Source organism: Bacillus sp. NTK034, from assembly GCF_017303275.1.
Taxonomy (GTDB): Bacteria; Bacillota; Bacilli; order Bacillales; family Cytobacillaceae; genus Cytobacillus.
Genome location: NZ_JAFKOJ010000007.1, coordinates 57,672 through 173,014, shown reverse-complemented (window position 1 = coordinate 173,014; position 115,343 = coordinate 57,672). Strand labels below are relative to the sequence as shown.

The 115,343-nt window shown below is 36.0% G+C and carries 114 protein-coding genes, 3 pseudogenes and 1 other annotated feature (1 of these 118 only partly in view); of the genes and pseudogenes, 21 read left to right on the top strand and 96 right to left on the bottom strand.

Annotated features, from left to right (window positions below):
• Positions 1 to 85: 85 nt before the first annotated feature.
• Positions 86 to 1,057 (top strand): arsenic resistance protein, encoded by a 972-nt coding sequence (locus JI665_RS19530; RefSeq protein ID WP_019381031.1) that lies wholly within the window; start codon positions 86 to 88, stop codon positions 1,055 to 1,057.
• 216 nt (positions 1,058 to 1,273) lie between these two features.
• On the opposite strand, the gene JI665_RS19525 is transcribed toward JI665_RS19530, so the two are convergent.
• From JI665_RS19525 to JI665_RS19455, 15 genes are all read right to left on the bottom strand, one after another.
• The gene (locus tag JI665_RS19525; RefSeq protein WP_019381032.1) at positions 1,274 to 1,474 is read right to left on the bottom strand and encodes a hypothetical protein; all 201 of its coding nucleotides are present in this window, start codon (positions 1,472 to 1,474) and stop codon (positions 1,274 to 1,276) included.
• Positions 1,475 to 1,812: 338 nt separating this feature from the next.
• Positions 1,813 to 2,310 (bottom strand): arsinothricin resistance N-acetyltransferase ArsN1 family A, encoded by a 498-nt coding sequence (locus JI665_RS19520; RefSeq protein WP_019381033.1) that lies wholly within the window; start codon positions 2,308 to 2,310, stop codon positions 1,813 to 1,815.
• A gap of 59 nt (positions 2,311 to 2,369) precedes the next feature.
• Positions 2,370 to 3,629 (bottom strand): MFS transporter, encoded by a 1,260-nt coding sequence (locus JI665_RS19515; protein ID WP_019381034.1) that lies wholly within the window; start codon positions 3,627 to 3,629, stop codon positions 2,370 to 2,372.
• A 32-nt stretch (positions 3,630 to 3,661) separates the two neighbouring features.
• Positions 3,662 to 3,871 (bottom strand): hypothetical protein, encoded by a 210-nt coding sequence (locus JI665_RS19510; protein WP_019381035.1) that lies wholly within the window; start codon positions 3,869 to 3,871, stop codon positions 3,662 to 3,664.
• Between the two features lie 62 nt (positions 3,872 to 3,933).
• On the bottom strand, positions 3,934 to 5,325 hold the full coding sequence (locus tag JI665_RS19505) for an NAD(P)-binding domain-containing protein (RefSeq protein ID WP_019381036.1): 1,392 nt from the start codon (positions 5,323 to 5,325) through the stop codon (positions 3,934 to 3,936).
• A gap of 105 nt (positions 5,326 to 5,430) precedes the next feature.
• Entirely contained in the window at positions 5,431 to 6,498 is a 1,068-nt protein-coding gene (locus tag JI665_RS19500) for an NAD(P)-binding domain-containing protein (RefSeq protein WP_019381037.1), read from the bottom strand.
• Positions 6,499 to 6,550: 52 nt separating this feature from the next.
• Positions 6,551 to 7,000, bottom strand: a complete 450-nt coding sequence (locus JI665_RS19495; protein WP_019381038.1) for a MarR family winged helix-turn-helix transcriptional regulator — start codon at positions 6,998 to 7,000, stop codon at positions 6,551 to 6,553.
• A 332-nt stretch (positions 7,001 to 7,332) separates the two neighbouring features.
• Positions 7,333 to 7,713: a DUF6262 family protein gene (locus JI665_RS19490; protein WP_019381039.1), complete on the bottom strand. Its 381-nt coding sequence runs from the start codon at positions 7,711 to 7,713 to the stop codon at positions 7,333 to 7,335.
• A complete protein-coding gene (locus JI665_RS19485) occupies positions 7,706 to 9,829 on the bottom strand; it encodes a tyrosine-type recombinase/integrase (protein ID WP_236888103.1) in 2,124 nt (707 codons plus the stop codon). The genes JI665_RS19490 and JI665_RS19485 overlap by 8 nt, the downstream gene beginning before the upstream one ends.
• The gene (locus tag JI665_RS19480; protein ID WP_206843019.1) at positions 9,826 to 10,932 is read right to left on the bottom strand and encodes a tyrosine-type recombinase/integrase; all 1,107 of its coding nucleotides are present in this window, start codon (positions 10,930 to 10,932) and stop codon (positions 9,826 to 9,828) included. Before JI665_RS19480 ends, JI665_RS19485 begins: the two co-directional genes overlap by 4 nt.
• A 501-nt stretch (positions 10,933 to 11,433) precedes the next feature.
• Positions 11,434 to 13,689: a hypothetical protein gene (locus tag JI665_RS19475; RefSeq protein ID WP_206843007.1), complete on the bottom strand. Its 2,256-nt coding sequence runs from the start codon at positions 13,687 to 13,689 to the stop codon at positions 11,434 to 11,436.
• Positions 13,690 to 13,987: 298 nt separating this feature from the next.
• Entirely contained in the window at positions 13,988 to 14,827 is an 840-nt protein-coding gene (locus JI665_RS28680) for a hypothetical protein (protein WP_244671260.1), read from the bottom strand.
• Between the two features lie 150 nt (positions 14,828 to 14,977).
• Entirely contained in the window at positions 14,978 to 15,757 is a 780-nt protein-coding gene (locus JI665_RS19465) for a hypothetical protein (protein WP_206843005.1), read from the bottom strand.
• 254 nt (positions 15,758 to 16,011) lie between these two features.
• Positions 16,012 to 16,440, bottom strand: a complete 429-nt coding sequence (locus JI665_RS19460; protein WP_206843003.1) for a competence protein CoiA — start codon at positions 16,438 to 16,440, stop codon at positions 16,012 to 16,014.
• A gap of 14 nt (positions 16,441 to 16,454) precedes the next feature.
• A complete protein-coding gene (locus JI665_RS19455; protein WP_206843001.1) occupies positions 16,455 to 16,820 on the bottom strand; it encodes a hypothetical protein in 366 nt (121 codons plus the stop codon).
• Between the two features lie 144 nt (positions 16,821 to 16,964).
• Here JI665_RS19455 and JI665_RS19450 point away from each other — a divergent pair, with 144 nt between their 5' ends.
• Positions 16,965 to 17,294: a YolD-like family protein gene (locus tag JI665_RS19450; RefSeq protein WP_244671259.1), complete on the top strand. Its 330-nt coding sequence runs from the start codon at positions 16,965 to 16,967 to the stop codon at positions 17,292 to 17,294.
• Between the two features lie 103 nt (positions 17,295 to 17,397).
• Here the strand turns inward: JI665_RS19450 and JI665_RS19445 are convergent, their stop codons facing one another.
• From JI665_RS19445 to JI665_RS19340, 22 genes are all read right to left on the bottom strand, one after another.
• Entirely contained in the window at positions 17,398 to 18,291 is an 894-nt protein-coding gene (locus JI665_RS19445) for a phospholipase D-like domain-containing protein (protein WP_206843000.1), read from the bottom strand.
• A gap of 103 nt (positions 18,292 to 18,394) precedes the next feature.
• Positions 18,395 to 18,793: a hypothetical protein gene (locus JI665_RS19440; protein ID WP_206842998.1), complete on the bottom strand. Its 399-nt coding sequence runs from the start codon at positions 18,791 to 18,793 to the stop codon at positions 18,395 to 18,397.
• A gap of 17 nt (positions 18,794 to 18,810) precedes the next feature.
• Positions 18,811 to 19,002 carry a hypothetical protein gene (locus JI665_RS19435; protein WP_206842995.1) on the bottom strand — a complete coding sequence of 64 codons (192 nt, stop codon included), beginning with the start codon at positions 19,000 to 19,002 and terminating at the stop codon, positions 18,811 to 18,813.
• Positions 19,003 to 19,159: 157 nt separating this feature from the next.
• Positions 19,160 to 19,720: a hypothetical protein gene (locus tag JI665_RS19430; protein WP_206842993.1), complete on the bottom strand. Its 561-nt coding sequence runs from the start codon at positions 19,718 to 19,720 to the stop codon at positions 19,160 to 19,162.
• 50 nt (positions 19,721 to 19,770) lie between these two features.
• Positions 19,771 to 20,070 (bottom strand): hypothetical protein, encoded by a 300-nt coding sequence (locus JI665_RS19425; RefSeq protein ID WP_206842991.1) that lies wholly within the window; start codon positions 20,068 to 20,070, stop codon positions 19,771 to 19,773.
• Between the two features lies 1 nt (position 20,071).
• Positions 20,072 to 20,641 (bottom strand): hypothetical protein, encoded by a 570-nt coding sequence (locus JI665_RS19420; RefSeq protein ID WP_071158764.1) that lies wholly within the window; start codon positions 20,639 to 20,641, stop codon positions 20,072 to 20,074.
• 2 nt (positions 20,642 to 20,643) lie between these two features.
• Complete coding sequence (locus JI665_RS19415) at positions 20,644 to 21,249, bottom strand: hypothetical protein (RefSeq protein WP_206842988.1); 606 nt, start codon at positions 21,247 to 21,249, stop codon at positions 20,644 to 20,646.
• 178 nt (positions 21,250 to 21,427) lie between these two features.
• Complete coding sequence (locus JI665_RS19410) at positions 21,428 to 21,922, bottom strand: hypothetical protein (RefSeq protein ID WP_206842986.1); 495 nt, start codon at positions 21,920 to 21,922, stop codon at positions 21,428 to 21,430.
• The gene (locus JI665_RS19405; protein WP_206842985.1) at positions 21,923 to 22,543 is read right to left on the bottom strand and encodes a hypothetical protein; all 621 of its coding nucleotides are present in this window, start codon (positions 22,541 to 22,543) and stop codon (positions 21,923 to 21,925) included. It abuts the gene before it with no gap.
• A gap of 98 nt (positions 22,544 to 22,641) precedes the next feature.
• Positions 22,642 to 23,166: a hypothetical protein gene (locus tag JI665_RS19400; protein WP_206842984.1), complete on the bottom strand. Its 525-nt coding sequence runs from the start codon at positions 23,164 to 23,166 to the stop codon at positions 22,642 to 22,644.
• A gap of 41 nt (positions 23,167 to 23,207) precedes the next feature.
• Positions 23,208 to 25,418, bottom strand: a complete 2,211-nt coding sequence (locus JI665_RS28675; protein WP_244671258.1) for a peptidoglycan DD-metalloendopeptidase family protein — start codon at positions 25,416 to 25,418, stop codon at positions 23,208 to 23,210.
• A gap of 15 nt (positions 25,419 to 25,433) precedes the next feature.
• Positions 25,434 to 27,422: a hypothetical protein gene (locus tag JI665_RS19390; RefSeq protein ID WP_206842983.1), complete on the bottom strand. Its 1,989-nt coding sequence runs from the start codon at positions 27,420 to 27,422 to the stop codon at positions 25,434 to 25,436.
• Between the two features lie 42 nt (positions 27,423 to 27,464).
• Positions 27,465 to 29,987, bottom strand: coding sequence for a hypothetical protein (locus JI665_RS19385; RefSeq protein ID WP_206842982.1), 2,523 nt, complete (start codon positions 29,985 to 29,987; stop codon positions 27,465 to 27,467).
• A gap of 12 nt (positions 29,988 to 29,999) precedes the next feature.
• The gene (locus JI665_RS19380) at positions 30,000 to 31,952 is read right to left on the bottom strand and encodes a VirB4 family type IV secretion system protein (protein ID WP_139266874.1); all 1,953 of its coding nucleotides are present in this window, start codon (positions 31,950 to 31,952) and stop codon (positions 30,000 to 30,002) included.
• Complete coding sequence (locus JI665_RS19375; RefSeq protein WP_071158785.1) at positions 31,906 to 32,832, bottom strand: hypothetical protein; 927 nt, start codon at positions 32,830 to 32,832, stop codon at positions 31,906 to 31,908. The genes JI665_RS19380 and JI665_RS19375 overlap by 47 nt, the downstream gene beginning before the upstream one ends.
• Before the next feature lie 14 nt (positions 32,833 to 32,846).
• The gene (locus JI665_RS19370; protein ID WP_071158787.1) at positions 32,847 to 33,152 is read right to left on the bottom strand and encodes a PrgI family mobile element protein; all 306 of its coding nucleotides are present in this window, start codon (positions 33,150 to 33,152) and stop codon (positions 32,847 to 32,849) included.
• Positions 33,153 to 33,201: 49 nt separating this feature from the next.
• Positions 33,202 to 33,510, bottom strand: coding sequence for a hypothetical protein (locus JI665_RS19365; RefSeq protein WP_071158789.1), 309 nt, complete (start codon positions 33,508 to 33,510; stop codon positions 33,202 to 33,204).
• Positions 33,511 to 33,654: 144 nt separating this feature from the next.
• Entirely contained in the window at positions 33,655 to 34,074 is a 420-nt protein-coding gene (locus tag JI665_RS19360; protein ID WP_071158791.1) for a hypothetical protein, read from the bottom strand.
• A gap of 722 nt (positions 34,075 to 34,796) precedes the next feature.
• Positions 34,797 to 35,615 (bottom strand): hypothetical protein, encoded by an 819-nt coding sequence (locus tag JI665_RS19355; RefSeq protein WP_206842981.1) that lies wholly within the window; start codon positions 35,613 to 35,615, stop codon positions 34,797 to 34,799.
• Between the two features lie 276 nt (positions 35,616 to 35,891).
• Positions 35,892 to 36,947, bottom strand: a complete 1,056-nt coding sequence (locus tag JI665_RS19350) for a hypothetical protein (RefSeq protein ID WP_206842980.1) — start codon at positions 36,945 to 36,947, stop codon at positions 35,892 to 35,894.
• A gap of 26 nt (positions 36,948 to 36,973) precedes the next feature.
• A complete protein-coding gene (locus JI665_RS19345; RefSeq protein ID WP_244671257.1) occupies positions 36,974 to 39,196 on the bottom strand; it encodes a DEAD/DEAH box helicase in 2,223 nt (740 codons plus the stop codon).
• Positions 39,197 to 39,247: 51 nt separating this feature from the next.
• The gene (locus JI665_RS19340) at positions 39,248 to 40,348 is read right to left on the bottom strand and encodes a hypothetical protein (RefSeq protein WP_206842978.1); all 1,101 of its coding nucleotides are present in this window, start codon (positions 40,346 to 40,348) and stop codon (positions 39,248 to 39,250) included.
• Positions 40,349 to 40,779: 431 nt separating this feature from the next.
• Between JI665_RS19340 and JI665_RS19335 the strand changes: the two genes are divergently transcribed.
• Positions 40,780 to 41,379 carry a restriction endonuclease gene (locus tag JI665_RS19335; protein WP_035332915.1) on the top strand — a complete coding sequence of 200 codons (600 nt, stop codon included), beginning with the start codon at positions 40,780 to 40,782 and terminating at the stop codon, positions 41,377 to 41,379.
• Between the two features lie 538 nt (positions 41,380 to 41,917).
• Here the strand turns inward: JI665_RS19335 and holB are convergent.
• The 10 genes and pseudogenes from holB to JI665_RS19285 all read right to left on the bottom strand — a co-directional run bounded on the left by holB (position 41,918) and on the right by JI665_RS19285 (position 53,035).
• A complete protein-coding gene (gene holB / locus JI665_RS19330; protein WP_206842976.1) occupies positions 41,918 to 42,892 on the bottom strand; it encodes a DNA polymerase III subunit delta' in 975 nt (324 codons plus the stop codon).
• A complete protein-coding gene (locus JI665_RS19325) occupies positions 42,892 to 43,134 on the bottom strand; it encodes a hypothetical protein (RefSeq protein WP_035332918.1) in 243 nt (80 codons plus the stop codon). Before JI665_RS19325 ends, holB begins: the two co-directional genes overlap by 1 nt.
• Positions 43,135 to 43,386: 252 nt before the next feature.
• Positions 43,387 to 43,746, bottom strand: coding sequence for a hypothetical protein (locus JI665_RS28670; protein ID WP_235192320.1), 360 nt, complete (start codon positions 43,744 to 43,746; stop codon positions 43,387 to 43,389).
• A 41-nt stretch (positions 43,747 to 43,787) separates the two neighbouring features.
• The gene (locus JI665_RS19315) at positions 43,788 to 45,554 is read right to left on the bottom strand and encodes a hypothetical protein (RefSeq protein ID WP_206842974.1); all 1,767 of its coding nucleotides are present in this window, start codon (positions 45,552 to 45,554) and stop codon (positions 43,788 to 43,790) included.
• Positions 45,555 to 45,593: 39 nt separating this feature from the next.
• The gene (ltrA, locus tag JI665_RS19310) at positions 45,594 to 47,381 is read right to left on the bottom strand and encodes a group II intron reverse transcriptase/maturase (RefSeq protein ID WP_206842972.1); all 1,788 of its coding nucleotides are present in this window, start codon (positions 47,379 to 47,381) and stop codon (positions 45,594 to 45,596) included.
• 698 nt (positions 47,382 to 48,079) lie between these two features.
• Positions 48,080 to 48,466, bottom strand: a pseudogene (locus tag JI665_RS19305) (AAA family ATPase); the annotation flags it as partial.
• A gap of 23 nt (positions 48,467 to 48,489) precedes the next feature.
• Positions 48,490 to 49,380 carry a ThiF family adenylyltransferase gene (locus JI665_RS19300; RefSeq protein WP_206842955.1) on the bottom strand — a complete coding sequence of 297 codons (891 nt, stop codon included), beginning with the start codon at positions 49,378 to 49,380 and terminating at the stop codon, positions 48,490 to 48,492.
• 50 nt (positions 49,381 to 49,430) lie between these two features.
• A complete protein-coding gene (locus JI665_RS19295; RefSeq protein WP_206842945.1) occupies positions 49,431 to 50,054 on the bottom strand; it encodes a hypothetical protein in 624 nt (207 codons plus the stop codon).
• A gap of 181 nt (positions 50,055 to 50,235) precedes the next feature.
• On the bottom strand, positions 50,236 to 52,020 hold the full coding sequence (gene ltrA / locus JI665_RS19290) for a group II intron reverse transcriptase/maturase (RefSeq protein WP_035332922.1): 1,785 nt from the start codon (positions 52,018 to 52,020) through the stop codon (positions 50,236 to 50,238).
• Between the two features lie 688 nt (positions 52,021 to 52,708).
• Positions 52,709 to 53,035 carry a hypothetical protein gene (locus JI665_RS19285; RefSeq protein WP_206842942.1) on the bottom strand — a complete coding sequence of 109 codons (327 nt, stop codon included), beginning with the start codon at positions 53,033 to 53,035 and terminating at the stop codon, positions 52,709 to 52,711.
• 298 nt (positions 53,036 to 53,333) lie between these two features.
• Between JI665_RS19285 and JI665_RS19280 the strand changes: the two genes are divergently transcribed.
• From JI665_RS19280 to JI665_RS19260, 5 genes are all read left to right on the top strand, one after another.
• Positions 53,334 to 53,633: a hypothetical protein gene (locus JI665_RS19280; protein WP_206842940.1), complete on the top strand. Its 300-nt coding sequence runs from the start codon at positions 53,334 to 53,336 to the stop codon at positions 53,631 to 53,633.
• A gap of 399 nt (positions 53,634 to 54,032) precedes the next feature.
• Positions 54,033 to 54,443: a hypothetical protein gene (locus JI665_RS19275; RefSeq protein ID WP_211202638.1), complete on the top strand. Its 411-nt coding sequence runs from the start codon at positions 54,033 to 54,035 to the stop codon at positions 54,441 to 54,443.
• 203 nt (positions 54,444 to 54,646) lie between these two features.
• The gene (locus tag JI665_RS19270; protein ID WP_139266909.1) at positions 54,647 to 55,867 is read left to right on the top strand and encodes a translocation protein TolB; all 1,221 of its coding nucleotides are present in this window, start codon (positions 54,647 to 54,649) and stop codon (positions 55,865 to 55,867) included.
• A gap of 372 nt (positions 55,868 to 56,239) precedes the next feature.
• Complete coding sequence (locus JI665_RS19265) at positions 56,240 to 56,953, top strand: endonuclease/exonuclease/phosphatase family protein (protein WP_206842932.1); 714 nt, start codon at positions 56,240 to 56,242, stop codon at positions 56,951 to 56,953.
• A 107-nt stretch (positions 56,954 to 57,060) separates the two neighbouring features.
• Positions 57,061 to 57,345 (top strand): hypothetical protein, encoded by a 285-nt coding sequence (locus JI665_RS19260; protein ID WP_206842930.1) that lies wholly within the window; start codon positions 57,061 to 57,063, stop codon positions 57,343 to 57,345.
• Between the two features lie 233 nt (positions 57,346 to 57,578).
• On the opposite strand, the gene JI665_RS19255 is transcribed toward JI665_RS19260, so the two are convergent.
• The 13 genes from JI665_RS19255 to JI665_RS19200 form a co-directional block, all read right to left on the bottom strand.
• The gene (locus JI665_RS19255; RefSeq protein ID WP_206842929.1) at positions 57,579 to 58,724 is read right to left on the bottom strand and encodes a hypothetical protein; all 1,146 of its coding nucleotides are present in this window, start codon (positions 58,722 to 58,724) and stop codon (positions 57,579 to 57,581) included.
• Between the two features lie 58 nt (positions 58,725 to 58,782).
• Positions 58,783 to 59,019, bottom strand: coding sequence for a hypothetical protein (locus JI665_RS19250; RefSeq protein ID WP_206842927.1), 237 nt, complete (start codon positions 59,017 to 59,019; stop codon positions 58,783 to 58,785).
• 208 nt (positions 59,020 to 59,227) lie between these two features.
• Positions 59,228 to 59,353 (bottom strand): hypothetical protein, encoded by a 126-nt coding sequence (locus tag JI665_RS29005; RefSeq protein WP_280516111.1) that lies wholly within the window; start codon positions 59,351 to 59,353, stop codon positions 59,228 to 59,230.
• Between the two features lie 91 nt (positions 59,354 to 59,444).
• Positions 59,445 to 59,645, bottom strand: coding sequence for a hypothetical protein (locus JI665_RS19245; RefSeq protein ID WP_071160098.1), 201 nt, complete (start codon positions 59,643 to 59,645; stop codon positions 59,445 to 59,447).
• 55 nt (positions 59,646 to 59,700) lie between these two features.
• Positions 59,701 to 60,480 (bottom strand): type II toxin-antitoxin system SpoIISA family toxin, encoded by a 780-nt coding sequence (locus tag JI665_RS19240; protein WP_206842926.1) that lies wholly within the window; start codon positions 60,478 to 60,480, stop codon positions 59,701 to 59,703.
• A gap of 119 nt (positions 60,481 to 60,599) precedes the next feature.
• The gene (locus tag JI665_RS19235) at positions 60,600 to 61,703 is read right to left on the bottom strand and encodes a hypothetical protein (RefSeq protein ID WP_206842924.1); all 1,104 of its coding nucleotides are present in this window, start codon (positions 61,701 to 61,703) and stop codon (positions 60,600 to 60,602) included.
• A complete protein-coding gene (locus JI665_RS19230) occupies positions 61,703 to 62,224 on the bottom strand; it encodes a hypothetical protein (protein ID WP_206842922.1) in 522 nt (173 codons plus the stop codon). Before JI665_RS19230 ends, JI665_RS19235 begins: the two co-directional genes overlap by 1 nt.
• A 12-nt stretch (positions 62,225 to 62,236) precedes the next feature.
• The gene (locus JI665_RS19225; protein WP_206842920.1) at positions 62,237 to 62,575 is read right to left on the bottom strand and encodes a hypothetical protein; all 339 of its coding nucleotides are present in this window, start codon (positions 62,573 to 62,575) and stop codon (positions 62,237 to 62,239) included.
• An 81-nt stretch (positions 62,576 to 62,656) separates the two neighbouring features.
• Positions 62,657 to 62,863 (bottom strand): hypothetical protein, encoded by a 207-nt coding sequence (locus tag JI665_RS19220; protein WP_035333029.1) that lies wholly within the window; start codon positions 62,861 to 62,863, stop codon positions 62,657 to 62,659.
• A gap of 137 nt (positions 62,864 to 63,000) precedes the next feature.
• Positions 63,001 to 63,513 carry a 5'-3' exonuclease gene (locus JI665_RS19215; protein ID WP_206842919.1) on the bottom strand — a complete coding sequence of 171 codons (513 nt, stop codon included), beginning with the start codon at positions 63,511 to 63,513 and terminating at the stop codon, positions 63,001 to 63,003.
• 197 nt (positions 63,514 to 63,710) lie between these two features.
• Positions 63,711 to 65,513 carry a group II intron reverse transcriptase/maturase gene (gene ltrA / locus JI665_RS19210; protein WP_206842917.1) on the bottom strand — a complete coding sequence of 601 codons (1,803 nt, stop codon included), beginning with the start codon at positions 65,511 to 65,513 and terminating at the stop codon, positions 63,711 to 63,713.
• Between the two features lie 723 nt (positions 65,514 to 66,236).
• Positions 66,237 to 66,653, bottom strand: coding sequence for a hypothetical protein (locus JI665_RS19205; protein ID WP_206842914.1), 417 nt, complete (start codon positions 66,651 to 66,653; stop codon positions 66,237 to 66,239).
• A 25-nt stretch (positions 66,654 to 66,678) separates the two neighbouring features.
• Complete coding sequence (locus JI665_RS19200) at positions 66,679 to 67,059, bottom strand: hypothetical protein (protein WP_206842912.1); 381 nt, start codon at positions 67,057 to 67,059, stop codon at positions 66,679 to 66,681.
• A 278-nt stretch (positions 67,060 to 67,337) separates the two neighbouring features.
• Here JI665_RS19200 and JI665_RS19195 point away from each other — a divergent pair, with 278 nt between their 5' ends.
• On the top strand, positions 67,338 to 68,351 hold the full coding sequence (locus JI665_RS19195; protein ID WP_206842911.1) for a hypothetical protein: 1,014 nt from the start codon (positions 67,338 to 67,340) through the stop codon (positions 68,349 to 68,351).
• A gap of 433 nt (positions 68,352 to 68,784) precedes the next feature.
• Here the strand turns inward: JI665_RS19195 and metG are convergent, their stop codons facing one another.
• The 4 genes and pseudogenes from metG to JI665_RS19175 all read right to left on the bottom strand — a co-directional run bounded on the left by metG (position 68,785) and on the right by JI665_RS19175 (position 74,053).
• The gene (gene metG / locus JI665_RS19190; protein WP_206842910.1) at positions 68,785 to 70,431 is read right to left on the bottom strand and encodes a methionine--tRNA ligase; all 1,647 of its coding nucleotides are present in this window, start codon (positions 70,429 to 70,431) and stop codon (positions 68,785 to 68,787) included.
• Between the two features lie 58 nt (positions 70,432 to 70,489).
• Positions 70,490 to 70,762 (bottom strand) — a binding site (T-box leader).
• Positions 70,763 to 71,272: 510 nt separating this feature from the next.
• A pseudogene (locus tag JI665_RS19185) lies at positions 71,273 to 72,569 on the bottom strand (IS110 family transposase).
• 263 nt (positions 72,570 to 72,832) lie between these two features.
• A complete protein-coding gene (locus JI665_RS19180) occupies positions 72,833 to 73,774 on the bottom strand; it encodes a hypothetical protein (RefSeq protein ID WP_206842900.1) in 942 nt (313 codons plus the stop codon).
• Positions 73,775 to 73,813: 39 nt separating this feature from the next.
• A complete protein-coding gene (locus tag JI665_RS19175; RefSeq protein WP_206842898.1) occupies positions 73,814 to 74,053 on the bottom strand; it encodes a hypothetical protein in 240 nt (79 codons plus the stop codon).
• Between the two features lie 255 nt (positions 74,054 to 74,308).
• Between JI665_RS19175 and JI665_RS19170 the strand changes: the two genes are divergently transcribed.
• Complete coding sequence (locus JI665_RS19170; RefSeq protein WP_244671256.1) at positions 74,309 to 74,668, top strand: helix-turn-helix domain-containing protein; 360 nt, start codon at positions 74,309 to 74,311, stop codon at positions 74,666 to 74,668.
• A 212-nt stretch (positions 74,669 to 74,880) separates the two neighbouring features.
• Here the strand turns inward: JI665_RS19170 and JI665_RS19165 are convergent, their stop codons facing one another.
• Complete coding sequence (locus JI665_RS19165) at positions 74,881 to 76,533, bottom strand: helix-turn-helix domain-containing protein (protein WP_244671255.1); 1,653 nt, start codon at positions 76,531 to 76,533, stop codon at positions 74,881 to 74,883.
• Positions 76,534 to 77,443: 910 nt separating this feature from the next.
• Here JI665_RS19165 and JI665_RS19160 point away from each other — a divergent pair.
• Positions 77,444 to 78,316, top strand: a complete 873-nt coding sequence (locus JI665_RS19160) for a helix-turn-helix domain-containing protein (protein ID WP_206842896.1) — start codon at positions 77,444 to 77,446, stop codon at positions 78,314 to 78,316.
• A gap of 270 nt (positions 78,317 to 78,586) precedes the next feature.
• On the opposite strand, the gene JI665_RS19155 is transcribed toward JI665_RS19160, so the two are convergent.
• The 5 genes from JI665_RS19155 to JI665_RS19135 all read right to left on the bottom strand — a co-directional run bounded on the left by JI665_RS19155 (position 78,587) and on the right by JI665_RS19135 (position 83,217).
• Positions 78,587 to 79,987 (bottom strand): DNA cytosine methyltransferase, encoded by a 1,401-nt coding sequence (locus JI665_RS19155; RefSeq protein ID WP_206842894.1) that lies wholly within the window; start codon positions 79,985 to 79,987, stop codon positions 78,587 to 78,589.
• Between the two features lie 56 nt (positions 79,988 to 80,043).
• Positions 80,044 to 80,919, bottom strand: a complete 876-nt coding sequence (locus tag JI665_RS19150) for a DNA cytosine methyltransferase (RefSeq protein ID WP_206842892.1) — start codon at positions 80,917 to 80,919, stop codon at positions 80,044 to 80,046.
• Positions 80,920 to 81,201: 282 nt separating this feature from the next.
• Positions 81,202 to 81,705 carry a hypothetical protein gene (locus JI665_RS19145; protein ID WP_206842889.1) on the bottom strand — a complete coding sequence of 168 codons (504 nt, stop codon included), beginning with the start codon at positions 81,703 to 81,705 and terminating at the stop codon, positions 81,202 to 81,204.
• 64 nt (positions 81,706 to 81,769) lie between these two features.
• Positions 81,770 to 82,900, bottom strand: a complete 1,131-nt coding sequence (locus JI665_RS19140; RefSeq protein WP_206842887.1) for a PD-(D/E)XK nuclease family protein — start codon at positions 82,898 to 82,900, stop codon at positions 81,770 to 81,772.
• A complete protein-coding gene (locus JI665_RS19135) occupies positions 82,897 to 83,217 on the bottom strand; it encodes a hypothetical protein (protein ID WP_206842885.1) in 321 nt (106 codons plus the stop codon). Before JI665_RS19135 ends, JI665_RS19140 begins: the two co-directional genes overlap by 4 nt.
• Before the next feature lie 317 nt (positions 83,218 to 83,534).
• Here JI665_RS19135 and JI665_RS19130 point away from each other — a divergent pair, with 317 nt between their 5' ends.
• Positions 83,535 to 83,810: an HU family DNA-binding protein gene (locus JI665_RS19130; RefSeq protein WP_206842883.1), complete on the top strand. Its 276-nt coding sequence runs from the start codon at positions 83,535 to 83,537 to the stop codon at positions 83,808 to 83,810.
• 90 nt (positions 83,811 to 83,900) lie between these two features.
• Here the strand turns inward: JI665_RS19130 and JI665_RS19125 are convergent, their stop codons facing one another.
• The 6 genes from JI665_RS19125 to JI665_RS19100 all read right to left on the bottom strand — a co-directional run bounded on the left by JI665_RS19125 (position 83,901) and on the right by JI665_RS19100 (position 88,478).
• Entirely contained in the window at positions 83,901 to 84,263 is a 363-nt protein-coding gene (locus tag JI665_RS19125) for a hypothetical protein (protein ID WP_206842881.1), read from the bottom strand.
• A 169-nt stretch (positions 84,264 to 84,432) separates the two neighbouring features.
• On the bottom strand, positions 84,433 to 85,764 hold the full coding sequence (locus JI665_RS19120; RefSeq protein WP_206842879.1) for a DUF3238 domain-containing protein: 1,332 nt from the start codon (positions 85,762 to 85,764) through the stop codon (positions 84,433 to 84,435).
• Between the two features lie 483 nt (positions 85,765 to 86,247).
• Positions 86,248 to 86,418, bottom strand: coding sequence for a hypothetical protein (locus tag JI665_RS19115; RefSeq protein WP_206842876.1), 171 nt, complete (start codon positions 86,416 to 86,418; stop codon positions 86,248 to 86,250).
• A 144-nt stretch (positions 86,419 to 86,562) separates the two neighbouring features.
• A complete protein-coding gene (locus JI665_RS19110; protein WP_206842874.1) occupies positions 86,563 to 87,798 on the bottom strand; it encodes a hypothetical protein in 1,236 nt (411 codons plus the stop codon).
• Between the two features lie 82 nt (positions 87,799 to 87,880).
• Positions 87,881 to 88,195: a hypothetical protein gene (locus JI665_RS19105; protein ID WP_206842865.1), complete on the bottom strand. Its 315-nt coding sequence runs from the start codon at positions 88,193 to 88,195 to the stop codon at positions 87,881 to 87,883.
• 127 nt (positions 88,196 to 88,322) lie between these two features.
• Entirely contained in the window at positions 88,323 to 88,478 is a 156-nt protein-coding gene (locus JI665_RS19100) for a hypothetical protein (protein ID WP_206842856.1), read from the bottom strand.
• 273 nt (positions 88,479 to 88,751) lie between these two features.
• On the opposite strand from JI665_RS19100, the gene JI665_RS19095 reads away from it, so the two are divergent.
• Positions 88,752 to 90,191 carry a protein NO VEIN domain-containing protein gene (locus tag JI665_RS19095; protein ID WP_206842854.1) on the top strand — a complete coding sequence of 480 codons (1,440 nt, stop codon included), beginning with the start codon at positions 88,752 to 88,754 and terminating at the stop codon, positions 90,189 to 90,191.
• Positions 90,192 to 90,307: 116 nt separating this feature from the next.
• Here the strand turns inward: JI665_RS19095 and dnaN are convergent, their stop codons facing one another.
• The 9 genes from dnaN to JI665_RS19050 all read right to left on the bottom strand — a co-directional run bounded on the left by dnaN (position 90,308) and on the right by JI665_RS19050 (position 97,447).
• The gene (gene dnaN, locus JI665_RS19090; protein WP_206842846.1) at positions 90,308 to 91,420 is read right to left on the bottom strand and encodes a DNA polymerase III subunit beta; all 1,113 of its coding nucleotides are present in this window, start codon (positions 91,418 to 91,420) and stop codon (positions 90,308 to 90,310) included.
• A gap of 106 nt (positions 91,421 to 91,526) precedes the next feature.
• Entirely contained in the window at positions 91,527 to 92,018 is a 492-nt protein-coding gene (gene ssb / locus JI665_RS19085; protein WP_206842844.1) for a single-stranded DNA-binding protein, read from the bottom strand.
• A 22-nt stretch (positions 92,019 to 92,040) separates the two neighbouring features.
• Positions 92,041 to 92,346, bottom strand: a complete 306-nt coding sequence (locus JI665_RS19080) for a single-stranded DNA-binding protein (protein ID WP_071159962.1) — start codon at positions 92,344 to 92,346, stop codon at positions 92,041 to 92,043.
• A 14-nt stretch (positions 92,347 to 92,360) separates the two neighbouring features.
• Positions 92,361 to 93,746 carry a DNA primase gene (locus tag JI665_RS28665; RefSeq protein WP_244671254.1) on the bottom strand — a complete coding sequence of 462 codons (1,386 nt, stop codon included), beginning with the start codon at positions 93,744 to 93,746 and terminating at the stop codon, positions 92,361 to 92,363.
• 253 nt (positions 93,747 to 93,999) lie between these two features.
• On the bottom strand, positions 94,000 to 94,305 hold the full coding sequence (locus tag JI665_RS19070) for a hypothetical protein (protein WP_071159956.1): 306 nt from the start codon (positions 94,303 to 94,305) through the stop codon (positions 94,000 to 94,002).
• Positions 94,306 to 94,538: 233 nt separating this feature from the next.
• Positions 94,539 to 95,153, bottom strand: coding sequence for a hypothetical protein (locus JI665_RS19065; protein ID WP_071159954.1), 615 nt, complete (start codon positions 95,151 to 95,153; stop codon positions 94,539 to 94,541).
• A 389-nt stretch (positions 95,154 to 95,542) separates the two neighbouring features.
• A complete protein-coding gene (locus JI665_RS19060; protein ID WP_175502235.1) occupies positions 95,543 to 95,716 on the bottom strand; it encodes a hypothetical protein in 174 nt (57 codons plus the stop codon).
• A gap of 220 nt (positions 95,717 to 95,936) precedes the next feature.
• Positions 95,937 to 96,953 (bottom strand): anti sigma factor C-terminal domain-containing protein, encoded by a 1,017-nt coding sequence (locus tag JI665_RS19055; RefSeq protein ID WP_083390583.1) that lies wholly within the window; start codon positions 96,951 to 96,953, stop codon positions 95,937 to 95,939.
• Positions 96,950 to 97,447: an RNA polymerase sigma factor gene (locus JI665_RS19050; RefSeq protein WP_071159952.1), complete on the bottom strand. Its 498-nt coding sequence runs from the start codon at positions 97,445 to 97,447 to the stop codon at positions 96,950 to 96,952. Before JI665_RS19050 ends, JI665_RS19055 begins: the two co-directional genes overlap by 4 nt.
• A gap of 384 nt (positions 97,448 to 97,831) precedes the next feature.
• Between JI665_RS19050 and JI665_RS19045 the strand changes: the two are divergent.
• The 4 genes and pseudogenes from JI665_RS19045 to JI665_RS19030 form a co-directional block, all read left to right on the top strand.
• Positions 97,832 to 97,984 (top strand): annotated as a pseudogene (locus JI665_RS19045) (ATP-dependent DNA ligase); the annotation flags it as partial.
• 134 nt (positions 97,985 to 98,118) lie between these two features.
• The gene (locus tag JI665_RS19040) at positions 98,119 to 99,261 is read left to right on the top strand and encodes a tyrosine-type recombinase/integrase (protein WP_071159950.1); all 1,143 of its coding nucleotides are present in this window, start codon (positions 98,119 to 98,121) and stop codon (positions 99,259 to 99,261) included.
• A complete protein-coding gene (locus JI665_RS19035; RefSeq protein ID WP_071159948.1) occupies positions 99,258 to 101,342 on the top strand; it encodes a tyrosine-type recombinase/integrase in 2,085 nt (694 codons plus the stop codon). Before JI665_RS19040 ends, JI665_RS19035 begins: the two co-directional genes overlap by 4 nt.
• On the top strand, positions 101,335 to 101,718 hold the full coding sequence (locus tag JI665_RS19030; protein ID WP_071159946.1) for a DUF6262 family protein: 384 nt from the start codon (positions 101,335 to 101,337) through the stop codon (positions 101,716 to 101,718). The genes JI665_RS19035 and JI665_RS19030 overlap by 8 nt, the downstream gene beginning before the upstream one ends.
• A 94-nt stretch (positions 101,719 to 101,812) precedes the next feature.
• Here the strand turns inward: JI665_RS19030 and JI665_RS19025 are convergent, their stop codons facing one another.
• From JI665_RS19025 to JI665_RS19015, 3 genes are all read right to left on the bottom strand, one after another.
• Positions 101,813 to 102,280, bottom strand: coding sequence for a YjdJ family protein (locus tag JI665_RS19025; RefSeq protein WP_276328298.1), 468 nt, complete (start codon positions 102,278 to 102,280; stop codon positions 101,813 to 101,815).
• A gap of 103 nt (positions 102,281 to 102,383) precedes the next feature.
• Positions 102,384 to 103,508 carry a hypothetical protein gene (locus tag JI665_RS19020; protein ID WP_071159943.1) on the bottom strand — a complete coding sequence of 375 codons (1,125 nt, stop codon included), beginning with the start codon at positions 103,506 to 103,508 and terminating at the stop codon, positions 102,384 to 102,386.
• Entirely contained in the window at positions 103,498 to 104,037 is a 540-nt protein-coding gene (locus JI665_RS19015) for a sigma-70 family RNA polymerase sigma factor (RefSeq protein ID WP_071159941.1), read from the bottom strand. Before JI665_RS19015 ends, JI665_RS19020 begins: the two co-directional genes overlap by 11 nt.
• Before the next feature lie 305 nt (positions 104,038 to 104,342).
• On the opposite strand from JI665_RS19015, the gene JI665_RS19010 reads away from it, so the two are divergent.
• Both JI665_RS19010 and JI665_RS19005 read left to right on the top strand, forming a co-directional pair.
• Positions 104,343 to 106,556: a penicillin-binding protein gene (locus tag JI665_RS19010; RefSeq protein WP_206842842.1), complete on the top strand. Its 2,214-nt coding sequence runs from the start codon at positions 104,343 to 104,345 to the stop codon at positions 106,554 to 106,556.
• Between the two features lie 342 nt (positions 106,557 to 106,898).
• Entirely contained in the window at positions 106,899 to 107,561 is a 663-nt protein-coding gene (locus tag JI665_RS19005) for an ATP-dependent DNA ligase (RefSeq protein ID WP_206842840.1), read from the top strand.
• An 82-nt stretch (positions 107,562 to 107,643) separates the two neighbouring features.
• Here the strand turns inward: JI665_RS19005 and JI665_RS19000 are convergent, their stop codons facing one another.
• From JI665_RS19000 to JI665_RS18990, 3 genes are read right to left on the bottom strand one after another with little or no spacing between them, the layout of a single operon-like run.
• Complete coding sequence (locus tag JI665_RS19000) at positions 107,644 to 108,267, bottom strand: hypothetical protein (protein WP_071159938.1); 624 nt, start codon at positions 108,265 to 108,267, stop codon at positions 107,644 to 107,646.
• 18 nt (positions 108,268 to 108,285) lie between these two features.
• The gene (locus JI665_RS18995; RefSeq protein WP_035332088.1) at positions 108,286 to 108,837 is read right to left on the bottom strand and encodes a matrixin family metalloprotease; all 552 of its coding nucleotides are present in this window, start codon (positions 108,835 to 108,837) and stop codon (positions 108,286 to 108,288) included.
• A gap of 38 nt (positions 108,838 to 108,875) precedes the next feature.
• The gene (locus tag JI665_RS18990; protein WP_071159936.1) at positions 108,876 to 109,223 is read right to left on the bottom strand and encodes a hypothetical protein; all 348 of its coding nucleotides are present in this window, start codon (positions 109,221 to 109,223) and stop codon (positions 108,876 to 108,878) included.
• 296 nt (positions 109,224 to 109,519) lie between these two features.
• Between JI665_RS18990 and JI665_RS18985 the strand changes: the two genes are divergently transcribed.
• A complete protein-coding gene (locus JI665_RS18985; protein ID WP_139266907.1) occupies positions 109,520 to 109,651 on the top strand; it encodes an FbpB family small basic protein in 132 nt (43 codons plus the stop codon).
• A 537-nt stretch (positions 109,652 to 110,188) separates the two neighbouring features.
• Here the strand turns inward: JI665_RS18985 and JI665_RS18980 are convergent.
• From JI665_RS18980 to JI665_RS18965, 4 genes are all read right to left on the bottom strand, one after another.
• Positions 110,189 to 111,331: a hypothetical protein gene (locus JI665_RS18980; RefSeq protein WP_071159934.1), complete on the bottom strand. Its 1,143-nt coding sequence runs from the start codon at positions 111,329 to 111,331 to the stop codon at positions 110,189 to 110,191.
• A 572-nt stretch (positions 111,332 to 111,903) separates the two neighbouring features.
• A complete protein-coding gene (locus tag JI665_RS18975) occupies positions 111,904 to 112,215 on the bottom strand; it encodes a hypothetical protein (protein WP_206842831.1) in 312 nt (103 codons plus the stop codon).
• A gap of 132 nt (positions 112,216 to 112,347) precedes the next feature.
• On the bottom strand, positions 112,348 to 112,965 hold the full coding sequence (locus JI665_RS18970; protein WP_206842829.1) for a hypothetical protein: 618 nt from the start codon (positions 112,963 to 112,965) through the stop codon (positions 112,348 to 112,350).
• Positions 112,949 to 113,419: a hypothetical protein gene (locus JI665_RS18965; protein ID WP_206842827.1), complete on the bottom strand. Its 471-nt coding sequence runs from the start codon at positions 113,417 to 113,419 to the stop codon at positions 112,949 to 112,951. Before JI665_RS18965 ends, JI665_RS18970 begins: the two co-directional genes overlap by 17 nt.
• Before the next feature lie 606 nt (positions 113,420 to 114,025).
• Between JI665_RS18965 and JI665_RS18960 the strand changes: the two genes are divergently transcribed.
• Positions 114,026 to 115,033, top strand: a complete 1,008-nt coding sequence (locus JI665_RS18960; protein ID WP_206842819.1) for a hypothetical protein — start codon at positions 114,026 to 114,028, stop codon at positions 115,031 to 115,033.
• Between the two features lie 65 nt (positions 115,034 to 115,098).
• Here JI665_RS18960 and JI665_RS18955 read toward each other — a convergent pair whose 3' ends face one another.
• Positions 115,099 to 115,343, bottom strand: partial view of a restriction endonuclease gene (locus tag JI665_RS18955; RefSeq protein WP_244671253.1) — the end only. It continues 247 nt past the right edge of the window; the window shows 245 of its 492 coding nt (coding positions 248-492); its start codon lies beyond the right edge, outside the window; its stop codon occupies positions 115,099 to 115,101.

The following is a 115,343-nucleotide window of genomic DNA, read 5'->3' as shown; positions in this document are numbered from 1 at the left end:
TTAACTATCACTTATTACATAAGCCTCTTATTAACAACAATGCAGAAAGTTTGTTTAGGAGACAATAAAAAGGAGCAACCAAATCATGATTTCTAGAGAACAATTAGAAAACAATCAAGTTTGGCTATATGTCATTGTACTAATGATAGCAGCTGGATTTGGATTAATAGTTCCTGATTTCGGATCACAATTAGATGCAACAATTTCTTTAGTCATTGCTATTTTAATGTATAGCATGTTTTCGCAGATTCCTTTTACTTCTTTAAAAGAGTCGTTTGCTAATCGTCGTTTTATTTGGGCTTTATTAACGGTTAACTATATTGCAGTTCCTATTGTGGTGTGGCTTCTATCAAAGTTATTACCCGAATATCCACCGTTATTACTAGGGGTTTATTTAGTTTTACTTACACCTTGTATTGATTATGTGATTGTTTTTACAGCTCTAGGGCGTGGTAATGAAAAGCTTATTCTTATTTCTACGCCTATTCTCTTCATAACTCAAATGCTACTACTACCTTTGTATTTACTATTGTTTATTGGAGATGATGCAGCAGAAATAGTAAACCCAGGTCCATTCCTTGAATCATTTTTTGGTCTTATCGTTATCCCTTTAGGACTTGCTATTGTCCTACAGATATATGCAAAAAAATCACTTGTTGGAAATAAAATAATAGATAAATCAGCATGGCTTCCCGTTCCATTCATGGCTCTTACTCTTTTTGTTGTTGTATCGTCTCAAATAGGTAAATTATCAACATATATTGACCTAATTATTAGTGTAATTCCTATATATATTGCTTTTATGATTATTATGCCTATCATTTCTAGGATTATCGCAAAGTGGTTCAAGCTTGATATTGGTTCAGGGCGTGCACTCATTTTTAGTGGAACAACACGTAATTCACTTGTAGTTCTTCCTCTTGCTTTAGCCTTACCAGATAATTTAAGCACATTAGTAGCAGCAATAATTGTGACTCAAACAATTGTTGAACTTGCAGGTGAACTAATTTATATTCGTTTAGTACCAAATATACTTTTACGTAAAGGATCACCTTAATTTTATATGTCTTTTTAAAAACCGCCTGAAATTAGTATCAGGTTCTCTTTAGGGGGAGTTTTAATAAAAAAACACCCAATTTAACAACAATTTTAGCAAGGAAAATATCGGGTAACACAGTTGTAATTTCAGCAAAAAAAGAGCATCCCTGTCGATGCTCTTTTAATATTCAATATTGGTTTAAGAAGTAGCCTACTCCTTTTTAGAAGGCATTTGTCAGCCACCATCTATACAAGTTGCACTTGAACTACCTACAACAGCGTTTAATTCCTTCAGGATTACAGAAAGAGTAGACTCGTTTACTAATGTCTCCAATGTTTCATCAGAGATCGGGATGTTGTATTTGTTAAAAGTATCTGTTGTTTGTTCCCAGACTTCAACAATTGCCTTTGAGGACATGTTTTCTTGAATTACCACAATTATCACTCCTTTTTATTAATTGTACCTCTATAGGAAATCAATTTTGAAATTTAAACTCATTTTCAGTTAAAAATCTACTCCATTTTAACATCGATAGTTGCAATAAAAATCGGATTATAAGATGTGTACATAAACCTTGCACAATCTTTTCCTACTAAAATTAGTGGGGTTTTATATAAACGTATTTAACAATAGACTACCTATCAACAAAAAGACCACCTCGCCAATTACGAAATGCTCTGCTATTATTTTCCTTGTTATTTTAGGTAAAACCCCTTAAAGGGAACCCCTTAAAATATTTGCTGCATCTTTTATTAACAAATTGCCATTATAAATTAAAGAAGTTTTTCCATTGCCATTACATCAACAAATTTTCCATCTAAAACACCTTGGTTTTGAAAAATACCCACTTCTCGAAAACCCATTTTTTTATAAAGCCCTTGCCCTAATCCGTTAAAAGGGAAAGTAAATAAAACTAATTTGTGAAAGTTATTTTCTCTAGCTTTGGCTTCCAAAGTGGAAAGAAGTTTTCCTCCTACGCCTTTGCCTCTGGATTCCCTGGAGATATAAACTGAGATATCTGCAACCCCATTATATGCACTACGATTGTTATATGGATTTAAGGATGCCCAGCCAATTATGTTTCTTCCCTCTTCTGCAACCACTACACTAAATCTATCTTTATGATGCTTGAACCATTCTTTCATATATGAAGAATCTTTTATCTCTGTTTCTAACGTTGCAATCCGATCTTCTATTCCTTGATTATATATAGCCAGTATAGCTTTTAAATCTGACTCCCTGGCTCCGCGAACAACTGCTTCACTTATCATTAAAGTTCCTCCACTCGTCCCGATTAATCTTGTTTTCAAGTATATATACAATACGACCTTTAATAAGCTTTGTTAAACCCTTTATTATGGCTATTGATTAATGTATTTAACCTTTTTGCTAAAACTGACCATATAATAGCCAAAATAAGGAGTGTTACTGCACCACCCCAATATATAAAGTTAAAACCAGCCTCTAACTGTATTAAAATGAAACTAAGTGCTGGTCCTAAAGCAGCCCCTACATCTTGAGAGATGGAGTATATGGTAAGGAAAGAAACCACGTTTGCAGTCTTTGCTGTGTCCAGTGCAATCGTGTCCAGTAGGGTAGTTAAAATTGTAGCTCCAGCCATCACTAAAAGAGTAATGACTATCCATATTCCTAACGGAAGTCTAATAGATATCATTCCAAAGACAACCCCTGCAAAAATTAAGGAAACAATAAAAATTGGCAACCTTCCTCGAGAGCCATCAGACCATTGCCCAACAGTCCTTCCCAGGAAAGGCTCCCAAGCCCATCTAACTGCTTGGATTATGCCTGATAATAACGTTACACTAATAACCACACTCAATATTGAAATATGCTCTCCGTAAAAATGTTCAATCATGGGACTCAGAGTGGATGTTAGTATTCCTTGATATAACATAGCAATGAGAAAACCTGAAACGATGATGGATACTTTATACCCTGTCTTGCCAATGAAAGGCTTACTTTTATTGATGTCACCTTTCTCTTCAGAAGTCTCATTATCCTGAGTAAAATTAGATTTCAAAATTAAAGGGAGGCCCAATAGGGTCAAAATACCAAACCCAACTGAAACCGTGCTTAAGCCAATGATCGGAACTAACAAACCGCCAATCAGCATACCCACTAGACTTCCTGTTCGGTAGAGTCCATTATATAGCCCCATGGAACTTCCCCGCTTATTGTTATCAGAATATAGGGCAACAACCGATAATCCGCCGATTCGAAAAAATGACCAAGCAATCCCCCATACTGCACGCAGGATTACCCAGGCGATAAAACCTTCAAAAACACCATAACCTATCGTAGTAAATCCGCCTAATAGAACAGCTATTATCAGTCCAGTCTTCAATGAAATACGTTTATACATCCAACCAACCAAAGGATTAAAAGGCAATCTTATGAAGCGATTTATAGAAAGTAGCACACCAACTTGCCAAATTGATTCAATGCCTGCAGTTTCCCAATAGATAGGCAAGGCAATGTACAGCATGGAATCTCCTAAGAGACTTAAAGCTGTGACTAAGGCGACTATTATAATAGGATTTGAAGACATTTTATCTTTAATAGTCACCATGGTTCATCCTCTCGGAAGATATAATAAATTCTTTAATCATTAGATTGGGTCATTAATTCTTGATAAGCCAAGAGAAATTGTGTAAAGGTTTCCTGACCCATGTCATTTTCCTTTAAGCGAAACAGCCGTTCGAAGGTTCTTTCTTTAGCTTCGTCAAGTGAACATCCAAAAGCATTCATAATTAAATTCATATAAGAAATAAAATATTCTTTTTTGAGCGTTCCGGCATGATTAATTGTCATTTGCATCACCTTTAGATTCGTTTTTAGGGGAAGCGCAGGCTTCCCCTTTAATAAGATTATTATTAATTGCAGCAAGAAGACGCAGGTTCGTCACAGGAGGAAGTTTTACTATTAAGATTGACGCTGCAGACACCTGTTTCTGGTAAGTCTAACTCCACTTTTTCAGCAGCTGCCAAGTCACCACTTAAATAAGCCACAACTGACCTAACTTGTTCATATCCTGTTGCCATTAAGAAGGTTGGAGCACGCCCATAGCTTTTTGCACCTACAATATAAAAATCTTTCTCAGGCTGTCTTAATTCCTTCTCTCCATGAGGACGAACAGTTCCGCAGCTATGAATATTTGGATCGATTAACGGTGCTAAAGCTTTTACACTCTCAGTTGCAGAATCGATGGAGGTACGCAGTTCATTTATGATTAAAAAATCCGGACGGCTTCCTGTATTAACAATCATTTCGTCGATCCCCTCAAGGCTTCTCTGCTTGCCATTTTGGCTGCCTATTAACTCGATTCCCTCTTCTATCTTTTTGACCAATTGGATTCGGAATGGAGTAATGACCTTCACTTGCTGATTATCTACCAGATTGTGAATCCTGCTTCCGAGAAGGCCGCGAGCTTCAAGAGCATCCTTCTCTTCACCGCCATAGGCATCCTCAACACGCTGCCTTCTCATAATCCATATGATCTCCGTTTCAGGATAGGATTCTTTCAATTTGGCTAAATCCAATAAAGCGTTTATGGCTGAATGGCCACCTCCAACAACAGCTATTCGTTTATTTGCATAACGTTGCTGTTCCTTCCCAAGAATATCTGGTATTCCATAGAATATTTTTTCCTTGAGAGATTTTTCTTCAGTGAGCCATACACCACTTGAGACGACAGGGTTGGGGTTTCCCCATGTCCCCGTAGCATCTATCACTGCCTTGGCTTCAAATGTTTTGTACTCTGTATTACTTTCAGTATGGATGATAAATGGGACACTTTCCCGATTTGCTGTTTTCATTTTATCCATATCTTTTCTGCCAATCGATAAAACTTTAGTATTGAGATGAACGAATGGTTTAATTTCAGGTACCATAGCCAATGGCTGCAAATACTGTTCCACCAGCTCCTGCCCAGTCGGCAAACTTTCTAATCCCGGATGAATCCAACCACTGGCATTCAATAAGTCCTTAGCAACTTTATCAACATTGTATTGCCAAGGTGAGAATAAGCGTACATGGCCCCAAGTTAAAATATTTGCACCTATTTGTGAACCAGCTTCTATAAGGATAAAGGGAATCCTATTTTTTGCTAAATGGGCTGCAGCTGCCAAGCCTACAGGCCCACCTCCTATAACCGCAACAGGTAGTTTACTTGTTTCATTATTTAACGTAATACTTTGAGTTGATAAGCTAACATTTGTACCGCAGCATTCGTTTCCACTGATTAGAATATTATTTGCCTTCGTCATTTTAATCTCCTCTTTTCTTTTAATTAGATAATTGATAAATCAGTATTAGTATTACTGTATATATGACTTTTTTTGAGAAAAACAATAAAACACTTGTTTAATCTTTTAATACCTATTATTTTTCAAATGTCGCCGTAGCTTTCTAACGATAAACCGTGAATCAGGACCAACCCCTCTTAATGTTGCAGAAGCAAATGACCGCTGTCCTTCTAGCCCCACATAATATAGTCCTGGCACCGAGGTGCTTATCCCAGCGATTTCCATGGGTTTCCCCTCGTTATCGAGGGCACCTAGATCGCTTAAGTAATCAAGGTTATAACGGAAACCTGTAGCATAAATGACAGTGTCTACTTGTTCTTTTTTTCCGTCTGGCCAAATTACCCCATTGTCATAAAAGGAAATAAACATGGGTTGTTGATTAGGTTTCCCAGATGCCAATCGTTCTTCGTAATTATTAAGATTGGCTACTGAACTCGAAATCAGTGGCTTTTTGCCAAATCGCCAGAAAGGGAATGTATCTATCCCAATAGCCCTTATCCAAAAGTGCAGATCCTGCCCCAAAAATCTTTGTCTTATTAATTGAACCGGCTTTCGTACAGCTAGTGTTGTTTTACTTACCTCTGCCAACTCAATAGCAATCTGCACTGCCGAATTCCTACTTCCCACAACAAGCACTCTATGATTTATAAAAGGGTCCGGATTTCTATAATCTGATGAATGAATAATACGTCCTTGAAAAGTCTCTTGCCCTTTAATAAAAGGTATAAATGGATTATTAAAAGAACCAGTTGCGTTGATAATAGTCCGAGCATGGAATGTCTCACCCGATTCTGTTAGTACCTCAAATACTTGAGCTTTGCTCTTTACGGATACGACCCTCTGATTGGCCATAACAGACAGGTTAAAGTGTTTTTTATAATCCATTAAGTAATCAATTACTTCCATTTTTGATGGATAATGATCAGGATCTCCAGGGAACTTCATCCCAGGTAATGATGAAAATCGTGCAGGAGAAAATAGTTTGAGGCTGTCATAATAATTTGGCCAGGAACCTGTAGCTTGCTCATTTGCTTCCAAGATTAAATAATCTAGTCCTTCCTTTTCCAAATAATATCCTGATGCAAGACCAGCCTGCCCCCCACCAATAACTATAGCCTCCCAAACTTTACTCATATGAATCCTCCTTTCGTTTATTTGCATTTTGCAAGTATTAGGTACAAGGGAATTACCCCTGTATTGGTTTGCAACATACACTGGACTTTGCCATTGCGTTATTTAATAAATGAATTGAACGAATGACCGTCTCTCTTTCAAACTCATTCATCTGGGAAAAAACTTCATTTAAAAATGAATTCATTTGTTGTTCAATTGTCGTTGCGATATATTTTCCCTCTGTAGTCAGAGAAAGAATACTAATCCGTTTATCATCTGGGTCTGGTGTTTTCTTTACTAAGTTCATTTTTACTAATGATTGTACCTGCCGACTAAAAGTAGTAATATCAGTCCCCAAGGTTTCCGCAATTTGCTGCATAGATGGCTTATGTTGATTATCTATCTCATATAGAATGTGACTTTGAATGAGGGAAATATCGCATCCACCAACACTGCAGCAATTTTTATTAAGCAAACCAAATCGGCGTGTCATTACTTGAAACATCCCACGAAGATTTTCCAATATTTTCACCTCTTGATCACATTATATGCAATTAACTTGCAAAATGCAACTAAAAACCTCAAACTTATTTTACCTGGTTTGGCAGCTACTCATAAATAATCAACCATTGCTTCAATGACTTATAAAGACGATTTTCATAATGTTTTATTATTGGAATGGGTCTAGAAATAATGTTTTTAACTATCCCCCCCTTTTAAAAAAAATTAAAAAAACCCCCTTAAACTCTAATTAGACAAAGCCCCATTATCAAATAAGGAAAAAGGGCTGCTCGCAACCCTTATTGAACTCAAGCTATGAGAAAAAGAGAGTGAAAAAGATGTTGTATTTTTGAATTATAAATTTTTATATACGTCTGAATAAGCTATTTTCAATTGCTTTTTGAGTTGTTGATTTTCATCTTCTAACTTTTTATTCTTTCTCTTTAAAGAAGCAATAATTGCATCCTTGTTGCTTTCATTCATTTCTCGTTTCACCTGTTTTGGGGTCGGTACATTAGCCTGTTGCTGCCTTAAGGTTTCAATTCTGTCACGAATCTCTGGGTGATTATATAATGTGGCTTTAGAAACCCCTGATTCGTTTGCAACATTATTAAAATTAATATTCCCTTTAATCTTAATGAGTCGTTTTAAGGCATCATTAACCTTCTTTTCAGTAAGTGCTTTTCTTGATGCATGGATAGATTTTAGATGTATTTTCCGGTCGTAATTACTCATTACTCTCACCTTGCTTTCGTTTAATTCTATCCACTCGACCAAAGATTATGTTACCGGCTTTAATAGTTTCTAATATACCTCGGTAACGTTCTAAATTCTTTCTGTTTTTTTCAACGATATCATTCCTTCCACGGTGTTCTAATACATCTATTGTTTTTACTGTAGTTTTTATTAATAACTCATATTTTTGAGTATCTAAGTCCGAAAAGCCGATGGCCAAGTCTTTACATGGACTTCCTGAGTTACAAGTTAGACATGGTGGCTCTTCAGCATAAGGACAATTTCCATTTATTCGTGCATGACATGTACCATATGGATTATCAATTGCATTCAGCTTATGATCGCGCCACAATGTTTCAAAAATATTAGTTGGGATATCTTCGTTAGACTTTATTTCTTGAACCTCACCATTTAGGTCAAAACTAAATACACCTTGTCTCAATGCTTCCTCAAAAACTTTTCTCTTAGTATTATCTAACAACTTCGCATAACGCATCGTCATTTCAGGCGAAGCATGAGCTAATAAATCCTGTAAAGTAATAATATCTACACCATTATTTATCATCTTAACTGCGTATGTATGTCGGAATTGATGTGTTTTAAAGCGGAACAAATCCCCATTTTCATCGGTAATATTTTTTAATTTAGCCAACTCATTTATTTTAACACCAATCCATTGTTGTTCATACGGGCGTCCCTTTCTAGTACCTCGATAGCGAACAAATATTAATTTTTCGGGGTTGTTATCTTGATTACTATGTAAAATGGAGTTATTTATTATAGCTGCAAGTATGTCAGCCAGTTCGTCATCTATTGGAATACGATGACCTACTACATTAGTTTTCTCAATATCAGTCTCGATATAATATTTTCCGTTTAGCTTTATTAAACAGTCTTGTGTTAAACCTAAGACATCTGAGATTCTAAGACCTGTTTTAAAAGCAACCCATACTACAGGCTGTGCATCTTTGTTAAGTGAATTAATGTGTCTGAATAACTGTTCTAAAACGTAGTCAGGAATGTAGTCTACTTGATCAATGGGCTTCTTTTTTAGTGTGGGTCTATCCTCCTGAAAAACAAGAAGACTAACTGGTTTTAATGGACAATCTGCTTGATTATAAGTAGAAATATCCTCAAGAAATTGAGTAATATAATGCAAATTAGTATTTATATGATGTTCAAAGTGAGTAATTTTCTTATCTTTTCTGGTCTCGTTTTTTAACCAATCCAAATATTTCTCAATATGCTTTCTTTCTAGATATTTAAAACTTGTCCAGGAAGGTTCTGCAGCTAGTATATAATTGATAAACCTCGTTACTTGTCTTACATAGCCTATTGCACTAGTCCAAGCATAATTATCAAGCAATCTTCTTTTTGTATTCTGTTTTACAATATTTTTAAGCTGGTTTGACATAATCTTAGAAAAATTTATATAGTGGGCTGATGTACTTTTAACATAATTAATACCATAAAGTTCATTTAATTTTCTTATGTCCCACCTGTCTTTTTCCCATTCAGCTCTTAAATCTGAATACTTACAAAGATTCTTATAAATTAGTCCAAAAAAACCAGCTATAGGAGTTTGATTAGTATATCCACCATTCTTATTTGAGCCTTGCCTAGTTAATACGGAGCCATTGTCATTTAACCAACTTAGCCACATCAAATTAGCTTTATTAAAGTCAATATCCAAGATCGAATCAATATTAGGGAATTTTTCATTTAAGAATGAAGTAAGTTTGTATAACTTTGTCGCACCAACTCCATATATTGTAGATAGAGACCATTCATCTTTAAACAACCTTTTATACCAGAGATATTTAAGCTCTATATTAACTTGTGGATTGTCAATTTCAAACCTTATAATATTTTTCCGATAGTAGTACCTCTCTAATTGATCCTTAAAGTTATTGATATTTCCAATATACCTTATATCCCAATGGTCATTAACTAAAAAATATGGATCATTTACGACCTTATAAGTTACTGACCCATCTATTTCTACCGTTTTTTCCCTATAAGTTGATAATTCCTTTCTAATTTGGTCATGTAAACTAAAGGAATGCTGAAAATAACTATCTACATTTTTTCTGCTCAAATCTTTACCGCCTCTCATATTCTATTAATATCAAAAGCTGATTGCGCCTGTTCCCATGACTTTCTTATTTCCTCATCGGATGGATGAAGGTAAAAATTACTAGTAGTTTGAATTTGTGAATGACCTAACCGTTCTTGGACCTGTTTAATGTCTCTGGTTTTAAGGTAAAATAATGTAGCGTGTGTATGGCGAAACATATGTGGATTTACTTGTAACCCAGTTTTCTTGTTAAGACGCTTAAATAAAGAAGATACATCCTGGTAATTCATAGCCTCTCCTGTGTTCCTACCTCGTAACTTAACAAATAAAAAATTCGAATCAATATCAATTTCATCTAAAACTTCATATAAATAGTCATCATATGTATCCATTAATTCCTGAGATATATAAATCTCTCTTTCACCGGTTTTCAACTTACCCCCATTTTCAAGTTCTCCTCGATCTACTAAACGTAATCTATGGCCATTCTTATGATCGAAAATAAAATCCTCTATAAATAATGAAAGAACCTCTCCAATACGTAACCCTGTTTCAAAAAGGACTTGGATTAAAAGCCTATCTCTAATATTTGTGGTTGCTGCTAATAAGTTCTTAACATCCTCCTTAGACAAGATTTTTATCTTTTTCTTCGGTTCCTTAAGAATTAATATATTTCTGGTAGATGGTTTAGCTTTGTTTACATGATGAAAAAAATCTTTATATCTTTTTTTTCCTCCTAAATAGACTTGCTTTAACAATTTTTCAACCATGTCATTTTCTATTTCTTCGTTCCGATAGAGGTAGTCATAAAATCCTGTAACAACAGTTATTGTGTGATTAATTGACCTTTCTTTTCTCATTGATTTAGCTGGTTTAAGTGAGGTAATATAGGGACTTCTCAGCCAGGAGATAAAATCCCTTAAATCTTCTAATCTGACACTTTTATAATGTAATTTTTTTTCGTAAAGGAAAGTGAAATAGTGTTTTAATGCGTAGCAATAACTCTTTTGTGTATTTGGGGCTTTCTTGGTAGCATCTGGGAATTTAAGGTATCTAATTACAACAACTTCAGGGTATCCATCATTATTAACTAATATATATCTTTTAACTTTCCCCTCTAAAATAACTTCTTGTACCCTCAAGACATCATCTCCTATAATACTTTTTAAGTTCGTTAAGAAAGAGGCATTACATTAGTGTTAATACAATTGTACATATTATACATAATATACAATTAGAATTTAGTTAAGTTAAATAGAATATTATGTATTAAAAAAGAGGATAGATGGTTATATTCTAAACATATTATCCTCTTATTATAATAGTATATTTAATGAGCTTTGCTACACTTATCGTTGCCGTGATCGCAATAGGTATTTCTTCAAATAAAAAGAAGTAGCCTACCCTGCATCGCCACAATGTGAGTAGGACTACTTCTATTCCGGATTGGCCGCTGCACTTCAGGCAGCTTGCTGTACGTTGAGATCCTGGTTCCAGCCAGGATCTCTTTTTTTAATATATGGACTTTATAGTTAAATTATAAACATAAAAATAATTGTAAGTAAAGCAGACTATAGCTAATTCTAAAAATAGCCTCCATTTTAAACAATTAATTGTTTCAAACCGAATACCCCGGTAATAAATCACCAATTAAATGGGGGAATATCTATTGGAGGCACCCAAGGAATAATTGAGTCGGAAATCAATTCACCAAACTTATTATAAACTGTTCTACTCGATATTCCATTTACATCCCAAACAACAACTTCCTTAATGTCTTCTGAGTTAATAATAACTCTCTCTAATATTTTTTCTGCCTTCCCAGAAGCATCTGCCCATACTCCCTTCCAATACTTATCAGGACCGCGATTCCAGTATTCATGAGATAAGACGCCATTAAGGTCAATAATAATGCATTCTATCATTTTTTCTGCATCCTCAGTGGCATCTGACCATATCCCCTTCCAATATTTTGCAGTATCGCTATTCCAATATTCATGAGTTAGTACATCGTTCAATCCAATTTCGACTCGTTCAATCAACTTTCCAGCAGCCGAGGAATCAGTCCATAGTCTCTTTAAATATTTTAAATTATCTTGGTTCCACAATTCCTTTGTGTACAAACCATTTGCAACACTTGTTATTTTTGTCACCAATTTACCTTCTGTTAAAATTTCTTCTGTGTAAGTAAATGTAGCATCCCAAACTTTTTTATAAAATCTCTGTGGAAATCCTATAAAGTCACTAAATTCCTCTTTAACATATTTTCCAGTTTCATTAAACGTTTTCTTTATCCCATCAATAAATATATTTTTCGCATCTTCGAGTTCTGAAGGGGAAAAATTTAACTTTATAGATAAATCTGGAGGAAATTCAGCGCGATGTCCTCTTCTACTTAGACCTTCAAGAATTAAGAAATCTAGCCTTGGAGATTGTTTTCCTTCTTTTGCACTGGGTTCTTTTTTAGGTTTTGAAACCCAGTCATTAAACTTAGCTGAATCAAATGCAAATTCCCACCAGTAATCAGGGTCATGTGATTTAATCAAATTAAGTTGTTCATAGACGATGTTCGAATCAAAAGCTAACCAAGCCCAAAGTCCATTAGGATTCTCGTCTTTTTCTAGAAAGCCGGAAAACTCTGATATGGCGGAACTTAAGAGATAACCAATTTCCGGTCTTGTTTCACATTCAGCAATATAGGGCCATACAGTGTAATTGATTTCAGCAGGCTTCTGTGTCTTGAGCAGCTGCAGTGAAGCCAAGAAGATGACTAGCTCGTACCAAGAATTACCGGTAAACCAAGGATGAACCTGCTGAATGGTTTCAGTCAGCTTTGATCGCCAGCTTTCAGGTGAAATTTCCATCGGTAACTTGTCCAGGATTCGGTTAATCGCAGCTCCGATTACATCAGGTAGCTGGTCTGTAGTATTAAGCCGGACATATTCTCGAATGATTTCCTGGAGAGCATTTCTAAAACCTTCAATGATTTCCTCGCGCGTCTTTGAGGGAATTTTAAGTACATGAAATCCAACGATACGTCCAAATGACCAGTTATCGGGACCTAGTTGAATGCTGTATTCAAACGGATAAGCCCATTTTTTAAGAATGCTGTCAAGAACTCTACAAGCCACATCAACGATGAGCGGCACAGCGTAATCAATTATTATTTGTATAAGTTCTTTATTTATGTTCTTCCTAACATCCCAATGGCTGGTAGGTATACCCATTTTAGCTGCTACATTTTGCAATGCATATATTTCGTGAGACCATAACATGAAGGAATCAGGTCCGAGGAAACTAGTTTTTTCGAATTTCTTCTCGAAAGGATTGTACCCGCGTAAATGTAAATATTTCCCTTCATTATCTTTTTCTAACTCTTCACGGATGAACATGGAGTGGGTTTTCCATTGGAATTGGATCAGGTATTCTGACCACTTTCTTATTAATTCATAGGCAATGGAACGAACTTCTTCATCACTATACCTGCTAGTGAAAGAGTAATATGCGGCCACAACGATTGCACCGAAACTATCTTTTGACATTGGTCTGTTTCTAAGTTGAATACCTGAAGTATCATAATCGTGCCAATCAGGATGTCGAATGGGGTGTTGCCGGCCAAATGAATCCTTGTTCCCCCAACTTTGATGAAGTAATGTGCTTAATAACTCCTTTAGATATTTGTTTGCATTTTCTCTCTCCCATGACTCCGGCATAGAATAATTACCGGTAGCAATCGCAATGGCAGTAATCGCTGTTAGCAATGTTCCTTCCCCAAGCTTATCCGGTATCCCCTGATTGTAATGTACAATGTATCCATAATTGTCCCTAAAACCCCTCATTTCAGAGCTAGTACGGGTTCTTAGCAATTCTTCTCTAACTTGATCTCTGTCGAAAGACAAATTCATGCCACCTCTAATAGTTTTCATTTTTGCTACACTTAGAATTTTTCACCCTAAGTCAGCCGATTATTCATAGAATATCTCTCCCTTTAAGTAATCAAACAGATTATTTTCGCTTTGGTGCCCGTTACTTCAAAAAACTAAAAAGGAGCTGCGCTAGTACAACTCCTTCACAGTTTCCGTTCCCTACAAATGGTTTTATTATCAGGCTGAATCCCTATCAATATTGAATTAATTTAACTAAAAAATCCTGGTTCTTCAATTTAACAATCAAAAATCCAGGATTTCCTAAATGTCATTAGTTCCTATTAAAGGCCTTGTTAATAAATTCCTTTATATATTCTAAATTTGATACCCACTCCAACCTTATATATGCTTCATGTGGATATTTAACCTCTTCATAAGGTTTCCGTTCATATTCCTTTCCTAATAGTGAGTCGATTGCTTTTTGCACTTGTAATCCCAGTTTTTCGTCTTTCCTTCCTATATGGAGGATTAAACATCTTTGCCGGGCTGTGGTTAAAGTAGCAAATTTAGTCCTCCCCTTTTTTCTATAACCAATGCCATCTTTTGTTCCGGCATCTTCTATGTAAGGAGCAAATTCACTACAAATATATCGGTCAACCTCTCTTGCCAACTTCTGGGCTGCTTCCTTTTCGAAATGAAGGAAAAAGTACTCCTTTGACTTTTGGCGGTCCCCTATACTATTTAACAGGCAGAATTCCTCAAACTGCTTTATTAAAAAACAAGTTATTTGTTCTCCTCTTTCCTCGAACCAGCTAAGCTCTCCTTGAAAGAAGTTCCGAATATCCATCCAGGTTATGATAATCGGCTTCTCTTTGATTTGCTGGCCCGGGGCAAAGCTACTTTTATGCCCCTCTAACTGTTGATGAGTTAGGTATGAGTTATAACCTATCTTACTTTCAATTAGAACAGATACATCTTCCGATAAAACGGCTCCATCAGGAATCGTAAACGTCTTTTCTTTACTATTACGTACTTCATCACTCTCTGCTATTCCGATAACAGCGCCTATACTTGATACATGACTCAATGCATTAGCTACTTGGTATCGATATTCAAAGGACTGAGTAACTATGGGGCTCAACCCGGCAAATTTGAGGAACTTTGATGTCATTTCTGGTGAGGAATGCTGCAGGACATTAAGAAATGCCTTTGTTAAATTATTCTCTATCTGAAGTTGCTTTGTTTCTAGTGTTGAACCTCTTGACTGGCCGCGATAATATTGAAAAATATTATTGTATCTAGACATACTACCTCCATAGATTTATTTTAATCTTTTCAGATAATCATCCCATGCGGTCGTAACCTTATTCGGAACTTCTTCATTTAAGTATAGGTTTGGGGAATATTTAAAAGCACCCCATTCTACTAAGACACTTTCCTGGAGATTGTTTGAAGAATATATGTGATCAACATTGATTTCATGACATTTAGAGTTTTTGAAACTACGCCTCTTTGTTATTCCAATTCTACTTAAATAATCAATAAAATCTCCAGGAGCAAAAATATAATAATTTCCCCATTCATCCTTAATCCTTTCCACACGGAAATAGCCTTGTCCCTTCATCCATTTGAATTTTTCATTAACACTCGGCACCCATACATAAGGGAAATCCTTCTTACTTTGTATCCGCTTCTGGTTATAGATAAATTGATCATAGATCCATAGCTGCCATACAAATGAAGGCGTCTTTATTAAATGTGCATTTTCTATTTCTGGAAAGAATAACCCGGGCAGTGTTTCAATAGAATAGCCATGTTTGTTGCATAAATGATTAAATAGCTCTCGTTCTTGATTTGTAAGCATGTCATATTGTTTCTTGCGTTGTTGTACTAAACTCTTATAAAATTCGTTATAAACTGGCCTGTTTTTTTCTTCTCTTTTTCTTCTCTCATCCTCTTCTCTCTCTTCCTTTTCCTTCTCTAAACACAAAAGATATTCAGAAGCCATAGAGTATAATACCGGCTTTTCATTTAGTTGAAGAATTGTAGAGCGGTTTGCGAAATACTTCAAGATCTCCTCATTCCATAGTTCATCTTCCATAATAGAAGTGGAATTTAGATTTATCTCTGTAAACTCAGCAGCCCGCTCTAAAATGGTTTTGGTTACTAGCTTGCCCCCGCGTAGAATATTAAAGCAATAATTCTTCTCTTGGCCCTTCAATGAATTGGGTCCAAAATAGTAAACATAGCCATAATTATTAAAGATAGCCCGCTCCAAATCTCTTCTCAAATAAATATTTGGACGGTCAGAATCCTTCCAACCATTAAAATGACTTCCCAATATCCAAAAATCTTTTATTCCTGCAGTAATGTATAGCCGATGCCGCTCTTCCCAAACTTCACCCGGGATAGACTACATTGATACTCGAAGGCCCACCTTTCACCTGAAGGATGTAAAACAAGTACATCTGAACGTTGATTAGTCTCAGAAATCTTATATTCTAACTCCACTTGTGAAGAAGGATATAACTTCTTCAACCAGTTGGCCAACTGTGATTTACCGTTCATATGTTGCTCTGACTCCGGCTCACCATATGGATAGCTGCACTCTCTACTCTTATGAGCAAAGTATGATCGCTGGATTTTCCCAGCACGGAATTCTACCGCTCCCCGGCACTCCGGACATAGCAACTCCTCTTTATTACACATCTCTTTTATTTTATATGTATTCTCCACATCCAAAGAATTAATTCGAGCTCTCAATCTATCCTCAACGATAAACAAGGTCTTCCCCTCCCTCATTCTGAATTTGGCATAAAATACTTCCTTAGGATTTTGGTTCCTTTATAATCCATTGCAGCCGACCAGAATCTCAGATTTCCCTCGTACCCATGCGCGAAATAACCGTACTGCACGAAATCTTCATTTACCTTCTTAGGACCAATCACCTTAATTTTCAATTTCCTCAATTGCTTCCTAGCACTAACTATATCCACTCTCAGCCTCTTTAGATGCTCGTCTATCAAGGACTCATATACTTCTGGAATCTTAAATGGGATGCTTCTAACAGACAGACGATCTTCCTCCAAAGCTTTTATCAGAAAGTCTATATAAATATAATCTACAATTAGTTTCTCTTCACTCTCTGGAATAGGAGCCTTCATAATATCCCTCTATTTTTATCATAAATAGAAAATAATTCCTCATCTATAATTTATTTTATCGTTTCCAGGAAAAAAAATTAACTTGTTTAATTTATTAAATTGAGGTTATTATAAGAACAAACGTTCCCTTAAGGAGGGATAAAGATGGCCATACGCGATCGAGGCATTATGAAATTTCGAATGGTGGGATTTCAACCTGAATTTGTTCATAATCTTAGGCAGCAGCATAAAGAAAAAGAAATCATCCCAAAACCTACATTAGACGAACAACAGCTGGAGTATTTCAATCAAGTAATATGCGAGAGTATGGAGTCTCATAAAGAAGTGACTATCACTTATTATTCTGGGGCTAAATCGGAGTATTTAAAAGGCTTTATACATTACTTCGATGAGAAGAAATTCACACTGAAGATAGTTTGCTGCTCTAATAATAATCACACGATTCAATGCCGCGATATAATTGATATACAATAAGGGCTGAATAAAACCAAAAATCATTGGAAATGATTGTAAAACACCATGACTTACTTCCAACAAAGGACTCTCACTAAAACAGGAGAGTCCTCATTCAGATTATTTAGATCAGATCAAAAGATCCATCAAATGATTTTTTCATATCAAATGCAAAACGGTCCTTCCAAATTACCTCTGTTCTCCATTCTCCTTCTCCGTCCATAGATGTATTATGATATTCTAATTGAGCAACTGCATGAATACTAAATTGACTTTGCAGCTGTTGGAGAAATTTCTTTATATCATAGTCATATTCTTCCTCAAGGATTGCTAATTGTTCCGGAAAGTCACTAAGATGCTCCGTTTGCTCATTATAATAATCAGCAATGCTTACGATGGAATGATAAAAGGAAGTATTTATATATTCCCTGTCTAGATCTTCGTATTTATCTTCACAGCCACAAACACTTACAATTTTACATTCAGTGTATTCATGATCATCTTCTGCCTTAAGATGAACGATTAAAAGTTTAAAGGTTCTCTCTCTGCATGCCGAACATTTCAATTGTTTTTGTAATTCAATAGTTTTTTTATTCAAACCCCATAGATAAGAAAATTCATCACGAGTAGGGTTAATAATTGACTCATCATAAAGTTCCATTAAATTTTCGAAGTTATTATTTGCATTTTTGCTCCAATTGAATGAACCAATAAGCAGCTTCTTATTATCAATAATACAGAATTTGTGATGCATATAATTCCAATGGGACCACATACGTAATAGCTTTATCTTGATGCCTACATTTTTTAACTGTTTGATCCAGGCTTCATGTTGGCTATTCTTTTTATCATCATTCACAACAATTTTGACCTTAACATTTCTAGTAGCAAGGCTCATAAAAATATCACTATATAATTCAAAATTTAACCAGGCAACAGCTATTAGAACTTCCTTTTGAGCATGTATTAAGGAATCCATAATAACTTGCTGCTGATCTCGAAAATGGATCTTGTTCATTCTGCTGGCGCTCCTAACTTGGAAGAAAACTCCCTTCAATTAATATAAACAAAAAAATATGGTATGATATTCCATCATACCACCTTCTATTTGAATCATAAATCTAATTAACTACACCTACACTATAAAAATCGTATTCCTCTTTATTTCTTCTTAAGTGAATAAATACCAAATAGGATCCACCCATAAAAAATAAGACCATAGATAGAAGTTCATTTTGAGTGTTGATTGTTAACAAAGCCACAACAATCAGAGTCTCTAATGCAGCATACAATGTATTTTCAATTCTAGCCATTTTAGGCAACTCGGAAAAGTCTGAATAGCCCTTGAAGTTAGCATACCTATACTGTCTTTTTGTGCTAAATATGTGAAAGATATATGTACCCATGATCATACAACCTAACCCATAAGCAATAATATTGCTCTCGATTAATCCATCAAACATAAAAAGCAAAGAAAGCATGATGAAGCTAATCCAAACTGAACGAAAATACATATACATTTTAGGACTCTCCCTTCTTATCTCACTACTTCAACTTGTTCGAGAAATGGTGTAATATTTACCGGGTCATCATTATTTGCAATTCGGCAATTTATTGCTAATCCCTGTTCTCCTGTAAGGACATTTACTTCTGGGATTCCAACCATAAATCCAACAATCTTAAAATTGGATGGACTCGCTAATAAAAATCGTTTTACCTTTTCATTCATTTGCACTTCTCCCCTTTTAAATTTATATATATGAAAACAACATCGGATATCCAGATAATAAAAAACGCCAAACCCCTAGACGGGGTATTGGCGGTTCTTCCAGCTCAATAGGTATTATATGCAGGTTTCTTATACACTAATATTATCATGTTGTTTATTATCCCTCAATAAACATTTCCATTTTTTTAATAAATTCTTTAAAACTTCCATATTTCTTCTGAACTTTATATAGAGATGGCTGTTGACTTAATCGATATTGCTGATATTCTCTTTGGCTAAATGAATCCTTTCCAGCCTGCTCTTTACAATATTGATAGGCAGCAAAATAATCTCGTTCACAAAACTTAAATTTCTCTTCAAACAGTTGCTGATCAAAAAAAGGATGATAATAGCCTGGCTGATTGTGCTGACAAAACAGGTATAGAAAAGTGAGAAGTTTATAATTAACATCCTTCTCCTTATTAACAATATCTTCAATTTCACTATATTCTGTTATGGGAATGCTAAGAGAAGTATTATGCATCGGATATAGCCGCTTATATTCAGTTGCGCTTTTATCAATTATTCGATCGACGCTTATTTCAAATGGAGCACATTTATAAAGGGAAAATCCTATTAATAGACCTTTGGATAAGGTTACATTCCCCTTAATCTTAATTAATTCTTGGTAAAAGTTTTTAGGGATCTTAAGAGGAAGAAGAACTCCTTTTTTTTGCAAACGCAATCACGCCCTATACCTTAAGTATCTTGTTTTTGCTGCTTAACCCTCTACACGTTAATTCCTTTATCATGTGAGTCATTCGTTAAATTGATTTTCAATGTCCGCAGCCAATCATAAGGGATTTGGTAATAGTGTTGGATTTCATCATCCAACATCACCTTATTGTCCTGAACAAGAATGCGATGAGAATTCCCATGGAACTCTAATGAATTCTCCCCGTCCCAGGTAAGTATGTTTTTTTCAAACTTATATTCTTTAGCTACAGACACATTATTCTTATGGATGATAAATAGTCTATAAAATAAATAAATGAGATTAGACCTAGTATTATTTACTTCTTCATTCATTTCAGGTCCAGCTTTCGATTGGCTCATCGCTAAGCCATTGGTTCTGAGGGTTTCGATATCTTCCTTGCTTCTGTAGGTATGCCTGCTTTAGCTTAGGAACCCCAGGCCAATTCTCTTCTTCAGGTAAGATGGATAACTTCACGCCCACCTTTTTTGCTTCTTCCAACGCAATTTCAGTACCCAGATCAAAGATCATTTCACGCTGCCCCTGATAAGTTAGTATTTTTGGAGAAACGCCCACCAGCATATCGCTGACCAGGTTTACGTTTGGATCGGCCGGCACTGCCCTCTCGTATCCTCTCTTTGTCATTACGAAAAGCGGGTCCCCGTTTTTATCCTTAGGTAGCCGGCTAAAATCTGGCTGCCAGCCTCTTGGGATATTTTCTCCCAATGGGTATATATGATAGCTATCCGGAATAACATTTAGATCTCTGGTAAAGCGGCCGCTTTTTTGACAATCTGCCGCTATATCATATTCCATCGAATTGACTCTTTCTCCATTTAATTTACATGTACTTCTATTTGGATCAAAATGTTGGCATAGATTGCAGGTAGCATATATTTTTTTCATTTCTATTCCCCTCTCTTCTTCAATAATTGAGCCGGTATATCTTTTCGACAGTATTTAATTCTAATATTGTTTTCTTCCAGGAATTTTAGTTCCTCTAAAGTTAGAAGGTTTCCACATTTAACACACTTCATGGATGATTCCGCTACTACAGCTGCAGTATTTCCCTTATCAACAGTTAATCCTACAGCCGGGTTATTCGCCCACTTTCTATATGGAGCTAAATCCTTCCAACCCATCATATATTTATCACACGCTTTTCGAAGCGCATCGCTTTCAGCCGATAAAATGGCACTCTTAAGATTTTGGATCTTCCCCGTATCTTGGTAAGTCTTAAAGTTAGAAAAACCAATACCCTCTCTCTCTACATCAAGTATTTTTAGAATACCCTTTACAAGTATTTGTTCATCTTGATGATAAATGACTGGTTCTCCAGATAACCTCCAAGACCAATAGGGTCCAGCCGCATCTTCTAATCTCTGAATATATGCTTGTACAGGTATAGAAGCTCTTCCGGGAGTATCCGTATTTTCAACCGAACCCTTTGGGAAAGGCATTGTAAGTTTTTGACTAATCGATTTATATAATACGTCTCTTTCTTCCGATGACATGAGCTCACCCCTATATGTAGGAATTTCGCAATAAAATATATGGATATTTAGTATCTTAATTGATTCGATTATATATTATAACTTTTTTCAAATCAAGGAATATTATGGAATATTATTTAAAATTATTCAAATAAAAAAAAGGCCTCTTCACTTATGAGTAAAGAAACCTCTTATTCTTCTAACTTTGCGGAACAAAAAAGTGATAAATATCTAACGAGTATTGCATAATTACCCAAAAAACTGGTGCTCCAAATACCATAGCCATTCCAATGCGTTTTCTTGGTGGATTTTTGGCAGCTGTTAGCCAGAATATTATGCCCAAAAGTGATCCAATAAAGATCATAGGTTCAAAAAATATTTTAAATAGATGGTGTACATCATGTCCTTGGGAGCTTGTAGAATCAATCAAAAACCTAATATCTTGATTATTATCATTCACTTTAAGCAAACTATCGCCTTTCATATAAGCAATGATTAGAGGAAGATAAAGGATTAATAGCATTCCTAATGCTCCCCCTATAGAAAATAGGTAAGCTGCCCTCTTCCTAAATGGGTTTTTTCCTGCGTACAGCAAATAAAACAAAGCAAACAAAAATAGGAAACCAAAAGTAGGAACAAATACTAATTGAAGTAACCTTATTCCAGTCCATAGTGCTTCATTAACACCCGTCATTTACTTCCCTCCTTCAATACTTCCTAAGAGATCCCAAACGGAAGAGTCGATATAATAGTAATTTGATTCATGTTCATGGATGTGTTCATCTTCAGAGTGCTGTTCCAGCTTTTTTAATTTCACATTGATTCTTATGGGCTCTTCTAAATCAGAATAATTCAAATCTGCCACCACCCTGAGGCTATCCTTTTCAAAAACCATCATACTCTTAATCATTTCTACAGACTCCAGTTTCTGATTTCTGGATAGACGGTTCATAATTTCTGTAACAAGCTTAATTTTATTGGGTTCTTCATTTCCAAAGATATCTTCATTGTATTGCTCGAGTGTAAAAGCGTCAGGATAGAAGTCTTCCTGACTCAACATGGCCACAGCAAATAAATATTCAACAGCTGACTCTGGTTTTGAATACCTGTCATTTAAGTATTCAACAAACTCTTTACTTACTGGCGAATCAGACCATTTCCTATTTACGGTGTCTTGTTCCTCTTTGACAATATTTAGTGATTCATCCATTTCCTTAACTACATTTGGAATATCAGGTGTTGTAATCTTTTTATAAATAAAAAGCCCAACAAAGACTACTAACAGAATGATGAACACTATAGCGATTTTTTTCATATAGACCCCTTACTTTCCCATAAAAGTAAAAGAAAAATTTAATAGTAAACTTTTTGTGATTCTAGTGAAATAGCAACCTATCATTTACATAGATTAAATTATTCTTCTGGATTCTCTCCAGCGGCTACCAGCTGTTGCGCCAGGACCTTCCAATCGTTCGCGATTACTGCTTGTTCTTGTTTTATTGCCAAGAACTCTACTCTAAAAGGATCCTTCTCAATTTCTTGATCAGGGTTATTGGCTTCATCAATGGTATTTAAGAGCAGTTGATGAGAACGATTGACAAGAGCTAACAATTGTTGGTGAACTTGAAATAGCTCAGGCTTTACGTTTAAGCTTTCGACATTTTTAATAAGAGTGTTAGATTCCTTAATTTGTTCTTTTAAAACTTTTGCAAATTGCTCATTGCTATACTCTTGTGTATAGATGCCATCCAGTCCATTGTTATAGACTCCCAGAATGCTATTCATATCTTCAATTGTTCCTTGTAGAGATTTATTGTACTCCTCAAGATACGCCCTATTCTCTTCTGTTACCTTAACCTTTGCTTCATCATCTTTCCCACATGCTATTAGAGTGCCGATCATTACAAAGCAAAGGAATATGAATGCATACTTTTTCATAGATTTCCCTCCATAAGGGGATAGTTTTCTATCCCTTCAAGTTATTTTTCAGGCGGAGTTGGAATATATAATAGTGGATTCTTAGCGTTCGATTTACCTGCATTCCAACTAGGTTGATGAATCTCAAAGTGCAAATGCTTTCCATATGATTGTCCGGTATTTCCCATATAACCTATGAAATCACCTTTTTTAACGGTTTTCCCTTGGGCTATACCACGCTGCGCTAAATGAGCGTAAACCGTTTCAAATTCAAGACCGTCAATCTTATGTTTTATATAAACAACATTTCCGTAGGAGCCAGACAGATAAGATCTACTCACCACACCATCAGCAGCAGCCACTACAGGCACCGTCGGCCTTCCTCCGCCACCAATATCCACTCCATAATGGGTTCCTCCTGATCGATTTCCGAATCCTGATGTAATTCGGCCGGTTGCCGGGAATGTAAAACTACCTTCAGCAACTGGAATGGAGCCGCCACTTGGAACACCATTCTTAAACATAATTCCGCGATTATAAACTTCATTCACATAGGAATTGGAATGGTTATAACTCCGAATGGCTTTCTTTATTTTAGCTTCATCTTCTTTTTTATAGCCGCTGGCAGCTAAGTACTTCGCTGCAGTGAAAGCTGCGTCTTCCAGTTCCCAGGGAGAAGCCTTACCATTGTTATTGGCATCAACCCCATACCCACCATGTTTCTTTATTTGCTGAACACTTGATATTAGATCAACTACTAGATTAAGAGGCCCTTCTATATTTCCTAATCTAGTAACCGAAAGTCCATTTCCGCCTTTGTAGGACCAGCCGAGCCAGGTTAATCCCATGAACTGAAAGTGGCCTTTAGCCCCAACGCTTGACCCCTTACTTGGGTCTGTAGCTGCCGGGTTTGTACTGAACTCAGTTTCTTGGGCATGTATTGAAGCTAATATCCACCAATCCACGTTATATGCTGCGGCCGCTCGTTCATATAGCTCTTTATATTCTTCCGGATACCAGCCACCACCGCCGGAACCAACAAGTCCGCTAAATGCTGATCCTTTTAAGTTTGGCCCAATACACGAAGCGGCATTCATCAAATTTTTATAGTAACACTCAACTAATCCTTCAAAATCGATTGTGAATTTTGGGAAGTTATCATCTATTTCTTTTAGCTGTTCTAACACATATTCCAGGTCTTTAGGTTTCACCAACCTGGCAAGTATACCTTCTGGATTATCAACAATAAGAAAAGAAAGAAGACTTTCTCCGTTGTATGTAACGTTTGGTGCCCCTGAGTCATCAAGTTGGTATAGTGTATATTTTTTATACGTATCTACAGTACATTCTTCAGTTGATTGGGATCCTTCTTTAACCCAATCACCAGTACTTAACGAATAAGAGAACAAAGCGGTTGCATACATAGCACTAGCTTCAGTTACAACTTGTCTACTCGGCATGTCTTTCGTTGAAAAAGCCGTGCTGCTCTCAATTTCGTATTCAATTTCTTTATTATCTTCTGGTTTAGCATTTATACCATCTGTGTTCGTATTGACTGGCCTCTTACATGTAGTGACCGTCTTTGTCATTACCTTTTCCCCTGAAGATGTTCCATACTGGTATTCCACTTGCATAGTAGGATCTTTGAAATAATAATCGATTTCCTTATTGATTACATTGTAAAAATAGGTATGCGCCTTCTGCCTATCCGCCTTTGTTTTCATAGGTTGATTCTTATATTTTTTATGCCAAGGCACATATGTTTTAGATTTTAAAGACTTATAGGAATATAAAGCTGGAGGAATAGCATCACTCGGTCTAATCATATCTAAAACTTGAGCTATGTATGATTGATTAACAGGCTGATAAGGCGACTTGTTTTGGCCTTCGCTCAAAACGCTATATAAGTCACTTCCCACTTCTTCAGATCGATCGTCAATGACTTCTTTTATGGTTTGATCAAACAGCTTCTCTGCTTCATTCCTTTCGCCTCCTCGGCCAAACGTATCAAACTGAACCACGCTTTCCATAATGATCAATAATAGGATAATCAGTAAGATGATGAGGAAGGCGTATGGACCGATAAAACCAACAACCGACTTAATGATAGCAGGGATGAGTTTTTGAAGAACCAACCTTAAAAGCTTGTATTGCGCCTTTAAGCCCTTAACAAACATATTTCTTACCCTCTTGTTCTTAAGGGCACTCTTCCCGATATTAGCCATTTGGCCAGCGGTTTGTTTTCCAATATCATTACTATTTTGATCGTTCAAACTATCCCTCCTTTCTTAAGAGAATCCTTTATGCCGGTTTTGATTAGCAGGAATCCATCCTCCTATTTTTTGTATTCCGTCTGCTACTCTATCACCAGTTGACTGACTAATCGGGTGATTATTTCTATCTATTAAACCTGCCTGGAAGTAGCTATCCGGATTGACCCGGGATGTATCGAAAGATGAATCAACCAATCTATAATTATTCGGGCCGCCTAACATGGCACCGGTGGTTTGCTGTAAATATCCGGTCGAATTGTTTAGCGGGTTTTGAGGTAGAGAATACCCCCCAGCTCCATTGGGTTTCAGTCCTTCAGGAGAATTGAAGCGGTAACCGATTTCCCTAAACGATCCATTTTTCAATGAAGGATCTGCTTCTCCTAATGGACTAATTCTTTCAAAGTTTTCGTTACCTTTATCCATATACAGGCCACTGCCTTTGTTATCTTGGATCCATTTCAAATCTGCCCCAGGATACATATCTTTTAACCGGTCTAGACTAAGCCCACCAAATCCGCCTTGCTCTTGTGAATTAAGCAAACGACTCCTAGAAACCCCACTTAATGCATGTCCTATATTTCTTCCTGCTTCCCCTTTTCCAACCAATGCCCCAGCTGTTTCACCGAGATTGCCGAAAAACTCTTTCCGCTTCCCAATATCGCTAAAGGTATTTTTTATGCCGCCATTATCTTTTAGCTCACCAATCAACCCTTTAGAATTAACCCCAAAAGCTGCAACATTTCGTGAACCTTGAAGAAGACCGCCGGCTAATCCACTTCCTGCTTTCATTCCCAACATCGCTCCCGATGGACCCAATGCCAAGCCCGCAGTCCCTCCAATCACTCCACCTAAACCTCCAACTCCTTTTTTCATCCCACTCCATAGTTTCGAATTTTTCCCATCCGCTAAAGCACTAATTTTAGTCCGTCCTTGTTGACTAATATTATTTCGTTGAAGGGCTGACGCATTCTTCATATATTTAGAAAGAGCAGCTGCTGTGGCTAATGTTTTAACACCCATCATTCCTGTCTTTTCCATAGCTGAACTCGCATCTGAAAGATGGAGCCAAGAAGTGATCATACTCGTTAATGGGATGAACATAATTAACATGACCATTTTAAAAACGGTTCCATTCACTCCGCTTAACAGTGTGGAAAATAGCAGAAAAATAGTTAGTAATAGTCCATGAAAACTTTGCAGAAAGACTATGCCAATTAAATCTCTCACCCACGAATTGAACATCTTACTCGTAGAACTAAAAAATAAAGACATTCCGGCAACCGGGCCCAGGATCAGCAGCATAAGAATCATAATCTTTCTAAAGATATAAATGAAATTCATAAAAAGAGCTAAAATCCATTCAGCAAAAAAGACTACTATATCCGTAAAGGTGAATTTCGAATTGCTTGTCATCATGCTAAGGGAATCAAATTTTAATCCATGAGAATCCATTAATCCTTTAAAACCGCTTAAAATACCTGCATTCAGGGAGAAAAGAGTTTCGATTATAAGATCAAAAGAATAGATAAAGACGGTAACAACCAACCACATTTTTACCTTCTCCCAGAACTCTGATCTTTGAGCGCCCCCTACTCCACTGAATGCAAGTTTCAGAGATGATATAAGCATGGATAATAGTAAAATGATTGAAAAAACACTTTTGATATAATCAATGAGAGGGGTAATAATTTTGTCAAATTCCTTCTGAGTAAAAATTCCATACACAAGAGTAGAGTCACTGGTGTCATTCCAGATACAATGAGGATTACCAAATACTAAAGTCGATAATGAATTTATCCCAGCAACTCCTAAGGCTGAATTGATAAAATCAATCGTATACGACTCAACGAGGGATGCATCCTCTTCTTTATACTTTTCAATTTTTTCTTTTGTTGAATCGTTATATATTTCTTTCCCGCAGCTTTGCGAATCATTTGAATTGGCCAGAGCTGGTGTATTCGCAAATGTAAGGATAAATATTAAAAGGATTATGATTTTCTTCATGGATTCACCTCCCATCATTAAAGGAAGAGAAAATCGTATGTGTTATACGATTTCTCTTCTTCTTTCGTTCACTTTTTTTCCTCTAGTACCACTCACGACCCACCCAGTCGCACTCTTCATGGTGCTCTGAGTTCTATTTAATGTCTCTGCCATCCGGTCACTGCCTGTATTCGCATTATGATTAAGCGCTGAATAGGCAACATACGCATCAGGATTTATTTTCGAAGCGTCAAAAGTAGAATCGACAATCCGATTAGGGGATTGCGCCGTCACTAAAGTAGATTGGTCAATTATGCCGTCCCGGTTTCCTCCTCCTACAATATAAGAGTTGCCCGTTCTCATAAGATAAGGAGTTGATCCTGGTAGGCCTACTGTTGTATTTTGAGGACTCCCCTCAAAGCCACCACCTGTTGGGATTCCTGCAGCATGATTAGGACTCTCTTGAATCCCTGCACTTGGAACGGAAACGAGGGTACTGCCTGTATTTTGAATACCTGCGCTTGAAGCGGGACTGAATGTACTTCCTGTATTAATCGGTTGAATGCCTCCTGAAGCTTGTATCGAGTCAGCTCTCATAATTCCTGGCCCCATGGCTGCCCCTGGTGCATTAGCTGTTATATTGGAAGTCATAGTGGTAGTGCCTCCGCTATTGGTATTCATCCCACTATTGAAACCTTGTGTACCATTAGATAGACGATAACTCCCGTTAGGTTGCAGTTGGGGAACCCCTTGTTGTGCATTTCCCAATCTAAAAGAAGTGGCTCTGACTGAACCGTTTTTCAGAGTTGAATCTGCTGCTCCCTTAATCCCTACTTGAGACCATTGCCCACTTTGATCCTTCATATAAAAGGCTGATGATCGATTTGTTTGGACATTCATTACCTCTGCCCCGGGGTTTAGCTTAGAAATCTGTTCCCACGTCTGGCCACCTGCCCCTCCTATAGCTGGAGAAGCATGCGTTAAATCATTTCTGGACACACCGCTTAGCCCATGGCCAATTCTTCTTCCCATCTGGCTTAATGCTTGTGACCCTGTCATACTCCCTAGAGACTCACCAAGATTTCCTGCAAATTCTCTTCTTCGGTCGAGGTTACCCATAAAGGCTCTGAAACCAGCCCCATCAGCGCCGCTGTAGGCAGCTGCTTCTTTTACAGTACTAAATGTGTTCATCAATCCTGCAGCTGTTCCTCTGGAACCTTGTAGCACACCTTCCGCAACCTTCTGTCCAGCTTTTGCACCGGCCATGATTCCTAGGGGGTTCATCGTCACAGCTCCAGCGGCACCACCAATGAATGCACCTACTGCTCCGGTTCCTTTCTTAACTGCTTGCCAAGAAGAGGAGTTTGATCCAGTGGCTAATGAAGATATCCTTGTGGACTGTGAATCACTTCCGCCACCAGCATTTATTAAACTGTTTTCAGATGAAGCAAGCGTTGAATTAGATCCAAAGGTTGAAAGGTTTCCTCCTCTAATGATGTTCCCAGCCTGATTTGCTACCATCATGGTAGTCATAATACCGCCTAATCCTGTCATGGTTAGAGCTTGTCCAAGTTTAGTAGAAGAATCTCCAATGTTTAACCATTTTGAAATCATCCCACTAACAGGGATGAACATCATCATTAACCCTAACTTCATAATTACTCCTGCTCCGAGAGCTGAGAAGGAAGCAAAAGCGAATAACACAATGGCATGGATAGATTGGAGGAATGTATTTCCGATTAATTCTTTGGTCCATACACCGAAAAATCCTCTGGACTTATTGAACATCAATGAATATGCTGCAATTGGTCCCATAACCAAAAGGACAAGAATAATGATTTTTCTAGATATATAGACAAAGTTCAGGATTGCTGACAAAATCCATTCAGCTAAAAAAGTAATAATCAGTGACATTACACCAAATACATTTTTCATATCCTCGAAACCGGAAATAATAGAAACTCCGTCGATTTCAACACCGCTTTTGGTTAAAACATCCTTAATTCCAATAATGACAGCTGTATTCAAACCGAAAATGATATTGGTAAACTGAGTAAAAAACACCATGAATAATGCAGAGACCATCCACATTTTAGAATCCTGCCAAAAATCAGCCCTCGATTGAGGATTCATGGAATTAAAGCCTAGCTTTAATGCAGAAAGTAGAATCGCAAGTGTCAATATCGCAACATAGGCACCGGCAAACAATTTAAGCATAGGATCAATAATTTTCTCTCTTTCCTTGACCGTAAAAATACCATCATTAGAAAGAGTGTCATTTTTATCCATCCAAACGCAGTAGGGATTACCAAAGACCAAAGTGTTCAGTCCGGCAATTCCTCCGATGTTAAACATGTTTTCCACCTGGCTTACCATAAACTTTTCTGCCATATTGGCATCGTTTTCTTTGAAGTCTTTAATCTTTTCATTTACCTTCTCATCAATTAATGGGTTTCCGCATGACCAAGTGTAAGAAGGAACGAGATCTGAATTCCCACTTGTCTTTGATTCAGCTAAAGCAGAAGGAGGAACAATGGAACTAAGAATGCAAAATATCAGGAGAGATAATAGGATATTCTTTTTCATTACCTACCTCACTTAACTTCCAACACTGATATTTTGATTCGTGTTGAGGTAAACCCATTCATCAGGAGTCGGCTCACTCCGAAAATAAACGATCTCCTTACCCGCTTTTAAAAGCACATCCCCTGTATCTGCAGTTCGTATCATTTGGCCAACCTCTTCTGAAAAGCGGAAGGTCTCAAGTATAGGCTCTATGTCTTGGTCTGACTGTTTTAGGAAAGCCACTGTATTTAATTGAGCAATAATATCCTGTGCTTCTTGACTGCGATGGAACATTTCATAACGCTGAGAAACGATGGTCATACTTACATTCCATTTCCGTCCCCTCGCAGACAAAAGTTTAAAGAACTCCAACATACTAGGATACTTTAGCTGCATCCAGAACTCATCGGCCACTACCCGCTTTTTTGTTTTAGGATCATTTTTAATAAAACGATTCCAGGTCCAAATATTTAGAACATGTTGCGCTAAGGGTCTCTCAATTCCATTCGAAGATAGCCGTGAGATATCAAAGCAGATAATTGGTGCAGTATCCAAATCAACATCATGCTCCGTAATTAATTCCGTTTGGCCATCAAACATTCCAAATGCCCGCCCAGCCGTAAAAAGAGTGATAACGCTTTTTAACTCCTCTAGATTAGGGGTTCCTTCCTTCATCCTCTTTTCAATTTCATGTAGGACGTCGGAAATGGTTGGCATCTCAACATATTTCTTAAGCCAGATAATGTTTCCTTGCTCATCTACTTCTTGTTGCTGTATAAACAGGGATTCCGGGTCTTCTGTAATTCCCTTGTCGTGATAGAGTAGATTTAGTATTTCATCTAGAATTCCTAACTCTGTAGGAGTTAAGCTTGCACCTGCTACCCCAGTGGCAGCTTCTTTCATAACTTTAAAAAACTCGATGGCTTCTTTAACCTTTTCATTAATGTTTACTTTTTCCTGGATGTATTCATCTTCTGTATTTTTGTTTATTACTTCTTTTTCAACATATATATCTAATGGGTTGATTCTGCTGCTTTTTCCTTTATAGGTGTCGGACCTTAATTCGATGACACATCCACCTAATGCACGAGTCAATCCTGTGTATTCAGGCTCAACATCAAAAATCACAACTCTATTTATTCCATCACTGAAGCCACGGCCAATAATTTGCTTAACAAAAACACCCTTACCGGCTCCAGACTCCCCAAAAATGCCCACATTATAATTGTTCAGTTTCTTATCAAAGTTGTTGTAATAAACGTATTCGTTACCATACACACCAATAGGCATCCCACCGGTGTGGTTTAGTTTAGAAGAGGTGTGTGGGAAGATGGCAGTTAAAGCAGTTTGATCTAGATTTCGAGAGGTGTTAGCTAAAAAATTATTTCCAAGAGGCAACGTACAAAGAAATCCTTCCCTTTGCCGGCCATAAGCATTAATTAACTCAATAGATTCACCACCCAATGTGGTCTCGACATCAACACATTTTTGGTTCAACTCAGTAAGTGAATCTGCATAAACCGTAGCTGTAATACTTGCATAGTATAGTCCGTTTTGATTGTTACGGATTTGGTCCCTTAAAAACTTACTATCTTGAAGTTTTTGCATGGATTCTTCCATTCTTGCACCATTCTCATTTTTAGCAGCAGAGTGGAATACCGTTTCAAGCTGGTCTATCTTATTTTTCAACTTCCTTACTGCCTCGGTACGATGGAATGGTTCAACTAGCACCGATACATCAATGTCATTTCCCATAAATAATCCTTCTAGCCAATTAATACGAACTGTTCTGGGATAACCACTTGGTTTCACAAAAATGGTTCTGCCATATTTGATATTCCCTAACCCTGATTGAATGGTGAAATAATCATCTAAAAAAGTTACTCCATCATTTAAAGCATTATCTATTAAGGAAGGAAACGATAATTCTTTATCGTTATTAACTGGCTTCGGAGACTCCAGCTGTTTCTTCTTGAACAGTTTCATAGTTATCCATAACCTCCCCTATATCTTGAACTAATTCATCAAATCCCGGTAAAGTTGTAGGATCTGCTGTAATAAAACTAGTGATTTTTTCTTTACCATTTTGGACAACAGATTCAATTGGATGAACCAACATACGGTCGCGGTTCAAAGCTCTCTTTAAAACTTCCATCGCTTCCAAAGAATCCAAAATTTCACTTTCAATTTTTGCTCTGGCTAACATTTTTTGAACAATAACCGCCTGTTGATAAAGGGTTTCAGCAATTTTCCTCTCTTTTTGGGCAGCGGTTAATTTCCCCATTTTAGACGGTTCATATATGTAGCTCACAACGTAAAAAACGTTTCTTGTTAATCGGAAGTCATTTATCGTACGGGATTTTATATGGCTAATAACCCGCTCGTTGTATTCTCTAGTTTGGGGATTGACAGCTTCTAAATTTTCCTTGAATCGAACTTCCTCTTTTCTTAGATCTTGCCTTACAGCTTGACCTAAAATTTGGACAGGAAAATTTATGACTCGAAATAATGATTGATACCCTAAGATAATACTCTGGCGTTCGCTCGCATTAAGAAGGTCAAAGTTAACAAAATCAGTGGCAATAATTAGAGAGTACTCATTTTTTGACTTTTCGAAGATTCCATACTTAATGTCCTTTAATCCAATTAGATCTTTAAGCGACTCTCCGCTTGGTTTCTCTGGTTTAGATTTTTTATCAGCAACCTCTGAGTAACCGTTTTCCGCTTCCTGTTGCTCTTTTAGATATTGTTTTCTTTTCCATCCAGCAATCGGCTCATTATTATCCATTCTCTTTTTTGCAACAGCCAAAAAACCTAAAACAGAAAGAGTAAAAACAGTGGAGATCATAATGAAAATATTAAACATTTTACCCCTCCTTTTTAGGGATGATAGATTTTTTGAGATCGATGATATTTAATTTTGACAAGGATAAACTCTGATAAATACATCTCATATTTATCAAGTTTTACATAAGCAAGGGCAATTGCTGTTCCGAGCATAAAGACAGATAAGGTAAAACGTAAAATCCCATCTAGAATCCCTACAACAAAGGGGATATTACCAAATACGAAGTTAGCTAAAGCTAAAAATATAGTAGGAAATACAATCATGAACTGTCTTTTCGAAAAGATTGCTAAGATTTCTTTCTCTTCTTCGGTCAGATCGATGGGTACGATAATTTCCAAATGTTCATACCTCCTTTAAAAAAGAAGAGTGGATAACTCCACCCCTCCCTTACTTTGCTGCTATACCTGCAATAGTATCTGATAGATAATAGGCCGCGTAAAAAACAAAGGCGCCACAGCAGCAGCTAATTAATGAGATCCAAACAGTACGCATCTTTGCAGCACTTATTGATCCAAAAATAATGAACAACGTAATAATTAATATGGCTAAAGTAAACAACAAACCGCCAATACCGCCTACTAACTCAACAATTTTCTTTACAGCACTGTATAGATTATTACTTTGATTCGTTGTGTAAATGCTGTTAGTTATACTACCTAAATACGCAATGTTATTAAACAAGCTATAAAAGTTCATTCTTTCACCTCCCTTAAACAAAAAAAACGGAAGAACACACAAACAGGTTTCAAGCCTGAATGCGGTTCTTCCGCTTTTATTTCAATATTTAATTTCTACTATGATTCTATAAGAATCTTACATTTATGTCAATATATTCTTATATTATCTGTTTCCGAAATGGCGTGTCATGTCGCGATTGAAATGAACGGTAAATACTTTCCCCAATTCATTATCTGCCTTATAGGTATAATAAAGGGTTGTATTCCCCAGAAACTCATGGTTATACCTTAGGTTTTGGATTACAAGAGTAATAAATAATTTATATTGTGATTCATCCAGCAGTGCTTTATCATTCTGCTCCTTCGGGTCAATACCTTGCCCATCCACCATAATTTCTTTATCTGGAACCTCGTAATTCATTCTCTGTAATGAATAGTTTCGAGTATGAAAACTGAAAGTACCTTCTAACGTTTGTGTGAACTTCCTTTTATACTCCAAGTCATTCGATAGTTCTAACTTGATTTGTTGAGCCAATGCGACGTTTTCTTTCTGGTACGATTTAATATTAGTTTTATTATCCATAACGACCTCCTGTAATATCCTATTATTCGTCTTTTAGTTCGGAATCAATGTCTTGCGAAGTGAGGTTAACAATCCACTATCTTCGTCCCTTGTGTACGAAAAGCTGGTTACTTTATCCTGAAAGTCGTCATTACTGTATTTAATAAGATGGGCTAATAGTTTCACGAAATTATAAAACGATTTCCCATTCACGTTATTTTCAATACTTTTATTAACTTTTGGATATTTTTCGGATTGACGGATTTTGAAACTCTTTAGTCCATCGCAAGTCTCGATACTAATTTTGATTAACTTGTAATTACGGGTATGAAGGTAAACAGTACCTTCTGAGTTGAAATTAAAAAAGCTTTGTAAATCGTGATCAGATAATAGCTCGTTCGATAGCTTGTTTGCTAGCGATGCATTTTGCAGCAAAAAAGTATTAATATTAGACACTTTGCAAATCCTCCTTAATAATTTTAGTGCTTTTTGCCTACCCGAACGGATTATCTTATTAAATCTCCATTTTTTTAAAAAATTTTTCTCTATTTTTTTATGAAACTATCAACATTATAATACAAAATATTCCTTTTGCACTATGTTTTAGTAAAATTTCCATAATTTTTTTAAAAAAAATCGACAATCCCCTTCAAAGTAAGTCTATCTGCACCCCTCTCTATATCTTCATCGCTATGAAAACATAGAGAGGGAAACAGATACCAAAGTATCTTTTCCCTTTCTCATTACATCACTGCAGCTGTTGCATTATCCTCATTATCTTGGTGATAACCAAGAGCCTCCAATTCAGGGTCCAAGTATTCTTCAACATGAAACTTGTCCGCTGTAACAAAATGTCCTGATACTAAAACGACATCCCCGTAATATCGAGGGACCTTAGGGCCTACCATCTCAACCGAATGGTCTCCGTACTTTAATGTAAACCCATAATCGTTTACATCTACTTTCCCAATCATGGTATGTATCCCTTCAATCATGGTGTTAGAGGGAGTAGCTGTAATCATCCTGGCTACTTTATCTCCGTATTTTTTAGAAATAGCTCTAAACTGATTGTCAGGTAGAACACTCTCCTGCGCGGGATGTTCATCTGTAAAGACGTTTACTTGTTCAAAATTCACCAGATTGTGCATGCTTTCATAAATCTCTGCAAGGTCTTCGCTATCTTCTTCAGATGTCAGCGCAATTAGCTTATCAACATTTGCTAAAGTATCCTCTGTAGGGATACTGTATTCTACCTCTGGGTTAAAGCTATCAGCTGAGAATACCGGGATATCCGATGTTGTTTCCGGCTTTTCAGGTCCAATGGTAGATATAGCTGCTTCTCGGATCAAATCCCCATAATCGCTATCATCTTCAAATAAAGAAGTTTGAACGGATGGGGTTTGAATGGATACCGGCTGCATATTCACATCCCAAGTAAACTGCTGCGGCGTGTTCCATTTCCTGGCTTTTCTTTCGTATGCTGCTTCGGTAAATACAGGAAGCATCCCAATTGCGACAATAATTCCAACAAAGATCAGAATTGCATGTACACCATTAATCATTTTTCTTCCTCCTTAAAAAAGTTAAGCTTATATATAAAAAAGCCCATTAAGGAAATGATCGCAAATTGCATCACTTCCCTAATGGGCTTGAATATTATTTGAACTGTTTACAGTAATTAAGTATATACGCATCTCCTGAATTGGAGCTTAAAAGTAAAACAACAAGCTCTTCTTCCGCATGGAAAAAGATAAAAAAATCAAAAGAATATATACCCTTATATTAGCAAAGTTATCCAAGTTTATCAATAAATGTGCAGGTAAATATACTTTTCACAACTAAAATAGTAACGTTTGACCAGCCAAGACTTTTGATTTTTTGTCATCTCGCTCTATCACTTTTCCATTATAAGATGGAGTACTATCAGTATTTCCAATAAATTCTTCTATTGGTGGTGACGTTTCTTCTTCTTCAATGATATCTTCTTCAATCATCTCATCGGAAAAATCACCGACTTCCTCAATTTCGTTAGTCTGTTCACTTTTAGCAGTATTTATGACTACTTCTTCTTCTTCCAATGGAATAATCTCCTCATCATCCAACAATACAACTTCTCCCTGATAAAAATCCTCTACAACTTCCTCTAAAGTTGGAAATTCTATAGATTCAACATCAAGGGAATCTAAGTCAATCACTTCTTCGTTCTCTGTTATTTCAATAACTTCCTCATTTTCATCTATTTCTATATCAATTTCTTCTAAGTGCTCTATGTTATCCGCTAAAGATAAAGAATCTGGCAATGGCAATGTAATTTCCCACACCAACTCCGCTAATTTACCCTCTGCTTCAATTCGATTCTTATAGTCTTCATCCGTATCACTTTCTTGTCTTATGGGTATGACGTCCTCTTCTATCAGAAGACATCCACCTTCCTTTTCACAGGTTTCAGGTTCAAAGTATAAACCAAAAGATTGAAAAGCAGCAGGATCAGTCAACAGGTTATTTTCAATAACTTGAAGATTATCATTAATTTTTTCTTTTAAGTCCGCACAAACATTTGGAACTTGTTCCAACAGTTGTCCGATGGCCCCCTTTATGGTTGGCGATGATAAAGGATTCTCTAAAAAACCACCCCATCTTGCAATCCACCAACCAGACTTTCCCTCTTGTGACAGTGCTTGCACTTTAAAGGTATGATGATCAGCATAGCGTTTTAGCCAGGCAGGCATCTCGCCTGTAAAGTATGCACGCACTAACTTACTCCTCTCCTTAGGATGAAATTGAAGTTTTAGAGGTTTTTTTTCGTAATAATGACGCTTGGGTGATTCCCCCTTTTTACTCTCAATCCACTCAATAATTAGTTTTTCTGAAGCTGGATTAAAAATGGGTTCCATTATACTTCCTCCTAAAAATTATGTTATTATGAAACAAAGATTTCTTCTCTTTTGGTGCCTGAAGATAACATGTCAGTAGCAAAAGCCTCATAGTCAATTTCATCTGGCTCTATACCCTCGTCACCTTCAAATTCCTTAGCGATTTCTTTAAAATCTAATTCTTTACGATCAATGGCCAGGTCAACACCTGATTGCTTGGACAAAACCAGCCCGTGCATATTGGCATCTATAGTCCCGACAGAAATTAGCCAATGAATATCTACTTCAAAATGCTGCCCCCATCTGACAGCACGTGAATAACATTGCTCGATCTTCTTTGAGTTAAATTCTAAATCATACAAGAAGACAGCACGCGCTTCAGTTAACGTGTAGGACTCGGCTCCAGTTTTGGTCGTCATGATTAAAATTGATAGATTACCATTTGGATCTTGAAATCGATTCATCAGTTCAAACCGGTACTTCATATCAACAGAGCCATGAATATATCCTGCAGACTTACCAGGCAGTATTTCATCTAAGAGGACACCTAATTGTTCGGCCGTTGCTTTGTGAGAAGTAAAGACCAGCATTTTCTTCCCTGTTCTTAGATAGTTTTTTGCTTTATCGATTAGATATCTAATTTTGGTAGGCTGCTCTGTCTTAGAAGGCTTGTATTCCTCGAATGTCCATGGACAGCTCGCTGCTTGACGAAGCTTTGTTAACCACGAACAGACCTGTATGGCATTGATTTTATATTTTTCGCCTCTAAATTCCGCGGCCTCCCTTTTTGCAAGCTCCTGTTTATACCACTCTTTGAATTGATTGAGGATATTATCATATAGATCTTTATCAGCTTTAATCATGTCCAGATGCCTACGAATATGTTTTGGCTTAGGGACCTTTATATAAGAATTAACGTCTTTGTCTTGTTTGGTCTTTCTTAGCATTAAGGTATCTAATAGATTCCATAATTCCTCTTGATGAGAAACACGTGATTGAATAGAATCTGTCTCAAGCAAAGTCTTGGCATGGCCCCCACCGTAATAAACCCCAAAGTGTTCTTCCCCTACTTTCCCATGTCCTTGAAAAGGTTCACGGAAGAGAGGATCCTCAAAATGAGAACCACAACCTGTTAACCAAACTAACTGCCAAAAAAGATCTGAAGATCCATTTTCTGCTGGAGTGCCTGTCAATATTGTCCTCCGTTTAGTTTTCACTCTACGAACGACTGACTTGCTCCTTTGAGAATCTCCATTTTTTAGATAGTGGCCCTCGTCTACAATAGCGGCATCATATCCTCTATGAAAGTAGGAGGATAAAGGCTTTTTTCGCTCTTTAATAACTGTAAATCCACATTCACAAAAGAGTGTTTTATTCTTCCACTCATTATGGCAGCAAGGGCATTTTACCGGGAGTCTATCCATCGAATAGCGCTCACTTTGCTGTAACGCTTTTTCTTTGCAAATATGGCAATATTGCATGTTTTCATTAAAGTTCAAAGCACTTGTACAAGTCGGACAGGATTCATGCTTTATTGTTGCAAACACAATTCTTCCCTGAGACCATTTTTCATAACTGACAATATGAATCCTCTTTGATGAGTGAAGATCTGCAGGGTTTTTAAGTTGTATATACTCATCTTCCAAACCGAGTACCTTTATTTCACGGATCCAGTCATTTAAGTTACGACTCATGCTGATAATTAATATCTTGTCATTATCCGGATTAGCAGTTGCTCCAACTAATGATGTCAAAGTTTTACCCAGCCCCATGTCAAAGCACAGGAAAAGTCTTTGATTCGCAATCATAAGGGCGGCCCCTTCTTTTTGATATGGGGCTAATTGCTTTCCATCTGATAAGATGCCACCATATTGACTTTCCACTAAACCTAAGGCTCTTTTATACCTTTCTGAATCCTTAACATCCTCTAAGGATTTACTATTCCAATGGAATTTTTTCAATTTAGCATTTAAGACTTTTTGCACGCGCCCAATTGAACCACCATCTATATTAAAACCCCACTCATTTAAAGCACTTACAGCGGGATTATCCACGAGCTCTTTATTTGCATACTTTACCTGATGGTGCCAAGAAAGTGGATTTGTGGTTCTATAATGAGTCTTTTCTTCCCCATTTCTATTTGTTACGGTAAAACTAAACCGAAGTTCATGATTATTTGAACAAGATAAACATTCATTTTTCGTAAGCTCAGCTTTCAGTGAATTGGTTTTAAAATCGATTCCCTTATTGGTATAGAACATTTTTGTCATAATAGAAAAAGCACCACGCAAAATAGCGCAGTGCTTTTCACCCCCTTCAGATTATTTCTGCATTTGCCCAACAAGTGCTCGAATGTGATCCGTTTGTTCACAGGCGATGGTAAGCGGAGAAGTTTTATCCTTAAACAGAATTAAAATTTCCTCTGTTCGGAATAAACTTGCTGCTAACTCAACATATTCAGCGTTAACCGCGAACTCAAACTGTTCACCCTCACACATTGCTCCGAGCTGCTGAGTCAGAATACTCTCTAAATCAATTTTTGTTTTAGCTCCTTCTGTTCTAAAAGTAATGACCGGGCGACTTGGTGCCAAACGTCTGGCCCTCCTACATAATTCAATTAATTCCATCCGATCAAACGTCCATTTCGTACCTGCCGCATCTTTATCACTGTAAGATCGATCAATATCAGGAAACTTCCCTGCCAATAATCTGCTCACAGCGGTTGTCAATCCAGCTTGAAATACTAAAAGCGTCCTGGCCTCATTAATACCAATAGATATTTCACTATCTGAAGGCAACAAATCAGCTAATCCGCAAATGCTTTCTGTAGGAATTGAGAATTGCATACCCTCAAACCACTTAACTTTTTCTGAGCGTAATGTGACTGCTCTAGCACCATTGCTGGCTCTTATCAATACTTCCCCCGTATCATCCATAGCAAAATATAAACCTTGAAGACAAGGGTTTGCTTTCGCCATTTGGGAATTGCTTAATGCTGCAAAGGGTGGCATTGAACGGGAGAAGGAATGTAATATTCCAGGTTCCCAGGTAACAGTCTCAATTGTATTCGGAATATCAATTAGCGGTGCTGTCTCAGCTATGGTTTCACAAGCAATTTTTGAAGATCGGCCCCAGCGTAAATTTAGAAGGCTACCTTCTAACTCCACAATGATTTCTTCATCCGAAGGCAGGGCTGATACTTTTAGATCTAGTTCCAACATAGAAGTAGCAATATCTAAATTTCCTGTGATCTCTGCTTCAATTTTTTTCTCAACCTGAAGATCATCTCCGTTGAAATAAAAAGAAACAAAACTGCCTTCTGTTTTAATAAAACAAGCCTTTTCTCCCAATCTTGCTTTCTTTGCACCTTTCACTAATGATGTGACGGTATTTTGCAGCACCTCTCCATTAACTTTAAACATTCAAAATTCCTCCTTAAAAAGTTTATAAAAAAATAAAAAACGCCTCAGATCGCGATTGAATTAAAACAATCACCATCTGAGGCGTATTTTTTAAAAGATAAGTTATCCTCTCGCATGAGCGGATAGTAAAAAAAGAAAGTTTATAGGTTAATATTACCTTTAATCCCTATTTAATTCAATAATTATCCAATAAAACTTTTCCTCTCGAGTTACTTTGAATAGAGACGCTACCTTAATACTCATCCTTTCTTTCATAAATGATTTAAGCAAACTTAATTATTCACAAAGGCCTATATTCAGATATTTTTTCTTTTTGGTCTTGATCTAAAAAATTTATCGTATTAATTTGTTTACACATGTATTCACATGTGATATTATAAATTTGTAATCACATGTGAACACAAATTCTTCCGAAAAAGGTGATATGTAAAATGAAAGTTAATGTTTGGTTAGTACGCCCTCTTCCACATGGAACGAACCACATGCAGGATTTCTTAAAACACAATCGAATCGCTGTAGGTTATCCTGTAGGAAAAAATTTAACTAACTTAGATTACAGTCAAATTCGTCAGCTCCTAGAACAACATAGTTGGGAAGAAGGCATTGGAAATGTTAATACATTGGTAAATGTTATGAATGACGGGGATATCGTAGTGGTACCAGATGATAATAAAAAAGATGTCTATTTCGGAGAAATTGATAGTGATTATATTTATGAGCCTTTATTAGACAAAAATAAAGCTGGAAGTGGATACCCACATCAAAGAAGTGTGAAGTGGTTCTTTAACAAAAAACCACTATTGCGTTCTGAGTTACCAGAAGAGCTGAAGGGCTCTATGCGCTACCCTGGTACAATTGCCGATTTAACTAAGCATTATGAAATAATAATGAATGTTATTCATGGGGATAAGGTGAAAAATGAAATCCATGAAACATTGGAACAAAAGGCACTATCGGTTATTGAAGAATTGTTAGATAGCGCAGTTCCAGAAATTCGCTTAAAGGCAGCTGAGGTCATTTTAAAAAGATAAACCCCTTATGGTTATAAAGAGAAAAACTCCCTTTACACTTAAAAAAGTAAGGGAGTTTTTTAACATATTCCATTCATTTTTGTAAGAAAGTAACATCTCCTATTTGTAAATTAGGCTTTTTCTAATACCACATCTACATACGCATTTGCTATTTAGAGTCTTCACTTATACGAACAACTTCCTCTCCACTCTCACATTTAGGACAAGAACTTTCGCCCATATCAGTCTTCTTACTAACAGCAAAGTCTACCTCACATAGACCGCAAAAATAGACATTCCAATTACTCATTAACTCACCTCTAAAGTCGCGTATTTGCGTTTTCACATCAATCTCCAACTACGCATTAAGTCTTTTTAAAATTTCTGCTTCTAGATTATCTTTATAAGAGTATTCTCCTGACGCACTATAGTATTGAATCCTGTTGATTATCCGTTCAAACTCTTTTACTAGTTCTTCATTTGTCATTTTTTCTATGAAATTCACTAAACAGCACTCCTCAGTAATATGTTTCAAATGTTTATCATTAAAAGTTTGTAATTAGGCAGCTAATGAAGCTTTTTGCAAAAGTTGTTCTAATACTAGGATATAGTTAGTATTAGACCTTAACTTCTCTTTGGCAGTTACAACCTCTTCTAATATAGACACCAAGTCATTAATCAGGAAATGGTTTCGAAAATGTTCAATCAATTGAGCATGCTCATTTAAAGAAACCCTTCTTCCTAATTGGGAGTATAGGACCTCCTGGAACCATATAGCAAAGAGCTGCATGCTTACTTGTTGCTTCTTCTTATCGGAAAAAACCTCCGGCCATTCAGTCTGTATTTTCACTACAGCTCCGAAGGGGTTATTAGCAAACTCTTCTAGAGTATTGAAAAATAGATTTTTAGCATTTAAGAACCAAGCCTCTTCCAGCAACTCTTTTCCTCTTGTCACACTCTTAGTGATATTAGATAACAGATATGCTGCATCAGGGTCTAATCCTTCATTCAATAAATTTTTATATAAAACTTCACTTGAAACTTGTTGAAATTTATACACTTGTACACGAGATATAATCGTATCAAGCATACGATTCTTGTTTTCTGTTAAAAGAATTGCCAAGGAAGTTCCATTGGGCTCTTCCAAAAACTTTAACAAGCTATTAGCTGCCTGAACAGTCATCCTATCAACATGCTCAATGATATAGCATTTCTTATCAGACTCAACTCCTTTAAAGTGAAACTCTCTTTGCAAGGAGCGGATCTGCTCAATTTTTATACTTTGTCCATCAGGTTCTATGAAATGTAAATCTGGATGGTTGGCCGAGTCAATTCTTTTACACTCTGTACACTTCATACATGGTTCATTGTGAATAGGATTTAAACAAAAAAATCTTTTGGCCATCCAAAACGCGACATCCTTTTTACCAGCCCCAGGTTCACCGCTAAATAAATAGGCATGAGTAAGTTTTTGGTTTGAAAAGGCCTTTTGAATGAGTGTGGTCACCTTTGGTTGAATAGCTTTAATATCCATTATGCTGCTGCCCCCTCACCTAGTGCGATTTCAAATCCTTTAACTATGACATCATAAGGAAGTGCTTTACCAAATTTTGAGATGTCTTGAATAAGATAAAATACGCCTTCATCATAATTACCAATAGCTAATAACTGATCGGTCTTTTCCCAGGCTAGTTTTGCTTGCTGTCTAGAGCAAAGCCTGTTTCTTCTTGCTGCAGCAATATACCTTTTAAAATAATTTGTAGTTTTTTCAAACATAATAACTTCCTCCTTAAAAAGTTAATGAGTGCTGAAACAAAAAAAAACACTCTAGTAACGTTCGACTGAATTTGTGCTGGAAAAGAGCACAGTCGATCACTACTAGAGTGTTTCTAAAAATACATAATTAGTCCCGCATGGGTCTAATAAATCATTAACAAGTTTTATAAATATATTCTATCATATTCAACTTACAGAAAACACCAAAAATGCCAAAAAGCCTTGGATTTTTCCAAGGCTTCGCTTTTAAACTTATTGGTGATTCTCTTCTGTAGAGAATAACCATTCAAATGTTTGGTCTATCATTTCAGTTCTCTTGGCAATCTGTTCATTAGTCATTTTGGAATAGTCAGGACGAGGAATACTGCTAAATTGAACATCCGCCTCAATGAGCCTGTACCTCTCCTCGTAATAACTATTTTTATCCTTCAATGCTTCAAGAGTTAACCAATGAATATCGCTTCCATTCAATGAACTTGAGCATGAATGAATTTTCATTAATGCCTTTTCAAGTCTATCAATATTTTTTTTCGATTCTGCCAGCTCACTTTTCAATCTTACAACTTCATTAAAGAGATCTGTATTAATATCTTCCTGGCTTAATTGCCCCATTATGAATCATTCCTTAATCGATTTAGATGAAATTTATTGTGCTACTTCTTAAACTCTTTTTTAATTAGATTCCATTCTTCTTCATCAATTACGATAAGCTCTAATGATAATCCTAACACTTCTTCTATAACACTTTGAACAATACTTCTGTTCATTACTTTTTCAAGCAGTTTTACTTTTGCCTTTGTGGGCATTGTGACGACTATGTGTTGTGCACTAATTGCACGCACAGTGGCCTCTCTATATAGAGCCATTACCTGCATACGCTCTGCCTTCAATGTTGACAGGATCTCTTCGTGATTTTGGTTATACTGTTCTCTATACTCTTTCTTTGCAACTGAACAGATACCTAAAACCTTTTTTAGCTTTGGAGATTCTGTAACGGTTCTTTCCTCCGGTTGTGTCTCTGGTAAGTCAATTAGATCTTCAGGAGGAACTAATTCGTCAGATGCTAAGTTATCGTCATCAATCACCTGAATATATTCAGCACCTTCTTCCATATCTTTTTTAAATTGGTCAAAGAATTGAGCTGGTTCCTCATTAGTATTCAGGTTAAAATTGTCTTCTTCCTGTTTTGAATTCTCCTGCAGAAGTACAGAATCTTGCTCCATGGAGGATTTTTCATCCCTACCGTTCAAATCATTTTCAATCATTGAAAGTAGATCCAATGGATCTATATCTGCTTCAATAGTTTCATCTGCAGAGTCAGAAACAGTGGTTTCTTCCACTTGATTCTCCTGTTCTCCTTGAACTTCTAATTCACCAGAAAGTTCCATGATTTCTTTCTCAAGATTTGACGGCTTGAACTCTTCTTTGGATGGGCAGCTAACGCTTTCCCCGTCCATTTGCCGGACAAAAGCTTCAACTTCATCCTCAACTGGGATTTGTTCATCCAATTTAGCAGTCATTTCCCGAGACTCAATTTTTTGTTCTGGTTTGTTGTCCACTGCATTACCAACTGCTACCTCTTCAGCCATTACTGAGAATTGACCACTTGCCAGCGTCCTCTTTAGATTTTCTACTTCCTGTTTCAAGGATTCCAACTCATCAAGTGGATTATCTGCAGCTGCCTTAATTAACGCTACCTCGAGAATAACTTTATCTTGGCCGCTGAACTTTATTTGAGACTGGCATTTCGAAAGGATTTCAATAATGCCATATACCCTTCCTACATTAACCGAACGAGCAATCCCTTTGAACGATTGGTCTGTCAACGCTTTTGTTAAGTTTGCCTTTTCCCCCACCCTGCGATATACAAGGATGTCCCGGTAATAGGCTAATAGATCTTCTAACAAAAACTTGGGCTCCTTACCCGTTTCGATGGTTTTATCTAATAGATCCAATACTACTGAAATATTCTTTTGTTCAATTGCATTAACCATTTCTCCAATCATTCCTATATCGACAGACCCAGTTAGGTCAATCACATCAGCTGCAGTTACCTTTCCTTCAGAATGGGAGATTGCTTGGTCAAGCATACTTAACGCATCCCGCATCCCGCCTTGAGCAACTCTTGCCAGGATTTCCAGAGCCTGTTCATCAACCTCAACATTTTCTTCTTTCACTATATATTTCATTCTGTCCATTATCGCTTTATCCGTGATCCGTTTAAAGTCAAAACGCTGACATCGTGAAAGAATAGTTAATGGGATTTTATGAGGTTCGGTTGTAGCAAGAATGAAGATAGCATGCTTTGGAGGTTCTTCAAGAGTCTTCAATAATGCATTAAAAGCTCCAATCGTAAATAGCAATAGGTAAGACTTTGAGGTTATCTCCGTCTTTTCCCCTGCTCCGCACCGTACGTGCAACTTTCATCGCATACGGCGCTCCATCTAACTCTATGTCAATTAAATACTTTCAAGTTTACAAAGGGCTCTTAATTGATTTAACTTACGTATTTGTGCTGCATTAAGGCTCAGAATTTTGATGTATTTGTTAATCGTTTCTGGTTTGATAGCATGGATTAGTCTGTGCACCGTTTTATGTACAAAGACCAGATTAGCAAAGCTATCAGTACCACCTAGAGAAACGGGTAACTTATGGTGACAGTGGGCTACGTCAGCCGTGAGAAGCATATTTGTAATCGCACATTTACCTTTTTGCATTGAGTATTTTGAAAGTCTGTTATCAAGATATTCAATGGAGCGATTTGGAATGTTTGCTTTCATTAGCTTTGCTAGTTCCAGGTCCCATGAAAAGACGTTAGGAGTGTCGTATGGATTTAAACTTTGTGAAAAGTTAAGGTTGTTTTGTGTTTTAACACCACAGATAGGAAATAGATATCCTGCCTTTTTAAAGGAGTAAGTCTTTTTCCTTCTGTAACCATACAACCTATAATAAGTCGATGATTTCTCAACCTTTATATATCCATAACTTGCGACATTCTTTAGTTTTCTTCTGAGTGCTTTAAGTAAGTTAAATTCAATTTTCTCGAAGTCTTTATTTACGTGAGTAGCATATTTGAAGAATTGCTGACTTCCTAATACTACTGAGTTATAAAGAGCTACGTTTTCGGGAGTTGGGTGCTTCTTCAACCGCTTAATTTGTTCTCTTAGTCTAGTTTTGATTTGCTCAACGTTTCTATCGGCAATATTTGTTTTAGCAACAAATTTCTTTCTCTTAGGGACGGCTTTAATTTTGTAGCCCAGAAATACAGAACTGCGTTTTCTGAGGTTAATAACCTTAGATTTTTCTTTGGAAATGTCGAGTTTAAGTCTATCTTTAAGATAGCCTTTAACTGCATAAAACCATTTCCATGCAGTTTTGTGGTCTCTAGCCATTATTCTAAAGTCGTCTGCGTATCTCACAATGTACCCCTCTTTTAGTTGTGAGGCTCGTCTTAGATTGTAAATCTTAACATCGTTACCAGCGTATTTATGCTTAGTTTCGAAGGATTCCCACTGATTTGCAACCCATTGGTCGAGGTCATTTAGAACAACATTTGATAAGAGTGGAGATAGAATTCCTCCTTGCGGTACTCCCTTTGATGGGATACCTACTCCTTGTATTGGGGCTTTTAACATTTTCGAGATTATTGCTAATACTCTTTTGTCTTTTACTCCAATATTCCAAAGTTGTTTAATGAGAAGATTGTGATTCACATTGTCAAAGAAACCTTTTATATCAATATCGACTGTATAGTGTAACTTATTGATGTTGATAAGAGTTTGCACTCTTGCTATAGCATGTCGAGTTGATCGTAAGGGTCTAAAACCGTAAGAGTGATTGTAAAACTTTGCTTCACATATGGGTTCAAGAACTTGTAAGAACATTTGTTGGATGATTCTATCCTTAATAGTAGGAATCCCCAAAGGGCGTTTCGTACCATCGTGTTTAGGGATATAAACTCTCCGAATGCTCTGTGGCTTGTAATTGGTTAAGGTTCTTCTGATTTCGGTAAGGAAAGATTCCTTATCTTTCTCAGCAAGATGAATGATGGTATATCCATCAGTTCCTTTCGTTTTGGAGCCAGAGTTCTTTTTGACGTTCCTATATGCAAGCATTATGTTTTCATCCGATAGGATAATTTCGAGTAAATCCTTGAAGTTGCCTCCAGTTTTACTAGATTCAAAGAGTTCTTTTTGAATTTCCCCAAACTCGTAATATTGCTTGTATCTTACGCCATTTGCGCTCATAGGTGCATCACCTTCTTTCAGTGATTAACTCACCTTCCTACCAGAATTATGAGCTTCTACTTGTTTTGTCGTATTAATTGCTAGTAGTCAGACTTGGGGCTATCTCTCCATTATGTTTCCATAACTTCAGCGGTACTGTACCCCTACTCTCACAGAGACAAATGCATTTCGTTCGTAGTTGAACTTATAGCAAACTCCTGATGATAGTCATTTTGTGGAGTTCTCTGCTTTCCACGTTCCGATAAATGTAGCTGTACATATACTTTTAGGTGTCCGCTTTGAGCCTGTAAGTTTATAATCTCATCGCTGATTATCCCGAATTTCATAACATGCAATCTTACTTTTCGGTAACTTACCTTGTACTTGCAAGACCTATCTTTCGATTAGGTTAGTCCTCTAGACTCTTTCATTCGCGGGTTTCGTCAGTCTCTCTATAGAGACATTCTCACCATGAGTATTTTGTAGCACTCCGGCCTATCTCTCTCCATATCACTTTAAAAGTGACTTAGGTTCGATTCAGCCGACTTTACCTGGCTTCACACTAAAACGATTCTATCTATCGCTAAAGCATGCAGGAGTATCAAGTTGTTAGTTTCAATCAGCATGATGATATCATTCCTAACATCCATTTATCAGTTGTAACTTGATTTAAAATCAAGCCCACTCTTTTCCTAGCAAGAGCTAGTTATAGAGTAACGTGTCGCACGCATGTGCACTTCATCAATAATATAAACCTTGTATTTTCCATATACAGGTGTATAACCGATTTTATCCCTTAACTCTCGAATTTCATCCACTCCATTGTTTGAAGCGGCATCAATTTCAATAATATCGGGATTATTATCAGAGCATATATCACATGCTCCACAAGGCTCTCCATTTACTCCACTGGTACAGTTAACAGCTTTCGCAAATAATTTAGCTGAGCTGGTTTTACCAGTACCTCGGGGACCAGAGAAAACATAAGCATGTGAAATTGAGTCCTGATTTAATGCGTTTAGTAAAGTCTTCTTGATATGGTCCTGACCAATAAGGTGATCAAAACCTTTTGGACGATACTTTCTATATAAAGCTAAATGTGCCATTCTAATCTCTCCTTAAAAAGTTTTTATTTTTGAATTAAAGCGTTATATTCTCTCTGAATGTCCTTTGAGACATAAGTAGGGTTTGCCCCACACATTTTTGCATTGAAATCTACAGCATGAATCCCAATTTCATTGGTATGAAACAGCGTGTTCATGATATTGTTTGCAATTTGAGCGGCAAATTTATTTGTCGCACATCTTTGAGGATTATTGATGATTGCTTCCCCGCATGATTGACCAGGAAAAGCCGTTTCTTCATCCGTCAAGATATCCTCAAAAACCCTTCCAACTGGCGGCAAGAATACTTGGCCGTTCCTTTTGAAACCCACCACGATCTGACCGCTAAAACCTGAGTTGGCCGCAATTTGTTTTTCCATTTGACTATATTGGCGTTCCTCTTTTCCTGGAACAACGTAAACGCCCTCTACTCCCGCATCAATATAGATAAGATCATCTAAATAATTGCTGTGAAAGAACTCATCCATCAGCTGCCGGCTTCGATTATTATCAACCATCCCTATTAATACTGGAATAATCCGCTTATTTTCTTTAGGGAAAGTAAATAACTTTTGAAAGAACTCCAAGTCCGTCACATACTGAGGGACTGAAGAAAACGGGACATTATAATGTTCCGAATATCTTTCTCTTAAAGCATCTACTTTAAATGAACCTACATCCTCCTCATCAAAAAGCTGATTCTTAAGATTTTTCTTTTCAACTTCATCAGCATCACAAACATACATGGTATATTCGAAAGGACCAACTTGATGATAAGAGAACGTTTTTTGGACACCGTATGTAGCAATATCTTGGCAGAGAGAACGAATAAAGTGGCTGCCATTTGCTCCTGCACCCACCTGTACGATGAAATAGTGAGGCTTTACATTACTCTCTTTAAACAACTTTAAACCCATTATGATAATTCCTCCTTAAAAAAGAAGAAGAGAGTTCCTCCCTTCTTCCATCATTGATATTTCACTCTTGTTTCCCATTCAGCAGGATATGGTACCTCCACTAAAGCGCCAGATTCAAAAATCTGATCAATTGGGATAGCAAGCTCAGTGTCATTGCCTTTCACTCGAAACTTAGCTTGTGGCGTATCTGTATTTAGCAATCCAAACACCCCATAAATCATAAAGGCTTTCTCATCCTGATTATCAGTGGCACTAAAATAAGCACTCATGGAATTGTGTGAATGTACTTGGGCCACTTGAATAAAGCGAAGCGAATTCCTACCCAAATATTTAGGATCGAGTTCAGCATGAACTTTTACCTTTGATACATGCTGAACCGGACATTCTAGAAAATATCGTTTCGTTTCTGTATCAAAATATAACTGCAGCATAACCTCCACGTCGGATCTTAAGCAGAAGTCTTTGAAAAAAGAATACATCTGATTAAAGATATGACCTGGAATCTTAGGAAGCCTGAATGAAAATCTTTCCGTTAAGTTATCTAATGAAGGAATTGCAGGAGGCTTTGCCACCATTTTTCCTATCATTGACTCTCTCACTTCATATATCTGTCCATCAGCTGCACCAATATAGGAAATTCCTCTTTTATCACTCTGGCTAAAATATTCAGTCACTCTCCAAAAATAAGAAACAAGGGACATTAAAATGCCCCCTTTGCAGCTCCTAATGCATCTGGAAATAGTCTTTTATTTTCCTTATATAGTGATAGGTAAGATTTTGAAGTTATCGCCATCTTTTCCCCCACTTCACACCGTACGTGCGACTTTCACCGCATACGGCGTTCCATCTATACCTTTACATAGGGATTACTTCGAGTTTACAAAGTGTCCTTAGTTGGTTTAGTTTAATAATCTGCTTCTCAGAGAGATTGAATTTACTTAGAGTTTTATTGATGACTTCCTCATTAACAGCATGTATGAGCTTGTGTATGTCTTTATGGATAACCACTAAATTATCAAACCTATCAGTACCGCCTAAACTAGCCGGAGTTTTGTGATGACAGTGTACTAAGCCGTGTGTAAGGGGTAAACCCGATACTGCACATAGACCTTTCTGCATTGAAAACTTGGACAGCCTATTGTCCGTGTATTCAACAGAGCGGTTTGGCAACTTAGATTTCATAAGTTTGACTAATTCAGTGTCCCAAGAATAGCCTATTCCATCTTCATAGATATTTACGTTTTGTGAATAACAGCGGTTATTCTTCGTCCTACCTAGACTTATGGGGTATAGATAGACTCCCATTACTTTGTAGGTTTTGTAAGATGTGGAATAAAATTTAGTGTAGGTATCTGACTTGGATAAACCCGTCGGATAATCATACTGGGCACATCTTTGTAACCTGTTATTCATCGTAATTCTAATTTTATGGTGTATTTCTTTTAGGCTTTTGCTTACATGTGTTGCATAACGGAAGTAATTTTGAACCCCAAGTACCACTGAATTATATGCAGTAGCACTTTGAGCGTTCGAATATCTCTGTATTTTGTAAATTCTTTCTCTTAATGTGTTGATGATTTGTTCTTTCTTCTTATCGTCAATGTAAGAATGGCAAACCCATTTACTACCTTTGGCAGCGGCTTTAAGTTTAAAACCTAGAAACCTAGTAAATTTCTTTTTAAGATTGATAATCTTGGATTTTTCTTCGGAAATATCCAGTTTCAATCTATGTTTAAGAAAATCGCTCACAGCATGGAACCATCTGACAGCATGTTCATAACTGTCGGTCATTATCCTAAAGTCATCAGCATATCTAATGAGATAACCTGGTTTAAGATTAGAGCTGGTTTTTAGGGCATAATAATGATGCCTTTGTGTGTAGCTGTGACGAGTTTGAAAGGTTTCCCATTGGTCAGAGATCCACCAATCTAGCTCATTAAGTACAATGTTAGCAAGCAAAGGAGATAATATACCTCCTTGTGGTACTCCTTTGGTAGGAATACCTTCACCTTTTATAGGGGCTTTCAGCATTTTACTTACGATGGCGATTACTCTTTTGTCCTTTATACCGATTTGCCACATTTGTTTTAGTAAGAGTGAGTGGTTCACATTATCAAAGAAGCCTTTAATATCAATATCAACTGTGTAATATTGTTTGCCTCTATTGATAAGGTGTTGCACCCTAGCTACAGCGTGATGTGTGGAACGGTTGGGTCTAAAACCGTAAGAGTGTTTATGGAACCTCGCTTCACAGATAGGCTCAAGCACATTTAGGAACATTTGTTGAATTATCCTATCGATAATACTTGGTATTCCTAGTGGTCTTTTGCTATTTCCATCAGCTTTGGGTATCCAGACTCGTTTGACCGCTTTAGGTTTGTAATTTTCTAGGTTTGCTCTTATATGATTGACAAAATGCTCTTTATCCATTTTAGCTATGTCCTCGATGGTCTTTTTATCCGCTCCGGAGGTCCTAGCACCTGAATTGGATTTGACCAATCTATAAGCCAGTAGTATATTTTCCTCTGAGATTATGATTTCGTACAGATTTTCAAACTTTTTCCCATCACAACTTTTTCGGAACAACTCGTTCTGAGTATTCCCAAAGTCGTAATAAGTTACTGGTCTCTTTGTTCCCACTGGTGCAGTATCACTCCTTATTACTTATTAGGACTAATACCAACTCACCTTCTTACCTGAAAGGTGGGATTTACTTTGTAATTTCCTACCATAAAGTAATATAGACTAGGGACTATCCCTCCATCATATTTCTATGATTTCAACGGTACTGTGTCCCCGCTCTCGCAATGGTAAATGCACTTCGGCCGAAACCTTATAGCAACCTTCGTATCGGTAAATACTTTAAATGAAGTCCATTACTTTCCACGTTCCTGCATTTCTATCTGTACATATACTTTTAGGTGTCTGGCTATACGCCTGTGAAATTATAACCTCATTGTTGGTTATTCCGAATTTCATAACGTCGAATCTTACTTTTCGGTATTTCACCATGCCATTAAGCATGACGACTATTTCTAGTCGTTATGGGTCTAGACGTGTACATTCGCAGATTCGTCAGTTTCCTATCAAAGAAACATTCTCACCATGAGTATTTTATAGAGCCCCGACCTATCCCTAACCATGCCTATAAGGTTTAGGTTAGATTCAGCCGACTTTACCTAGCTTCACACAATATAATTTACCGATTATATTGCATGTAGGAGTATTAGGCAGTTGGTTTCAGTTCAACATGACGACTTTCATTCCCAACTTCGAAATGCAAGTTAATCCTTTAAAGTTGCTGACAAGGATCGCCTATTTCGCTTAATTAAAAGCTTATAAGGCAACGTGTCGCACCGACATCCCACTTCGTTCTAGTGGCTGTAAATTGAAAATAGTTTTTCTCCAGCTCCACTCGAAGCTCTTCTAAAGTAATCCCTTCCTCTGGGATTTCCTCCACAAAATCAGAAACAACAAAATGTTCCGTTGCAAAATGAATAGACCATTCCGCAGTTACCTTTATTTCTTCCTTTGGTTGAACAGGTGTTTTAGCAGTAGCTGCTCCTTTACTGGCTGAAGTGTTCTTCTTCTCTTCAACCTTTTTTTCTTCTACTGGTTCCACCCCTAAATCAAAAATAGATAATTCGTTAGTCATACTTTTTTCCTCCTTAAAAAGTAATGGTTGTTTTAAGAGCATAAAAAAATACACTCTATTAAAAACAATCGACATAGCTGCTACATGAGCAGTTTGTAAAGTCAATCACTTTTAATAAAGTGCATTCATTCAGAAATACTTATCCCGCATGGGTTAAGTAAAAAAAATTAAGAAAATATAATTCTATTATATACCAATTGTCCCAGAATTGTTATCATTAATTCTTGTGAATTCGCGGAATTCAAATCATAGTAGTACAATGGAAAAAAATTCGAAATCGAAGTGAGGAGGAAAAGAATTGCTGAACCAACAAGCAATTTCTAATCGTATCTCGAACACAGAGAAATCAGCTAGAACTTTTAGTTTAGATAAATTACAAAGGCAATTTCTTATCAATCAAATAAAGCCACTAAAAAAAATTAATGTTCCTACGTTAAAATATACAATAGAAGCAGACGAATTAGTGGAGTGGATATTTGAGAAATTAAGTAACGATGAAATACAAAAGGTTAGCTCTATACTCCGAATTGCACAGAAGAGATCCGCAGATATTAGACCTCTTATTGGCACCATTGCCTTAAGCTTATTAAAAAAATAATTTATTTTTCCCTTTAATTATTGAACAAAAAATAAACGCCCGTAAGAAAGCCTAACGGGTTCGGTTTTCGAGTACAAAAACATAATTCGCATACAAATTAGCAGTCCAATTCGCAACTGAATCGGACTGCTTCCTTTTGTTGATATATTAAGGTTTTACAAAAATTGAGGGGTGTTTTAGCACTCGAATTATCACCCTTTTAGCAGGGTGACAGAAGTTATTGTCAGTGTGTCAATTTGAATTGCTATGCGAATTGGTGTGTTAAAAAGGATAAGCAGGTTTCTGGATATTTATGTTGAAATGATAAGGTGGCTTATTCAACTACGGGGCAGGTTAGTTGAATAAAGAATAACAAATTAGGGATATTAAGCGGTAAATCTGAATAAGGGGTGAATTTTATTGGTTAAACAATACTTAATCTTATTGGGTATTTTTTTATTTGCTTTTACTCCTTTACAAATGGTTAAAGCAGAAACTATTCCAAAGGCAGAAGATATATATATGACAACTGAAGATATTGTTTCAGACCTTGTGTTTCCAACTATTGATAAAAGAGTAATTAAAGAGTATGGGGGCGATACCCTTTTTGACTGGCAATGGCAAAGAATCGTCGGTATAAATTACAATGACAATCATTCTTATGATGTTGCCGTAAGAATTCTCATTCCTTCTAAAAATAATGATAATGATAAAGAAGATTTAGTTAAGGTAAGAGTATCCCCATCCTGTGACAGTGGAAAGCTTAATAAGCTGAAATGTAATCATGATTTTAAGATTGAAATATTAGATTACAAACATTTGTCTCAATAAGAGGTATTACCTTATTCAACAAACTGTGCATTACTTAAAGAACCAGCTGCCATCTCAGGCGGCTTTTCTTATTGTCCTAAAGAGGGGCAGGTTTATGGATGAATAATTCTCGGATGAAGAGTATTAAACCAGCTTTTGTAATTTAACTATGTGTTGGAATCAAACTATATTACCTGGTCATCCTATACTTAGGAGGGATGACCTTGATTGTTAGAGTTTTACTATTATTAATCTTTATGTGTTTTCAACTTTCCCAAATGGTAAGTGCATCTTCACTTCAGGCCGCCTTTATCCGTGATCACCAGTTATGGATAAAAAAGGGAGACCAAGAAATTCAAATTACAAAGGATCGTTACGTTTATTCCCCGAAATGGTCCTATGACGGACGGTTTATTGGTTATATAGATGGAGACGAGCAGGGTGAAAAATCAGATTTATTCATTTATGATACGGTGAAAAAAGAAAGTTATCAGCCGTATGTAAGAGTTGAAACATCTGACTTTAAATGGTCGCCTGTCAAAAATCAATTAGCATACAATGACCGGGGCTTATTAAATGTTACAAAAACAAAGAACAGCCGTCCTGAAGGGTTCGAGAACGTTTCTTTAGGTGTCAGCGGCTTTGAATGGTTTCCTAATGGAAAAGAATTTATCGTTTCCTCACAAGCGAGTATACGTCCTACTGGATGGGGTCCTATACCTCTTTACAGAGTTCCGGTTGATGCCAATCTTAATGCTGATAAAATAAAGACTTTCTATACTATTCAAACAAAGGAACCAGATTTATTTGCGATAGATGCTGACTACTTTAAGTGGAGTGCTGATGGAAACTGGGTCAGCTTCTTAGCGATACCTACTGCTTCCTGGGCAAATGATAGCAATACATTATGCGTTTTATCCTCAGAAGGAAAAAATTTTCAAGTTGTGGGGAAGATGCTGTGGTACAAAGACTGGATAAAGTGGGCACCTAAAGCTAATCAACTAGCCTACATCTCAGGAGAAGGAAGATTTTTCGTCGAAAACAAGAAAACAAAGATTGCTGACATTCCGATTTCCAGGCAGCAAAAAGAGTTCACACCAAAAGGTTATGTTGACCTTGATTTGGAGTGGTTCTCCCCGGATAAAGTAATTGTTGCTCGTGCAAAGGAGAACAAGGAGTGGAATGAAGGGTCTGTTCCCACAATGTATACATCCCTATTTACAATCAACATTAAAACGGAAGAACAGACTCAGATTACCTTTCCTAAAGATAATGAACTCGATGAGGATCCTGTAGTTGTGGGTTCCAATCTTACTTGGTTTCGTAATAAAGGAAAAGCCCATTCAGGAGTTGTATGGGTAAGGGATGGTTTAAACGGACAACAATATGTATGGATAGAAAATGTTGATTCTGCCCCTGTATTTTTCCAACTTAGCAAAAATTAAGGTGTTAACGGGAAAAGGTGTTGCCTCTCATTGACAGCACCTTATATTTTCAACTTTATAAAAAAACGGGGCAACGTTCCTGTAATAAAGCTAAGTTTGTGAACAAATGTACTTAAACAATAGGGTGCGAATATCCTTTTAAGCAACAATATTATCTTAAATCACTTCAATTTCAAACAACTTTTAAGAGCCTTATTACATATCAAGTAGTAGGGCTCTTGTTTATTAGAGCGAAACTAAATAACTTATTTATCGGTTCTACTTTTGCTCTTGAGTATTTAAAGGAATTTATGTGTTCTTATCGAAAATAAGTAACCAAGATCCCAATAAATATGTACTTAAATACTATTAAATATATATAGGAGTATCAAAATGAAACTAATTGTTTGGAATGCTGCAATGCGTTTTAGAGATAAATTGGAACACTTAAAACCCTATCAAGCAGATATTTTAATTATTCCAGAATCCGAATCTCCGGAAAAATGGGGACAAACTAAACCTCAGGACGTTAATCAATTCCTTTGGTTTGGTGAGAAAGTTAATAAGGGGATTGGTATATTTACATTAAATGAACATTATAAAATTGAACTTCACCCTTTATATAACAAGGATTTTCGCTATATTATTCCGTTGTTGGTAACTGGAAAACGGAATTTTATTCTCTTTGCGGTATGGTCACAAAATATAAAAGCAAAATTTGAAAGTTACATTGGTCAAATATATTTAGCCCTAAAATATTATGATAGTTTGTTGAATGAACCCTGTGTTATTGCTGGGGATTGGAATAGCAATAAGAACTTTGATCATATCAAGAGGGTTGGTACTCACACGGATGTTGTCAATTTATTGAAAAGTAGGGGTATAACTAGTACATATCATCATTTCTATAACGAAGAGCATGGTGATGAGACACAGCCTACCCACTATTTTCGAAAAGAATTTGCAAGACCATTTCATATCGACTATATTTTTACTTCTACAGAAATACTATCATCGCTAAATAAAATGGAAGTAGGGAAACATGAAAATTGGATTAAATTAAGTGATCATATGCCTTTATTTACGGATTTTAACGGTATCCAATAGCCAAATATTTTCAGAATCAGCTGCCAAACTAGGTGGCTTTTTCTTATTTAACAAACGGGGCAGTTTAGCATTACACGACATAAATAAAAATATATGGAGGTCTAGTTATGTGGGTAATATTTGGGGTTATTGCAATAGTAACAACATTTATAAATCTTTATATGTATAAAGCAGGAAAGGATTATAATCTCGCTATGGCAATGGCATTATCATTTACAGCATTAACAATTTGTGCAGATTACAGTTACCTAACTCGGTGGGTAAAAACGGAAGATTGGGCGGCTTTATCGGATGTAATACCTGGTATGGCAAGGGCATTTTGGTTCTTGACAATTGTTTCTATCTTACTAAATATAGCACCTATATTTTTAGAACGAAAACGCAAGAAATAAAGGCTTACTGTGTAAGTCTTTATGTGTAACTATCGGGTGCAATCTTCAACAATAATGCGATAAAAAAAGCTCGAAGCATAACGTCTCCGAGCTTTTTTGCGTGCTAATTCAACTGCTAAAGTATCTGCTAATTCAACTGCGAATTACACTTCGAAAAGCATTGCTGATTCGAATTTTGCACTTCAAAACCGAACCCGTTAAAGAAAGCCCGGGCGTTTATTCAATTTAACTTACTAAGCGAAACTGAATAATTCTACTCGCTTTATTTCTTCAAGTTCAATCAAAAATTTTAAATTTTGCTTTATAATATCATTGGTATTTAACTCTGCCGGTGCATCGACCCTTTCAGCATTCGGCAAATACAATTTACGTTGTGAAGGATTCCTTCTGCCATTAAGGTAAGCGGTGCTATCACTTGAAAAGAACGGATATTCTAACAGCATTTCATTGGCTCCCCCAAGGAAATGGAAGTTTATATTAGGATATATATTAAATATTCTATCCAAAATAACTCTACAGTAGTTCAATCCTTTCTTCATTAACGGAATCAACCCTCCAAGTGCAATGACCTCATGTTCTTCCTCAACTAACGTTTCCAGTGACTTCAGTGAATCCGAAACCTGAAAGACAGGGATGATGTTTGCTCCTGGAACCATGGCCTTTAATTTAGCATAATTTTCTTTTGTGGCTTCAGGATTTCCTATTACATCTAAGGGGAAGAACCCTAAGATTCTTGGATTATTCTTATTAGCATTAATAAAGTCAGCATACCCTTTCAATATCATATCCTGTTCGGTTTCTTCATCAAACAGGGATAGATTTTGTAAACCTTTCTTAAATTTTTGATTATGAAGAGAAAAGCTACCACTATCAATATAAGCATATAAATTATATCGATCTAATTGCTTTAGACAGCTAGTACCTGACTGCAGGATTTGAAAGAAATTAAAGAGCACAAAATGTCCTCCTATTGATTTAAGCAGCATCAAACCATTCTTTTCTCTTTCAAGTCCACTCGCCCAAAAACGTAGGGTCTTAAGTGATAAACGGTACCCCTCTCTTAATTTCAATAACCTGGCAATATGATAAAAAATCCTATTTATCATTCCAAATAGTGCTGATGAGTAGCTGGAGAACCCCTCCATATCCTTTCTAATGATGGTTCTTTTAAATAACGTAAAAGAAATAGCACGTCTTAGTTGCCCTCTGGTTATTGAAATTGTGCCACCCTTTTGCGTTTTAACAGTAATAGCATTTTTACCATACTCAACAATATAGTTTGTTATTCCACTGGCCGTATTATAAAAGCCTGCTTTCTTCATTTCCCGCTTAAACATGCGTTCATAACTTCTAGCGCTTGTTTGGTGCTTTACAATCATTCCTCATCCCTGCCTTTGCTGTAGTAGTGTTTTTAAGCTAAACTTAATGAATTTCAACCTAACAATCTTCAGTGAGGTCCTGCAGGGCATTCTTTTCATTAGTGTAAACAGTCACTTCTTCGGCCGGTATTCCATAGTTTACTCCGCCAACTATTAATTCTGCCTTAGATTCCTCAAGGACTGCATATTGAACATATACGTTTTCTTTATGTTCCCAGCCACTTAGAATAGCTTCAGCATCCTTTCTACAGAAAAATAAATTATCAAACACTCGGTAAACCTTTTTGATGATCATTGTAATCCCCCTTAAAAAGTAATGGAAAATGCAAAAAACGCACTTTACCCAAAGGATTAAATTAACTACGATAGTAGTTTTAATCACTTGGATAAAGTGCGTTCATAAATTTAATAATAACGCCCGCCTGGGTGTTAGTAAAAATGAAAAGAAGAAGTATGAGTCTAGTATATCATTCCCATTAGTCGTAAAAAAGGAAAGATTGCAGCTATTTGTTTTCCGCTTTCTTTTCTTTTAGTACTTCTATTATCTTTTCGTTTTCCTCTGCCACTTTAAATCCCATATCTTTAACAACGGTCTTCTTTCGAGGTTTCAGATTCTTATCTTCTCCCATAGCTATCCTCCTTATATAAGAAGTATATCCATGGACCTTTTGTAATATGACCATAAAAAAAGCAAAGGCGTTTTGCCTTTGCTTCCAGTCTCTATTGATTATTTAACAACTCTAACACCTTTTTATTCATTTCATTTACACCACTAAATGAGTCTCCTGGTGCAACTTTGGTTAATTTCTTTCCGCCATTATTAATTGCAGAGGTTTCTCCAGAGGGAGTTACCATTCTGCCTGCTCGGCCTCTATACTTCTTAACCTTTTTTCTTGAATGAGCAATTCTGCTAGCAATCATAGTTAATCATCCTCCAATGGATTGATTATTTTTAATTATACCACTAATACGCGTATTAACACATCTCCCATTCAAAAATACTGATGAGATTGACAATATTAAGAGCATCAATTCCTGTAACTTCAACATCTTTGCTGCTAACTAAAGCTAAGTAGGTATGCTGGCCATAAAAAGGAACAATAAATAATTCTTCTATGACCAATGGCAAACTTTCTGCATCAGCTAGTCGGTTCGAGACGTCTTCCATATCTTCAATGTTCACATTATATCTTCTTTCAACCTGCTCAAGTGAAACCATAATGGCATTGACTAATTCCTCCTGATTTTGATAATCGGGTATCAGGAATAATTTTAGATTGAAATCAAAAAAACCAGTATATTTACTTACGTATTCACAAAGCTCTTTTTCATATTCTGTCCAACTTGAAACCGGCTGCTTTCCCATGAAATAGTCTTCTGATTCTTGGATTACTGCAGTAAAGGTATTTGCTTTTTGAGTAACAAAGCCTAATGTCCTTTGGTTCTTCTCTAGTGTCTCACGAATTAAGTCTTCATGCTGAAGTTCAGCATTGAATATCTTTAATATATTAGGTGTTTGAAACACTGCAAGATCCACAAAGACAATGAAAGCTGTCATTTGGAGCAACAGCTGCCAGTCCTTATAATCCATCTCTTGGAGGATAAATCCCAGACAAAGGGCCGTTAAGAACATGACATATAAGCTTTTCCGAAGTCTTCCTATGTGTAAGATAAAACCTTCACGGTTCCTAAAATAGTAAATTAAGCTTCCCACTAAGTACAAGATGCAAACGCCAAAAAATATTTTTAAGTACATGTAAGTACTCCTTTCATCCAGGTAAAGAAACCTAAACCTAACAATCTATGTGTGTACTTATTCCAATAGATTAATTATATGAAAAGAGCCTTATTGGAGTATACCAATAAGGCCTCTCATTAATCTTTTGCAACAAATTCAGCAAACGTTTTATTGGATGGAGACAGCGTCTCATCATCAAACTCTGCATTTTGATATTTCTCAAACAACATACGGGTTTGAGGATTCACATGACCATTATTAGGAGTAGAAAGAAATACATAAGGAATGTGCTGCAGCTTATCCAGTGAGTCTATCTTATATTCCCCATAGCTCCAGCAAACTCTGTGATCTCCAAATACATTCGAATATGGATAATGGTACAAGCGAGTGTCTTCTTTCAAAATCTTATCCTTTACACAGGCAATTTTGATTTTACTAATTCGATGATTATGAACACGAAAATAAAACAGTAAAGAAGGATGCCCTACCTGCTTGTATTCCACATCATGAAAACGAACATTACGCTTCTCTTTCGATACCTGAATAATGACCGTTTCACTTATCAAGTCTTTTTGGTAGTACAAAATATTTTTAGGCATAAAACTATTACAAAGCACACGATTCGGTACGGCTGTACTTATGGCTTTTTCTAGCCAATCGTTTTGTGCTTTCGTAACAATGGAGAAAAATAGCTCCTTTAGTTCTTCTTGATTCTCTGTCATGGCCACTTTTTTAGCTGCGACATCCAAAATCTTTGAAAGGGCAGGAGTAGATAGCTCTTTGTTTACCTCTGCTTTGTTTAATAATGTAAGCAGTAATGACTGAAACTCCACTGAGTCAGATTCCATCTTATCAACATTTTTTAAAGCCGATCCAAGGATGCCTCTCAGACCCATCAGATCAATCTTTTGAATGTCTACTTTATCTAGTAGAAGTATCAATAAATCTATATAATATTGGTTTTTTTCAAGAGAATCTTTTTTATTGTTTATTTTTTGAATTAGATTTTCAAAAACCGTTCCTACATAGCGCACGTCAGCCTCTTCATCGATATACTTCTGAATAACTTCTAAATATTCCTTTTCAAATAAGTAATTTAACAATTCCTGTTCATCAATAGCGCTGAGCATGCTTCTAATAAAATCGTCAGTCAGCGCTTTTCTTCTTCCAATTTGAATATCTCCATCGAATTTCTTTATTTCTACATGTTTTGACCCATCTAACACAACTTCCATTCGCATTAAGCTACACTCTCCTTCGATAATTCTTGTCTTATTTCCTCCAATAAGGCTTGTAATCGATCCTTTAACAGCAACATACTTTCAAAAAAGCTGTACATAGGGCCGTAACAAAAATCAAAATAGAGACCAATATTTCCATCCTCGCAAAATAGCATTTTTCCGGTAAACTCCCCAAAGTCTCCATCCCAAAATTCATGGTAAGACTTAATGATTTGCTGGAACTTTAAGTGTATCGACTCTGGAACCGTACCAATTTCTTTATAAATTTGTTTCAATTCGGGACTATTTATTATCACCATTTCTACACCATTGCCATTGGTATTGGAATCTATTTGTGTCCATTTATTTCCTAGACAAATCATACTTAGTAGGAATTCCACTCCCTCTTCACTACTTGCATAATATTCAAAGTGATCAGGTGGATAAATTCCTCTCATTTCAAATAAGATTTTTGCTTGGATGACGCGATCAATTGCATCCTGAAATTCACTTTTATCCATTTCTGATAAACCAGGCAGCATCAATATTCCTCCTTAAAAAAACCGTTTCTTTTTAGGTTTCGATTGACTCCAAATAGTAGAGATAATTTCACCTATATAGCAAATCTCCCTAAAGTCATTTGAATATAAATGATATCTTTCCTGAATCTCATGATCTTCGTACTCTCCTGCCTCCATGCTGGGAATAAAGTAAATATCACCTAAGGCCATTTCTAATGTTTTTCTATCAGTTTTCTCTATGAATTCCTTTATCTCACCAAATGTATTTCCAGGTGAAAAAATAAGAGTATTAAACACATCCATCGTATTTTCGCTGTCTATTCCCGGCTCTCCGTTACTTTCGAGTTCAGTCCAGACTTTTTCAAGATTCATATCAATTCCTCCAAAATACAAAAACACTCAACCAATTATGGATGAGTGTTTCTTTCTTCTTCAATAATGCAATTTTATTTATTATCCTACTTGTGGAAGACCTTCATAAAAAGTCGGTCTTGTATCTAATCCTGGACCACCATGTATCACAATATACTTAGGAAACTTCTGTTCGAATTTATATTTCATATCTTCGAAAGTATCCGCCTCATTCTTAGAGGCCATTTGTGCATTGTGAAAATAACCAGTTTGTTGATCCACAACAATTAGCCAAAATATACGAATCATATCTTATCTCTCTCCAATTTCGGTCTCTATCTCTATATCTATTTTTTTCCTTATTTTAGCATGATAAAGTATAATTTTACAATGCTATCGCAAAACTAGACATAAATTGAGATAAACTGACAAGATAAAATACTAATTTATATTTTATATTTCCCTAGATTCAAGTCACGTAAGAAAGATTGAAACCCCAGTTCTGAACAGGCTTCTTCTAAATACTCATTATGCTCTTTCTTACTTTGATATAGAATATCATCCTTATGTTCGATTGGACAAATATCGCTTTTTAGAGTTGTTAAGGTCTTAGACAGTACCCCGCTTGCCTTACCTTCCTCTAGCTTCTTCTTATATCGGTTAAATTCTTTGGGTAGATTATCTATGGACTCAAAAAGAGATTCAATCGTTTGAAAAGCTTTTATTAACCCCATAGCTCCTTTTTCTCCTATACCTGGGACCCCGGGAATATTATCAGAGGAATCTCCCATAAGAACTTTAATTTCGATGATTTGAATAGGCTCCAAACCTTGATATTTAGACTTAAATTCTTCACTGTTATAATAAATATCCGTTTTCTTATCGCGAAAGATTTGAACAACTTGATTACTTACAATTTGAAGAAGATCTTTATCGTTTGATAACGTAAAAACTTTCATATCGCTCTCCAGCATGCGGGCCAGCGAAGCAATTAATAGTGATAGGTAAGCCTTTGGATTCGGTATCCTCCGTAAACAACTTTTCAATAATACTAAATTTTAGTAGGTATTATTTTACTCGGTTGAACTTTTCCCCCACTCCACACCGTACGTGCAACTTTCATCGCATACGGCGTTCCATCTTGTGATGTTATTGATTAACTAATAGGTTCTAAGTTACACATTTTACGATAGTTATCGATTTTGTTGATTACTTCGCTACTAGGGCGTAGTTTATCTATATATTTTTTAATCGTTTGTACATCCACTGCATGGACTAGGATATGAATATCTTTCTTTAAGATTCGCAGATTATTAAATTCATCTGTTCCTCCTAAGCCGGTGGGTACTAGATGGTGACAGTGTACTAATTCAGCAGGTAGGAATTCTCCTGTGATTTCGCATTTACCGTTTTTCATACTGTACCTACTAATTCGATTATCCATGTATTCGATGCTTCTGTTCGGGATGTTTGACATCATGAGACGTCTGATTTCAATCAACACATCGCCTCTAAGTTCCTTGTGAATATCGTCTCTACCTTTTTTAGTGTAAGTAGTCAAATGTTGTGAAAAGTTCATAACATTTTTATGGCTTACATCCGTGATGGGATAAAGATATATTCGTCCTATTTTGTGTGTCTTATAGGTGGTTTTATAGAACTTAAAATAAGAAGGCGGAGGTTTCTTAGGACGTTCATACTTGCCGACTTTTTTCAAACGATTGAATAGGGTTTTACTAAGCGCGTATGCTAGTTTATTAAACTCTGGAAAGACGTGTGTTGCAGCACGGCTATAGTTGTGAATGCCTAGCACCCAGCTATTGTAGAGTAAAGCATTTTGGGCTGTTGGACTTTTTTGAATTTGAATAATTCGTTTTCGTCCGTCTTCCTTGTATTGCTCCATCTTTTTCTTGCTAGGTCGAGTGAATGCTACACATTTCTTTCCTTTTCTTTCAGCTTTGATTGAAAAACCTAAGAACTCGGATTTTCTTTTTCGTAAGTTTATCACTTGTGATTTTTCAGGTGATATGTCGAGTTTAAGTCTATCCTTTAGGTATAGCTTTACAGCATGGAACCATCTCTCAGCAGTTTGTCGAGTACGACAAAGAATTTTGAAGTCATCCGCATATCTCACAATATAACCTTCTTTGAGATTAGAGAATTTCTTCAGACTTACATATTTGTTGTACCCTTTATTGAATGTATGTTGGGTTTGGAAACCTTCCCATTGACCATATATCCACATATCCAAGTCATGTAAAACTACATTGGATAATAAAGGTGAGAGGATTCCTCCTTGTGGAGTTCCTTTTGTAGGGATACCTTCTCCATCTATCTCTGCTTTCAGCATTTTACTTATTAACCTTAAGACTTTCCTATCTTGTATTCCTAAATTCCAAAGTTGTTTAAGTAGTAGTGTGTGATTTACATTATCGAAGAAACCCTTAATATCCACATCCACTACATAATGTAATTGTGAGAGATTGATTAGACTGTTTACTCTTGATAAGGCGTGGTGTGTTGACCGAAATGGTCTAAAACCATATGAGTGATTATAGAATCGTGCTTCGCAAATTGGTTCGAGAACCTGTTTGAAAGCTTGTTGAATAATTCTGTCACTCATACTTGGTATGCCTAAAGGTCGTTTATCTCCATTGGGTTTAGGTACAAGAACTCTTCTTACTTTCATTGGCTGATAGTTTTCGAGTCGTTTTTGAATAAAGCGGACAAATTTATCTTCATTCCAGTCTTGGAAGTCTTTAATTGTGCGCCCATCTGAACCAGCAGTTTTAGAACCCTTGTTATTTTTAATTGTACGATAAGCTAGTAGGATATTTTCCCTTGTTACGATGGTATCGTATAGGTGTTTATGTGATGTACCCTGTTTACTTATTTCATACAATTCATCGAATTTTTCGGTCATACCGTAGTATTCCCGATATCGTAATTGTGCTTGCATAATGGATCACTCCCTTCTTGGAATGATATTCCCATCTTCATACAAGACCCTTGCAATTCACTGTTTAGAATATTAGTTATAACTATCACAAGACTTGAGGCTATTCCTCCATTACCATTACGGTAGTTTCAATGGTCATGCCTCTACTCTCACAAAGGTAAATGTATTTCGACTATAATAAAGCCTTATAACAACCGTTTGGGCTGACAGTCCCATTGCAACGTCCTTTGTTTTCCTTGTTCCGCTAATTCTATCTGTTCATATATCCTTAGGTGGCATCCTTTGAGCCTGTAAGTCTTTCATTCCCATAGTTGAATGGACGAATTTCATAACGATCAATCTTACTTTTCGTCAACTTACGTAAACATATATTTACGAGATACCGATTAGATATCTTAGCCGTATAGACCCTTACATTCGGAGCTTCGTCAGACCAGTTGGTCATTCTCACCATAGATATTTTATAGACACCCGGCTTATCAGTTACACCCCTTACCGCTAAGGAGCTTTCGTGAGATATTGTAAAAATATCTTTTAACGGTAACTTTCAGCCGACTTCACCTAGCTTCACACTTTTTGGATGTCTGTCACACCAAAAGCATGTAGGAGTATTAGTGTGGTCGCTTCGGAAAACTTGGATTCCTCATTTCAACCATCGAATTAGAAGTTAAATCTAAAGTACTTAGATTCAAACATTTCCCGTATGGAGAATACGGTTATTGTTTAACAAGTCGCACGATCATCAGCTTCATATTGTTTGTGAGAGAAAACTGGAATTCCAATTCCCTTTAAAATTGACCTTAACAATGGAAATTGTTCTTTTAGTTCATCCGGCTGCTTCCCCCTTGTCCCTTTATATTCTTGGAACAAGTCTTGCCTAAACCCTCTTCCCTCATCAAAAACCACAGCTAAATGAGTGGCTTTTAATTCATCCTTGTATTTAAGTATCATTTTCAAGAACCCTAAAACACCGTTGGTATATCTTCCATCAGGAGATTTCATGATATTATCGGGATTTAATGCAGATGCATAATAGGCTCGATTTAATACGTTGTTTCCATCAACAATGAGAGCTACTTGCTCACCTACTGTTTCCCTTATTACTTCCTCAATGTCATTAAACAAAGATAATTGCAGCATTTCATATTCCTCCTTAAAAAAGTTTCTAAAATAAAGTCAGCTGTTCTGGATCCGATAATACCTTCTCATCTTCGGTAGCTACTGATGGAAAGACTTCCTGGTCAGTTGAAGAATCTAATGCTTGCTCAACTTTATAAGCTGAAGCATCATCTACTAGACCTCCGTAATGCTTTCGTTGATAACAGCGACAGAATTCCTTGGCTTCCGGGTCCTCCATTTCGTAAGAACAGGTTTCTCCCATATTACAGCTTTTCCAACGAGAACAACACGAAAAACCAGCTTTACTAAAGCCGGTTACAGTAGTGGACCCTGTAGTTGTTTTCATTATTTCTTCCTCCTCAATAAAAGTAATTAAAGCAAAAAAAAGCCCAATTTGAATCACCAATAAAAAGCGAATTTCTTTCATCGGTAACTCAAATTGAGCTTTTCAATTAAATAATCCCTTTCCTGCATAGGTAAGGTTGAAATTTCTAAAAATAATATATGCATAGTATACCATTTTTTCTTTATTTTGGTATATGTTAAATGCTATGATTATTTTATACTATTTCTTTTGTTACCTAATCTACCCACGCGGGCAGATTTTTCTTTACTACAATGCATTCATTTGAATGGTACCTTATGTCCTTGTGACAAATGCCATTGAATGAATGCTTTTTTATTACTTTTTAAGGAGTGAGGTTTATGTTATCAAAAATGAAAATGGTGATCTTTTGGGCTGTCATTGCCTACCCAGCAACATGGATCCTACAGTTTGTATTTAAGATTCCTATTTTTAATGAGTACAAAGAAATATTAGAGTTTTTTTACACTGCCTTTTATTCATGGTGGGATTGGATGTTGATTGCCTTATTCTCTTATTTGGTAACAAGAGAAATTGTAAATACCAAATTTGAAACTATGGAAAAAATTCGGTCTAATCGATTAGTAACAGAAATGGAAAGATGGGTTGAAACTCCCTATATTCCACCAATCATGGCGTATTATCTAAGTAACCCGCCACAGGCAGTGAGTACAGACATTCGAAAAGTAGTTGATAACCGGTTCTATCAGAGAGTCATTACTTTTTTCAGAGACAGAATCTATATTAATGCTAGCTTTAGTAGCCTGGATCCTTTAGAAAGAGATTCGAATATAAAGAATATCGGATATAAGGACCTTGCGGCGCTTATAGCAGCCTTTGGCTTTGTCTTAGGTTGGTTTGGTGCAGTAACACTATCAGATCCTTCCAAATGGATTTACGGATGGGAGAGATTCTCCATCCCCCTTGTGCTTTATCTGAGCTTATATACATCCATGAAGCTGCAGGCGATTATGGAAATGCGTTATAGCAAATTAGATAAGGTACTCACAAAACATTTCGGTGAAGCTGAGCCCCATTATCGCTGGAGAGAATTTTTCCCTGACCAACCTAAAGGTGAGACTCTTTTACTTGCCTGGAAAGCGGAATGTGAAAAGAGGCAACGGTATACGAACATGCTTCAAGGAGGACTTATGGAAGTGCAGCATTATTCAAATCCTGCACTTGCCCCTTACCCTTACCCATCTCAGGAATTACCTCATTGGGTAGATGAATTAGATAATTATTATGTAGAAAAAATGGAATTAATGGCCAATCCTGAGCCAAAAACAATCCCATTAAAAAAGAAAAATAAACAACAAAACAACGTGGTTAATTTTAAACGTAAACCATCATAAGAGAAGCTATTGCTTCTCTTATTTTTTTGATTTCATAAAAAATGTGACGTAGTTCAATTTCATATTCAACAAGCCTTAGGACATAATTCGTGAGCAAGGCTTGACCCCATCATCATTAAATAAAACAGCTAACACTATTTTTTATTTTTCGTTTAATAAGTGGGCCATACCCCATTCATTGATAAATAATATTCATAAAATGACCTAAACAAAAAATTTAGCCTTCAGCCAGCTAATTAAATGCACCTGAAAAAGGTGCCTTTTTTTTATGAACATATTTCTTGTTACAGAAATATTCCTTTTTTCTAAAAGATGCTAATTGAAGAAAAGCACCCTATTGTTTAAGTACAATGTTTCACAACTTAAATAGAAATAAGAAAGGCTGTCGGAACAGCCTTCCCTTGTCAATTTATTAAAGGCTTTAAAAATAGACTTAATCATATTTTATTACAGTTTGATTGTTTAATCTTTCTAGTTCTTCTTCAATTCTTGCCGGGTCTATTCGCTCAAATAAAGTTTCAACATTCGATAATGTTTGGGGTTGAACCAAAAATGAATTCCAGCTGGTTTCCAATATATTTAACATTTTATTAACTTTAACACTGGAAAAAGGAAGGAAAGGTTTCAAGATATTTGCTAAATTACCGATTAAGTAAACGCAATTTGCAAGAGTCTGTTTACATGACTCTTTATCCTCGTGAATCTGTTTCCAAGGTTGTTGTTCATCAAAGTATTTATTCGAAAACCTTACTAGCTCAAAGACTTTTTCCAGCCCTTGTTTGAACGAAGCATTTTCAATGTTCCGTCCTACTTCACCATACAAATCATTGACTTTATCTTGAATAGCCGAGTTAATGACTTTATCAGGGATAACCCCATCAAATGATTTTTGAATAAATTTCAATGTTCTGTTTACAAAGTTACCATAGGCCCCCAATAATTCACTATTATGACTATAGATGAATTCCTTCCAAGAAAAGTCTGCATCCCGACTTTCTGGTGCGTTTATTGTTAAAAAATATCGTACAGAATCTGGTTCGTACCTATCCAAAATATCTGGAACCCACACTGCCCAGTTGTTACTTGTAGACAATTTCTTCTTCTCTAAAGTCAAGTACTCATTTGAAACGATGTGAGTTGGTAAAGAATCCTTCCCTAATCCAGCCAAAATTCCTGCCCATATAATTGAATGGAACGGTATATTATCTTTCCCGTGGACGTAATAGGATGTGGCATAGGAATTCCAAAAATTTGAGTCATCATTTTTAGTTTCTTTTGACCACAGCTTGCTAGCTGTGTAATATCCTGAAACTGCTTCAATCCAAACGTAAATTTTCTTATCTTCATAACCAGGCACTGGAACACTTACCCCAATAGGCAAATCCCTGGAAACTGCTCTATCCTGCAAACCTTCTTTCAAATACCTTTTTGTCAATGAAATTGCATTTTCACGCCAAAGATGTCTACTCTCGGCTCCCTCTGTATAGTTTTCTAAAATATTCTGTATAGAACTTAAAGAAAAATAAAAATGCTCTGTTTTTCTTGTGTTGGGGGGATTACCACAAATTTTGCATTTCCTTTCCAGTAATTCAAGTGGCTCAAGAACAGTAGAGCAGTAATCACATTGATCACCACGTGCATTTGCCCCACAATTTGGACAAATGCCTTCAACGTAACGGTCTGGTAAGAATTGCTGATCGTATTCGCAATATGTTTGTTCAATTTCCTTCTTGTAAATAAGACCCTTTTCAAGCAGCTCCAAAAAAATCTCCTGGACGATTTTATGGTGATGTTCAGTGTCAGTCCTTGTATAGATGTCGTATGAGAATCCTAATTTCGAAAAACACTCTACAAATTCATGGTGATACCGATCCGCTATCTCCTTTGGTAAAACCCCTTCTTGTTTTGCTCTAATTGTAATAGGTGTGCCATTACAATCGCTTCCTGATACATATAAAACCTTTTCACCTTTTAAACGATAATATCTAGCCAGTATATCGCCAGGCAACAAACTAGAAATGTGACCAAGATGTAATGAGCCATTAGCATAAGCCCAAGCACCACCAATAAAAATACTCATACGTTTGACCTCCTAAAATAAAATATAAAAACAAAAAAACCTCGCCTTAACCGTAATAGTTAAGGACGAGGTTTAAATTCCACGTGTTACCACCTTATTTCGCAAATGATTCACACCATCTGCCTCAGCAAGTACGGAGTAAGAATCTACTCTTATACTGTGACATTGATAACGAGTGCCAAAACTCGTCGTATCCTACTAATACAAAAAAGTATGTTCAGTACGAAGCTCAGAGACCATTGTTCAAATGACTGTTTTTGCTTCTTTTCAGCTACCGAAGCTCTCTGGGGAAAAACAAAATCATTTTACTTTTTCTCTTCATTGCCTTTATTAAATAATTAAAGATAGTTTATTCAATAATCTTCCATAAGTCAATGTAAATTCAATTTTTATACATTTGAATTCCTTCTTCAGCTAACCTCCCTCAATAAAAGAAGCGAAAACACTTATTTACTCTTGTTTTCTTAGAATTTCATAGTTATTTACCTTTCGGTAACTCACTTTATAAATGGAGGATCTTCACTTGAAAGGATATTTTTGGACAGAGTGAGAAAAAAGAGTTAGAACCCACTAACCAGTCCCTTACAGAAAATGGTGGATGAGTAAAAATATAACCGCACTGGTGGATGTCCACATTTACTCATGGAGGTCAACCCTCCCATGTCTCACAGAGTCTTCGCTCTCAAATTCCTTCGTCCAACCTTTCCATGAGGTGGATGTCAGCCATGCTGCCCCACAGGGTCCAAGCCCGTAATTTAGTTGCTTTGCCGACTAATCCGTGCTTCAAATGTCTCAAAAACTATAAAAGCAAGAACTACTACTTATCTAATCTAAACCAAAGTTAAGCTGCCATTTCCGTCTTCTTTGTTACTGCCAAATGAGGGATGTCCTTTAGCATCTTTTCCTCATTAAAATCAAATTGCTTTTTTCCTATACTGAAGAAAATCCGAATTAGTTTATTACACAAAGCAATCAGGGACTGCATCTTCTTTAAAGGATTATCCGGACGTTGAGTATAGTAAGCATGTAATGCTTTAAATGCAGAATCCTTTGGCGACGAGAATCATACAGACCCTGAATAACAGTGCCCTGAGTTTCTTTCGGCCTCTTTTTGTGATGGTCGTTTTTCCTTTGTGCTTGCCGGATGTATTTTCTTTTAAGCTTAAGCCGGCCAGCTTGATAATCTGCCTTGGATGATTGTATTCACCTAAATCTCCTACTTCCGCAAAGAAGCCGGCAATTGTATCCCTGCCTACACCTTTTATCGCTAACATTTGTTGTACACCTGGTATTTCATCAAGCTGGCTGTCTATTTTGGCGTCCAATTCTTCGAATTGTAACTGAATTAATTCATACTTAGCCAGAATGGTTTTTAGCTCCAGCCTGGCCATTTCAGCACCTTGTCGAAGTCCGATGGACTGGCTAGCTGCCTGTTTTAATTCGCGGATCTTGTTTAATCCAACACTCCGAGATACGGACTTTCTCAAATGGACGAGTAGTTCTTCTTCGGTGAATACAGCTATTTCATGTGGCAAGGCATAGAGCTTTAAGAATTGTAAAGAAGCCTTACCTTCCCATTTCTTAAAAACCTTGAGGAATTCCGGAAAATACCGGTCAATCCAGTTGTGCACCTGTCCTTGGACCGTTTGTAGGTCTTCAGTTAAAAGATCGCGTATTTTCTTTGCCACACGGAGTTCTGCATAAACACCTTGCGGTATTGTTGGTTCGGCGTATCTTCCATCCTTGACCAGCTGGGCTATGACCTTGGCATCTTTCACATCATTTTTGGTGGGTGAGTTATCATCCAACTCTTTGCTTTTCTTGACGTGCAACGGGTTTACTGCGACAAACTTTATCCCATTTTCTTTTAAGATATGGGCCAGATTAAACCAATAGTGGCCTGTTGGCTCCATGCCAACCATCACTTTACTCATACACTGTTCTTTTTTGATTTCCGAAATCCATTTAAGAAAGTTTTCAAATCCTTCTTTTGTATTTTCAAATTGACACGGGGATCCAAACTCCATTCCCCTGAAATCCTGGGCACGAGCCACATGTTTGAATTTCGCAATATCGACTCCTATAATAAGAGTTTGAGAAGTGATTTGAGCAATCTTCTTATTCTGGTTATAATTCATTGTAAAGCCTCCTGGTGTTTGAGATTTTTGTCCTTTTTGCTTGCCGGCTTCAGGACTCTCTCATTCTACCAAGAGGTTATTTTTTTGTTCAAACTCCATTTTCATTCATTACAGGAATGCTGCCCCGTTTGTTTAATAAGAAAAAGCTACCCTTCGGCAGCTGAATCTTAGAGTATTGCCCTCTTCATCTGAAATATGGACTGTAATAATACAGTCTATTTTTAATCTGATAAAACTGAAGCTTGGGCAATACCTCTATCGGTTTACTCCCCTACCATACCGTCATTATCACGATCATCCATATATGGGTATAACCAATGATCGCTCGTTATTGGCATTCTAAAACCTGCTTCCTTTGCTTCTTTTATCGTCACCTGTCCATTGCTGTTTGTATCTACGCTGGAAATATCAACGTTTGTGTTTGTTCCTGTTGATTCAACGGGTTCGGTTGATTCAACTAAATCACTGTCTGTTAAACCGAGTGATGCGTTTACTTCGTCTGGGTTCCCGTTGTCAAATGAATCAACAATCTTGTTGCCCATTATCGTGTAAGTATATTGATAATTTGAAGGAATCTGTGTTTGTGTATTCGGATAAGTGATAATTGCTTCAAAGTCTGTAGCACCACCCGCTCTACTGATTGAATCTTCTATATAAGCTTGATCACCGTGTCGATTGAGTATGCTATCTTGTGGAGTGATATTATAAGCATTTGCTACCCCTCCAAGAGAATCAGCAATGATATGTCCTTCATCTAATGTTTCGCTTTCAACACCCGGAACCTTTGCCTCATCAGGATAGTATCTGCCAGACGATAATACAGGTTCGCTACTGTCATCTTGTAGGATGATTTTGTCAGCAATGACACGTACTAGTTGCCCGTATTCATTAGTAAATGCCCAATATTCACGGTTCCCATAACCAATGTCAACGACAACATTACGTTCACGATGTCCAGACTGATCACCGCCATCAACTTCAATAAGTTTGTAGCCTGAGAACAGTTCATTATTTGGTTGGGTTGCCGTTTCTTCCGCACCCGTGGTGAGAGTTTCTTCTTTTGCATTATTTTTGATTCCTTCGGCTGCTACTACTTTATGTGACTCTGTTTCTACAACCGTATTGGATGTATCTTCTACGTTAGTACAACCAACCATAAAGGTTATTGTTAAAAGTAAGAATAAATTGTTCATTTTCTTTTTCATTTTAGTCCCCCCTATCCTCAATTAAACTGCACCGTTTGTTTAATAAAAATTATTACTAACAAATATCCCTAAAAGCCAACCAGTGATTCCACTTATTATACCTAAGATAATCATTGCTGATCCTAGCTTATCCTCCTGGTAATCTCGCCTTATTACTACTCCTATGCATATAGGGAAAAACAAAAGGATAGGCGGTATTAAGTTAAGAGTTAATAAGATCACAGATAACCACCCAATAGTTAGGGGTATTCCTTTACCACTTTTTCGTTCAGCTTCCATTAATAAACCTCACCTAAACCCCTATATTTTACATTTTTATATCATTCTATCATAAAGAGAGATTAAAAATTTATTATTCTTGTTTAACAACCTGCCCTTAAATGCTAAAGTCTAACCGAATTTAAGTGTTTTGTAAGAATGGTTCTGTATTTTTAAAATAGAATATTTGTTCATAATAGTAATACATAAAATACGGCAGTCTTAAAAAGCGGGAACTTGCCTCTGATTAACCAAAATAATGAGATGGTGTTCAAGATGACAGGATTAAAGCAATATGAAATTAAGGAAATCAAATTAACATACAAAATGACAAGCTTAAATCCAAAATATAAAGATAACGATAATCTAATAATAAAAATACTTGCCGATGAGTATAACGTACCATTTGAGCGTATCCAAAAAATCTTTATTGGAAATAAAATTCCTGAAAACATTGGGACTAAACTAAGGTCACTGAGGATAACAAGGAACTTAACACAGCAAGAAGTAGCAAATGCGATTGGGATTGCTAGCAGTACTCTTGGGGGTTGGGAGCTAAATAAAAGTTTTCCTAGAAGAAAAAATTTAGAAAAGCTTGCAGAGTTTTATGGCATTACTGTTGAGGAAATTACCTAAGAACGGAATATCACCACTTTCCAATTGCAAAAGAGATGATTATTTCCTTCTCCATTAATCTTAAAATTCTTTTACGAAATTGACAGTCCCATAGATTCATGGTAATTTTTTAATACTCCTTAAAAAGTTTTTGGGCTTAGAGCACGAAAATTTTTTACAAAAAGGCCTCTGTAGCGGAAACTATGGAGGCCTTTTTCGTTTTTATCGGATATTTACTTTTTACTATTTAGCCACTTGGCCATCTTCTCATCATTCTTCTTATTTGGCCGCTTATTTTCTCTCCGTATGTACCGTGATAGAGTTGTATGAGCAATCCCTATTTCCTCAGCAGCCTGCCTTATACTTAACTTACATCTTTCTAAGGTTTCCTTCATTGCTTCTGGAGTTAATGATATTTCCGGTTCAGTAAATTCAAAGGTTTGCTGAACATATTGTACACTGTTTGTTGAGTGAACGGGTACAGGCATATCTATAGTTGTAGCAATCTCTTTTGAAGCCTCAGTTAATCCTGTTGGAATTTCAGCATTTGTAAGACTGTTCATCTTATCAAAAATCTCTGGCTGCTGATAAGTAGTAAATGGAATTGAAAAATTCCGTTGATTCTCTTTGATAATAAATTCCGGAGGGGTTAATAAGATATTTAACTTTGACCAATAATTCTTGACCCAATTAACCCGTCCCACTCTGTTTTCATCAATTTCCTCTACATAGGACCACTCTTTAATTACTCCATCATCTTTCAAATCGTCGAGCGTATTTTCGAATAGATCCCGTATTTCTACTCCGCTATATCGAGATGAAAAATCCATTTCTTTCAACAAGGTTCCAACTTTAAAAGGCTGATTTAAATTCCTTTTTACTGTGCGAATTCTCCACTGAAGATTAAGATAGCGTGTTAATCTTTTATGCGCTCTCTGGGTGTAATGATTGTATTGGAACACTTTTATATCTAAAATTCCCAGGGTGCGATTCGGTCCTTCTAAATATGGCGTTAGCAAAGAGGTTGGCCGTACCTGAACTGCAAAAATACCTTTGGCTTCATTTGTATTTCTATCGTATGCCACCCTAATGGCACCAATTTCGAACATTCGTTGGAAATCTTTAAATTTATAGAGTTCATTTTCTTGTATGTTTTCACTGTTTAAGATATGTACTTTTCTTTCCCCTAAGGATACCCATATGCTAGAAAGAGCAGCTACCCGCTTCATGATATTAAAGCGATCCTCTTCCCTATAATCATATTCCTGGCCCTTAACGGTACGTTTTTTAATGTTTCTGAGCTGGAGAGCGTCATTGCTGTGAAATTCAATATAACCGTCAGCTGTTTTAGGAGATGTTAACCACAAGTAAGAAATGAGATCAAACAGATCCGCGGTTAAATCGTCCAAAGAGTTTAATGTCTCTCCGAGCATTTCTAACCACATTTGCTGCTGATCTGCAGTAAATGTAGCTTGTATCTCATTTGGCCGCAGCTCCGCTACTCCTTTAACCTTCCCCTTGTTGTCTATAATCTCGGTTGCCAATTTTCCCGTTTCCCCTGCTTTAAAATCTTTCTTTTTTGTGACGATATTTCTCATTAAATGAAAATCAATGTCCGTACTAGATAATATGTAGTCTTGCTGCATGGCCTCGTCAATTTGAGGTTTATTCATACTATGTCTTTTCACATCGTCCGGAAACTCCTGATAAAAATTACCGGCTAGTATAGCTTTTATAGTATCTCCATAAACATTCACTACTTCACGTATCATAGCCTTTGTAATGGGCTTTTGATGATAAAATGCCTCAGTAAACAACAAATAAAGTGCACCAAAAGATAACATATCCTCAGTAGGCTTATTGTTTTTAACTTCTTCAGCTGTCATGGAATAAGCTTGTTTCTTCCATTTTTCAAGGATATACGGTCTATCCTGGAACAGATGTTTAGTTTCCTCGAATAGAACTATTTTTAAAGTTTCATAGTTCAGTATTAAATGATCCAATATCTCATCATACTTCATCATGATCCCCCTGCTAGGCACTTTATTACAGTGATAATAACAGATTATGCACCAGTCTGTAAGTGTTAAAATTTCATTTTGCACCACTTGGCCATTATGCACCATAGATTAGCGGAATGTGTGGGGTAAAAAACCTACAAATGCACCAGATTTATTAGGTAAAAATGTAAAATTAGCGGGATGTGTGCACAGTTTTGGTGCATATTTAATTTTGAAAAAATTTTTTTGCACCAACTTTAGCGGAATGTGTGGAACAAAAGTATGAGAATGCACCAATTTGGTCCATTAGCGGAATGTGTATACATAAGACTAGCTTAAACCGAACCATTTTTGCACCAGCATTAGCGGAATGTGTGAGCATAGATAAACCTTCTTCTCCCAAAGGTTTAAGAGAAACAGCTTTCGAATGAGACATTATGATATCTCGACGAAATAATTCGTTTCTAGCGGTACCTGTACAATAAAAATGCACCACTTACTCATTTTATTAGCGGGAAGTGTATATAAAGGGAACCCTTAATACATTTAGTGGCCCCTTGATATTAAAGGATTTGGTGCAAAAATACACGGTGGTGCATTTATTTTAACTGGTGCAAAACTATAGCGGAGGATGTGGAACAAAAAATTTGTCACTTTTTTTTATTCCATTGGTATCACGCTAACTAACCTGTTTTTCTTTGTGGTGCATTTTCTCTTAGAGAGAGACATTTTACAAATTTCGATTTTGATAAACTAATTTCCAATAAGAATTTGTCTATCAAAAGGAGTTCTAATCATGTGCTATATACCAAAACTAGCCAGGGAGCTGCAGTCATTTAATTCTGTAGAGGAATTAAATCATCATATGGATCTTCATTACGGTGTATTAAGAAATATTTTGACGAAAAGCAACGATTCCGTTTTTCATCTGTTAAAGAAATACGCTTGTAAGGTTGCTGGTGTATGTTGGCTAAAGCAGGATTCATTGGCTTCATTAGCTGGAGTCTCTACCAAGACAGTAGAGCGCACCATTAAACTATTAAAAGATCATGGTGTTATTAAAATTTTTCACACCAAACGTTCCAATGGGTTAAATGGGAACTGCTATTATGTTTTGCAGCCTTTTAGTGGAGAAGCACTCGTTGATGATGAAGAAATCGTACAGATTGAAGAAGCTGAAAATGTCGGAGCAGGTGAAGTGCCAGAGATTATTGAAAATACTGGTGAAGTCATTCCTGAAAAGAAAGACAAACTCTTTTTAAACTCCCAAACTCCTAAAAACTTTGAAGAAGAAAATAATATAAAAGCGCATGCGCGCGTAACAAAAAATTCACTTAATGACTCAGAAATTGAAAATCATTACAAACCTGTAATTGATCATTTAGTGGAAAATCACTTTTCGGAAAAAGCGGCTAAAAACATTGTTGGACAAGCAATAAATATATTACAAGTTGAGCCATTTAAATTACTAAAAGCATGCTCTAAAGCCATTATGAAACTACATAAGAGATTATCCTATCCAGAACCAATATACAGTATGTCGGCTTACTTTCTTAGCTTAATCCAAGATGAAGTACTGCCTGATTTCACTAAAAGAAAAGCAAAAACTATTAACAACCATTCAAAGCCGGCGTCCCCTGTTTTTTATAACTGGTTGGAGCAGTTTTAGAGAAGTAACAATGATGTTTTATATACCTTAAAAAAAAGAAACCCTCTTTGAGTTTGTCTCAAAAAGGATTCCTTGATTGTTAATAGAAATATATAAACATGCTTAAAAAACAGATTAATCCCATATTGGTGCTAGACCATTAATATAGCACCATTCCTTATATTCCTCTTCTAGGGATTTTATAAAATCTTGGTTAAGATCCAATTGATCACATACATGTCAGTATGCCACTCTTTAAATGTCATTGTTCTCTTTCCTTTCTTTTGGATATTAGGAGAACAATAGTTGCAGCTGTCCATTATTGGTAACAGACAAGCTTTGAGATTCTTTTTTAACTATAGAATTCTCGGCTCTTGATTTTAATTTCATAAAAGTATGGGCAATACGATTGGCAATGGCCTTTATTACCCTGCAATCTACACTTTGCCCCAGGAGTTCATATTTTCTTAAATCCGAAATATGGTCTGTGAATTCAAACCATTCCGGAACACCTAATATTTTTCTGATTTCATTTACAGATAAGAAGCGCCAGCTTTTCTTATTTTCTTCATTTAAAACATAACTCGAAGAAGCTGAGTGGCCGGCATAACGCTTGGGTATGCATTGTATCTTAGTCGCATCTTTTGTTACGAACGTTAAATCTAAGCTACGATCTTTCCATGCTTCTCTGCTATTAAATGAATCCATCCATTTCTCAAGGCTTTTCCATTCATGTTTCACATTAGCTGGATCCATAATGTCCTTAAGTTTGCGTCTACGCATCTTCTTTGGTACTGGAAATTGAAAAGACTTAAAAGCTCTTTCTTGTCGAAAGGCACAGCAATAAATGCGTTTTCTGGAGGCTATGCTGCCGAACTCCCAAGCTTCTAATTCTTTTTCAGTCCAATATAGATAATCATCCGCTAGAAGATCTCTTAGACTAAACCATGCTTCACTTTTAAAAAAGGACGGAACATTCTCAAAGAATAACATCTCAGCCTTGGAGCTTTTAATGATTTTGGCAGTTGCAATCATGAGATTATTCATAAGGTTACCCTCTTGATAACCTAAACTTGAAAATTCATTGCATGGAACCGATGCAAAAACGACATCTGCTTCATGAACTTCATGTACATCCCAGATATCACCATTAAAGATATAGGAATTCGGAAAGTTTCTCAAGAGTACCTCAGCACTATCATCTTCCAACTCAACCTCTTGAACTGCTGAGAAGAGCTGGGTATCACACATGGCGGCTGTTCCAACTCCAGCTCCTGCTGCGATACTTAGAAGCCGAATTCGCTCATCTTTTTGTGAGGGTAGAGTTTTATTCGTAAATAAGCTATATCTAAGCGGCTGAATCACAATACGGCTATTCTCACCTTTTCGATAAACGCTTATTTCTACTTTCTGTTTCACATCGATAATTGATGAGTACTTTTCACCTGCAGTATCAACTAATGGCCGGCGCTTGCCGCTTACTTTACTTAATCGGGATGCTACATGAATTTTATGTTCTGTATCCATAGGATAATTTTGAATCTGAATCTCTTCATTCTCTTCATTGATAGAAATAAACAATTCTTGGCCAGGCGTTAATCCCGCTGCTTCGCATACTAAATGTTGGAGAAACAAGCGAGGTTTTTCAGCTTTTTTAGATACCATATAGACTTTCTTCAATTTTAGATTCATATTCTTTACTCCTTAAAAAGTTTTATATTTTCACTGTTTAATAACTCATCTGCTGACTAGGCAACAGATGAATAATTTTGAAAGTATCGTATTATTTCCTGCCCTACCCAGCGGCCCATTTCGACTGGAACGGCATTTCCGATCTGTCTGTATGCTTCATTATCCGTTACAGGAAACTCAAACCAGTCGGGGAAGCCTTGTAGTCGCCCGTATTCCTTCACCGAATAAGGTCGAATAGACTTACCATCATTAATTAATCGTGTTGAACGATCCTTAGCATAATGAGCAACACATGTTGGAGCAATTCCATCCAAATCAGTAATAATCGGTTTGTCTCTATACGCACCATTTAAGCGTCTTAAAACATAATCTGGAGAATATACTTCAGTCCCCACATCAATGATGTCTCTCATCTTCACAGGCTTGTTATTAGTTGGATAGCGTAAGCTGTTTAACGGTTTCTTACTACCTATAATTATCAATCTCTTGCGCTCTTGCGGGAGCCAGAGATTAGCATTAACAGGGCACTCTACCCGGACATAGTAATTAGGCAGCTTCGTTAAACACTCCATTACCACCTGAAATTTCCTCATCCCCGGGACATTTTCAACAACATACACTTCAGGTTGTGCTAAAGCAATATGCCGGAAAAAATGAAGAAATAGCTCATCCCCGGTCCGGGTTCCATGGATGTCAGCGATCGAACTATACTTTGTGCACGGAAAAGTCCCGATAAACACGTCAGCAGCTTGCTGATCCAATACTTTAATCTTAGCAATGTCACACTGGTTTACTTTGTGTTTAAAATTCCTCTCTAAGGTTTTGCATGCGGCCAGGTCAATCTCAAAGGACTCCACCACATCAATACCGGCCTCTTGCATTCCTAAATCCATTCCACCGCAACCGCTAAAATAGCTCTTGGCTGTAATCATAATTTGTTTTCCTCCTGAAAAATGGTATAAGTTTTTAATCATAAAAAGTGCATGGAAAAAGGCTGCTGCCCTGGCAACAACCTTTCTTCAAACTGATTTATCTATCAGCAATTCATATATTCTTCTTCCATAATGGGATCGTTAAGTACATATCCATTGAAAATGATTTGGTACACATCACTTTCATCTTTAAAGCCTTTTCGACTAGGTCTCTGAAGACCCTAGACAACAATAGGTCTTTGTTTGTTAATTTCATCATTCTTTCCAAATCAAAAACATCATTCATTTTACCCCTCCAGCAAGAACTGTTACTCTTTTTGTGGTCACAGTATTTAACCGGTAATTCTTACTTTCTGCCCCAAAGACCCATACGCTGATAAAAGAAGGCTCTATTTCAGGGTAGTTTTCGAAAATGAATTGATGTAGTTCGTCTATATTTTTAAATTCACGCTCATTTATTGATGCGCGGTAATGATGAACATTCACCTGCAGCATGTCTTCCCCTTCCCAAACATGAGGAAGAAAGGCAGCAAAAATTTTATTCGTATTTTTACTTTCATCCGTCCACTTAAAGCAATATTGATGATTCTGGACATACGTAGTAATTCCTTTAAGGTGAAGGTTCTCAATGTTTTGGTCCATTGGCAGTCCGAGCCAGCTGCAAATAAGCTTTCCCTCTTCGAAAAGGTCTGCTTCCTGATTTAAACTAATATGCACAGCTGTTAAGAGGTCCTCTGCAGAAATCTCTTTCCTACCTTGATATGCTGGTGCGATCTCATATTTCATTTTTTATTCCTCCCAATTAATTTGTAATAAAAGACGAACGACTTATATAAGCCGCTCGTCATCCTCATTTAACATATTTAAAGCTTTTACGCCCATTCGAGTAAGAAATGAGTTGTTCTAACTCCCCTGTTTCATCCTCTAGAAGCCACTCTGCTAAAATAGCGGGTTTTGGATTTAAGGCCTTCTTAAGATCCAAGCCATTTCGCTGAGCAAAATCAATTAGGGCATCCACATCCTCACATTTAGTACTGGGCTTTTGTTCAATCATCCAAACACCAGTGCCTACGTGAACTGACTGATTTTCCTCTACCCACTTCTTGAACCCACTCTTCATATTCTTTAAAGCAAGTTCCTGAGATAAGAGGTACTCTCCTATTTTTTCAGCCTCCTGAAGGTTCCGGGGTTCACCTGTGCTGGATAGTCCCGCTAACAAGCCTCCTGCACATCGAGCTGCATATGGGCAATAATCGCATTTTGAACGGTCCTTAGCCATCTTCCAGTCCTCTTGGTCATCCGCATCTTTGTCTTCAATTTGGGTTATCGTCTGGATTAACCACAATTTAGCTTTCTCTAATTTTTCATTTGTAAGGAGTACTTCATTGTCCTCACTCTTATCTAACCGGGGAAAAACCAGCTTTCCTTTAAAGGTGCTGCCAACATACCCTCTATACTGTTTATAGAGCCAGCCATAGAAAGGCAATTGCATATGGGTCTCTGCAGAAAAAGAACTCCAACTAGTTTTAAAATCCCATAGATAAGTTACATCATTGGCCGGATCATCAATGACCAAATCGATGATAAGTTTGATGACTCCTTTAGTCGTTTTTATACTTAAATCTAATTCACTCGATATTTCGAGATAATCCATTTTAGGAATTCGATCAAAAGCCTTATTTAACATTCCTAATAAATAGTAAGTCTTTTCTCCCTCGGGTAAGCCTCCTTGTTCCCCAATGGAAAAATATAATGCTTCTGAAGAAGAATAACCCTCTCTAATCATAAGTTCAATGGCCCTATGAAAAATCTTCCCTACCCTCATACTATGGTTGGATGGATAAGGGAGGCCTAAAACGTACTTATAATAAAATTGACGTTCACAGTCGCGAAACATAGAAAGCCTGGAATAGCTCCAATAACTTGAATGCACACTCGAAGCTGGTTTAGCAAATTCAATCTTTTTCGGAACCGATGTCATGAAAACATCACAACCGGCTCAACTTCTTCCACGTCCATAGATGGATCCCAGACTAATCCTGTATCAGCATGCTGGAAACCGAAGTCTACTAAGAGAGGATACTTAATGTCTGATAGGATGGGAGATTTAGCCCTTTTTGTCACCCAATCTAATATGAATAACAAACCGCTTTGGCTGCCCTGCATATCCATGATCAGTGGAACAATACTGAAACCAGAATATTTTCCATCCTTCATAGAGATTTGCGCAGCAATCCTCCCTTTCTCATTTGCAAAATATGTTGCGACTCCATTGTTAAAGTGCGTTTGAATAACCAATGGATACTCCTCCTTAAAAAGTATTTGGTCGAAAAGCAAAAAAAAACGCTCTTCAGAAAAGGACCAATTAATAGCTGATTTTGCAGCATTAATAGATTGGTCACTTTCTGAAAAGCGCATTGCGTAAAAAAAGTTCCTCCTGCGTAGGTGAAACATGAATAAAATAAAAGAGTAATATGCTATATCATACCATAATTGGGCAATAATTGTAATGTTTATAAGGGAGAATCATAGGGAATTTGCTTTAATGTAATTAGCTATGATAAAAATGAGATACAATCTTACAGATTGAATTAATAATATGGAGTGTGCTTATTATGCTAAATAAAACAGAACTTACAAATCAGGTAGCTGAAACAGCGGAATTATCAAAAAAGGATGCAGCTAGAGCAGTGGATGCTGTTTTTGCATCCATTCAAACAGCACTAAAGAATGGAGACAAGGTTCAACTTATCGGATTTGGTAATTTTGAAGTTCGTGAGAGAGCGGCTCGAAAAGGAAGAAATCCTCAAACAGGAGAAGAAATTGAAATTGCTGCGTCAAAATTGCCGGTATTTAAACCAGGTAAGCAATTAAAGGACTCGGTGAAATAGACTAAGATACAACTTACATAACATTACTTGTACAGAGAAAAAACCTTCAATAATTTTGAAGGTTTTTTTGTGAATTTTGGAGTAAAAAATCTAAGCAGCATCCTTTTTTCTAAGGAACTCATCGATTAAGAAATATAAAGTAGCAACGATGAAGGCATAGAGTACATACACCAGATTAGGTGAAAAATAGGAAAACACAGCTAAAGAAACTAAAAAGGTCACAGCTTTTATTTTTTTCCGATTTTGACTACTCGCTCGCAAACTAAGAAGTTCTGCTATCAATGATGAAGATACTCCATATAATAAAATAAATAAAATTGCATAAAAAAATACAACCACTAACGATAGTACTAATGGCGAATTTTCTTGTGAAAAGCTAGGTAATAACATAATAGTTAGTACTATAGAAACTAATATTAAGGTCAGAATATTTCTTGAGATGAATTTCTTCAATCTATCCCACCTTCCTTACTGTTTTTAATAAAATTCAAACGTAAATACCAATATTATTGAGTATACAAGTTTATCATGGATAAACCATCTTAGTAAGAGAAATAAGGGCTATGAAATTTCTAAGGGCGATGACATGTCGTCATCACCCCAAGTTTATGAGATATTTCTACTAGTTATAAATACTGAATTCAATATCTGCATTTGGATATGGTGGAGCAAGGTATAATAACCCCTTATTTTGATGTTGGAAAATAGGCAACATAGCATCAGAGTTCGGGATATACACATACATTTCATGGGCAGGTGCCTGATCATGTTCACCAAAAACTTGGATGTCTCCATCATAACTTACGTTAGCAGTATATGTGTAATCAATAACTGGCGGAGCAATATTGATAATATCAAATGGATCGCCTACTGCGTGAACGACTCTCCATGAAACAAATTGAGAAGTCGCTTCTAGATTTGTTTTGGACATTGTATAGCTTGTCTGAGTTTTATAATCAGTTGTACCATCACAATTATATCTTGCACTTTGACCCACATCTCTTGTTACCCAACTAGTGGTTCCAGTAGTTGACCCGGTTAAATATGCAGAGACTTCCGTTTGTGTACGATACCTGCTATGGTCAAATGCGAAACCTCTATTATCTCCACGGAAAGTTGGACAAGAAGCTGGATTTCCGGGTATACCAACCTTTGCTTCTGGAATGAATGTTGTATACCTAAAGTTATATCTTTGTGGAATCGCAGCTGCAATTGCATAAGACTGAGCTTGTTCTACGCTTTCATTCGTTACTTGCTCTTCAGAGAAAGTTTGAATGATTTTTCCTAAATCAAAAGTCTCATAAGATAACTCTTTTAGAACATCTTCAGTAATAGTCCAACCGTCTTTCTTAGCTTGCTTAACAGATTGGTTTATTTCTGCTTCACTTTTCTTTTTCTCACCTTGTACACGATATGTATAATACTTACCTGGTTCTATGTCAGTATCCACATAGGAGTTACCTTTTATTTGACCGAGGTATTCATCATTTCTATATAGATCAATAGCTCCATCTTCATCCGGTAATTTTTCATCCCATTTAACAATGACCTTGTTCTTTTTAATGATTGCATCAATGGTAACACCATCTAATAATCGTTCATCTTTTTTTGCTTTTTTTAATAGCAGGCTTTTTTTCTCTTTCTCACCTTTTGTAATGACTCTTAATTCTGCCTGATCTACAACTTTATCATTTGGATCCAAAGCAACTAATAGATATTTATATTGCTTCTTTGATTTAAGATTTTCAGCTGTATATTCCTTTTTAGAACCTGACCAAATTAATTTCTTACCTGAGTATAGTTTAAATGATGCAGCATCAGACTCCCATTCAATATGTACACTGTTTGAAGTAGTTTGGTAATCTACTTCAAATTGTGAAGAAGCGCTTACAGTAGTGAAAGAAAAGATTAATCCTACCATAAGCATGATGCTAGTAACAAACAGCTTTTTCATTTCTACCCCTCCGATTGGTATTTTTGGAATCTTTTTATAAAAAATTCCATTTAATTTACAAAAGTCATGGTATCATACCGAATTTTTAGCATCTATGGTCAATAAGTACCCACTTTCCAGATTTTAAAATTTCTAATACCGATAGATTTAATGTCAAATTGAATATATTTTCCCATTAAATATATTGCATAATGAATTCTCCCTTTTAAAATGTGTATTTATTTTATTATCAATTACAGTAGGGACAGGCTCTTGGTTAGAAATATCCAAATTGTATTGAACTTACCTAACAAGTCGTGCTTCAATTTAAAAATGAGTCCAAACCCCTGAAATGTTATTTGGGTATATTAATCTATATAAATTTGAAAAATTTTACTTGAATGATAATATTTTATTTTATCTGAGAGAAATGAGGTAGGAGAAAAGAAGAGAAGTAAAAAAAGCGGCCTATCCACTTAAAAAGTATGAGCCGCTTTTTTTTCATTACACTAATGTACTTGCTTGATTAATCGTATACATACTGAGCGCTAAAACGCCAATTCCTACTTTGGAGAACCAGGATTTATCAAAGAGACATCCTAAAGTATACATTACTCCACCACCAATAAGAAAAATTGCAGTCAAAACTAAATACAAATAAATCATCAAAACCATTTTTGGTTTCCTCCTATAATTTTTATAAAAAAAAGCACCCCTACCACAATTATTATTGTTAGTAGGGGTGCTCCCTTTTCATCTTATATATATAAATTCTATCAAGAATTATTGGATATTTCTACTATTTTTTTAAAAAAATAATTAAAAAGCGAACATAAGTTGCTCTTTACTTACTCCTTTATAATCAGTAGTTATAAGCTCCATTTTTTGTTCAATATCTTCCTCAATTTGTTGGAACATGCTGAGGCGTTCCCTGCTTTTCCGTTCCTCTACAAATGCCTGGTTCCTCTTAATAATCTCATTCATGTGCTCTTTTTCATGCTTTGGTATTTTCGCATTGAAAGGAGGGTTTGTCATGGTTCTATCAGGTTGAATCTCCCTGGCCATTGCTGCGACTATCCTTTTCTGCATCTCAAATGATAATGACTGCCAAGGCTTACTAAGTTCCTCTTCGTAAAAGTAAATTTCATGTTTTTCCAAATCAAGTGGATGGAAAAACACATCAACAAACTCGCTGCCTTCTAAGAAAATGTTTTTAGGGCAAGTGAACTCCCCTAGAAGGGAATCGCCGCAGTAAATTCTAGAGTCAACTTCAAGCTCAAAGTACTTGTTGATTCTGAGCTCTTTTGGATCTGCGTGAAGGCCGATTACTGGTCTAGGTACATACAGCATGGAAGGCTTATAAAGAAAGGCCTGGATTGCCGCTGCGCGTACCATAAGGTGCGATAGATCACTTGCTACCACATTTAAACTTTTGGATGGTAACACCATAGCTCCTGTTCCTACGCATGGTTCATAGACTAAATCTGTTAATGATTTATCATCATCACCTTCTAGCATTCTATTCATTGCAATTGTGATATGAAGGGGAGTTGGAAAATACGAAAGATCACCTGATGATCCATTCTCAGCTAAGAATAGGCTTAAATAATCTGATGGATACTGCAAAAAAAAATCAAAGTTAAAGTTTTCATAGAGATGTTTCCAGGACTGATCATCAATGTTTGGTTTTTCAAACCATGAAATTCCCAAAGCATAACCTATCCAACTAAGAAACTCGTAACTTCGTATCCCTTTGTATTGAAGCGGCTCAAATGATTTCTTTAACATCTTCCTAACTTCATCACTGCCGCTTGGTGAAAGTTCAATTTGCGGGTAAGGATCATTGGAATCCCATTCGCCTTTATCTAATATTTTCAGCCATTTGTGCCAATTGCCATGGAGTATGGTCTCAATATACATGACAAGGCCTCTTGCCCAGCCAAATCTATATGAGTCCGAAATCGACTGTGGGAAAGGGGTGAATAGCGGATGTAATGAGATTTCAGCCAGTTGTTTAATCTTTTCTTCTGTTAATTCAATTTTATCATGTTTCATTCGTTTTCCTCCTAAAAAAAATACGCACAATGTCTTATAAGACGATGTGCGTATCAATCCTAATTTAGTTTTTATTATCTCTTTAAAGGAATATACAAAAATGTCTATATTGCCTATTAATAGCTTCCTTTACGATTAAATCCACTTCTTTCAGAGCTTCCATATAGGCTGCTTCTTTTCCATTCCAGTAGCTATGCTCTATGTTGCTCGGATGAATTTGTCGTTGAAATAAAAGGAAACCTTCTAAATATCCAATCCCCTCACAGAAAGACTTAATTGCTTTTTCTTGGGCATATTGTTTACTTTCTTTTAAAGGATCTTGAAGAAGTAAATTTACTCTGCTTTCCAAGTGTTTTTGAGAGCTTGAATTCTTTAAAATGTTATTACACCGGTCCATTTCCACCATCCCTTTTACAAGAAAATAAAAGACCGATTACTCATAAGTAATCAGTCTCCCTCTTTCAAAACAAAATTAATTTTTTCAATCACTATTCCTTCTTCATTAATTGATTCGGAGTCTATGTTTAGAAAATATGTCCCGAACAAGATAAGGCATCTAGGAGAAGTTCATCTACTTCCTCCATATGCATATCAAGTTTTAGAAGAAAATCTTCTTTTGAGGACGGGAGAATTGGTTTTCTATATTCCTTTTCTCTCGCCCTTTTTTCCGATGTTTTCATTCTTCTTCCTCCTAAAAAGTATATTGGTACTTAAAGAGCAAAAAAAAACGCCCTTATTTACACCAACAATAAAAGCTGCCAAAGCAGATTTAATAATTGTTCGCATAAATAAAAGCGTTTTGGTTTTAAAGGAAGTTCCTCTCGCCTGAGCGGAACTTAACATGAATTGGTAATATAGATAAATTATATCATATTGAAAAATTAATAACAAACGAACCAATGTAAAATCATGGTAAAATATAACTATAAGTAGTTATGGAAAGGCGGTTGGCGATGGCAAGAGGAAAACCAAAAAAATATCATTCTCTTTTTCAGGAACCCATAAAGAGAGAATTTCTAGATCAATTTGATAACCAAGGAACTTATAGAAACTATTTATCTCGACTTGGAACCATTGGAGAATATGAATTTTTATTTGAAAAGGATCTTTATGATTTTGATATAGAGGAAATTCAGTTAATTTTAAATGATATTGGAGGAAAGCCAGCAGCAATTCATAATTGGGGATCATTGATAAGAAGATATATAGCCTGGGCTATGGAAAATAACTTCATAGTTTTAGATGAGCAAATTCTAAAACAGTTAAACAATGACTTTTACCTGTCCTTTGCTTCAGATCTTTTTTATACGAAAGATGAAATAGAGTATTTCCTTCAACATCATTGTAACAATCTGGAGAATAAAATAATCCTCCTCTTATTATTTGAGGGTTTAAATCCTAAAGAGATTTGCTGTCTAAAATATTTAGATGTTGATCATCCTTCCGCAACCTTATACATAAGCAGCAGGAATAAATATATAAGAAATATTCCTGAAGAGCTATTGGCATTTATTGAAGAATCAAAAAGTCAATTAGAGTATTTAAGTGATAATGGCAAAAGAAAATATATTGGAATAGAACACGGGTATATCTTAAAAAAGATTAATACGAATGCTAACGAAACTAAAACTGTTGGCGAAGAAAAGATAGGTCAGGCATTAAAAAGAATAAATAAAGAGTTAACTCCTAATGCTGTTAGATTTTCTGGAATGCTATACTTTGCTATGCTCGAATACCAACATGCTGGAAAACTATCGAATAAGCATTACGATAAAATTATTGAACGTTTTAATATAAATAAGGTAATGAATAATAAAATTCCTACGTCACCCTACTATCAATTACGTACCATCAATTTAATTAATGAAGACACAATTAAGAAATACTACATCAACTTAAATTTAGCTGATGTTCAAGTCAAAAGTGACCCTCTATGGAAGATAAAAGAGCTTAATGGATTAGCTGGGGAAAAAGTTGTGTGGAATTACCTTGAAAGAGAATTTCCAGATTGTCATTTATTAAAACCTGCGGATAAAGAAGGCTATGACATAGAAATTTATAAGTCAGGAAGGAAAAAATCAGACCGAGTGATACTTAAAAGAATTGAAGTCAAAACAGTTCAGAAAAATGGTAGTACTATTCACATCACGCTTAATGAATTAAAAAAAGCTAAGGCATATGGGGATCAGTATTCCATCTACTTGGTACGTAACTTTAAGGAGGAAATGTGGATCTATAACTTAAGCAATCCCATCGAAACATTTGACATAAATATTGATGAGTTAGATAAAGTAATAGACTCCCCTAATTTTTCTATAGCAGTATCATCAATAAAAGTAAAAATTAAGGAAGAACTATTAAATACAATTTCTCCAGTGAAATTAACGCGGTAATATATATATAAAAGGAGTGAAGAAAGTGGCAAACTGTGATTGGGGAAACCCATGTAAGGTGCAGAAGTTGCTTATTGAATAAAGAATCCTAGCAATTCCGCTAGGATTCTTTTTATTTATGTTCTAACTGGTAACACCAGTTGTGTTACTGAATCGCATTTCTCTCCTTTAATGATAAAAGGTCTAAGAGCTTCAACAAATTGAAACTGGACTTTTTCATCTTCAAAGGCACTTAAAGCATCTTGAGTAAATTTATAGGAAAAGGCAATTTTGATATCCTTTCCTTCAATCTCAAAGTCTTCAAGATATTCTTCTATTTGCCCAACCTCTGGAGAAGAGACCGTTAAAACAGCCTGCTTGTCCTTTACTTCTAGAACAACTACCTTGTTCTTTGATTCAATTAAAGCACAACGATTCAATGCTGCACTTAAACCCTTTCTGTCAACTTTCAATGTAGTATTGAATGTTGTTGGCAATAACTTAGATACTTGTGGGAAGTTGCCATCCAGGAGGCGAGAATAGAACAGTAGGTTGTGAGACTTAAATAATGCTTGTGTATCTTTAAGAATCACTTCTACTTGCTCCTCTTGGTCCTCAAACACTTTTGATAGCTCGATTAATGCTTTGGCAGGTATAGTAACATTCCTGTCTTCACCGGCTAATTTGAGTTCCTTGATGGCCAGACGATGCGAATCTGTCACTATGGCTTTCAATCCATCTTTCAAATTAAGGTTAATTCCTGTAAGAATCGGCCTTAATTCAGATGTAGCAGCTGCGAATGCAGTTTGCTTTACGATTGAGTTTAAATCACCTGCAGATAAAGTGAAATCTGCCTCTCCTTCAATTTCAGGTAATTTAGGATATTCCTCAGCTGGGAAACCATTTAAGGAGAATACCGATTTACCTGACTTAATCTTTGTGACATTATTCTTTTCTACAGTGAAAGTTATGTCATCCTTTGGAACTTTCCTAACTAGTTCATTAAGGAATCTTGCGTTTAAGACCACGCTGCCCTCTTCATGAACCTTTGCTTTTTCATCCCCATTTTTTTCTAATGGGACAGTTTTTTGAATGGATATATCGTTATTGCTGCCGACAAAAATAATCTCGTTACTTGTAGCAGTTATTTTAAGACCAGACAAAATCGGTACAGAAACTTTTGGTGAAATGGCTTTAATCACCACTCCTACAGCATGAATTAATACTTCCTTTTGAATTTCAAATTTCATAATACTTCCTCCTCAAAAAGTTAATGGGTTTATTTTGGATTTACTAGAATTCTTTATAAAAAAGAGAGGAAATAGTATTTCCCTCTCTTCCCTCATTTATCTCAAGTCAAAATGGCAGGTCGTCATCTGAAATGTCAATTTGTCCATCATTAGCAAATGAATCTTTGTCCACTCGAGTATAGCCACCTTGATTTTGGTTATCCGGGCCTTGACTTTTATTATTTCCGAACGGGAAATCCTGACCTCCAGAAGAACTGTTATCTCCTCTGCTGCCGGAATTTTTCGGTTCAAGGAATTGCACACTTTCAGCTTGGACTTCCGTTACAAACACACGTTTTCCATCCTGACCCTCATAGCTGCGACTCTGGATACGTCCGTCAACACCCGCAAGACTTCCTTTTTTTAGGAAATTCGCTACGTTTTCTGCAGGCTTTCTCCAAACTACACAATTAATAAAGTCTGCTTCCCGCTCCCCTTGCTGATTTGTAAAGGTACGATTTACAGCAAGTGTGAAGCTTGCAACCGGCACCCCATTTGGTGTATAACGCAAATCCGGATCCTTCGTTAAACGTCCAACAAGTACAACTCGATTCATCATCAGAATCAACTCTCCTTTTTATTTACCTCGCCTTAGGCGCCTGTAAGAATTTAATAGATTCTATTTCCACTTCCAGCCTGGTCATAGGCTGTCCGTTCTTCGTATAATTCGATGATCGCCATTTTCCGATAATCGCCACTTCTTGTCCTTTTACAAGATAGTTGGCACAGTTAACGGCTTGCTGATGCCAAGCAACTGTAGGAAAAAAATCTGTCCGATTTCTTTCTCTATCTTCCACGGCTAACACCATTTCACATCGAGCTTTATCCCCTGAATATACTAGGTTTGGCTCCTTTGTAAGTCTTCCAACGGCAGTAAAGCTTTGCATGACTCTTCCTCCTATTAAGAAACTAAATGTAGTTTCTTTAAGTTTACCAATTTTCTTGCCTTCGTTTTGAAGTCAATTTCCATTGGCAACTTTCCATTTTGAAGAAGATCATCCAGGCCTTTGCCGTCTTTGATATCCCATGTCCAAAGATAACAATCAATGCCTAAATTCTTTACCTCAGTAGCCAACTGGGCTACTTTATCGAATAATAATTGCTGCTTCTTCTGGGCTTTAATTGAGTCATCCTCACGTTTGAGAGTGTCCATATCGTACGCTAAGATAAACTTTTTGGTTCCCCAATCCTTCAGCAATGGAATGAGCGGGGCAAAGTTACCTACGCCTGGAATCCCCACAATCGTTGATTTTAGAATGTTTGCTGCAAGCTGAGACTTGTGCTCCCCTTCTGTTCCGATAATAACTTTGACATTATAGACCTCGGAAAGATCATTCCCGACTTCCCAAATCTTAACCTGAGAGACGGGAGGAGCTATATGAAGCGGGGCTCCACTTGCAGCACCATTACGGCGAATTTGGTATTTCTCTTTTTCCGTTGCAGTATTGTCAGTAGAAGAGAACCAAATATACTTGGGATTCCCAACATCGCGACGAATACGCATTCGCGCTATTCTTCCCTGGCGGTCCCGAACAGGAATGAAGTATCCGCCTTTCCCGGCAGAGATCGTCCAAACCCAATATCCTCTACCTTCCTTATCAGGCTCCACTAGCTCCTTCGGATACTGGCTGCCAACTGATTCAGGAATTAACCGCTGAACGAAGCCTGGGACCCGGGCTAATGGATATCCTTTTAAAATCAACTTATGCAAAATTGGCATCAATTCTTCACCAGAGGGAATAGAACGAAAACCCAAGGCTATGATATCTTCCTTTGTATATTTTCGTTTCTGCATCCACTCAATCGCATGTTCCTTTCTGATCGGACATAAGGATAAAAAGGCACGATATACCTTATCGCAAATGTCATCATTTAAAGGTTCCAGCTCTTTTGTTTGAGGGCGAACGTATGGCTTTCTTTTGGTTTGAACGGTACTTCCATCGTCATAGACAATTGGAATTCCTAGTAAACCAGCGATTGCCTCAATCACTTTAGGAAATGTCTTCTTGTCTTCCTTATTATTCTTGTCATAAGCTCTACCGAACTCATTCCAAAAATAATAATTGAATGCACTCGAACCGCTTGCCTCACAAGCAAAACACTTAAATAAATTCTTGTTTGGCTCAATGTACGTGTTGTCACTGACTCTTGCTAAGTGGCCAGGGTTAGGGCAAGGAATTTGGTATTGCTTCCCTATACGTTTAGGGTTATTCCCCAACGCATAAGCTAAATCCAAAATCCCTGCTGAATTCACTGCTTCGATTGTTTCGCTGCTGATTCTAGCCATAAACAATCTCCTCCTCCTTAAAAAGTTCCTCCTCTACACAGGGCTTGAGCACAAAAAAAAGAGCACTCCTTCAAGTCATCAATTAGTATCACAACAAAACAGATACTTTTGATCACTTCAAGGAGTGCTTTTTGTTAACCCGTAGATTCCTTCCGCTTGGATGGAAAAAGAAGAAATAAATAGAAATATATAGATATTATAGCATAACTTTCAAAATAGAGTATCATTTTTTTAATCCAGATAAAGTTTGCTCTTAAAACTCCCCTTTTAGGTCATCGGCCAAGCCTGCTCTTTTTATTGAACCGGTTAGACAGTTATTAGAACAAATTTTTTTTCTATATTTATCTATTAATGTCCCAGCTATATATATTAGTAATGTACACGCTAATATGATTAAAAACGAATTTGTAAGTAAATCAAAATCCAGTTCGTTTGAGGTCTTGGCTGTATTCCCTTTATCATCCATTTCGTAAAAAATCCAACCAGTATAATCTAGAGTAAAATACGAAATTATAATACCAAGTACTATTCCGCCTATTAAGTATGTAATTTTTTTCAAAATATCACCTCATAGAATGTACCTACAATATTCAATTATTAGGAAAATAAATCATCTTCTTTTATTGCTTCTTTATCCGTAACAGCAATGTTAGAAGGTACTATAACAATTGTTTTAGGTAAAGCCTTTTTTCTACATAAATAATGTCCACCTCTCAAGAAATGAAAGGAGGACATTATTTATGTACTATTTGATGAATTAGTAAAATCGAATTAGCCTTATTACTTATTCAATTAATCATAAAAGTCCACATCTACAGATCTTGTAGGAACTGTCATTTTGATTATATAAAACTCTGCTTTTTTATTATCACCGTCTACATAATTTCTAGCGTTAACAATTATCTCTTGTGGAGTTCCAGTGTTGTTTAAGGTAACTGTGCCCACCGTATCATCACCTACAGCCCCATCATCTTCCATGATTTTATACATCCATGTGAAGCCAGGACCAACGGAAGGTTGATCAACAATAAACAAAAAATCCCCACCATTTGAACTAACTATCTTAGAAGCCCCCGTATTAATAGTGTCAGAGGTAATATAATCCCATTCTCCAGCACCAAAGGTAGTAAACTGTGATGAATTTTCCTTCAGTGGTATAAGTGATTCCTTAACGGTAATCGTTTCTTCTACAAATCCTGATTGGGTATTTAGTCCATCATTAACATTTTCAGTTTCAGTATACTCTTTGAGATTTTTGGCTGAAGCTAAATCTAATTCATCATAAACCTCTATCACTTCGGCATTTGCAATATCACTATTTGAAGAATCAATTTCTTCAGCGCTTACAGCTAATCCTCCCATTGTAAAAGTTGAGATAGCTAATAAAGATATTAGGGATTTTCTCATTTTTGGTATAGCTCCTTTTTTTAGATATAATCCTAGTCATTAATAGTAGAATACGAGGTTATATCAGATTTATAGATAAAGAGAAAGGTTGGCCAACCCTATGTAAAATAATAACAATTTTATGTTATTATTTCCATAAAAATTGAAAAGATTTGAAATTTTAATTTTTTTGACAAGATATTTAGCTAGATCAGATTTAGAAATATTAATAAATGAGGTATAAGGTAATTACAGATTTGAGATGTGTTTTACCTAATGAGGAACTAAGAATTAATCCTTTATTAAAATATTGAAATTGAAGGACTAATAATAAATTAGAGAGGGAGCACTTAATTAGAGAGGTAAAAAGCGGGCTAAAAAAAGATCAATACCCATTCAAGGTATGATTCCTAAATATCAAAAATTTTATTTAATAATAGAATTAGTATAAATAATAAAACAATAACTACATCGTATATCCCCCACTTGTTCTTATTCTTTTCTGGTTTATTCTGTTGTGTAAGTTTTCTATATACAGTTTGAGCCTTCTTTTGTTTCTGACTTTTAATATCATCTTTAGACATTGAATTCCCTCCATTTTTTCCTTTGAAAAGGTTTTATAGATTTTTAATAGATCATACAAACCCAGTACCAAGATTCCTATAGGTAATATTTTACCATGTATTAGCTTTTTCAAAGAATATTCAGTTAAATATAACACGCAGTTAGAATATTAAAATAATCCCGTCTAAAAGACGGGAGTGAAGTGTGTAAATTGTGCCATTCAGAAGGTTTGATTATTGCTTAATATTTATCTATTGTTGCTCCCAGCACAGATGCTCTTATTAATTTCAGTCCTTTTAAGCGTTCCAATTCCTCTGGAGTTCCGGTAAATACTGCACCACTTATCAACAACTCTCCATTAGAGTTTTTTGTATTTTCTCTAATAGTATTTAATGCCTTTTTAATTGTGGAATTTGAATTGCTAAGTTCCTCCATGGTACTTAAAAATACTTGCCCGGTTTCTGTTGTGTAGGGGGAAGTCCCTGACACATCAATACCGAAAGCGTCTTCACCCCATTTGGTTTTAACAGTTGCAACCTTTATTTTATTTATTTCTTCTTTCTTTGAATGGGATGTGGTATCGACCCATAACCAATTAACATTCTTGTAGCCTAGCTGTTTACTGAGTTGATCTAAAGTCATTGGTTGATTAAAGGAAATAGCAATTTCAATAAGTTTGTTGTTATCCAACCCCAGGGCTACATCCAGTTCATTAGGAATGTGACTATAAGAAACATCAGGGTAATAAAATTCTATTTCTCTTTCGTTATTGAAGTCATTATAACGGACTGTTCTTTTAGCTTCTTTATCCAACGTGTTTATTCCTGTCATCCCACTTCCTTGGCTAACTGTTTCTATCTTTCCGATTAACGGGATCCTCTTCGTTTTTTTATCCCAAATTATATAGCGATCGCCAAGTTGCTTACGATATTTAGTTTCTTCAGTAACACTAAACATATCATGAAAATAATATGATTCACTCCTATGAACATTTGCGCCGGACACTGTTTCTTTTAGTGATTTTTGTTGATGTTCATTTATCTTATTGTTTAGAATGGCCTGGCTCCCAAATATTACAGCAGTAATTACAATTGCGGTAGTAAGGAACGCAATAAAGACATATTTAAAGGTTTGTCTCCTCCTGGTTTTCTTAAAAACTTTTTGAACAGATGGGCTGCTTGTAAAGTCAATTTCCTCAAAAGGTTCACTTTGCTCACTATTTTCATGTGCCATATCTCTTGGATTTTTATCGCTCATTCTTTAACCTCCTTATAAAACTTAATGAATTGGTTCCGGGCCCGATATAAGTTTGTTTTCACAGTATCTATTTTCATATCAAGCAAAATTGAAATATCTTTATACTTTAAATCCCAATAATATTTAAGCAAAATCAATTCTTTATAAAGGGGATTAAGTCGATCTAATGTTGTCCGTATTTCTTCTTTTTTTTCATTTCCAAGTAAAAGGTCTTCAGGCAAATCATTTGATAATAATTTTAAGTGTTCATCATTAAATCCAAGTTTTATTCTTTTTTTCTTTCGATATTGATCATGATGAAAATTTAAGGCCACTCGAATGAGCCACCCTCTAATGTTCTGGGATTTTATAGAGTCTGAATAGGACAGAAATTTAAAAGCAGTCTCTTGGACAATATCTTGAGCATCGACATGTGAAATACCATGCTTTCTTAGATATTTATAAACGACATTTAATTCGCTGTTTAAAGTCTTTGCTTGTTCTTCCTCAAACATCTCTGCCCCCTTTCCCATCAAACATAAGACGAATTAGTTAGAGAAAAGTAAACAATAACTTTAAAAAAATAAAAAGAAGTTCTTATTCATAATAGGCTTTTAGTGTATGTCTGTACAAGAAAAGAAAGTAATATATCTAGGTACCTGGAAGGACTATCATTTAAATAAAGAACCCTTATATGGTTGTTTTTAGCCACAATATAGAAAAAGGAGGGATGCAGGAGGGACTCTTTCAGGTCCTTGTACAAATTATTTAAAACGAAATGGATTAACTTACTTTAAACAAAATTTAATGGTAATACTAGTACAAATTTCTTTGTATCCCTCTAAGTACCTCCTTCGTTTATCATCATGCTGATGTAAAATGGGATTAGAGGTGAAAGTATGTTTGTATCTTTAATGTTGCTGCATAAAGCACCAGAAAATCTTCCATTTGATGATGAAAAGTGGATTACCGAGCTGAAGCTGGATGGGATCCGCTTACTATATACAAAACTTAATGGCATTACCCGTTTATATACCCGCCATAATAACGATTAACTATATTATAATTTTTAGAGGATACAATGTTCATTATATGTTCATTGATTCTCTTTTTTTTATATATTAGAAGGATAAATTAGATTTAAATAAGTATGTCTACTTTGTTCAAATTATGTGGGGTGAAATCTATGAGAGTTCAAGAGGTTATTTTAGAAGATTGCAGTAAAAGGTATATGCTAATTGACGACGATGCTATACCCATTCTTCCTGTATTGAAATACATAAAATACTTGGATTCAACAGGTAAAAGTCCGAATACTCAAAAGACTTACTGCTATGCTTTAAAACAGTACTTTACCTTTTTAAAAAAGAAGAACATTGACTATAAATATATTAAGCTGGAAGACTTAGTTGATTTTGTGGGGATGCTTAGAAATCCATATGCATGTATAAAGACAACACCAATATCTGAAACTGCAGCAAGAAAAACTGAGGGAACTATCAATTTAACAATTACGGTTGTTACAAACTTTTATAACTACCTTTACAGAAATGAGGAAATTGATAAAGCTATTGCAGATAATATAATGCAAGAGGTCTTTAATAGAGGGCATAGGCACTATAAAGATTTTTTGTACCATGTTAATAGAAAAAAGTCATTACATAAAAACATCTTGAAAATCAAAAGAGGGAAAAGAAAGATTAAGACATTGACCAAAGAGGAAGTTGGGGAATTAATAAACGCGACTAATAATATCAGGGACAGGTTACTCTTGCAAACATTATTTGAAACAGGATTGAGGATAGGAGAATTGCTTTCATTATATCTAGAGGATTTTGTATATGATTTTAAAAATGGACATAAGATCCGTTTAGTAGAACGTGGAGAATTACAGAATGGAGCAAGACTGAAAACAGGTGAAAGAGAGATATTCATATCCCAGGAATTAATGGATCTTTTCGATGATTACCTCTATGAAATAATTGATGAAATGGGTTATGAAAACGGATTCGTGTTTATAAAAATTCGCGGTGATAATACTGGAAAACCAATGGATTATCATGATGTTTCAGCTCTTTTTAAGAGACTTAGGAAAAAGAGCAATATATCCGTTCATCCTCACCTTCTTAGGCATACACACGCAACATTATTTTATAAACAAACCGGAGATATTAAACAGGTACAGGAAAGATTGGGGCATCGCAATATACAGACAACGATAGATTTATATCTTCATCCATCTATAGAAGAAATTCAGAATAATTGGGAGAAAGCCCAATACGCTTTTCGAATTTACGATAAGAACAATAAAGGGGAAAACAGAGAATGAACAACCCGGCATTAATTACTACAAATATACATGAATATATGAAGAATCAATTATCTTCTTTCCAGTCTCGATATATAAATGAAAATGGTGATTTGGAAATAGTAAATATCAAGGATAGCTATTTCTTCGACAACAATAGATGGGAAATTGAATTTTTAAAAACTATCCCTAACTTTGAAGTTCAGTTGCAGAACCCAACTTTTAACAGAAAGTATATATACTTCTCATTTGAAAATGAATTGATTAATCTAGAAATAAAATTTTTCGTGCATAAGAAGATATTTGCGGATGAATGGTCCATGAGTACTCTTTGTGTAGGACAATCAAATAATATTCAAATTTTAAAACGTTTTTTCAAGGAAAAGTGCCCTAATTTAAACTCTCTAACCGAATTAGACACAGATAAGATTAATCGAGAGTGGTTGTTTTGGTTAGAAAGCCAAGGAATAGCGACTCAGTATGTCGATAAGCGTAATGGACACTTAATAAAGTCGCCCTTGGGTAAATACTTACTAAATTTATTAACCGAATTTAATAAGTTGATAGATTTTAGGGACGAGTGGGAAAAGGACGTTTGGGAAGCGAAGAATCTACATCGTATATACGGACTTTATTATAATCAAGCCGGAAGCCATACAACTATGGACTTCACAAAAATAAGGTATACAAGATTTCGTGAAGTTACTAAACAGTATTTTAAGCAGCGATTATTATCAAGTGATTTATCTTGGGGATCTGCAAGAAATTATTTGAATGATATCCCTGTTTTTCTGGATTTTATATTCTCAGTGGAGAGCGATTGGGATGATTTAACTAAATTAAGCAGACATCATATAAAAAAGTATCTTGATTTGCTCAACAACACTGTTAAACAAAATTACCGAATAACAAATGGTAGGCATCATATTATAAAAGCTGTAACACATATTAAAGTGTACCTACAAGGACTCCAAGAGATTGCACCCGATCTTGCACCCGAAAAAGACATAAGGGTTTTAATATTTCCGGAGGATAAACCTAAATATAAGAGGCGTTCAGATAGAATAAACTATATACCCGATTCTGTTTTAGAACAGCTGTTTGAGAATATCAACTCTCTTCATGAAGAAGTCCAACCAATAATATGGATTGCATTCAAAACAGGTCTTAGGGTATCTGATGCTTTGAGATTAAATCATAATAGCTTAATTAAAATAAACGATAAGTACCAAATAGTTACGGATATCAGCAAAACTAATGTTTCCGATCACTCAATACCAATTGATGATGATTTGGCTAATATTCTAGCAGTCCTAATTGATAAATCTAAAGGACTAAGTAACGAAGAGAACAACCCCAATAATTATATTTTCTTTAGACATAGAGGTATTAGAAAAGGACGGCCATATTCTAACGGTTGGATAAGAGAAGAGTTAAACAAACTCGCCAAAGAAAAAAAAATAGTAGACGAGCATGGTGAAATATATCACTTTAGGATTCATCAATTCAGACATACTTACGCTGTAAAAATGTTAAACAGTGGAGCTGATATTCTTACTGTGCAGGAGCTTTTAGCACATGCTTCACCAGAAATGACGGTAAGATACGCCAAGTTATTAGATGGAACAAAGCGTAGAGTATTTGAAGAAGCCATGAAACAAGGTCTATTCAGTTTCAATTATAATGGCGAGGTGAAACAAATTACTCCTGATGAAGAAGTACCTTCCGATGTTCTTGAAATGTTGTGGCGTGACCATAAGTTAAATGCCATAGATAACCCATACGGAAGCTGCCACGCAAGGATAAACGGAAATTGCCCTTATTCTGAGGAGCCCCCATGTTTAACATGTAATGGTGGACGCCCATGTAAAGATTTAGCTATAGGATTCTCTGAGTTAGACAAACAAAAGTATGAATTGCTGATAAAGACCGCCTCTAAAACAATTGATATTTTGAAGAGTCATGGCAGGGCCGAGATTGCTGAGAAGAATGAAAGAAACTTGGAAAGGTATCAGAATATCTTAAACATAATTAACGAGGGTAATTTTATTTTTGGTCGTTTAGACCGGATGAACAGAAAGAAGGATATGGCTAATGGCTAAATTCAATCTCCAGGAGCATTTAAAACAGGTGCATTCTATCCGTAAAGCTGAAACCAGCAAAAAAGTCGATGAAGCCATAAAAAGGCTCTTAAAAGCATATAACAGTATTAATTTTAATAGTGTTTCTAAAGAGGCAGGAGTAGCTAAAGCGACCTTGTATAACAACAAGGAGATCCGTGAAAGGATTGAAGCTTTAAGAGAGCAAGAACGTGGCAAGGTGGGGTTGAAAAAACAATTAAAGAGAGAAATAAAGGAAGAAAGCAAAGAAGCAATCATTGAATCCTTAAAGCGGAGGATTAAGAAACTAGAGGCCGACAACAAAGAGTTAAGAAGTCAATTAAAAGTTGCCTATGGGGAGATATACAAGCAGATGTAAGGAAGAAAATCTCCTATCTACCTAGTTACAGTAATGGAAAAATTGAAAAAGCGCTGTTCCTTGTTTTTCAGGAAAGCGCTTGATTGCTCCACTTTTAGCTTATAATTTTTTCCCGAAGTCGGTTTATAATATGATAATAGTTCGTTAGAGCAATTACTATACAAGATACACCCCCCATTAAGAAAAGGTAATATATTATTTGTCCACCAGCTGTTGAAGAATTAGAAGTAATATAGCTCAATATAAGTATTCCACTCCCTAAAAAGGTTAGATAGTAGGCTAACCCCTTTTTCTCTTCTTGGAAAATATAATACCCAATAAGGATTAACATATATAAACTGCTCAAAAACATAATAATAGGGAAACCGGGTTGGAATTTAGCTGCATAAACAAAGTAATCTAATTGTGATATATCGCTTGGTTTATTTACTTCTCCATATAAAAAGTGGCTGAAAGGTGTTGAATATCTCCACTCAAATGAACGATTTAGTATTTCACTTCCCTCATACCAAGAAACAAACGTAGAAAATAAAAGTAACAAAGAGGAAACACCAAATTTAATTATAAACCTAATAATAATACCTCCAATCCTTTTAGTATTAGCATATTATATAATCGTGCTCTTGAAGTTCGTTCTTTAACATACTAGTAACTCTAATATATAATCATCTTACTTGTTTAAACTTCTTCAAGAGTTCCTTGAGCTTCTCAAAAGAAAAATCACCTTGTGTAACTACTTCAAAATACATATTATTTCTCTCACCTCTTAAAATAAAATCTTGATGAGTTTTATCCTCATAGTACCCCCATGAAATACCGTTTATTTCAAAAGACTTTATTAGAGAAGGCGGTATAAATTCTTTCTGCCTTATTACCTCATTCCCATTTTTTATTCGATTCCACCCATTTTGTGGAAGAAATCGAGAGTTGGGAGGTGGTAAATCTTTCTGGTATTCGCGGATAAATAACATTCCATCAATATTTTGTTCATTATCCTTTATATTAGCTTCCGGAACATTATAAACTAAATCTACACCCGGTCCGTTTTCGGGCAAATAGTCAGCGGCATATAGATTAACTCTCTTCTCAATACCAATGAAATGATGAAGATCTTCCACTTTCTCTATAATGTTTCCGAAAGCGATTTGAACTTCTTCTAAGTCGCCTTTAGAATTTAGTATAGATTCTTTCTTGGGTTGTTCGACGAGTTCTTCCTTCTTAAAAACAATGTATCCAGCTTGATTTTTACCTTCTTTATAAATAATTCCTTTTCCAGCGATATATTCTTTAGTATCTTTTCCTTTAACAGAATAGATTGGACCTGGTGGGATTTCGTTTGAGTCCCCGGACTTCTTAAATTCCCAATCACCTATCCTTTTCACTTCCGCAATTTGTTCACCTAGACCTTCAGGTTGTATTACTTCATTGGTTTTTTTATAGTAATATCCATCCAAGACAATATATGGGTAATAAGGTTTAATGCTTTTTGTTTCAAGTTGATCTTCGTTCTGTACTTGATGTTTTTCCTCTTTACTTGTATCTAAAGCAGTGTTACTTTGTGGTTTATTGTTTTCTCTGTCCTTTACTTCATTAAAAACAAATGCTCCTATTCCAATGAACAAAAAAGTGCATACTGCAAATGAAAGTATGGAATTTAAATTAAAATGTACTTTTCTTTCATTTCTATTTAATCCGTTTAAAATTTTTGTTCGTTCATATGATTCGAGTGATGTATCTTTAAACACAGTCTTATCCATACTTTCTCTAAGATGTTTCAATTTATCTTCCATTAACCTCACTCCCTTCATACATTTTACGTAGCAATCCTTTTGACCTGCTTAATCTTGTTTTAATAGTGTCTATATTTAAACCGGTTAATTCATGTATTTCCTTTATTTTCAGTCCCTCATAATAAAACAGAATAATAACTTCCCTATATTTTATTGGAAGAGAAAGAACATTGTCAGAAAGTTCTTGGTCTTCACTTTTAGTTATAACTTGCTCCTCTGTTGATCGTTCACTTTTAGGCACGTGATCTTTTAATTTCTCTGCCAATCGAAATTGCCAAAAACTCTTTCTTTTTAACTCATCTTTGCATTTATTTACAGTTATTTTGTATAGCCAAGTTTTGTATGAGGAATCTCCACGAAAGAGGTGCAATTTTTTATAACAAATAATAAATACCTCTTGGGTAATATCTTCCGCCTTTCCCCAGTCCTTAACATACATATACGCAAGTTTTTTTATATCCTTGCCATACTTATTTACTAGGATTTCAATATTTATATCACTTGGATTAGTTGTTTCCAAAACCTCCATGTTTCCTCCTTAATTTTGCTTCTTACAACTTTGACGACGGCTTCCTTGTAAATGTTTCAAAAACCACCAGAGGTTAAGTTTATTGTTGGTTTTTACAAAAATTAATTTCACTAAATGCTATCGACATTAAAATACTGTCACCCTTATAGCTAACTTTCTTCGTCATTGTCTGAATTCAGATAAGTACAATGTGGATTAATATGGTAAAATTATGGATGCTGACACACAGGAAAATTCCAATACAGGAGGATGCTTAATGTGTATTAAAAAATACAAAAGGGAAACAAAATGGAGATATAAAAAGCATGCAGAGAAAACAAGCTAATATAAATTTTGGAGCAACAATTTTGTTTGTGGTATTTTGCCTCCTGTTTTTAATACTATTATTCAGACTAATTTCAATACAAATGACAGGTGAGATATTAGGTGTAGACCTTGCAGCCAGAGCTCAAAGCTTATATGAGAAAGAAAAGGTAATTGAAGCAAAACGGGGAACTATTTACACTCGTAATGGTGATGTAATAGCTGAGGATACAAATTCTTATAAGCTAGTTGCCATCTTAAATAAGAAAGTAACTAAAAATAAAAAAAAGCCTATGCATGTGGTTAATCCAGAACTCACAGCAAAGAAACTGGCAAAATTGATTGATTTAGAAGAATCAGAGATCCATAGAATACTTACCAAAAAAACGAAAAAGGGAGTACCTTTCCAAGTTGAATTCGGAAAGGCGGGTAGAGACCTTTCCCTTCAGACTAAAAGGAATATTGAAGAATTAAGGCTACCAGGAATAACATTTATTCAGGACTCACAGCGCTTTTATCCGAATGGAAAATTTGCTTCACACTTAGTAGGATATGTCGAAAAAAAGGAAAATAGTGAGGATAAAACAGACGCTATCGGTATGTTAGGGATTGAAAAAAGCTTAAATGAAGCTCTTACAGGACAGAACGGATCATTTAGCTATGAAAGTGATGTTTGGGGAGATTTATTGCCAAATGGCAAGGGTTTAGTAAAACCTGCGAAAAATGGACAGGATGTATATCTAACAATCGATAAAAAGATTCAAACATTTTTGGAAGACTCGTTAAATAAAGTGGACAAAAAATATACACCAGAAAAAATAATTGCAATAGTTGCCGATCCAAAAACAGGTGAAATTCTTGCAATGGCTCAAAGACCATCATTCCATCCCAAAACGAAGGAAGGAATTAATGAAAGTTGGCATAATGAAGCCATTGAAAATTCATTTGAGCCTGGTTCAACAATGAAGATTTTCACTCTTGCTTCAGCTATTGAAGAAGGTGTATTTAACTCAAGTGGAAGTTTCCAATCTGGAAGTTATAAAGTCACCGAAAATTCAAGCCCTGTAAAGGATCATAATGGTGGAAGAGGCTGGGGAACAATAAGTTATTTAGAAGGTGTCCAACGTTCTTCCAATGTAGCGTTTGCTAAAATTGTTAAAGAACAACTTGGATTTGAAGTGTTTAAAGAGTATCTATCGAAGTTTGGTTTTAATCAATCTACAGGAATTGATTTACCAAATGAGACAAGTGGCAAAATACTTTACGAATGGCCATTGGAAAAGGTAACAACTGGATTTGGACAGGGTTCGGCTTTTACTCCCATCCAGCAAATTCAAGCTGCTACGGCAATTGCGAATGATGGTAGTATGATGCAACCTTATGTTATAAGTAAAATTATTGATACCAATAAGAATGAGGTTGTAAAGAAATCGAAGCCGAAAGTAGTTGGCAATCCAATATCGGCTGATACTGCCAAACAAACACGAGATATACTAGGAACTGTTGTTACCGCAGAAGAAGGAACAGGTTATAACCGTTATAATATTGAAGGGTATGAGGTTGCTGGTAAGACTGGAACTGCCCAGATTCCTGATCCCAAAAGTGGTCGATATTTAAAAGGCCATAAAAACTACATTTTTTCATTTTTAGGAATGGCACCTAAAGATGATCCTGAATTGATTATTTATGTAGCAGTTCAGCAGCCTAATATAGATTTAAATACAAATGGTGCGGAGCCTGTTTCGGAAATTTTCAAACCGGTTATGAAAAGCAGTCTTCAATATTTAAATATAGAGCCATCTCAAAAAAAGAAAACACAATCAAGTAAGACTCCTGATGTTACTGGAATGTCAGTAGTTGATGCACAGAAAAGACTTGAAGAAGAAGGATTTAAACCCATTGTAATCGGTGAAGGGAAAAAGATTATTACTCAAGTACCTGATAGCACCTTTAACATGCTTAATGGAGAAAGAGTCATAATTAAAGGAGATGGGAAGTTAAAAATGCCAGATATGTCTAAATGGTCCTTAAGGGATGTTTTAAAGGTAACTAAGGCAGCTAACCTCAAAATAAATACGGTTGGAAATGGATATATAGTTAAACAAAATATCAAACCAGGATCAAAATTTATTGAAGGTGACTATTTAATCGTTGAATTGAATAATCTTTCAAAACCTGCAAACCAAAAAATACCATATGATGAAATTCTAGATTAACATAATAAGAAACATGTAAAGAAAATCTCACAATAAAAGCCCATTTCTTAACTGTTTATTGAGAAATGGGCTCTTTTATACTGAGTATATTTTCATAAGTCCTTTTTGTATACTTTGCCCCCCTTAGTTGAGTAAGTAAGTTTGATCTGAAAACCATTATTGTAAGATTAAAATGGTTTTTATGACATTTTAATGGAGGTAGATAGTTAATAGCATCTGTGCTTTAACAAATACATATGAAAATCTAAGCTGTTTTATATATTATACATGTCAAATATATGAAACTAATGTATTATAGGTATTTTTAAAAATTTGGTCTTGATAAGAAATGAGGTTACCTCCTTGTTCCCAGAGATTGCATCTGTCCAACTTCCAGATGGCGTATACGATGGGGAGTTGATTGTACCTGGTATAGATGGCAAACCCGATTTCGAAGCGATGATGAGCCGATTTAAAAGTGTAAAAGCCCCCTATCAAGTTCAGTTTGCTATATTTGATGTGATTTATGTTGGTGATAAGAAGGTCACGCATTTGCCACTTCTGGAACGAAAACAGCTATTAGAAGAACTCCTACCTACTGATTCTGAGCTGGTAACAAAAGTGAAATGGCTGAGCGGCAATGCAAAGGCATACTTTGAATTAATAAAGCAGCATGATCTTGAGGGGATAGTTCAAAAAAAGGCAGATGCCCCTTATCTTATCGGCCGGAGGTCAAAAGAAGTTTTAAAGGTCATCAATTATAAATACACCACGATCAATATTGTTGGTTATACAAAAAAGAAATTCGGCCTCCTGTTGCAATTTGATAATAAAGAATCTGCTGGAGTCATGGAGTTTATGCCTCCAATTGAGCGAAGAAAATTTTATCAATATACTCACAATAACCGAATAGCAGACAAAGGTGACATTATATTTATTAATCCTCTCCCATGCAGAGTGAAATATAGAAATTTAACAAGCAATGGTAAACTAAGAATACCGAGTTTTGAAAACTGGGTAAGCTAATATAACTCATAAAAACAACTAACCCCCTTAAATAAAAAAATAAGGGGGGTTAAAATGTTCTCTTCTACTTATTAGAGAAGAATTATTGTTTACTTGCCTTAACCTTTGACTCTTTTATAAATTGATTTAACTCTTTCCCTTTAAGTTCTTGTAGACTACCGTAGGTGCTAACCTTTTCATTTTCAATTTCAAATTTACCGTTGGGTCCACCTACCATAATCAATTTAGTTTCATTTCCTTCTTTATGAACATTTAAAAACAGAATATAGTCTTTATTTGATTCAAGAAGAGGATGTTTATCAAATGAAATCTCTGAGTTGCCATCTTGAGTGACGATTAGTTTATTATCTTTGTACTCATTATTTAATTTTATATATTCTTTTACTTGAAATTCAAACTCACTGAATGGGATGTCTGTGTGGATATTATACTCTTTCACTGTTTTTTTAACTTTTCCAACCACAATTAAATCGGATTGCTTATAGAGTTCCTCTTCGGTTAATGCTGGAAAAGATGCGGAATCATCAATAATCTTTTCCTCACCGGCAGCAACACGATCATTTAACTCTTTTACCTTATTTGCTGCTAATTGTTCTTCGGATAGGTCTTGTTCCCCAGCGTTACCCTTTTCCATATTTAAGTTGAATACCAACAGTGCTGCACAAATCAAGAAGGAGAATGTAATCAAATACGACTTTTTTTTCATTGTTAGGCACCGTCCTTATTAGTAGACATTGTAAACATAATCTAGGCCGTCTTTTTCTAAAACATCAAGGTAGCGTGTTCCGTTATCATAACCATACATAAGTCTTTCATCATTGTAAGACTCATAAAGGTCAGCTAATCCATATACATGCCCAATTTCATGAGCTGCAACTGTAGTCCAAGAATTAGCGGACTTTGCACTATTAAATTGAATTCTCCATCGTGTTGGGTGATCAGCTGAGATAGATGTAAATGTTCGTCTTGCTACCCAAGTGCATGAGGAGCAGCTATATGATTCTATAAAATTACTCGTGTCAGATGAGGTCCGTTCAATAAGTGAAAACCTATTGCCGGTCTCACTCTCAAATTTTGCCTCTCCATTTTTGAACCTACTCTCCCATGTATCTGAAGTAGCTTCAAAATAGGTAGTAGTAGTTGATGGCCAGTGGGAGCCAACATATTTCCATCCCCATGTTTCGCCTCCACCTCCTGGAAGGTCATGAGCAAAACTAGGAGAAGCGGAGACTAAAAGTATAATGAACATTGTAAAAATAGTGAACATCTTTTTCATGAATTCATCTCCTTACCTAAATGCAGGCTTTCAATTTATCAGTTATCTTCTCTTCTTAAAATACTTTTTTCACCCGAAGGTTCTATCGCCATGGCTAAACCTTCGGCTCCTTTCACACTATAAATTTTGGTCCCCTCGTCATAATAATTTGATTGGCCATTACCTGGGGTTTCATCGGGTTCTGTCTTCTTATTAATAGTGACAATCAACTTATCCTGTTCATAACTTTCAGGGTCTTCATTAGAATCCAAGGACCAAAAATCACCACTTTCTGAAACAGCCAAAATCTGATACGATCCACCTTTACCTGTATCAGCACCATTACCACACGCTGATATTACTAGAAATTGCGAGATTAACATTAAAGTGACTAGTATTTTTTTCATGTTCAATCTCCTTTTTTTAGATTCCGGAATCTATGTAATATTTTAACAAAATTTATATTTTTTAGAAAAATCAATCTATTATTAATACAGTTGATTTTCTTCAATTTATTAACAGATACCTTTAATATTCAAATAAAAAAATAACTGAAGGAATATATGTGATTTTTAGCCTACTGTTCTTCTTTATAGTTTACTTAAATTGGCAGATAACAGTTATAAAGGAACTAATAAATTGACTCTTGTTTTTCGACAACTCTATATATTGAGATTATATTAAAAGAAAAGGAGGAATTTTTATGAGGAAATCACACAAGGCTACCATGTTGGCATTAATTGAACAAAACAAGCAGGAGTTATTAAAGGATTCTGAACAACTTCAACAGATTGAGAAGCGTGTAGATGAAAAAATTTCTACCCAGAAATCTTAAATATTATTGAAAAGCGATCATTTAATTAGGAATGGTCGTTTTTTTGTAAAAAAACATGTACATACAGTATTTCATTCAATTTAGGGATATAAAAAGTAACAAGTTGTAAAAATAAAAAAGCTCAATTATTAAAATATAGAGCATATCTTCAGTAGTGTAGTGTATTGGCGGAGTAGGGCTTGTCCCCTCTTTAGCATCTGAAAGAATCGAATTAACACCAGTTTCCACGAATACAGTAAAGAACTATCCATATTTACACAACTTAATGTACCAATAATCCTCATAACTCACATATTGAATCTCCAAATATCCACGAATCCACAAAAGATTACTCGTAATTGAGATTAAAGGAATCTTAGTACGTTCGGGATTAGAAATGTGGCATTATTATCTTTGGATACAACAAAAAGACCGGTATTCATGAAATTGAACATGAATACCGGCCCGTTAGCTTGAAAAATTATAATAAATGATAAAAGGGTTAAAACCCAAAAAGCCATGTGAACCCTCGATTTTTTCACATGGCTGAAGTTCTATTCAATTTGAAAATACAACTGGGTATTTTTGGTATCGTTCGTAATAACCAGAGGCAATTTCTATTCGATCACCAGGATCTAGCTCAACAACAACTAACGATTGCATGGAGCTTCTTAAGCTCTTTCTCATGAAAGATCCTATGTTGCCAAAAGTGAAATTGCTGTTTTCCATTGACTTTAACTGGTAATAGTCAATTAAGCTATCTAAAGCGGAGGAGAATACGTTTCGAATAAAATGTTTCCTCTCCTTAAATGTCTGCTGGGTTGAAAACTGCATAACGTTAATGACTTCTTGTTTAACAGCTGTCAGCATATCACGCAATTCTTTCGAATGGTAGGATATCCCGGCATTCTCTAGTTTGACAGTTAATTCTTTACGGAAAGCGGCTTCTAATGTTTTAGTTGCATGTTCGTCTTCTTCGATAAGCAATAAATCAGGGTTAATACATACCTTGAACTTTTTAATAACAATCTGAATTACATTCTTCTTAGTTACAGCAACCCGCTCTTTATTCGGCCTTCTCTCTTTATAATCACAAGCTTCAAATGAGAAAAAATCCCGTATCAAATTAATGATGTGTCTGATCTTTAAAGCGGTTTTTTTCGTCTTGTCTTGTAAAGATTTCATTGTATAGGTAAACGATGCCTGCATTGCCTCTGCTTGGTTTTTCCCGATAAAACGAGTGAATCGATTGAACAGGTCCAATACTAATAAAATGCCGGCAGCTTCTCTTGCTGAAACTAAACATTTAAGAAGGGGCTTTGTTAATAATTCATAAGGAATACGGAAATAGCTTAATTTTTCCCCTTCAATACGATGTTCAGGTGAATTTAATTCTTTATATCCTACGATCTCAAAGGAAGGTAAGTCATTAATAATGACTTCACGAATAAGCCCTCTTTCAAGCAATACCATTTTGCCAGTATGTAAAGTTGTATAAGGTATTCCGCTTTGCTGAAAATCCGATAGAGAGAATTCCTTGCCTTTAATTCTTCCCAGGTCATCACATTTGTGATGCATAAGTATATATAAAGCTAACGAGGATGCAGGAAGAGGAGAACGTTCTTGTTCAGCTTTTAATAAATCTAACTGCTTTTGAAAAAACTTAACGCCTTTAACCGAAATTGATTGTTTTTTCTTCACTTTGGCTCTCCTCCTCCCTGTCAGAATATGTATGATAAAGTCTTATTTTATTTGATATAAAGTAAGTCTGAACCGTTGCGCCTACTGTGAAAAATAAGTATAATAAAGATAACAATTTAAAAAAGCCAATAAAAAACTAGCCCTCGAAAGTATATTTTTTTCGAAGGATACTAAAGTATTTAATTTTAAGTTTTAAGTTTAAGTGGCTTTTCTTAAATTTGTTGGCGCAAATTTAAAGGTCTTATCGGGATCATTCGTCTATCAGAATTGGCGTTTTGATGGACACTAATTTTAATTTTAAGCTGGTCGTTGGCGCGATCAGCTTTTTGCTTGGGAAAATTATTTTTGCATAAAAAAAACGCCCTATTTATTAAAAACGGTCGCTGAAAAAATAGATACACTTCTCCCCTAAAAAGGATGGACGTATCCCCAGCCCCGTAATCTGATACTTTTATACTACCATAACTTTCTAGTCGAGTAAAAGAATTTTTAAAACTCTTGCAACTTTGAAATTGGTCTGCTATTATAAAACTAATTTAATAAACAGCCTTAAATCTGATAGCAGGTCCCCCTTATCTATGATGAGGGGGATTTTGCTGTTTCTTAGAGCTTGCTAGACTTAATATGGTGCCAAGTAGGTGATTTAAACCTATTCCATATTCCCGCTGTGCTGCTAATTTTTTTGCTGTTACTAGAATAGACCGGAAGTCTTTACTAGGGGAATCTTCGTAAGCTTCATTTAATACAATCAACTGCTGTTGGGCAAAGAAAGGTTCCACTCTTTGGCTGAGAAAAATTCGATTAAATGTATCTATTAGCATCTCTTTTTCGATTGTTTCACTGTCGTGTCTTAACCGGTAAAGTAAATCCTCGATCAATATCATTTGAAGTCCCCCCTTTTTAACAAAAAAAGGCACACGGGTAGCGTATACCCATGTGCCGGTTCTTCCGTACACTAATAAATATTAATTTGATTCTATTATCTTAAAAGCATATATGTTTGTCAAGAAGACCTCCTACGTTATCCGGTTGAGAATGGCCTTCATGACATCAACATTATTCCCCTTTTCTTTAATTTTGGCAATAAAATCAAGGTAAAGGATAGCAAATAATTCTTCAATCTGAAGCTGCTCTTTATGAAGGAATGGAGAGAGATCATGAAGAAATATTTCTCCCCTTAAAAGTACCTTATCTCGAATTTTGACTGTCAGGTAGGCTTTTCTGCTATCTTCCTCCTTCACAGACATTACCTCTTCAGTCGTTTCAAATGAAAACAGGTTGGTATTCACTTTTTTTAATACCCGGGTTTCTTTCTTAGGAGGCTCTAAATATTTGTATTTGTTATCCACTAAGAAGCGAGCCATGCTTTCATATTGGGTATTTCCCTTTTTTATTTGGTTAAGAAAGTCTTCAAATAAAATAGACATTAAGTCTACGACTGAAAAAGTATAAGGAGCCTCATCGAATAGGTCCATAAAGTCCTGGCAAAAAACCTGCCCTCTTAAGTATTCATAGTATGGTAGTTTGATTTCTATGTATCGATACTTGGAAGTAAACAAAAAATCTAGAAGGCTATCCTTCTGGTTACTTAGTCTTTCTTGCAGAACATTCCATTGGCTATATGATTTCTTCAAGGTCTCCGCCCCTCTCCAGCCATTGAACACCGGACTTTATCATAATATAAACGGTCTTACGATCTGAAAAACCCTTTTGGATTGCCAGTCCATAGGGGCCGCTTATTTCTCTGTGCTCTGTCTTTAATAAGTTCGTATGCATGTATCTTTTGCTATCTTGATATGGCCAATCCCAATTGATTATATCCTGGTGATTTAATACATACCGTAGCAGCAATGTATTGAACTTAGTCTGTGATAATGGTTTCCCCATCTTTCTCATATATAGGGGATACGCTAATTTAACATAACGTCTGAGCTGCATATGAAGAATGTGATCTACAGGCAGCTTGACATTTTTAGTCTTATCCACCCGCTCTTTTCGCGGTTTTGTTGGTTTTGCTTGTGGCTGTGAGATCGTGTTAGGAACTTTATTTAGCTTCATATCATCAAACATAGGATTTATGCTACTCATATAATCTTCCTTTCTCAGGGTCACCTTTCCACTTTTCTATTAATATAAGAAGGTTGTCTTATTTTTAGAACCTAAATTGATTAAAAAAAGTATGGTTTGACCATAATGGGACTAATAAAAAGAAGAGTGAGAGGAAGAGAGATATGAGCAAAAAAAAAGAAAAGGATATTAAAAAGAAATTTGCTGAAGCAATGAAGAAATCCCAGCAAAGAACTGGAATGAAATTGCTTAAAGTAAAGGTGAAATAAAAAAAGACACCGGCTATCTTGGCCGGTGTTGGAGAGAGGAATAAAGAATCTGCTAGGGTTATACCTATAACAGAACAAATGTTCTTGTTTATTATACAAAAGATAGAAAGTATATACAACTAAAACATTTAAATAGGATGCTTTGCTTTTCCCTAGCAAGGTCACCCCCAGATTTCAAACCCTTTTTATGTATGTAATATTGCATTAAAAGGTTTTTTATTGTCCCATTATAGTTCACAATTCAAAAGTAAGAGAGATCAGCTAATATTATTAATATATTCTTTACATAGATTGTATTGAATTAATTTACATATTTTCCTATACTTAGTAAGTATTTTATTTGGGGAGTGATATGTAAATGATTGGAAACCTAAGAAAGATGGCCGCTTTACTTACTTTAACTTTAGTGTTAATAGTTTCTTCAGTTATTGTGAGCCCAGGAGCAGCAAATGCAGGATATGCAGATAATTACAACCGTCTATATTATGATTTATCAAGACTCGTTTATTCTGCAGAATACAGCTCTTATACTCGTAAAACTATCCAAGACGATCTTAACAGTAAGCATGGGGCGGGCAAATTTAAAGTTATTTCAGCAGTCGATGTTAATGCAGATGTCTACCATCCGATGAGTGCTTCTTCCAGTACTGGAGAATGGTTGAGACTGGATGGGACCGGTTTTAAAGCAATGGCAGTGGTTGCAGAAGGCAGCAATAAGTTATTTATCGCTTTCTCCGGTACAGATAAAAGCTGGAATTTCATACCGGACCTTAATGATGCCAACACTGCCAGAGAGACTCTATCAAGTAATGCACCTGGACAAAACTATCAGGCTCAGTTGTTTACAAATTATATTTATGAAGCTTTCCCGGCATACAGGAGTTATCAATGGTACTTTACTGGTCATTCATTAGGTGGTTGGTTAGCAACAAAGACATACTTAGATATACGCTCAGCTAATTGGTTACTTCCAGATAAATCAAAGTTTAAATATGGTGGGGGAATAAAGAAATCCTCTATTAGCGGCGTTTATACATTTAATCCCCTGCCAATGGGTAAATCACAAATCAGTTCTACACAATGGAATGCAAATAAGAACGGATTGTACGATACTGATGTGAAAAATTTATATCTGAATAATGAATGGCTTAATGGTGTATACGATATGAATACCGATAAAATGGATTACATTGGTTTTCAGGGTAGTATTAATTCAGAAAACATCCTCCATTACAGCAGACTTGACTATTTGAGTAAAGGACCAACTCTTGATCTAGTAGACTATGCAAGGCAGGCATTAACAGCACAGAAAGATATTCTAAATGCTCATGGCTTATCTAGATTAAGCCCTTATGTTTCTTATTAATTGTAAAATCAATGCCTAAAATTTTTATAAAAAGTCCGTAGTTATTGATAACTACGGACTTTTTTTCACGAACTCCAAAAGTGCTTTTTTTCAGCAGACGAGCTTTTTGAATTTAAAATTAATTCTACCAATTCATAGCGGTCTATTAATTTAACATTAGAAGATTGAGCTAGTTTTATCGCTGGTGTTGTAAAAAAGTTATTCGTAATTACCCAAGCCTCCTGAGCATTGTAATAATCCCAGGCTGTATTTATTTCTTGTACTGCCCTTATACCAACCTTCTTTTTATATCTTTTAGCTTGTATTACGA

What these genes read in the sequence shown, in the direction of transcription:
- JI665_RS19530 (WP_019381031.1), top strand. Translation starts at nt 86, where the DNA reads ATGATTTCTAGAGAACAATTAGAAAACAATCAAGTTTGGCTATATGTC.
- JI665_RS19520 (WP_019381033.1), bottom strand. Translation starts at nt 2,310, where the DNA reads ATGATAAGTGAAGCAGTTGTTCGCGGAGCCAGGGAGTCAGATTTAAAA.
- JI665_RS19515 (WP_019381034.1), bottom strand. Translation starts at nt 3,629, where the DNA reads ATGGTGACTATTAAAGATAAAATGTCTTCAAATCCTATTATAATAGTC.
- JI665_RS19510 (WP_019381035.1), bottom strand. Translation starts at nt 3,871, where the DNA reads ATGACAATTAATCATGCCGGAACGCTCAAAAAAGAATATTTTATTTCT.
- JI665_RS19505 (WP_019381036.1), bottom strand. Translation starts at nt 5,325, where the DNA reads ATGACGAAGGCAAATAATATTCTAATCAGTGGAAACGAATGCTGCGGT.
- JI665_RS19500 (WP_019381037.1), bottom strand. Translation starts at nt 6,498, where the DNA reads ATGAGTAAAGTTTGGGAGGCTATAGTTATTGGTGGGGGGCAGGCTGGT.
- JI665_RS19490 (WP_019381039.1), bottom strand. Translation starts at nt 7,713, where the DNA reads ATGAGTAATTACGACCGGAAAATACATCTAAAATCTATCCATGCATCA.
- JI665_RS19485 (WP_236888103.1), bottom strand. Translation starts at nt 9,829, where the DNA reads ATGAGAGGCGGTAAAGATTTGAGCAGAAAAAATGTAGATAGTTATTTT.
- JI665_RS28680 (WP_244671260.1), bottom strand. Translation starts at nt 14,827, where the DNA reads ATGACATCAAAGTTCCTCAAATTTGCCGGGTTGAGCCCCATAGTTACT.
- JI665_RS19465 (WP_206843005.1), bottom strand. Translation starts at nt 15,757, where the DNA reads ATGGAAGATGAACTATGGAATGAGGAGATCTTGAAGTATTTCGCAAAC.
- JI665_RS19455 (WP_206843001.1), bottom strand. Translation starts at nt 16,820, where the DNA reads ATGAAGGCTCCTATTCCAGAGAGTGAAGAGAAACTAATTGTAGATTAT.
- JI665_RS19450 (WP_244671259.1), top strand. Translation starts at nt 16,965, where the DNA reads ATGGCCATACGCGATCGAGGCATTATGAAATTTCGAATGGTGGGATTT.
- JI665_RS19445 (WP_206843000.1), bottom strand. Translation starts at nt 18,291, where the DNA reads ATGAACAAGATCCATTTTCGAGATCAGCAGCAAGTTATTATGGATTCC.
- JI665_RS19440 (WP_206842998.1), bottom strand. Translation starts at nt 18,793, where the DNA reads ATGTATATGTATTTTCGTTCAGTTTGGATTAGCTTCATCATGCTTTCT.
- JI665_RS19435 (WP_206842995.1), bottom strand. Translation starts at nt 19,002, where the DNA reads ATGAATGAAAAGGTAAAACGATTTTTATTAGCGAGTCCATCCAATTTT.
- JI665_RS19425 (WP_206842991.1), bottom strand. Translation starts at nt 20,070, where the DNA reads ATGAATGAAGAAGTAAATAATACTAGGTCTAATCTCATTTATTTATTT.
- JI665_RS19420 (WP_071158764.1), bottom strand. Translation starts at nt 20,641, where the DNA reads ATGAAAAAAATATATGCTACCTGCAATCTATGCCAACATTTTGATCCA.
- JI665_RS19415 (WP_206842988.1), bottom strand. Translation starts at nt 21,249, where the DNA reads ATGTCATCGGAAGAAAGAGACGTATTATATAAATCGATTAGTCAAAAA.
- JI665_RS19410 (WP_206842986.1), bottom strand. Translation starts at nt 21,922, where the DNA reads ATGACGGGTGTTAATGAAGCACTATGGACTGGAATAAGGTTACTTCAA.
- JI665_RS19405 (WP_206842985.1), bottom strand. Translation starts at nt 22,543, where the DNA reads ATGAAAAAAATCGCTATAGTGTTCATCATTCTGTTAGTAGTCTTTGTT.
- JI665_RS19400 (WP_206842984.1), bottom strand. Translation starts at nt 23,166, where the DNA reads ATGAAAAAGTATGCATTCATATTCCTTTGCTTTGTAATGATCGGCACT.
- JI665_RS19390 (WP_206842983.1), bottom strand. Translation starts at nt 27,422, where the DNA reads ATGAAGAAAATCATAATCCTTTTAATATTTATCCTTACATTTGCGAAT.
- JI665_RS19385 (WP_206842982.1), bottom strand. Translation starts at nt 29,987, where the DNA reads ATGAAAAAGAATATCCTATTATCTCTCCTGATATTTTGCATTCTTAGT.
- JI665_RS19380 (WP_139266874.1), bottom strand. Translation starts at nt 31,952, where the DNA reads ATGAAACTGTTCAAGAAGAAACAGCTGGAGTCTCCGAAGCCAGTTAAT.
- JI665_RS19375 (WP_071158785.1), bottom strand. Translation starts at nt 32,832, where the DNA reads ATGTTTAATATTTTCATTATGATCTCCACTGTTTTTACTCTTTCTGTT.
- JI665_RS19365 (WP_071158789.1), bottom strand. Translation starts at nt 33,510, where the DNA reads ATGAACTTTTATAGCTTGTTTAATAACATTGCGTATTTAGGTAGTATA.
- JI665_RS19360 (WP_071158791.1), bottom strand. Translation starts at nt 34,074, where the DNA reads ATGGATAATAAAACTAATATTAAATCGTACCAGAAAGAAAACGTCGCA.
- JI665_RS19355 (WP_206842981.1), bottom strand. Translation starts at nt 35,615, where the DNA reads ATGATTAATGGTGTACATGCAATTCTGATCTTTGTTGGAATTATTGTC.
- JI665_RS19350 (WP_206842980.1), bottom strand. Translation starts at nt 36,947, where the DNA reads ATGGAACCCATTTTTAATCCAGCTTCAGAAAAACTAATTATTGAGTGG.
- JI665_RS19345 (WP_244671257.1), bottom strand. Translation starts at nt 39,196, where the DNA reads ATGACAAAAATGTTCTATACCAATAAGGGAATCGATTTTAAAACCAAT.
- JI665_RS19340 (WP_206842978.1), bottom strand. Translation starts at nt 40,348, where the DNA reads ATGTTTAAAGTTAATGGAGAGGTGCTGCAAAATACCGTCACATCATTA.
- JI665_RS19335 (WP_035332915.1), top strand. Translation starts at nt 40,780, where the DNA reads ATGAAAGTTAATGTTTGGTTAGTACGCCCTCTTCCACATGGAACGAAC.
- holB (WP_206842976.1), bottom strand. Translation starts at nt 42,892, where the DNA reads ATGGATATTAAAGCTATTCAACCAAAGGTGACCACACTCATTCAAAAG.
- JI665_RS19325 (WP_035332918.1), bottom strand. Translation starts at nt 43,134, where the DNA reads ATGTTTGAAAAAACTACAAATTATTTTAAAAGGTATATTGCTGCAGCA.
- JI665_RS28670 (WP_235192320.1), bottom strand. Translation starts at nt 43,746, where the DNA reads ATGGGGCAATTAAGCCAGGAAGATATTAATACAGATCTCTTTAATGAA.
- ltrA (WP_206842972.1), bottom strand. Translation starts at nt 47,381, where the DNA reads ATGAGCGCAAATGGCGTAAGATACAAGCAATATTACGAGTTTGGGGAA.
- JI665_RS19300 (WP_206842955.1), bottom strand. Translation starts at nt 49,380, where the DNA reads ATGGGTTTAAAGTTGTTTAAAGAGAGTAATGTAAAGCCTCACTATTTC.
- JI665_RS19285 (WP_206842942.1), bottom strand. Translation starts at nt 53,035, where the DNA reads ATGACTAACGAATTATCTATTTTTGATTTAGGGGTGGAACCAGTAGAA.
- JI665_RS19265 (WP_206842932.1), top strand. Translation starts at nt 56,240, where the DNA reads ATGAAACTAATTGTTTGGAATGCTGCAATGCGTTTTAGAGATAAATTG.
- JI665_RS19260 (WP_206842930.1), top strand. Translation starts at nt 57,061, where the DNA reads ATGTGGGTAATATTTGGGGTTATTGCAATAGTAACAACATTTATAAAT.
- JI665_RS19255 (WP_206842929.1), bottom strand. Translation starts at nt 58,724, where the DNA reads ATGATTGTAAAGCACCAAACAAGCGCTAGAAGTTATGAACGCATGTTT.
- JI665_RS19250 (WP_206842927.1), bottom strand. Translation starts at nt 59,019, where the DNA reads ATGATCATCAAAAAGGTTTACCGAGTGTTTGATAATTTATTTTTCTGT.
- JI665_RS29005 (WP_280516111.1), bottom strand. Translation starts at nt 59,353, where the DNA reads ATGGGAGAAGATAAGAATCTGAAACCTCGAAAGAAGACCGTTGTTAAA.
- JI665_RS19245 (WP_071160098.1), bottom strand. Translation starts at nt 59,645, where the DNA reads ATGATTGCTAGCAGAATTGCTCATTCAAGAAAAAAGGTTAAGAAGTAT.
- JI665_RS19240 (WP_206842926.1), bottom strand. Translation starts at nt 60,480, where the DNA reads ATGTACTTAAAAATATTTTTTGGCGTTTGCATCTTGTACTTAGTGGGA.
- JI665_RS19235 (WP_206842924.1), bottom strand. Translation starts at nt 61,703, where the DNA reads ATGCGAATGGAAGTTGTGTTAGATGGGTCAAAACATGTAGAAATAAAG.
- JI665_RS19230 (WP_206842922.1), bottom strand. Translation starts at nt 62,224, where the DNA reads ATGCTGCCTGGTTTATCAGAAATGGATAAAAGTGAATTTCAGGATGCA.
- JI665_RS19225 (WP_206842920.1), bottom strand. Translation starts at nt 62,575, where the DNA reads ATGAATCTTGAAAAAGTCTGGACTGAACTCGAAAGTAACGGAGAGCCG.
- JI665_RS19220 (WP_035333029.1), bottom strand. Translation starts at nt 62,863, where the DNA reads ATGATTCGTATATTTTGGCTAATTGTTGTGGATCAACAAACTGGTTAT.
- JI665_RS19215 (WP_206842919.1), bottom strand. Translation starts at nt 63,513, where the DNA reads ATGAAAGTTTTTACGTTATCAAACGATAAAGATCTTCTTCAAATTGTA.
- ltrA (WP_206842917.1), bottom strand. Translation starts at nt 65,513, where the DNA reads ATGCAAGCACAATTACGATATCGGGAATACTACGGTATGACCGAAAAA.
- JI665_RS19205 (WP_206842914.1), bottom strand. Translation starts at nt 66,653, where the DNA reads ATGCTGCAATTATCTTTGTTTAATGACATTGAGGAAGTAATAAGGGAA.
- JI665_RS19200 (WP_206842912.1), bottom strand. Translation starts at nt 67,059, where the DNA reads ATGAAAGAAATTCGCTTTTTATTGGTGATTCAAATTGGGCTTTTTTTT.
- JI665_RS19195 (WP_206842911.1), top strand. Translation starts at nt 67,338, where the DNA reads ATGTTATCAAAAATGAAAATGGTGATCTTTTGGGCTGTCATTGCCTAC.
- metG (WP_206842910.1), bottom strand. Translation starts at nt 70,431, where the DNA reads ATGAGTATTTTTATTGGTGGTGCTTGGGCTTATGCTAATGGCTCATTA.
- JI665_RS19180 (WP_206842900.1), bottom strand. Translation starts at nt 73,774, where the DNA reads ATGAAAAAGAAAATGAACAATTTATTCTTACTTTTAACAATAACCTTT.
- JI665_RS19175 (WP_206842898.1), bottom strand. Translation starts at nt 74,053, where the DNA reads ATGGAAGCTGAACGAAAAAGTGGTAAAGGAATACCCCTAACTATTGGG.
- JI665_RS19170 (WP_244671256.1), top strand. Translation starts at nt 74,309, where the DNA reads ATGACAGGATTAAAGCAATATGAAATTAAGGAAATCAAATTAACATAC.
- JI665_RS19165 (WP_244671255.1), bottom strand. Translation starts at nt 76,533, where the DNA reads ATGACAGCTGAAGAAGTTAAAAACAATAAGCCTACTGAGGATATGTTA.
- JI665_RS19160 (WP_206842896.1), top strand. Translation starts at nt 77,444, where the DNA reads ATGTGCTATATACCAAAACTAGCCAGGGAGCTGCAGTCATTTAATTCT.
- JI665_RS19155 (WP_206842894.1), bottom strand. Translation starts at nt 79,987, where the DNA reads ATGAATCTAAAATTGAAGAAAGTCTATATGGTATCTAAAAAAGCTGAA.
- JI665_RS19150 (WP_206842892.1), bottom strand. Translation starts at nt 80,919, where the DNA reads ATGATTACAGCCAAGAGCTATTTTAGCGGTTGCGGTGGAATGGATTTA.
- JI665_RS19145 (WP_206842889.1), bottom strand. Translation starts at nt 81,705, where the DNA reads ATGAAATATGAGATCGCACCAGCATATCAAGGTAGGAAAGAGATTTCT.
- JI665_RS19140 (WP_206842887.1), bottom strand. Translation starts at nt 82,900, where the DNA reads ATGACATCGGTTCCGAAAAAGATTGAATTTGCTAAACCAGCTTCGAGT.
- JI665_RS19130 (WP_206842883.1), top strand. Translation starts at nt 83,535, where the DNA reads ATGCTAAATAAAACAGAACTTACAAATCAGGTAGCTGAAACAGCGGAA.
- JI665_RS19120 (WP_206842879.1), bottom strand. Translation starts at nt 85,764, where the DNA reads ATGAAAAAGCTGTTTGTTACTAGCATCATGCTTATGGTAGGATTAATC.
- JI665_RS19115 (WP_206842876.1), bottom strand. Translation starts at nt 86,418, where the DNA reads ATGGTTTTGATGATTTATTTGTATTTAGTTTTGACTGCAATTTTTCTT.
- JI665_RS19110 (WP_206842874.1), bottom strand. Translation starts at nt 87,798, where the DNA reads ATGAAACATGATAAAATTGAATTAACAGAAGAAAAGATTAAACAACTG.
- JI665_RS19105 (WP_206842865.1), bottom strand. Translation starts at nt 88,195, where the DNA reads ATGGACCGGTGTAATAACATTTTAAAGAATTCAAGCTCTCAAAAACAC.
- JI665_RS19100 (WP_206842856.1), bottom strand. Translation starts at nt 88,478, where the DNA reads ATGAAAACATCGGAAAAAAGGGCGAGAGAAAAGGAATATAGAAAACCA.
- JI665_RS19095 (WP_206842854.1), top strand. Translation starts at nt 88,752, where the DNA reads ATGGCAAGAGGAAAACCAAAAAAATATCATTCTCTTTTTCAGGAACCC.
- dnaN (WP_206842846.1), bottom strand. Translation starts at nt 91,420, where the DNA reads ATGAAATTTGAAATTCAAAAGGAAGTATTAATTCATGCTGTAGGAGTG.
- ssb (WP_206842844.1), bottom strand. Translation starts at nt 92,018, where the DNA reads ATGATGAATCGAGTTGTACTTGTTGGACGTTTAACGAAGGATCCGGAT.
- JI665_RS19080 (WP_071159962.1), bottom strand. Translation starts at nt 92,346, where the DNA reads ATGCAAAGCTTTACTGCCGTTGGAAGACTTACAAAGGAGCCAAACCTA.
- JI665_RS28665 (WP_244671254.1), bottom strand. Translation starts at nt 93,746, where the DNA reads ATGGCTAGAATCAGCAGCGAAACAATCGAAGCAGTGAATTCAGCAGGG.
- JI665_RS19065 (WP_071159954.1), bottom strand. Translation starts at nt 95,153, where the DNA reads ATGAGAAAATCCCTAATATCTTTATTAGCTATCTCAACTTTTACAATG.
- JI665_RS19060 (WP_175502235.1), bottom strand. Translation starts at nt 95,716, where the DNA reads ATGTCTAAAGATGATATTAAAAGTCAGAAACAAAAGAAGGCTCAAACT.
- JI665_RS19055 (WP_083390583.1), bottom strand. Translation starts at nt 96,953, where the DNA reads ATGAGCGATAAAAATCCAAGAGATATGGCACATGAAAATAGTGAGCAA.
- JI665_RS19050 (WP_071159952.1), bottom strand. Translation starts at nt 97,447, where the DNA reads ATGTTTGAGGAAGAACAAGCAAAGACTTTAAACAGCGAATTAAATGTC.
- JI665_RS19040 (WP_071159950.1), top strand. Translation starts at nt 98,119, where the DNA reads ATGAGAGTTCAAGAGGTTATTTTAGAAGATTGCAGTAAAAGGTATATG.
- JI665_RS19035 (WP_071159948.1), top strand. Translation starts at nt 99,258, where the DNA reads ATGAACAACCCGGCATTAATTACTACAAATATACATGAATATATGAAG.
- JI665_RS19030 (WP_071159946.1), top strand. Translation starts at nt 101,335, where the DNA reads ATGGCTAAATTCAATCTCCAGGAGCATTTAAAACAGGTGCATTCTATC.
- JI665_RS19020 (WP_071159943.1), bottom strand. Translation starts at nt 103,508, where the DNA reads ATGGAAGATAAATTGAAACATCTTAGAGAAAGTATGGATAAGACTGTG.
- JI665_RS19015 (WP_071159941.1), bottom strand. Translation starts at nt 104,037, where the DNA reads ATGGAGGTTTTGGAAACAACTAATCCAAGTGATATAAATATTGAAATC.
- JI665_RS19010 (WP_206842842.1), top strand. Translation starts at nt 104,343, where the DNA reads ATGCAGAGAAAACAAGCTAATATAAATTTTGGAGCAACAATTTTGTTT.
- JI665_RS19000 (WP_071159938.1), bottom strand. Translation starts at nt 108,267, where the DNA reads ATGAAAAAAAAGTCGTATTTGATTACATTCTCCTTCTTGATTTGTGCA.
- JI665_RS18995 (WP_035332088.1), bottom strand. Translation starts at nt 108,837, where the DNA reads ATGAAAAAGATGTTCACTATTTTTACAATGTTCATTATACTTTTAGTC.
- JI665_RS18990 (WP_071159936.1), bottom strand. Translation starts at nt 109,223, where the DNA reads ATGAAAAAAATACTAGTCACTTTAATGTTAATCTCGCAATTTCTAGTA.
- JI665_RS18985 (WP_139266907.1), top strand. Translation starts at nt 109,520, where the DNA reads ATGAGGAAATCACACAAGGCTACCATGTTGGCATTAATTGAACAAAAC.
- JI665_RS18975 (WP_206842831.1), bottom strand. Translation starts at nt 112,215, where the DNA reads ATGATATTGATCGAGGATTTACTTTACCGGTTAAGACACGACAGTGAA.
- JI665_RS18965 (WP_206842827.1), bottom strand. Translation starts at nt 113,419, where the DNA reads ATGAGTAGCATAAATCCTATGTTTGATGATATGAAGCTAAATAAAGTT.
- JI665_RS18960 (WP_206842819.1), top strand. Translation starts at nt 114,026, where the DNA reads ATGATTGGAAACCTAAGAAAGATGGCCGCTTTACTTACTTTAACTTTA.